103 protein-coding genes and 2 riboswitches (2 of these 105 cut by a window edge) are annotated in these 115,343 nt (G+C 39.4%); of the genes, 62 read left to right on the plus strand and 41 right to left on the minus strand.

Going from position 1 to position 115,343, the window contains the following annotated elements:
* From OQX62_RS22915 to OQX62_RS22935, 5 genes are all read right to left on the minus strand, one after another.
* Window positions 1-297, minus strand: partial view of an SPOR domain-containing protein gene (locus tag OQX62_RS22915; protein WP_265833997.1) — the start only. The gene continues 2,742 nt to the left of window position 1, outside the view; only the first 297 of its 3,039 coding nucleotides appear in the window; the start codon lies at window positions 295-297; its stop codon lies off the left edge, out of view.
* Between the two features lie 27 nt (window positions 298-324).
* A complete protein-coding gene (locus OQX62_RS22920) occupies window positions 325-846 on the minus strand; it encodes a DUF4402 domain-containing protein (protein ID WP_265833998.1) in 522 nt (173 codons plus the stop codon).
* Entirely contained in the window at window positions 839-10,351 is a 9,513-nt protein-coding gene (locus OQX62_RS22925; RefSeq protein WP_265833999.1) for a fibronectin type III domain-containing protein, read from the minus strand. Before OQX62_RS22925 ends, OQX62_RS22920 begins: the two co-directional genes overlap by 8 nt.
* A 52-nt stretch (window positions 10,352-10,403) precedes the next feature.
* A complete protein-coding gene (locus tag OQX62_RS22930; protein ID WP_265834000.1) occupies window positions 10,404-11,252 on the minus strand; it encodes a molecular chaperone in 849 nt (282 codons plus the stop codon).
* Window positions 11,253-11,329: 77 nt separating this feature from the next.
* On the minus strand, window positions 11,330-11,842 hold the full coding sequence (locus OQX62_RS22935) for a DUF4402 domain-containing protein (protein ID WP_265834001.1): 513 nt from the start codon (window positions 11,840-11,842) through the stop codon (window positions 11,330-11,332).
* Between the two features lie 516 nt (window positions 11,843-12,358).
* Between OQX62_RS22935 and OQX62_RS22940 the strand changes: the two genes are divergently transcribed.
* From OQX62_RS22940 to OQX62_RS22950, 3 genes are all read left to right on the plus strand, one after another.
* Window positions 12,359-14,044: a sodium/sugar symporter gene (locus tag OQX62_RS22940; RefSeq protein ID WP_265834002.1), complete on the plus strand. Its 1,686-nt coding sequence runs from the start codon at window positions 12,359-12,361 to the stop codon at window positions 14,042-14,044.
* Between the two features lie 169 nt (window positions 14,045-14,213).
* Window positions 14,214-15,101 (plus strand): DMT family transporter, encoded by an 888-nt coding sequence (locus tag OQX62_RS22945; protein WP_265834003.1) that lies wholly within the window; start codon window positions 14,214-14,216, stop codon window positions 15,099-15,101.
* A gap of 89 nt (window positions 15,102-15,190) precedes the next feature.
* Complete coding sequence (locus OQX62_RS22950) at window positions 15,191-15,517, plus strand: hypothetical protein (RefSeq protein WP_265834004.1); 327 nt, start codon at window positions 15,191-15,193, stop codon at window positions 15,515-15,517.
* A 26-nt stretch (window positions 15,518-15,543) separates the two neighbouring features.
* Here the strand turns inward: OQX62_RS22950 and OQX62_RS22955 are convergent, their stop codons facing one another.
* Entirely contained in the window at window positions 15,544-15,930 is a 387-nt protein-coding gene (locus OQX62_RS22955; protein WP_265834005.1) for a group III truncated hemoglobin, read from the minus strand.
* Window positions 15,931-16,138: 208 nt separating this feature from the next.
* Here OQX62_RS22955 and OQX62_RS22960 point away from each other — a divergent pair, with 208 nt between their 5' ends.
* Both OQX62_RS22960 and OQX62_RS22965 read left to right on the plus strand, forming a co-directional pair.
* On the plus strand, window positions 16,139-17,626 hold the full coding sequence (locus OQX62_RS22960; protein WP_265834006.1) for an IMP dehydrogenase: 1,488 nt from the start codon (window positions 16,139-16,141) through the stop codon (window positions 17,624-17,626).
* 152 nt (window positions 17,627-17,778) lie between these two features.
* Window positions 17,779-19,050 (plus strand): alpha-L-fucosidase, encoded by a 1,272-nt coding sequence (locus tag OQX62_RS22965; RefSeq protein ID WP_265834007.1) that lies wholly within the window; start codon window positions 17,779-17,781, stop codon window positions 19,048-19,050.
* Between the two features lie 328 nt (window positions 19,051-19,378).
* Here OQX62_RS22965 and cysC read toward each other — a convergent pair whose 3' ends face one another.
* From cysC to OQX62_RS22980, 3 genes are read right to left on the minus strand one after another with little or no spacing between them, the layout of a single operon-like run.
* Window positions 19,379-19,903 (minus strand): adenylyl-sulfate kinase, encoded by a 525-nt coding sequence (gene cysC / locus OQX62_RS22970; protein ID WP_265834008.1) that lies wholly within the window; start codon window positions 19,901-19,903, stop codon window positions 19,379-19,381.
* Window positions 19,904-19,905: 2 nt separating this feature from the next.
* Window positions 19,906-20,865 carry a hypothetical protein gene (locus OQX62_RS22975; protein ID WP_265834009.1) on the minus strand — a complete coding sequence of 320 codons (960 nt, stop codon included), beginning with the start codon at window positions 20,863-20,865 and terminating at the stop codon, window positions 19,906-19,908.
* A gap of 14 nt (window positions 20,866-20,879) precedes the next feature.
* On the minus strand, window positions 20,880-21,554 hold the full coding sequence (locus OQX62_RS22980; RefSeq protein WP_265834010.1) for an aspartyl/asparaginyl beta-hydroxylase domain-containing protein: 675 nt from the start codon (window positions 21,552-21,554) through the stop codon (window positions 20,880-20,882).
* 71 nt (window positions 21,555-21,625) lie between these two features.
* Here OQX62_RS22980 and OQX62_RS22985 point away from each other — a divergent pair, with 71 nt between their 5' ends.
* On the plus strand, window positions 21,626-22,777 hold the full coding sequence (locus OQX62_RS22985; RefSeq protein ID WP_265834011.1) for an AI-2E family transporter: 1,152 nt from the start codon (window positions 21,626-21,628) through the stop codon (window positions 22,775-22,777).
* 110 nt (window positions 22,778-22,887) lie between these two features.
* Window positions 22,888-25,986 (plus strand): response regulator, encoded by a 3,099-nt coding sequence (locus OQX62_RS22990; protein WP_265834012.1) that lies wholly within the window; start codon window positions 22,888-22,890, stop codon window positions 25,984-25,986.
* Here OQX62_RS22990 and OQX62_RS22995 read toward each other — a convergent pair.
* Window positions 25,978-26,931, minus strand: coding sequence for a bifunctional helix-turn-helix transcriptional regulator/GNAT family N-acetyltransferase (locus tag OQX62_RS22995; RefSeq protein WP_265834013.1), 954 nt, complete (start codon window positions 26,929-26,931; stop codon window positions 25,978-25,980). The two genes, OQX62_RS22990 and OQX62_RS22995, sit on opposite strands and share 9 nt — an antisense overlap.
* Before the next feature lie 202 nt (window positions 26,932-27,133).
* On the opposite strand from OQX62_RS22995, the gene OQX62_RS23000 reads away from it, so the two are divergent.
* Entirely contained in the window at window positions 27,134-27,475 is a 342-nt protein-coding gene (locus tag OQX62_RS23000) for a hypothetical protein (RefSeq protein ID WP_265834014.1), read from the plus strand.
* 223 nt (window positions 27,476-27,698) lie between these two features.
* Window positions 27,699-28,223: an STM3941 family protein gene (locus OQX62_RS23005; RefSeq protein ID WP_322973797.1), complete on the plus strand. Its 525-nt coding sequence runs from the start codon at window positions 27,699-27,701 to the stop codon at window positions 28,221-28,223.
* A gap of 10 nt (window positions 28,224-28,233) precedes the next feature.
* Here OQX62_RS23005 and OQX62_RS23010 read toward each other — a convergent pair whose 3' ends face one another.
* Together OQX62_RS23010 and OQX62_RS23015 are read right to left on the minus strand one after the other, a co-directional pair.
* Complete coding sequence (locus tag OQX62_RS23010; protein ID WP_265834016.1) at window positions 28,234-28,941, minus strand: DUF2490 domain-containing protein; 708 nt, start codon at window positions 28,939-28,941, stop codon at window positions 28,234-28,236.
* Between the two features lie 48 nt (window positions 28,942-28,989).
* Complete coding sequence (locus tag OQX62_RS23015; RefSeq protein ID WP_265834017.1) at window positions 28,990-29,910, minus strand: sugar phosphate isomerase/epimerase family protein; 921 nt, start codon at window positions 29,908-29,910, stop codon at window positions 28,990-28,992.
* Between the two features lie 294 nt (window positions 29,911-30,204).
* Between OQX62_RS23015 and OQX62_RS23020 the strand changes: the two genes are divergently transcribed.
* From OQX62_RS23020 to OQX62_RS23085, 14 genes are all read left to right on the plus strand, one after another.
* The gene (locus OQX62_RS23020) at window positions 30,205-30,825 is read left to right on the plus strand and encodes an RNA polymerase sigma factor (RefSeq protein ID WP_265834018.1); all 621 of its coding nucleotides are present in this window, start codon (window positions 30,205-30,207) and stop codon (window positions 30,823-30,825) included.
* 89 nt (window positions 30,826-30,914) lie between these two features.
* Window positions 30,915-31,946 (plus strand): FecR family protein, encoded by a 1,032-nt coding sequence (locus tag OQX62_RS23025; protein WP_265834019.1) that lies wholly within the window; start codon window positions 30,915-30,917, stop codon window positions 31,944-31,946.
* A gap of 39 nt (window positions 31,947-31,985) precedes the next feature.
* Window positions 31,986-35,423: a SusC/RagA family TonB-linked outer membrane protein gene (locus tag OQX62_RS23030; protein WP_265834020.1), complete on the plus strand. Its 3,438-nt coding sequence runs from the start codon at window positions 31,986-31,988 to the stop codon at window positions 35,421-35,423.
* Between the two features lie 17 nt (window positions 35,424-35,440).
* Complete coding sequence (locus OQX62_RS23035; protein WP_265834021.1) at window positions 35,441-36,973, plus strand: SusD/RagB family nutrient-binding outer membrane lipoprotein; 1,533 nt, start codon at window positions 35,441-35,443, stop codon at window positions 36,971-36,973.
* A 40-nt stretch (window positions 36,974-37,013) separates the two neighbouring features.
* Complete coding sequence (locus OQX62_RS23040) at window positions 37,014-38,651, plus strand: alpha-L-fucosidase (RefSeq protein ID WP_265834022.1); 1,638 nt, start codon at window positions 37,014-37,016, stop codon at window positions 38,649-38,651.
* A gap of 17 nt (window positions 38,652-38,668) precedes the next feature.
* The gene (locus OQX62_RS23045) at window positions 38,669-40,969 is read left to right on the plus strand and encodes a family 20 glycosylhydrolase (protein ID WP_265834023.1); all 2,301 of its coding nucleotides are present in this window, start codon (window positions 38,669-38,671) and stop codon (window positions 40,967-40,969) included.
* Between the two features lie 8 nt (window positions 40,970-40,977).
* Window positions 40,978-42,291 carry a gluconate:H+ symporter gene (locus tag OQX62_RS23050; protein ID WP_265834024.1) on the plus strand — a complete coding sequence of 438 codons (1,314 nt, stop codon included), beginning with the start codon at window positions 40,978-40,980 and terminating at the stop codon, window positions 42,289-42,291.
* 7 nt (window positions 42,292-42,298) lie between these two features.
* Complete coding sequence (locus tag OQX62_RS23055) at window positions 42,299-42,772, plus strand: RidA family protein (protein WP_265834025.1); 474 nt, start codon at window positions 42,299-42,301, stop codon at window positions 42,770-42,772.
* Window positions 42,765-43,901, plus strand: a complete 1,137-nt coding sequence (locus tag OQX62_RS23060) for a D-TA family PLP-dependent enzyme (protein WP_265834026.1) — start codon at window positions 42,765-42,767, stop codon at window positions 43,899-43,901. Before OQX62_RS23055 ends, OQX62_RS23060 begins: the two co-directional genes overlap by 8 nt.
* An 11-nt stretch (window positions 43,902-43,912) precedes the next feature.
* Window positions 43,913-44,983: a dipeptidase gene (locus OQX62_RS23065; protein ID WP_265834027.1), complete on the plus strand. Its 1,071-nt coding sequence runs from the start codon at window positions 43,913-43,915 to the stop codon at window positions 44,981-44,983.
* 72 nt (window positions 44,984-45,055) lie between these two features.
* Complete coding sequence (locus tag OQX62_RS23070) at window positions 45,056-45,286, plus strand: hypothetical protein (protein WP_265834028.1); 231 nt, start codon at window positions 45,056-45,058, stop codon at window positions 45,284-45,286.
* Window positions 45,287-45,322: 36 nt separating this feature from the next.
* Window positions 45,323-45,748: an EamA family transporter gene (locus OQX62_RS23075; protein WP_265834029.1), complete on the plus strand. Its 426-nt coding sequence runs from the start codon at window positions 45,323-45,325 to the stop codon at window positions 45,746-45,748.
* Window positions 45,749-45,851: 103 nt separating this feature from the next.
* Window positions 45,852-48,269: a TonB-dependent receptor gene (locus OQX62_RS23080; protein ID WP_265834030.1), complete on the plus strand. Its 2,418-nt coding sequence runs from the start codon at window positions 45,852-45,854 to the stop codon at window positions 48,267-48,269.
* Window positions 48,269-49,504: a PepSY-associated TM helix domain-containing protein gene (locus OQX62_RS23085; protein WP_265834031.1), complete on the plus strand. Its 1,236-nt coding sequence runs from the start codon at window positions 48,269-48,271 to the stop codon at window positions 49,502-49,504. The genes OQX62_RS23080 and OQX62_RS23085 overlap by 1 nt, the downstream gene beginning before the upstream one ends.
* Here the strand turns inward: OQX62_RS23085 and OQX62_RS23090 are convergent.
* From OQX62_RS23090 to OQX62_RS23100, 3 genes are read right to left on the minus strand one after another with little or no spacing between them, the layout of a single operon-like run.
* Window positions 49,501-50,289 (minus strand): formylglycine-generating enzyme family protein, encoded by a 789-nt coding sequence (locus OQX62_RS23090; RefSeq protein WP_265834032.1) that lies wholly within the window; start codon window positions 50,287-50,289, stop codon window positions 49,501-49,503. The genes OQX62_RS23085 and OQX62_RS23090 overlap by 4 nt on opposite strands.
* A gap of 40 nt (window positions 50,290-50,329) precedes the next feature.
* On the minus strand, window positions 50,330-51,082 hold the full coding sequence (locus OQX62_RS23095) for a hypothetical protein (protein ID WP_265834033.1): 753 nt from the start codon (window positions 51,080-51,082) through the stop codon (window positions 50,330-50,332).
* A 34-nt stretch (window positions 51,083-51,116) separates the two neighbouring features.
* On the minus strand, window positions 51,117-52,310 hold the full coding sequence (locus OQX62_RS23100; protein WP_265834034.1) for a hypothetical protein: 1,194 nt from the start codon (window positions 52,308-52,310) through the stop codon (window positions 51,117-51,119).
* A gap of 262 nt (window positions 52,311-52,572) precedes the next feature.
* Between OQX62_RS23100 and OQX62_RS23105 the strand changes: the two genes are divergently transcribed.
* From OQX62_RS23105 to OQX62_RS23140, 8 genes are all read left to right on the plus strand, one after another.
* The gene (locus OQX62_RS23105) at window positions 52,573-53,565 is read left to right on the plus strand and encodes a hypothetical protein (RefSeq protein WP_265834035.1); all 993 of its coding nucleotides are present in this window, start codon (window positions 52,573-52,575) and stop codon (window positions 53,563-53,565) included.
* Between the two features lie 567 nt (window positions 53,566-54,132).
* Window positions 54,133-55,962: a type VI secretion system Vgr family protein gene (locus OQX62_RS23110; RefSeq protein WP_265834036.1), complete on the plus strand. Its 1,830-nt coding sequence runs from the start codon at window positions 54,133-54,135 to the stop codon at window positions 55,960-55,962.
* A 3-nt stretch (window positions 55,963-55,965) separates the two neighbouring features.
* A complete protein-coding gene (locus OQX62_RS23115) occupies window positions 55,966-57,063 on the plus strand; it encodes a T6SS effector amidase Tae4 family protein (RefSeq protein WP_265834037.1) in 1,098 nt (365 codons plus the stop codon).
* A 39-nt stretch (window positions 57,064-57,102) separates the two neighbouring features.
* Complete coding sequence (locus OQX62_RS23120; RefSeq protein ID WP_265834038.1) at window positions 57,103-57,891, plus strand: hypothetical protein; 789 nt, start codon at window positions 57,103-57,105, stop codon at window positions 57,889-57,891.
* 23 nt (window positions 57,892-57,914) lie between these two features.
* Complete coding sequence (locus tag OQX62_RS23125) at window positions 57,915-58,400, plus strand: DUF4280 domain-containing protein (RefSeq protein ID WP_265834039.1); 486 nt, start codon at window positions 57,915-57,917, stop codon at window positions 58,398-58,400.
* A gap of 5 nt (window positions 58,401-58,405) precedes the next feature.
* On the plus strand, window positions 58,406-61,036 hold the full coding sequence (locus tag OQX62_RS23130) for an OmpA family protein (protein WP_265834040.1): 2,631 nt from the start codon (window positions 58,406-58,408) through the stop codon (window positions 61,034-61,036).
* A gap of 23 nt (window positions 61,037-61,059) precedes the next feature.
* Window positions 61,060-61,758, plus strand: a complete 699-nt coding sequence (locus OQX62_RS23135) for a hypothetical protein (RefSeq protein ID WP_265834041.1) — start codon at window positions 61,060-61,062, stop codon at window positions 61,756-61,758.
* Window positions 61,759-61,905: 147 nt separating this feature from the next.
* A complete protein-coding gene (locus OQX62_RS23140) occupies window positions 61,906-62,583 on the plus strand; it encodes a hypothetical protein (protein WP_265834042.1) in 678 nt (225 codons plus the stop codon).
* 27 nt (window positions 62,584-62,610) lie between these two features.
* On the opposite strand, the gene OQX62_RS23145 is transcribed toward OQX62_RS23140, so the two are convergent.
* On the minus strand, window positions 62,611-63,726 hold the full coding sequence (locus OQX62_RS23145; RefSeq protein ID WP_265834043.1) for a glycoside hydrolase family 130 protein: 1,116 nt from the start codon (window positions 63,724-63,726) through the stop codon (window positions 62,611-62,613).
* 62 nt (window positions 63,727-63,788) lie between these two features.
* On the minus strand, window positions 63,789-64,142 hold the full coding sequence (locus OQX62_RS23150; protein WP_265834044.1) for a hypothetical protein: 354 nt from the start codon (window positions 64,140-64,142) through the stop codon (window positions 63,789-63,791).
* A 155-nt stretch (window positions 64,143-64,297) separates the two neighbouring features.
* On the opposite strand from OQX62_RS23150, the gene OQX62_RS23155 reads away from it, so the two are divergent.
* From OQX62_RS23155 to OQX62_RS23175, 5 genes are all read left to right on the plus strand, one after another.
* Complete coding sequence (locus OQX62_RS23155; RefSeq protein ID WP_265834045.1) at window positions 64,298-64,603, plus strand: hypothetical protein; 306 nt, start codon at window positions 64,298-64,300, stop codon at window positions 64,601-64,603.
* 177 nt (window positions 64,604-64,780) lie between these two features.
* Window positions 64,781-64,939, plus strand: a complete 159-nt coding sequence (locus tag OQX62_RS23160; RefSeq protein ID WP_265834046.1) for a hypothetical protein — start codon at window positions 64,781-64,783, stop codon at window positions 64,937-64,939.
* 90 nt (window positions 64,940-65,029) lie between these two features.
* On the plus strand, window positions 65,030-67,087 hold the full coding sequence (locus OQX62_RS23165) for a prolyl oligopeptidase family serine peptidase (protein WP_265834047.1): 2,058 nt from the start codon (window positions 65,030-65,032) through the stop codon (window positions 67,085-67,087).
* A complete protein-coding gene (locus tag OQX62_RS23170; protein ID WP_322973800.1) occupies window positions 67,077-67,994 on the plus strand; it encodes a carbohydrate kinase in 918 nt (305 codons plus the stop codon). The genes OQX62_RS23165 and OQX62_RS23170 overlap by 11 nt, the downstream gene beginning before the upstream one ends.
* Before the next feature lie 51 nt (window positions 67,995-68,045).
* The gene (locus tag OQX62_RS23175) at window positions 68,046-68,927 is read left to right on the plus strand and encodes an AraC family transcriptional regulator (RefSeq protein ID WP_265834048.1); all 882 of its coding nucleotides are present in this window, start codon (window positions 68,046-68,048) and stop codon (window positions 68,925-68,927) included.
* 1 nt (window position 68,928) lies between these two features.
* Here the strand turns inward: OQX62_RS23175 and rocD are convergent, their stop codons facing one another.
* From rocD to OQX62_RS23190, 3 genes are all read right to left on the minus strand, one after another.
* A complete protein-coding gene (rocD, locus tag OQX62_RS23180) occupies window positions 68,929-70,167 on the minus strand; it encodes an ornithine--oxo-acid transaminase (RefSeq protein ID WP_265834049.1) in 1,239 nt (412 codons plus the stop codon).
* Between the two features lie 144 nt (window positions 70,168-70,311).
* Complete coding sequence (locus OQX62_RS23185) at window positions 70,312-70,542, minus strand: hypothetical protein (protein ID WP_265834050.1); 231 nt, start codon at window positions 70,540-70,542, stop codon at window positions 70,312-70,314.
* A gap of 258 nt (window positions 70,543-70,800) precedes the next feature.
* Entirely contained in the window at window positions 70,801-72,684 is a 1,884-nt protein-coding gene (locus OQX62_RS23190; protein ID WP_265834051.1) for a vWA domain-containing protein, read from the minus strand.
* A 79-nt stretch (window positions 72,685-72,763) separates the two neighbouring features.
* Between OQX62_RS23190 and OQX62_RS23195 the strand changes: the two genes are divergently transcribed.
* From OQX62_RS23195 to OQX62_RS23205, 3 genes are all read left to right on the plus strand, one after another.
* The gene (locus tag OQX62_RS23195; RefSeq protein WP_265834052.1) at window positions 72,764-73,339 is read left to right on the plus strand and encodes an RNA polymerase sigma factor; all 576 of its coding nucleotides are present in this window, start codon (window positions 72,764-72,766) and stop codon (window positions 73,337-73,339) included.
* Entirely contained in the window at window positions 73,329-74,360 is a 1,032-nt protein-coding gene (locus OQX62_RS23200; RefSeq protein ID WP_265834053.1) for an energy transducer TonB, read from the plus strand. The genes OQX62_RS23195 and OQX62_RS23200 overlap by 11 nt, the downstream gene beginning before the upstream one ends.
* A gap of 130 nt (window positions 74,361-74,490) precedes the next feature.
* On the plus strand, window positions 74,491-75,477 hold the full coding sequence (locus tag OQX62_RS23205; RefSeq protein WP_265834054.1) for a sulfite exporter TauE/SafE family protein: 987 nt from the start codon (window positions 74,491-74,493) through the stop codon (window positions 75,475-75,477).
* A gap of 43 nt (window positions 75,478-75,520) precedes the next feature.
* On the opposite strand, the gene OQX62_RS23210 is transcribed toward OQX62_RS23205, so the two are convergent.
* Both OQX62_RS23210 and OQX62_RS23215 read right to left on the minus strand, forming a co-directional pair.
* The gene (locus OQX62_RS23210) at window positions 75,521-76,033 is read right to left on the minus strand and encodes a PRC-barrel domain-containing protein (RefSeq protein ID WP_265834055.1); all 513 of its coding nucleotides are present in this window, start codon (window positions 76,031-76,033) and stop codon (window positions 75,521-75,523) included.
* A 42-nt stretch (window positions 76,034-76,075) separates the two neighbouring features.
* The gene (locus tag OQX62_RS23215; RefSeq protein WP_265834056.1) at window positions 76,076-76,687 is read right to left on the minus strand and encodes an OmpA family protein; all 612 of its coding nucleotides are present in this window, start codon (window positions 76,685-76,687) and stop codon (window positions 76,076-76,078) included.
* A gap of 159 nt (window positions 76,688-76,846) precedes the next feature.
* Between OQX62_RS23215 and OQX62_RS23220 the strand changes: the two genes are divergently transcribed.
* Window positions 76,847-77,404, plus strand: a complete 558-nt coding sequence (locus OQX62_RS23220) for an arylesterase (protein WP_265834057.1) — start codon at window positions 76,847-76,849, stop codon at window positions 77,402-77,404.
* Window positions 77,405-77,468: 64 nt separating this feature from the next.
* Here OQX62_RS23220 and OQX62_RS23225 read toward each other — a convergent pair whose 3' ends face one another.
* From OQX62_RS23225 to OQX62_RS23235, 3 genes are all read right to left on the minus strand, one after another.
* Window positions 77,469-77,657, minus strand: a complete 189-nt coding sequence (locus OQX62_RS23225; RefSeq protein WP_265834058.1) for a cold-shock protein — start codon at window positions 77,655-77,657, stop codon at window positions 77,469-77,471.
* Between the two features lie 30 nt (window positions 77,658-77,687).
* Window positions 77,688-78,146 carry a ferritin-like domain-containing protein gene (locus OQX62_RS23230; protein WP_265834059.1) on the minus strand — a complete coding sequence of 153 codons (459 nt, stop codon included), beginning with the start codon at window positions 78,144-78,146 and terminating at the stop codon, window positions 77,688-77,690.
* Window positions 78,147-78,240: 94 nt separating this feature from the next.
* Window positions 78,241-78,756, minus strand: a complete 516-nt coding sequence (locus OQX62_RS23235; protein ID WP_265834060.1) for a helix-turn-helix transcriptional regulator — start codon at window positions 78,754-78,756, stop codon at window positions 78,241-78,243.
* Between the two features lie 441 nt (window positions 78,757-79,197).
* On the opposite strand from OQX62_RS23235, the gene OQX62_RS23240 reads away from it, so the two are divergent.
* On the plus strand, window positions 79,198-80,247 hold the full coding sequence (locus OQX62_RS23240; protein ID WP_265834061.1) for a hypothetical protein: 1,050 nt from the start codon (window positions 79,198-79,200) through the stop codon (window positions 80,245-80,247).
* A gap of 34 nt (window positions 80,248-80,281) precedes the next feature.
* Here the strand turns inward: OQX62_RS23240 and OQX62_RS23245 are convergent, their stop codons facing one another.
* Complete coding sequence (locus tag OQX62_RS23245; RefSeq protein ID WP_265834062.1) at window positions 80,282-80,857, minus strand: Crp/Fnr family transcriptional regulator; 576 nt, start codon at window positions 80,855-80,857, stop codon at window positions 80,282-80,284.
* Window positions 80,858-81,316: 459 nt separating this feature from the next.
* Here OQX62_RS23245 and OQX62_RS23250 point away from each other — a divergent pair, with 459 nt between their 5' ends.
* Genes OQX62_RS23250 through OQX62_RS23260 form a run of 3 tightly spaced genes read left to right on the plus strand, consistent with a single transcriptional unit; the run spans window position 81,317 to window position 83,789 of the window.
* Window positions 81,317-81,853, plus strand: coding sequence for a DUF6266 family protein (locus OQX62_RS23250; protein WP_265834063.1), 537 nt, complete (start codon window positions 81,317-81,319; stop codon window positions 81,851-81,853).
* Between the two features lie 51 nt (window positions 81,854-81,904).
* A complete protein-coding gene (locus tag OQX62_RS23255) occupies window positions 81,905-82,762 on the plus strand; it encodes a helix-turn-helix transcriptional regulator (protein ID WP_265834064.1) in 858 nt (285 codons plus the stop codon).
* A gap of 58 nt (window positions 82,763-82,820) precedes the next feature.
* Window positions 82,821-83,789 (plus strand): multidrug resistance efflux transporter family protein, encoded by a 969-nt coding sequence (locus OQX62_RS23260; RefSeq protein ID WP_265834065.1) that lies wholly within the window; start codon window positions 82,821-82,823, stop codon window positions 83,787-83,789.
* A 52-nt stretch (window positions 83,790-83,841) separates the two neighbouring features.
* Here OQX62_RS23260 and OQX62_RS23265 read toward each other — a convergent pair whose 3' ends face one another.
* Window positions 83,842-84,066, minus strand: coding sequence for a hypothetical protein (locus tag OQX62_RS23265; protein WP_265834066.1), 225 nt, complete (start codon window positions 84,064-84,066; stop codon window positions 83,842-83,844).
* 307 nt (window positions 84,067-84,373) lie between these two features.
* On the opposite strand from OQX62_RS23265, the gene OQX62_RS25220 reads away from it, so the two are divergent.
* Entirely contained in the window at window positions 84,374-84,439 is a 66-nt protein-coding gene (locus tag OQX62_RS25220) for a hypothetical protein (protein ID WP_416276597.1), read from the plus strand.
* A 109-nt stretch (window positions 84,440-84,548) separates the two neighbouring features.
* Here the strand turns inward: OQX62_RS25220 and tenA are convergent, their stop codons facing one another.
* From tenA to thiM, 4 genes are read right to left on the minus strand one after another with little or no spacing between them, the layout of a single operon-like run.
* Window positions 84,549-85,196: a thiaminase II gene (tenA, locus tag OQX62_RS23270; RefSeq protein ID WP_265834067.1), complete on the minus strand. Its 648-nt coding sequence runs from the start codon at window positions 85,194-85,196 to the stop codon at window positions 84,549-84,551.
* The gene (gene thiD / locus OQX62_RS23275; protein WP_265834068.1) at window positions 85,183-86,016 is read right to left on the minus strand and encodes a bifunctional hydroxymethylpyrimidine kinase/phosphomethylpyrimidine kinase; all 834 of its coding nucleotides are present in this window, start codon (window positions 86,014-86,016) and stop codon (window positions 85,183-85,185) included. The genes tenA and thiD overlap by 14 nt, the downstream gene beginning before the upstream one ends.
* On the minus strand, window positions 86,013-86,654 hold the full coding sequence (thiE, locus tag OQX62_RS23280) for a thiamine phosphate synthase (protein WP_265834069.1): 642 nt from the start codon (window positions 86,652-86,654) through the stop codon (window positions 86,013-86,015). The genes thiD and thiE overlap by 4 nt, the downstream gene beginning before the upstream one ends.
* Window positions 86,651-87,454 carry a hydroxyethylthiazole kinase gene (gene thiM / locus OQX62_RS23285; protein ID WP_265834070.1) on the minus strand — a complete coding sequence of 268 codons (804 nt, stop codon included), beginning with the start codon at window positions 87,452-87,454 and terminating at the stop codon, window positions 86,651-86,653. The genes thiE and thiM overlap by 4 nt, the downstream gene beginning before the upstream one ends.
* A 58-nt stretch (window positions 87,455-87,512) precedes the next feature.
* Window positions 87,513-87,606, minus strand: a riboswitch (TPP riboswitch).
* A gap of 124 nt (window positions 87,607-87,730) precedes the next feature.
* Window positions 87,731-87,795, plus strand: a riboswitch (Fluoride riboswitch).
* A 129-nt stretch (window positions 87,796-87,924) separates the two neighbouring features.
* Between thiM and OQX62_RS23290 the strand changes: the two genes are divergently transcribed.
* From OQX62_RS23290 to OQX62_RS23315, 6 genes are all read left to right on the plus strand, one after another.
* The gene (locus tag OQX62_RS23290) at window positions 87,925-89,139 is read left to right on the plus strand and encodes a chloride channel protein (protein ID WP_265834071.1); all 1,215 of its coding nucleotides are present in this window, start codon (window positions 87,925-87,927) and stop codon (window positions 89,137-89,139) included.
* A 68-nt stretch (window positions 89,140-89,207) separates the two neighbouring features.
* Complete coding sequence (locus OQX62_RS23295; RefSeq protein ID WP_265834072.1) at window positions 89,208-90,341, plus strand: PepSY-associated TM helix domain-containing protein; 1,134 nt, start codon at window positions 89,208-89,210, stop codon at window positions 90,339-90,341.
* 81 nt (window positions 90,342-90,422) lie between these two features.
* Window positions 90,423-91,040 carry a TetR/AcrR family transcriptional regulator gene (locus tag OQX62_RS23300; RefSeq protein WP_265834073.1) on the plus strand — a complete coding sequence of 206 codons (618 nt, stop codon included), beginning with the start codon at window positions 90,423-90,425 and terminating at the stop codon, window positions 91,038-91,040.
* 116 nt (window positions 91,041-91,156) lie between these two features.
* Window positions 91,157-92,518: a TolC family protein gene (locus tag OQX62_RS23305; protein WP_265834074.1), complete on the plus strand. Its 1,362-nt coding sequence runs from the start codon at window positions 91,157-91,159 to the stop codon at window positions 92,516-92,518.
* A gap of 19 nt (window positions 92,519-92,537) precedes the next feature.
* Entirely contained in the window at window positions 92,538-93,569 is a 1,032-nt protein-coding gene (locus OQX62_RS23310) for an efflux RND transporter periplasmic adaptor subunit (RefSeq protein WP_265834075.1), read from the plus strand.
* Window positions 93,570-93,586: 17 nt separating this feature from the next.
* Window positions 93,587-96,640: an efflux RND transporter permease subunit gene (locus OQX62_RS23315; RefSeq protein WP_265834076.1), complete on the plus strand. Its 3,054-nt coding sequence runs from the start codon at window positions 93,587-93,589 to the stop codon at window positions 96,638-96,640.
* A gap of 233 nt (window positions 96,641-96,873) precedes the next feature.
* Here OQX62_RS23315 and OQX62_RS23320 read toward each other — a convergent pair whose 3' ends face one another.
* From OQX62_RS23320 to OQX62_RS23345, 6 genes are all read right to left on the minus strand, one after another.
* Window positions 96,874-97,248 (minus strand): hypothetical protein, encoded by a 375-nt coding sequence (locus OQX62_RS23320; protein ID WP_265834077.1) that lies wholly within the window; start codon window positions 97,246-97,248, stop codon window positions 96,874-96,876.
* 81 nt (window positions 97,249-97,329) lie between these two features.
* Window positions 97,330-97,755: a response regulator gene (locus tag OQX62_RS23325; protein WP_265834078.1), complete on the minus strand. Its 426-nt coding sequence runs from the start codon at window positions 97,753-97,755 to the stop codon at window positions 97,330-97,332.
* Window positions 97,745-98,824, minus strand: coding sequence for a hybrid sensor histidine kinase/response regulator (locus OQX62_RS23330; RefSeq protein ID WP_265834079.1), 1,080 nt, complete (start codon window positions 98,822-98,824; stop codon window positions 97,745-97,747). Before OQX62_RS23330 ends, OQX62_RS23325 begins: the two co-directional genes overlap by 11 nt.
* 1 nt (window position 98,825) lies before the next feature.
* Window positions 98,826-100,979 carry a 7TM diverse intracellular signaling domain-containing protein gene (locus tag OQX62_RS23335; protein WP_265834080.1) on the minus strand — a complete coding sequence of 718 codons (2,154 nt, stop codon included), beginning with the start codon at window positions 100,977-100,979 and terminating at the stop codon, window positions 98,826-98,828.
* A gap of 1 nt (window position 100,980) precedes the next feature.
* The gene (locus OQX62_RS23340) at window positions 100,981-101,676 is read right to left on the minus strand and encodes a hypothetical protein (protein WP_265834081.1); all 696 of its coding nucleotides are present in this window, start codon (window positions 101,674-101,676) and stop codon (window positions 100,981-100,983) included.
* A complete protein-coding gene (locus OQX62_RS23345) occupies window positions 101,663-102,829 on the minus strand; it encodes a ThiF family adenylyltransferase (protein ID WP_265834082.1) in 1,167 nt (388 codons plus the stop codon). Before OQX62_RS23345 ends, OQX62_RS23340 begins: the two co-directional genes overlap by 14 nt.
* Window positions 102,830-102,955: 126 nt before the next feature.
* Here OQX62_RS23345 and OQX62_RS23350 point away from each other — a divergent pair, with 126 nt between their 5' ends.
* Window positions 102,956-103,423, plus strand: coding sequence for a response regulator (locus tag OQX62_RS23350; RefSeq protein WP_265834083.1), 468 nt, complete (start codon window positions 102,956-102,958; stop codon window positions 103,421-103,423).
* Window positions 103,424-103,502: 79 nt separating this feature from the next.
* Here OQX62_RS23350 and rpoN read toward each other — a convergent pair whose 3' ends face one another.
* Window positions 103,503-104,975, minus strand: coding sequence for an RNA polymerase factor sigma-54 (gene rpoN / locus OQX62_RS23355; protein WP_265834084.1), 1,473 nt, complete (start codon window positions 104,973-104,975; stop codon window positions 103,503-103,505).
* Window positions 104,976-105,148: 173 nt separating this feature from the next.
* Between rpoN and mscL the strand changes: the two genes are divergently transcribed.
* Window positions 105,149-105,598 carry a large conductance mechanosensitive channel protein MscL gene (mscL, locus tag OQX62_RS23360; RefSeq protein WP_265834085.1) on the plus strand — a complete coding sequence of 150 codons (450 nt, stop codon included), beginning with the start codon at window positions 105,149-105,151 and terminating at the stop codon, window positions 105,596-105,598.
* Window positions 105,599-105,624: 26 nt separating this feature from the next.
* Here mscL and OQX62_RS23365 read toward each other — a convergent pair whose 3' ends face one another.
* Window positions 105,625-106,500, minus strand: coding sequence for a ChaN family lipoprotein (locus tag OQX62_RS23365; protein WP_265834086.1), 876 nt, complete (start codon window positions 106,498-106,500; stop codon window positions 105,625-105,627).
* 179 nt (window positions 106,501-106,679) lie between these two features.
* Between OQX62_RS23365 and OQX62_RS23370 the strand changes: the two genes are divergently transcribed.
* From OQX62_RS23370 to tsaB, 7 genes are all read left to right on the plus strand, one after another.
* Window positions 106,680-107,423, plus strand: coding sequence for a LiaF transmembrane domain-containing protein (locus OQX62_RS23370; protein WP_265834087.1), 744 nt, complete (start codon window positions 106,680-106,682; stop codon window positions 107,421-107,423).
* Between the two features lie 10 nt (window positions 107,424-107,433).
* Window positions 107,434-108,492 carry a sensor histidine kinase gene (locus OQX62_RS23375; RefSeq protein ID WP_265834088.1) on the plus strand — a complete coding sequence of 353 codons (1,059 nt, stop codon included), beginning with the start codon at window positions 107,434-107,436 and terminating at the stop codon, window positions 108,490-108,492.
* On the plus strand, window positions 108,470-109,204 hold the full coding sequence (locus OQX62_RS23380; protein WP_265834089.1) for a LytR/AlgR family response regulator transcription factor: 735 nt from the start codon (window positions 108,470-108,472) through the stop codon (window positions 109,202-109,204). Before OQX62_RS23375 ends, OQX62_RS23380 begins: the two co-directional genes overlap by 23 nt.
* 97 nt (window positions 109,205-109,301) lie before the next feature.
* Entirely contained in the window at window positions 109,302-109,460 is a 159-nt protein-coding gene (gene rpmH / locus OQX62_RS23385) for a 50S ribosomal protein L34 (protein WP_008241331.1), read from the plus strand.
* 59 nt (window positions 109,461-109,519) lie between these two features.
* Window positions 109,520-109,915 carry a ribonuclease P protein component gene (rnpA, locus tag OQX62_RS23390; RefSeq protein ID WP_265834090.1) on the plus strand — a complete coding sequence of 132 codons (396 nt, stop codon included), beginning with the start codon at window positions 109,520-109,522 and terminating at the stop codon, window positions 109,913-109,915.
* A complete protein-coding gene (gene yidD / locus OQX62_RS25130; RefSeq protein ID WP_265834091.1) occupies window positions 109,902-110,132 on the plus strand; it encodes a membrane protein insertion efficiency factor YidD in 231 nt (76 codons plus the stop codon). Before rnpA ends, yidD begins: the two co-directional genes overlap by 14 nt.
* A 26-nt stretch (window positions 110,133-110,158) precedes the next feature.
* A complete protein-coding gene (tsaB, locus tag OQX62_RS23400) occupies window positions 110,159-110,845 on the plus strand; it encodes a tRNA (adenosine(37)-N6)-threonylcarbamoyltransferase complex dimerization subunit type 1 TsaB (protein WP_265834092.1) in 687 nt (228 codons plus the stop codon).
* On the opposite strand, the gene OQX62_RS23405 is transcribed toward tsaB, so the two are convergent.
* Both OQX62_RS23405 and OQX62_RS23410 read right to left on the minus strand, forming a co-directional pair.
* Complete coding sequence (locus OQX62_RS23405; RefSeq protein WP_265834093.1) at window positions 110,846-112,249, minus strand: DUF5723 family protein; 1,404 nt, start codon at window positions 112,247-112,249, stop codon at window positions 110,846-110,848.
* Window positions 112,250-112,344: 95 nt separating this feature from the next.
* Entirely contained in the window at window positions 112,345-113,922 is a 1,578-nt protein-coding gene (locus OQX62_RS23410) for a hypothetical protein (protein WP_265834094.1), read from the minus strand.
* Between the two features lie 94 nt (window positions 113,923-114,016).
* On the opposite strand from OQX62_RS23410, the gene OQX62_RS23415 reads away from it, so the two are divergent.
* The gene (locus OQX62_RS23415) at window positions 114,017-114,403 is read left to right on the plus strand and encodes a DUF423 domain-containing protein (RefSeq protein ID WP_265834095.1); all 387 of its coding nucleotides are present in this window, start codon (window positions 114,017-114,019) and stop codon (window positions 114,401-114,403) included.
* Between the two features lies 1 nt (window position 114,404).
* Window positions 114,405-115,343: the start of a replication restart helicase PriA gene (gene priA, locus OQX62_RS23420; protein WP_265834096.1), read on the plus strand. Its footprint extends 1,542 nt past the window's final position; the window shows 939 of its 2,481 coding nt (coding positions 1-939); the start codon lies at window positions 114,405-114,407; the stop codon falls past the right edge of the window.

The raw sequence follows: 115,343 nt of genomic DNA on the forward strand, positions 1-115,343 counted from the left end.
TGCCGTCTGGCTGATAAAAAAGCCGCTGATAGAATCACGGTTGCCGGATGATTTATTGGCAATTTTCAGGTAATCGAAAATTTCGGCGACTGGCAGGTAAGCTGTGTCATTACGGATAAGTGAAGATATTTCGATATTTCCTATCCGCTGCATGTTAAAATAAACAGAGACTTCTTCATAATCAGCCGGATCCTGGGCCTGCGACAAAACAGGGAACAGCAAATAGAGCATCGTCATCGCAGACAGTTTTTTAAATACTGAAAAGAGGGTAGGCGGTCTGTATATGTTTTCTGTCATGTGCCTGATCTGAGAGCTGTCTTAATGCTATTGCTGTATGAAAGTCACCGAAAAAGTTCCGTTGTAATTTCCTGGCGGATTGGCTAATGAATTGCCTACGGTTAATGTTCCGCCTATTCTCAACTGTGTTCTTGCAGGTGATACTGCAGTGGCGATAAATGGCGAACCAAGGCTTGATTCGCCTATGTGCAGGATCATGGAGCCACCATTACTTCCATTTAGCGTTACATCGGGCCCGTTGCTGATCGTGACCAATACCCCGGGCTCTGCATCTACTTCAAAAATAGCCGGAGAAAATGAATACCCAAGATTTGCGGAAATTACACTTCCCGTAACCTGTCTCGAGCCATTGGCATATACGATTACAGATCCTCCCGAATTGCCATGTACAAATGCACCGAAGCTAAGCCCTTGCGCCGGATTGACGAAAATGCTGATAGGGCGTGGCGGATTTTCCTGAGCACATAAATTTACACTGCCACAAATCAGCAGTAAAAAGAGCCCTTTTACATACCATCCTATTTTTGTTGTTTCATTTTTTCTACTCATTGTGATGGAATACTTTTTTAGAACGTACCTTATTGGTGGTAATGAAACTGATCACATAAATGCCGGTAGGAGGGGTGGCGGGAATCTGGTAAATGCCGTTACCGTTGACTGCTTTGCGTGCCAGCGTTTGTCCCGCCATGTTGGTAAGCACGAGATCTCCTTTTTCGTCGTTTACCAGTTTTAGGTTAATATGGAAACTACCGCCACCACTGTAAACCACTAAATTGTCTTTATCTGCATCCGGATCATTGATTGTTCTGGTTGTGCTGAAGCGGATGCTGAACCTGTTTTCGTAATTTCCGGCATTTAAAGAAATGCTCAGTGGAGTGCCTTTTGCCAAAAGGTAATTTTTACCCGTTTTTGCGTCAAATAAGTAGGTATATAAATTGTCTGGCATATTTTCCAGGTCACGCAGCACAAAGTTGATGGTTCCGTTTTTATCCGCTTGCAATGTGAGGGGAATCACCGTTGTGGAGTCAATATCGGGCAAAGCATTGATGGCCAGTTTGGAGTTTCCTTCGCTAAGGCTGTAAAAATTAGGCACATGTTCATTCGTGTTCATGAGTTTTATCGCGTCCAGCTGATTATCAAATTTCGTTGTTGCATCGTCTGCCACATAAATCACGATAGGATCGGCAGCATGTGCTTCAGTGGCAAAACCAGCACTTAGTCTTAATAAAATTCTTGGTCTGGCGCGTTCCCGGAGGCTCATAGTGGCTTTATGAAATACGGGCGACAGGTCATTTACTCTCGCCGCATTGTTTAAGCCCAGTGTTCCAGTAACGGGATAGGCGCCATTGCTGACATGGACAAAAAAGCCTTGCATGGAGGCAATTACCGGACTTGCTATTCCATCACTGGATACGCCATTGATATAACTGCAATAGGTTCCTGTGTACTGACTCGTTGAGCCGGAATCAAAAAAGTAAATGGCATTATCAATATTTGTTTTTGTCCAGCCCGCTCCTAAATCCCAGTTTACAGGTGAGGGATAAGGATTGCCGACAAGGTTAAAGCCTAAAGTATAAGGTTGATTATGGTTTTGTAATGCAGCGGAAATGGCGCCATTACTTACTACACCGGTGATGCTGACCATTAGAGGCTGCGTGGTTGATCCAAAGTCTGCCGCATAACCTTGTAGCGGTATCAATGGTGCGCTTGTACTTGTATAAGCCGTCCAGCCGGAAATAGCTACATTTTCGATGTAGCGGTAAAAATTAGGGAAAGCCGCATTCAGGTCTACAAAACCCGAAAATGAGTTTACCGTTGCGGCCGTTACCGGTGAACTGAAGTATTTATAGCCGAAACCGGCAGCAAGATAACGTTGCATGGTTACATTACCGGTTACATTGCCCGTTCCGCTACCATCAATCAGTGCCGTCTGTGTAGCCGAAGAGACCAGCGTAAGGTTACCCGCAGAATTTAAATTACCTGTTGCAGCGATAAGTATCCCTTTAATATTCAATGCCCCACCTAAAGTTACTCCGGCGGAATTACTGATACGCAGATTGTTTACTGTATTTGTTGTAAAAGTAGCAACAGGAATTGTTTGTGCTGTGGTACCATTGAACTCCACAGTACCATTACTCGCGGTAATCGTACCGCTATTTGTTACTGTGCCCGCTAATTTAAGTGTCCCTGCATTTACAATTAATGTACCAGCAGTTAAGTTTAAGTTTCCCCCGATGCTGAGTGATTTTCCAGGATCAACTGTCAGCATCAGGCCTGCATTATTTATACTCATATTATTCGCAACGGCAACCACGTCTGCGTTAATGGTAAAGGCACCCGTAAGATTAATGTTGTCTGTGAGCACAGGAACTCCATCAGGCAGCCAGTTTACAGCATCACCCCAGCTAGAAGTCCCGGCACCACCATCCCATGTTTTAAAAGCAACAATCGTTACGGAAGTAGTTGTACTAAAAGCAGTGCAGCCACCCGCTGCGGCTACGGTATAAGTAACGGTATAAGTGCCCGGGCTACTTGAAATCAGCGTAATATCGCCCGTTGCCGCATTCAGCGTTAACCCGGCAGTAGAAGAGAAAACGCCACCTGTAGTTCCTGAAAAGTCGATGCTGGCTGTTCCTCCGCCCGTATAATAAGGGGAGCCGGAATAACTCATGGATGCTTCAGGAGCTTTGGTGACCGTGATGGTCGTAGAGGTAGAGTATATTACACAATTGCCTGCAGCAGCAACGGTATATACAACGTTATATGTTCCGGCAGCACTGTTTGCCAATGTAACCAGCCCTGTTGATGCGTCTATTGACAGCCCTGGAGTTGAAGTGAAAACACCGCCCGTGGTACCCGCCATGGTGACTGTTGCATTACCAGAATTTGTACAGTAAGGAGAACCCGCATAAGAGATGACAGTTCCTGCATTGCACACTTCCCCAATAGCCAGATCGCCTAATACAGTGATATTTGTTGCGGTAATATTTGTAGCGTTTTTAACGGTAACTGTTGGCAGGATCCATGATGAACCCGTATAGACACCTACTCCAAAAGCAGCAGTAGAGGCACCTGCATCAACGTCGCCCGCAACGAAGTTCAGTGTAGCCGAATACTTGTCGAATATGATTCCGCTGCTGGTCAGTTTCCAGTAACGATTTACACTCTTTGCCTGATTGATATTAGAGCTGGCCAGATTCGGGTGGTCTGCCGCGTTAGTGGTGATCAATAAGTCTCCTGCCGATGTTACGCTGTTAAAAGCAAGATTTAGCGGGGTATAATTATTCAGGTCACCTATCTCAAAAGCTTTTGTAGTGGCACCGGTTATAATATTTTTTTTAAGGTTACCATTTACCCAGCCAGTATTCTGAGCGGCACCAGTTACTGAAGCGGTAGCGGATAAGTTTAAGGAATTGGTGCCCGTAGTGATTTTTCCTGCAGTAAAAGTAAGCAGTCCGGCTATGGTACTATTAGTCAACAGCGTGGTTGTGCCACCAGTTTTGTTGATGGTCAGGTTGTTGAAAGCACCATTAGTGATGGTTTGATCTTTCGCCTGGTTGAGGATAAATGTTGAAGTTGCCGGCAGCATTGTGCCACTGTTCAATATATTTCCAGCAATAGTATTGGTAAAGGAGCCACCTTTGAATGTGGCGCCGGCGCCAACCGTGAAATTGTTTGATAGGATCCAGTTTGAAGATGGCGTAATGCCGGCAGCATTTGTGTTGGAAATATTGACATCTTTAAGCGCAGCAGGAGTGCCGGAAAGGGTAGCAGCACCTGTACCACCAAAAGCCACAGTTCCGGTGCTCGAAAAGGCTGTACCCATATTGAGTGATACAGCAGCGGTTGGTGTAAAATTAAACACACCACTGCTTGTAATTGTTCCGTTATTGGTCAGTGACCCGATCAGCGTATGTGAAGAAGTTCCCAGACCGAAAGAGGCACCGCTGGCCACACTTAAATCATTATTGATCGTCCAGCCCACGCTTGGATTTACTCCACCAGTATTATTGATATTCAGGAAGCCGAACTGCGGGGCAGACGTGGAGTTGAGCACAGGAGAAACTGTTCCGTTGAAATTTACTGTCAGCGCGAAAGTAATTGCGTTGATAAGGCTCAGCGTTTGCAACTGTGTTCCGGAAAATATGGTAGTGCCGCTCGTATTGAGGGTTCCCCTGTTCGTAAAATCACCATTTACAATAGTGGTGATGCCAGTCGCTCCGGCAATTATACCAGTGCTGGTGATATTGAGCAGGTCATTGTAGGTTACTTGCGTACCTGTTTGCGTATATGATCCTGATATAGTGACCTTATTAAAAGTAGTGATTCCGGCAATATTTTTAGTGGTTCCTGTTAACTGTACTGTACTGGTGCCGGGAGTATAGGTGCCGTTATTTGTCCAGTTGCCCGCCAGATTGATGGTCTGTGTTCCGCCAGCGAAGGTAGAACCATTTTCAATAGTCAGGTCTCCGGCCACCGTTACTGGTGTTGTCAGTGTTTTAACACCTGCATTTCTGAAGATCACATTGCCAAGGGTCACTCCGCTTTCGGCGATGGTCTGTGCAGCGGTGCCATTGAAGATTACCGTGCTGGCAGGAGTGAAGGTGAACCAGGAGAAATTGGTAGGCATATTATTGGCGCCAATGATCAGTGTACCCGCATTTGCTACACTGGCCATACCTCCGTTCACTGATCTGTTCGAATTGAATGCACCTGCATCATAGGTACCCGAGGTGACAGTAAGATTTCCCTGAAGGCTTACATTTCCTGTTAGGTTCGCGGCGGAAGCCACAGGTTTATTGATAGTGAGGTTATTAAACGTAGTGGCCGAAATAGTCTGTGTGCCCGCTCCTTCGAAAGATACTGTGCCGCCAGCATCTGTGTAAGTACCGTTATTGAGCCAGTTTCCTCCAACACGTAAGGTATTCGAGTTTTTAAATGTGCTGGCCGCATTTGTTGTCACGTTTCCGGCTATGGTTAGCGCAGCACTATTGTCAAGCGTTCCTGCTGTAACCAATAGATTTCCGCCGATAGTTAGTGCGTTGGTATTTGTTGCTATACTGGATGATCCCTTGTTAATGGTCAGGTTGTTATAGGCGACGTTCCCTACAGTTTGATTGGCTGCCCCATTGTAGGTTACCGTTCCTGTACCGGGAGTAAAAATGCCATTGGTATAATTGAAGTTATCCCGGATATTGAGGTTTCCTGCACCGCTGAAGATTGTACTGGCGTTACCTGACTGGTTAAAAGATCCTGCAACAGCGAGTGTACCTGAACCGACATTAACGTTGATTGCACGCCCCGTGGTGCCGTCACTCAAACTCAGGTCGCCGTTAATGGTAACATTCTGGTTGTTGACGTTAAAGGTATGCGTTGCGTTGGCCGACCAGGTTCCGCGGATATCACCTGAAGTGAGTGAGCCACCTGCCATAGTGAGTGTAACAGGTTGTACACTTCCAAAATTGATATTTCTAACGGATACTACACTGTTGATGGTTGGCTGATTAGTAAAAGCGATCGTCCCCAGGTTAACAATATCCGTCGCAGTTGGTGGTCTGGATGCAGAACCTTGTGCAACAGTCCAGTTCCCCGCTGTATTCCAGTCATTACTCACACTTCCATTCCAGTTAACTACATTGGAATTATCAGAGATGGTCCAGCGACCGGTTAAATTGGATCCTAAAGTACTTTGTTGAACATAATTAATAGTAGCATCCCGTGTTGTAGTTAGTATGCTCCCCGTTGTAGACCATCCTGAACCTGTATTCCCCCATAAGTTTAAATTAGCACCTTCCGTATTTCCATTTAACTCAGCATTTTCATAATGAAGCCTTAAAATTGCTGTAAGGTATCCTCCATTTGCAGTAATGGTATATAATCTGCTGATCGACCCTCCAAAGGGGAAATCGCTTACCGGCCCCTGGACGACTTTTACAGTAACCAGGTTCACATTAACGGGTAAGGCAAAGTTGATGGTATTATTTGGTCCTTCGAAAGCATAATCAACCGCATTATCGAATGTGTGACTACGGGTAATTGTTCCTAATATGATTCCATTTCCCGTGCGTGTAGTAGTTATCGTTACTGTATTAACGCCCGTTAACATTGTACCCTGTGTCATATTCAGTGTAGCGACAGTGATGTTACTTTGTAAAAGAACTGCTGTGGAAGCCGTGGAAGTATTTACAGTAATACTATTGAAGGTAGTTGCCCCGGTAATATTTAGTGTTTTGGTACCTGTAAAAGTAATGGTGCTGGTACCTGCGGTAAATGTTCCGTTATTAACCCAGTCGCCGTTTAATGTATGTGTCAGATTAGTTCCTGGTAAGAAGGTAGTTCCGGTACCAATGGTAAAGTTACCATTCGTAGTAAAACCCGCCGCTGCCGTTTTACTGTTTCCGTTAGAAAGCATCAGGTTATGGTATGTAATACCATTAATATTTTGTGCTCCGGTTCCATTAAAGTTAACTGTATTGGGTGCTGAACTGCTTACATTTAATGTACCGGCTGTCAGTGTAAGTACATTGGCTACTCCAAGTACTGCGTTCGCTGTCAGCTGTAAGGATGTACCATTTACAGTAACATTGTACAGATTGGCTGTTCCATTTAGTGAGGATGTTCCTGTAAAGGTTGCCGTACCGGCAGTTGCGGTAATACTGCCGGCCACATTCAGGCCGGAGGCGATAGAAAAGTTGGCTGTAGTTGTCGTGACTCCCGCAGCCGCCAGGATGTAAAGTGATAGGGTGCCGGCTCCGGAGATGGTTTTGGTTGTACCATTCATGGTCAGCGTACCTGCGCTCGCTGTAAAGCTGCCGCTTACTGCCAGGTTTCCGGTTAATGTAAAGGAAACGGCAGTTGTAACTGTTCCGCTGATCGTCAGGTTGTCTAATGAAATTCCGGTACCGGTGATGGTTTTAGCCGTGCCGCTCATCGTAAGTGTTCCACCGGATGATTGGCTGAAGGCGCCGGATCCGGTAGTCGCCAGATGACCAGTCAGCGTAAGCGCGTTGTTCGCAAAGGTCACAGGTGAGGCTGCTACTGTCAGGTTATTAAAATTCTGCGTTCCTGTTCCGGCAACTGTAGTGCCCGCACCATTAAAAATAACGGTACTGGTATTTCCAGTGAAAGTGCCATTATTGGTCCAGTTGCCGCTGATGGTATGTGTGAAACTGCCTCCGTTTAAAGTGGTGGATGTGCCTATAGTTACATTTCCATTTACTGTAATTGCTGCACCTGCAGTAGCCGTAACGGAGGTTCCCGAACCTACAGCCAAATTGAAATTCCCTAAAACATTGAGCGTTGTAGCCGGCAGGGTTTTTACACTTGCACCAGTTCCACTACTCAAACTTAGATTGCCATAGTTTTGGACCGCTACAGTTTGTGTAGTCCCTGAGTATTCAACCGTGCTGGATAATACTAATGTATTGGTTGTATAATTGACCGGATAGGTATTGGTTCCCCCGATTTTAAGCGTGGTATTGTTTAATAACATCAGGTTTCCGCCTGAAGTGAGCCTGTTGGCCGTAAAAGCGCCCAGGTCGAATGTTCCTGAGCTTACCGAAAGATCGCCCGCAACATTAATAGTGGCAAGCAGGGAAACTGTACTGGCCGTTCCGCTTATGGCGAGGTTATTAAAAGTGGTTGAAAATGTACCTCCGATAGATTGGGCTGTGGTGCCGTTAAAGGTTACTGTTGTTGTACCGGCCGTGAGTGCCGTTGCCGAAGAGTTATTGATCCAGTTTCCTTTTACATTGATATTGAAATTGTTTAGATTAAGTATGCCCGCAGCAATAGTAAGATTATTATTTACCGTAACCAGGCCCGGCAATAATAGTCCGTTGGCGTTAGCAATAGTCAGATTATAAAATTGACTAACACCGGTAAAGGTCTGCTGTACACCAGTACCATTAAAATTAGTTGTGCCCAGACTGTTGAAAGTGCCATTTCCTGTTAAAGTTCCGCCGATATTCAGTGTGCCCGTTGCGGTGGTGGTGAGTGTGGCACCCGCATCAATAGTTAAATTATTACAGGTAACCGAAGTTGATATTTCCGGCATCCGCGTTGCTCCGGCAGGGATGACTACATTTGTTGCTGCGGAGGGTATAGCACCCGAACACCAGTTTGCCGCATTTGACCAGTCGCTGCTTATATTCCCGGTCCATTGCCCGCTATTGGTACTTGAAACGACCCTAACATAAGCTACGCCGGGTGTACTACAACCCGCAACGGTGACCTGCACTGTATATATTCCTTCATTTGCAGCGGTATAACTAATGGTTGGATTTTGTAATGATGAGGTGAAACTACCCGGACCTGTCCATGCATAAGTTGCCCCCGAAATGGTGGTCGCGCTCAAATTCAGGTTGCTTCCCGCGCAAACCGGCATATTACTTCCTGCACCATCAGGCGAATTGTACAGGAGTACAACTTCTGCGGCGCTGAGTTCTTTATGGTAAATGATTGCATCATCCAGCGTGCCGTCAAAATAATAACTTGCCGGTTCATTCGGCCAGCCAGCTAAGTCCGAATATCCGATCCGCCAGTATCCGGTTGTGGTTTCAGCAGCGGTTACTGTAGCATCTGTTGCGATCAATACACCGTCAACATATAATTTCAAACCGCCGGCACCAACCGTACTGGTAGCCATATGCCAGTTCCCATCATTGTAGGCAGCGGAGGAATTAACTGTTTTTTTTACGGAGGAGGGTGATACGGCAGCATATAGGTTCCCCGTTGCAGTCATATACAAAAATCGGTCGCGACTGCCCCCTGCACCATTTTGCAGGCTGGAGAAACCCATCAGTGTACCTCCGACAGTGGTAGTCGTTTTAAACCAGACAGAGGTGCTGGCTGGTGAGGGATTAACATAAGAATTTATGGTAGCAATATACTGGTTTGTTCCATTAAAAGTATAGGCTCTGCCAGCAATATTAAACCGATCGGCTACCGAAGCAGGGCTTCCCTGCAACATGCCGTTGTTATTGCCGCTTGCATCACTGGCATTCCCTTCAAATTTATAATAACCGATCAGATTTGCCAATGGCAGCTGTGAGATGATGGGACCTGCACAAACAGATATTCTTGATCCGCTCAATGGTGTACTCAGTCCTCCCTCTGTAACTGCGTAAACCCGCCAGAAATAGGTTGTATTCGCTGTAAGTCCGGTCTGGACGGAAGAGGTTGCATTTGCTGATGTTTGATTTACAAAAGTGTAATTTGTTCCATCTGTCGATCTGTAAATGACGTATCCGGTTTCATTAGTAGCATTATCAATCCAGTTCAAAGTCATGGATGTTCCACTCACATTGGTGAAGGTGAGTGCTGTGGGCGCCACTGGTACCGGAGGAGTAAACCTGTAAGCCGCGCCAGTTACACGTTTTGTAGTAATGGTAGCCTCAGCGGTGGAGCTCACTGTAGTACCTGCATTCGCTACTGAGAGGTAATTGCCGGTACCTTTTGCCGTAGCGGTTATTCCAATGGAAGCTGTGGGCAGTATAGCGATGCCTGCATCCGAGCGATAAATATATTCTACCCTTCCCGTCCCTTCATATAAGTTTACCTGAAAAGAAGCAACGGCGGAAAGAGCCTGGTAGTTCCATTTTACATTCAGGTACTGGATGGTGAAAATGCGTGCGCCGGCGGTACCAGCTGTTTTGTAAGAGATATTTGATGCCGCAACAACATTAAGGTCGTCCCAGAGTGGTGCGAGTACCGGCCGGATTCCACTATTTGCCAGACTGTTTACATAATCGTCTGTCAGTGTTGAACCAAAAGCCAGCCATCCGTTTGTTGACGCAGATATGGTCGTATATCTTGCCCCCATGTACCAGAAGTCGAAGCCTACAGGAATATTTTCTATTTTTCCATCATCCGTATTACCGGCAGTGAGGGCTGAGGTTGTGGCACCGGTTAAAGGTGCGAAAGTGCCTGAAGCGGTGTTCGTAAAACCGTAGTTCGTAATCGTTTGTGCATATCCCTGTTTACCGCAAATCAACAGCAGCACCAAAACTAATACACTTTTAAAGAAAGAAGGGGGTAGCAGACTCTTCTTCATGGTTTCAGGCTTGTCTATATAATATGTTCAGGCAGAAAACTATTGTTTTCTATTAACGGAGAACGAGCTCCGTTTCTGCAAATACCAGTGGTTTAGCATCGGCTTGTGCCATATAGACTACCTGCAGTTTACCCTTATGGTAATCTATATCCGCTGTATTGTTCAGTATGATCTGAAAATGACGGACAGGATTTGGCGTGTATACTGATAATCCATTTACCAGTCCAACTTGTGTAGATGTACCCTTTGCGGAAATATAGTTCACTTTTAAGTCGCCATAAACCGATATATTACCCATCCGGTGAATCTGCATTTTCAGGACCCTGTTATTATCTGCCGTTTGCAAAGACAAATCAGATATACTGGCCGCCACTTTTGTTTCCCCATTTCTGATGATTACCGGGATAGCCAGACCAAAAACGGCAACCAATTTTACAGAGATGGAGCTTGTTCCTGTAACTGTATCTTTTTCGCCGAGTGGTTTAAACTTGGGAACAGATCTGAAGTATAAGTGTGACCTGTATTCTCCGGGTTTTAAATTGCTCGTATTCGTGAGCTGCAGTTTCACTACCTGTGCTTCATTTGGCGCCAGAACAACAGATCTGGGGAAAAATCTGAAATATTTGGTAGCAAAGTTCTGGCTGGTGTCAGTTTCTGCAAGAGGTTCAAAGTTGCCGTCTTCCTTCATCCTGTACTGGATTACAGAAATCTCATACCGTGCCGTGTCTTTACCTGTGTTGGCGAGATTCAACTCTTGTGTCCGTTTGGCATTTTCAAAAACCACTCTTCGTGGCATAATCAACAGATTGCCCTGAGCAAGAGAGGGCAGTGTAGAAAAAAGGCTGCAAATGGCAAACACATAAAAAAAGAAATGGGAATACGGAGAGCATACCTTCTTCATAGCGGATGGTTTTATAATAAACACCTGAACCTTTCAGTCCAGGTGTTTACAAATTTAAAGATGGTATCTATTGTTGTTTAGTTATAGTTCACGGTTACATCAAATGGAGTAGCTGACACATAAGTTCCTGCAGCCTGGCTGGCACTAACGTTTAAAGTTGCACCTACACGAAGTGTTTGTGTACCTGCTGTTAAAGTACCTGTAGCGGATGGCGTACTTGTAAATGCATTTACAATCATTGTATTGGATCCGCTGGTAATGGTCAGGTCTGCCGATGGCAATGTGATGGCATAAGTATATGCACCCTCACCAGTTACAGTAAATGTTGCGGCAGTAACCGTACCCGTTACTGCTGGTAGTGTTACTCCGCCAGTTACTGATCTTACTCCGGCAGGAGTTAAAACTACTGTTCCGGCTGTTGTAGTCACGGCTACATTTCCAAAATCCATATCCACTGTTTTTGTGATACTGATTGGTGTGACTATTGTTGCAGATGCTGTAGCTGATGCAGTTGCCTGTGCGGAAACAGATGCTGCTGTACAAACGATTAAGGCCACTAAAATGCTTGCTGTAGTAAATAATTTTTTCATAGGATTAGAGTTAATGTGAGTGTTTGAGATTTTCCTTATTCAAATCTCAGAATTTATTATTGCCTTAAAGAACATCCACTTACAATGAACGAAATGAACAGGCTGAATGAATTAAGGGATTCGGCTGAGGTGCGTCATCTGTTTGATTCCTGGCATATTTATCTTCAGGTCATAGGTTGGTTTTGGGGTTAAAAGCTCACAGGGCGGGTATTGGAATTTAGGAATACGGAGATGAATATATCATCTTGTTTTCTTTATAATAAATGGTAAAACAAGTCAATAAGCGTATTTAAGACGTTTATTGATACGCTTATACTTTTAAGTTAATCCCGATTTTCTTGTTTTTTAACCTTCTTTAAAGTTATATTTGGTCGTATTTTTTTCAGAAATAGATTATCTCTGGAAATGTATTTTGCTTTGATGCAGATTGATACGATTTATCAAAATTATGAGATGATTTGATCATGTGATCCGCGCCTAATGATATAAATTACTAATTCTAACCATTTAATAAACATGACCAGATTACACCAGTACGATTATATCGTATTCTTCGTTTACTTCATTATTGTCTCTTCCTACGGATTTTGGGTTTATTACAGTAAAAAATCAGCTTCCAGCGGCTCACAGGATTATTTCCTTGCAGAAGGATCGCTCACCTGGTGGGCAATCGGCGCTTCATTAATTGCTTCCAACATATCTGCTGAGCAGATGATTGGTATGAGTGGATCAGGCTTTAAACTTGGTCTGGCTATTTCTGCATATGAATGGATGGCCTCTGCTACATTGATTGTGGTGGCGATATTTTTTATGCCGGTTTATCTCAGGAATAAGATATCCACGATGCCACAGTTTCTAAGTCAGCGTTACAATGAAAGGGTGGCAATGATCATGGCGGTGTTCTGGTTAATGTTATATATCATTGTTAACCTGATGTCTATCTTATATTTAGGTGCATTGGCCATTAGCGGTATTTCGGGATTAAATCTTGGTTTCTGTATCCTTGCTTTAGCGGTATTTGCTATTTTCATTACGCTTGGTGGTATGAAAGTCATTGGCTACACCGACGTAATCCAGGTGTTTTTTCTGATTCTCGGAGGGGTTGTTGCCACTTATATTGCCCTCAACCTGATTTCTGGCGGTGCCGGAATCGTTAAAGGATTTGCATTGTTGAAAGATGGTGCTTCAGAGCATTTCCATCTGATTTTCAAGAAAGACAATCCAAATTATATGGATTTACCTGGATTAAGTGTGCTGATAGGTGGGATGTGGATTGCCAACCTGAGCTATTGGGGATGTAATCAGTATATCACGCAGAGAGCACTTGGCGCCAGTTTACCTGTGGCGCGTGCCGGTTTATTGTTTGCTGCATTTTTAAAAATGCTGATGCCAGTTATTGTTGTGATTCCGGGTATCGCGGTTTACTATATTGTTAAAGAAGATCTTGGAGGGATTAATGGTGCCAGTCTGCTTACTTCGTCGGGCGTTCAGGATCCCAATAAAGCTTATCCTGCATTATTGGGACTTTTACCGATCGGTTTAAAGGGACTTTCTTTCGCAGCGCTGACGGCGGCAATTGTTGCCTCTCTTGCAGGTAAAGCCAACAGTATCGCTACGATCTTTACACTGGATATTTATAAAAAAGCATTTAATACCGAAGCAAGCGAAAAAAGACTCGTTAACGTAGGTAAATTAACTGTAGTTGCAGCAATGATTCTTGCGGTTATCCTTTCTATGATTATTGGAGACAGCCTGATGGGAGAAGGTAAACAGGGATTCCAGTATATACAGGAATACACCGGTTTTGTATCTCCCGGGATTTTCGCCATGTTTATCCTTGGTTTCTTCTGGAAAAAGGCAACATCCAATGCCGCATTATTTGCCACCATTGGTGGTTTCATCTTTTCAGTGATCTTGAAGTTCCTGCCGGGCTGGGTAGATCTTTCTCCTTTAAATGCTTACGGATGGGCTGTAGCCAACGGGAATGGAGTTTTTGAGATTCCTTTTATGGACCGGATGCTGATTGTATTTGCGCTATGTGTTTCCGGAATGTATCTGATCAGTACGATTGAATACAAAAATGGAGTAGTGGCCAATGGATTGGAAATTGATTCAAAAATGTTTAGAGTGAGTAATTCATTTGCAATTGGTGCGTTGATTATTGTTTGTCTTATCGTAGCGCTGTATACTGCGTTCTGGTAGGAGCTAAGGATTAATTTTTCAATTACCAGTACCAAATCCCCTGTTTATAAGGGGATTTGGTACTGGTATGCTATATATCGGAAATGCACTTTGTATCAACTATCCGCAAAAACCTGTATATTGCTTTACGCTATCATCAAGATTTCCGCTCCTAAATACGCTCCCTGAAATGAAAAGAGCATTTACTTTTTTACATATTTCTATACTTCTTGCGGGATTTACCGGAGTTTTTGGCAGATTGATTACAATGAATGCTGGTTTAATCAGCTGGTACCGCTTATTGTTTTCGGGGCTTTTTTTACTGGTGTTTTTGAGGTTCAGCGGAAAGCTTAAAAGGTATGATGTATCTGCAGTATTAAAGATTTCTTTGGTGGGATTTATACTGGCAGTTAACTGGGTGTTTTTTTATGAAAGCATCAAATATTCAAATATCTCTATTGGGGTGGTCTGCTATTCGCTGACAGGTTTTTTTACGGCTATAATTGCACCGCTGATCAACAGAAAAAAGATTCAGTTTGCTGAAATACTACTCAGTAGCCTTACCCTTTGTGGAATTGCCCTCATCTTTGGTTTGGATGCCACTTATCGTACAGGTATTATATTCGGTATCATATCCTCCGTAATTGGCACCTTTTATACGATTTATAATGAGCGGCTGACTAAAACCTTTAATTCAGAGACCATCACACTTTACACGATGCTGGGCGGATGTGCTGGTCTGACCCTGATCATGCCTGCTTATCTTTTTCTTTCTCCTGCTGAAACCCTGCTGCCTTCTCGCGAAGCTCTGGTTTACCTGCTGCTGTTGTCTTTGTTTTGTACGGTATTGATGTACCTGTTGCTGACTAAAGCATTGCATAAAATATCGGCTTTTACAGTAAACCTGAGCTTTAACCTGGAACCCTTATACAGTATTTTACTGGCTATAGTAATTTATAAAGAAAATAAAGAATTGTCCGCTCCCTTTTATTGCGGACTGGTACTGATCATGCTTTCTGTAGTTCTGCAGATGTGGAGGGTTGCCCGTTATGACCATTCAGCGCATGTAAAAGAATAATCATCAAAAACCAGAAAGTACGAATCATCGTATCTCAAACAATAATGTTTAACTGATGTATTTTTTGCGAAACCCAATAGCTGATTACGATGACTTTTGTTAAAGAGAAAACGAAACTGGAAAAACTGAAGGTGCCGGTTCTGGCAATTGAAAAATATAGCGATACTAATTTTGACCTCCTCAATGAATCTTACCGGACCTATGCTGAGATTATAAGGTTTTTGTATTTAAAGCAGCCAAATGTGTTTGGAAATCTGTGTAAATATGAGCTCAGAGAGATTAAGGAAAGGAAGAAAAATACTAAAGAAAGTCCTAACGGACCAGCTATGGAGCAAAGTTTATTGGCCTATAAAAATGCCGTAGTCCACGCAATTGAACGAACACTGGATTATATAGCGGACTATATTGAATCCTGAAATACCCTCATTTTTATTACAATTGATCAAAGAATTTTGTATCCCGGATTTGCCCTCATGTGGTCTAGTTTACTTACAAACATAACAGACATAATCTCTGCTCTCGTTTTGACATCAATAGCCCTTTCTCCTTCAAAACCGGCGTCTATCGTTTCTCTGAAAAGAATCAGCCAGCGATCGAAATGTTCCTGTGAAATAGGTAAGGGGGCATGCCTGGCAAATGGGTTACCTTTAAATCCCTGTACACCAAATAATACGGCGTTCCAAAACTGATATATCTTTTCAAGATGTGGTCCCCAATCTTTAATTACGGCGCCAAATATGGGGCCTAAAAGATCGTCTTGCTGTATCTTTCCATAGAACTGATCTACAAAAAGCTTAATGTCTGTTGAATCCTTAATGTCTGCTTTCATATGAATAGAGTTATGGCGGATGATAGGTCTTTGTGGTGCTGACCGATGGAAGCTAACGCCTGGTAAATTATGAATATTGTAATCATTCACCAGAGCTGATCGCATTTACAAAGAGATCTGAGTAAATATATGTTATCTTTGGGATAATAATTCCCTGCGGGAAATATTATAAGATACCAACCTCTTTTTTAAAGCATATATTTTTAAAATGGCTCAATATTTAAACGAAACCTCAAGAACTTTTAGCGAATTTCTCTTGATTCCCGGACTCACATCTATAGATTGTATACCTGATAATGTATCACTGAAAACCTCACTGGTTAAATATAAAAAAGGTGAGAAATCGGCTGTTGAATTGAACATACCATTTGTTTCTGCGATTATGCAATCTGTGTCTGATGACCAGATGGCCATTGCACTTGCAAAAAATGGCGGTTTGTCTTTTGTATTCGGATCCCAGTCTATACAGAAACAGGTAGAAATGATAGAAAAGGTTAAGCAGCATAAATCTGGCTTTGTAGTGAGTACAGCCAACCTGATTGAAGAAAATACATTGAAAGATGTGATTGCTTTAAAATCCAGGACTGGTCACTCTACTATCGCCATAACGGATGATGGAACTGCCGGCGGTCGGCTTGTCGGCATCGTTACTGGTAGAGATTACAGAGCCGGAACGGATGCGATGGACAAAAAGGTGAAAGAATTTATGACACCTTTTTCGAAACTGATCACTGCAAAAATCGGAATTACCTTAAGTGAGGCCAATAATATTATCTGGGAACATAAGCTGAACAGTCTGCCTGTAATTGATGAACATAATAACTTTAAGTTTTTTGTTTTTAGAAAGGATTATGACAGTCATAAAGATAATCCATTGGAATTATCTGATTCGGAGAAAAAACTAATTGTTGGTGCCGGAATAAACACCAGAGATTATAAAGAAAGAGTACCCGCATTGGTTAATGCCGGTGTTGATGTATTGTGTATTGACTCTTCTGATGGATTTTCGGAGTGGCAAAAAGAGACACTGAAATATATCAAAGAACAATATGGCGATACGGTAAAGGTTGGTGCCGGCAACGTGGTTGATAAAGACGGATTTTTATATCTTGTAGCAGCAGGTGCTGATTTCGTGAAAGTTGGCGTTGGAGGTGGTTCCATCTGCATTACAAGAGAAACGAAGGGTATAGGCAGGGGGCAGGCGACTGCGCTGATAGAGATATCACAAGCGAGAGACGAGTATTTCGAAGAAACAGGGATTTACATCCCTATCTGTTCTGATGGCGGCATAGCACAGGATTATCACATGGCTCTTGCCCTTGCAATGGGTGCTGATTTCATGATGATGGGCAGGTATTTCGCAAGATTTGATGAGAGCCCGACACAGAAATTATTGGTTGGCGGAAATTACATGAAAGAGTACTGGGGAGAGGGATCTAACCGCGCCCGTAACTGGGAACGCTATGACATGGGCGGAAGCAACGGACTGAAATTTGAAGAAGGAGTGGATAGTTATGTCCCTTATGCGGGTAGTTTGAAAGACAATCTTGAAATTACGGTGGGTAAAATTAAGTCAACGATGTGCAGTTGCGGTTTTACAACCATCAGCGAATTCAAAGATAAAGCCAAGTTAACACTGGTTTCCTCTGTGAGTATTGTTGAAGGTGGAGCACATGATGTAGTGGTCAAAGAATAAAAGAACAATAGTATTAAAAAATATATTTTGCCAGCCTTATCTCACATAAGGCTGGTTTTTTTATATATTTATGTTAACCAGATATATAATATTAAAAATCAATGGGTAAAGCTATTTTTATAAGATTGATTGCGCTGTTAGTCCTAATATTGGTGATTTCCTCAACTGTTTCCGCACAAACGGACGTTGCTGATCAGCCTTCTGCTGTTCAGCTCAATGCCCGGCAGCACTTTATGGATATGAAGTTCGGATTGTTTATCCATTGGGGAGTTTACAGTATTTTGGGCGATGGCGAATGGGTAATGCACTCGCGCAAAATTCCTTATACCAATTATAAACGGCTTGCCGATTTTTTCAATCCTCAGGAGTTCAATGCAAAAGAATGGGTCGCCCTGGCCAAAAATACTGGGATGAAGTATATCACGATCACTTCAAGGCATCATGATGGCTTTAGTATGTATAAATCAAAAGCATCGACCTACAATATTGTTGATGGTACACCTTATAAAAAAGACCCATTGATGGAACTGGCCAAAGAATGCGAGAAGGAAGGAATTGAGCTACGGTTTTATTACTCTTTGCTGGACTGGGGCCGGGAAGATTATGCGTTCGGCAGTGAAATCAAGGATGGTAAACCCGTTAAGGGCGACTGGGAAGGCTATATCAGGTTTATGAAAACTCAGCTGACAGAGCTGATTACGAATTATCCATCTGTAAAAGGAATCTGGTTTGATGGGGAGTGGGATAGAAAGACGGCTGACTGGCATCTGGGCGAAATTTATGCATTAATACACCGGTTAAATCCGGCAATAATGATAGGAAATAACCATCATCTTTCACCAAAGCCAGGAGAAGATTTCCAGTTGTTTGAAAAAGATTTGCCTGGAAATAATTCTGCAGGTTTTAGTGCTGAGGCTAAGATTGGCAAAATACCGCTCGAAACTTGCGAAACCATGAACGGCAGCTGGGGTTTTAATATCAATGACAGGAAATATAAATCTGTAAAAGAGCTGGTCCATTACCTGGTTAATGCGGCCGGCAAAGACGCTAATTTCCTGCTGAATATAGGGCCTATGCCTAATGGAAAGATTCAGCCCGAATTTACAGACACACTGGCTAAGATAGGTGACTGGATGAAAGTAAATGGCGAAAGTATTTACGGAACGCGCGGTAACGTTATTGCGCCACAGCCCTGGGGTGTGGTCACAGCAAAGGGCAATGTATGGTATACACATGTGATGAAAATGCCTGCTGATCGCAAAGTGACTATTCCGGTCGGGAATAAAAAGCTAAAGCATGCTGAGCTGCTTGACGGAAATGTTAAAGTCAGTTTTAAGCAGCACAAAGGTACGGTCATCTTATTTCTTGAAAAGGCAGTCCCTGACAGCTTAGATAATGTTGTAAAATTGAAATTTAGCTTGTAGGTATCACACCGGAGAATGATAAAATCAGATTGTATCTGTAGTCTCGATTACGCAAGAAAAACACTCAAAACTTATTTGAACGTGGTTTGAGAGGAAGATGGAAACTATAGAAACAGGTAGTAACTGATATTCAAACTATATCAAAACGATTATTGCTAAGCGTTTAGTAAATGTTCTCTAAGGGTTTGGTAAGGGTTTGGTAAGCCTAAAAGGCTTACCAAACCCTTACCAAACCCTTATCACATATAGGTTCTAGCTAGTTTCAATATCAATTCAAGTACTTTTCTAGTGCTTGCTTCCCATACCAAGGTGATGATCCACCCAGGCTCTAAACGCCAGATTTGATGAAAGTGGCCAATAAATGAAGACTTTCCTGCTCGTTTAACTGATCTGTATGTAAGAGGAGGGCAGGATGAGATGGCTCTTCAAAGGTGTCATTTATCCCGGTAAGATTTATAATTTTATCAGGATGATAATCAGGAAGTAATGCCTTTTTGTATAAGCCCTTGGTGTCCCTTTCTATCAATATTCCTAATTCGCATTTCAGCCATATTACAGGGGCGTTAAATTGTTCACTCAATTTTCTTCTTCCTTCTTCGAAAGGATTAATAGCCGCAATAAGAATGAAATCATATTTATTGGAAACCTGATCAGCAATATTACCCAGTCGGGCAATATTTTCAAGGCGGTCTGCTTTACTGAAGCCAAGATCTTTACAATGGCTTTGCCGGTATACATCACCATCAATAATCATGACTTTAAATCCCTCTTCCTCCAAATGTCTTTGTACTGCATTAGCAAGTGTAGTTTTGCCAGCGCCTGATAGGCCACATAGCTGAAATATCTGTCCCATTGCTATTTGGAGTTGTTTAATAATTGAAGATAGGCCGTCATACAATTCTGATAAAAGAATTTTCCTTCGGCAGGAGCCGGGTCACCTTTAAAGACCTGTCCGGCATATTTGCTGTGGTAATTTAAGCGACGTAAAAGCTGTTCAGGATTATGGAGTTCAATAGCGGTATGTAAAGAAAATTCCAATACCATTTTCTCTACACCATTTGCATAATCAAAGAAATAATTTTTTGGATCATGCAATTTGGATACCCGGCTATATTCACGATATAATTGCTGTAAAACATCAGCGGTATAAGCATTAAAATCGCCTCCGTAATCTATTGTAGGATCAATTTTCAGTAAGCTTTTACTAATCAGTCCCGGAACGGCATGCATACCTCTTCTTTTGTCATGTGAAGCGAGTACTTCGTCTGGTCTTCTTGATAAAAAGAAAAAAGGGATATCCGGAAACCAGTTGCGCAATTGATCATAAAAATGAATATGCCAGCAATCCAGCTTGATGATAAAAGTAGATTCTGTAAAATTTCGTTGCTGCCCCATCAGATTTAAAGCTGCTTTAAACCATTTTTCGGCTTGATCATATCCAACTGCAGGATCTTTTTCTGCAGCTCTCAGAATTTCATCAAGTATTGGTGCTTCGGAGATGACTATATTTTCTTCTTGTGTAGTGCATGCTTGTGTTAATAAGGTAGAACCACAGCGTGACACATGAAAAATAAAAGCGGTAGGAGCAAGAGACGGAATCGTTTCTGCTGCTTGCATTAAAAAATCCATATCACTCCAACTTTTTAAGGCAGATCTCTCACACTGTCTCGCTCTGGCAATCGAAATGGTTTCTTCAAAAAAAGGCTCAGCGAATGCTTTGTCGCGAAAATCTAACCAACAGCTTCTCCATCCATCAGTCGGGTGAAAAGTCAGATTAATGGGAATCCAGTTTTGAAGAAGGTGTGGAGAGGTCATTCGGAAGAGTATTTTTATTTAAGATTTGCTATAATTGCTCTGGCGACGTCTGTATCCATCCGCTCTAGTTCAGCAATCATCCCGGCTTTTGTATTGTCATCATATTGCCGGTCGTTTATACGATAACCATGTTGTTCAAACAACTCATCTGTCCAGCTATTTCTGATGCCATCAATAATCAGATGGACACGGTCTGACCTTCCTTCGTTCATAACGCTATGGGTGGCGCTGAAATCCATATACCAGCATTCTCCTTCCTGAAGTTGCAGCCGTTCATCACCAATCGTAAAATAGACCCCTTCATTGGTCAGTAATGGAACATGAATACGAAAGAAGCCACTTTTATACGCGCAACCATAATCCTTATGTGGTTTAATCCTACTTCCAGGTGCAAGAGAAAGTAAGCGAACTGCTTCTTTATCGCATTTCCAGGAATCAATAATGCTTTTGATATAGGGTGTTTTTGCCAATAATGGAGTATCCTGATATCCATTGATTTCGGGATGCGCCAGTATGTCGTTCATAGCCCCGCTAGCAGAACGCAGAGCAATACTTTTCCAGCTACCTTCGAAATCACTTGTCTTGAAATGCAGTGGCCACTCATGTTTTAAGCAGGAATTTAGCTCTTCCTGCATCCTCAGTGCATCGTAGTTATGGCTAAATTTAATGTGGAGCGGTTGTTTATTCATAAATAAAACCTAATTTAACAACAATTTATCAAACACAGTGTTTATTACTCAATAATTTAATACGGAGAATAATGAAGGGCCGGATCTTTAAGGTAAGAACAAATACAGCAGGTGAAATACCGGAAGATCAAAGTATTGCCATAAAACAATCCTTCCCATTTTACATCAAGGCTCCAATGGTGGTTATTGGGATATACTTATTCTTTTATATCCTATTTTTGCTGCAGGACATCATTGTTCCTTTTGCATTTGCCGGTCTGATATCGATCTTATTAAATCCTGTTTATAACAGATTTCAACGATGGAAACTAAATAAGATAGTAGCCATTACGTTTACTATTCTCCTGGCTGTACTGCTATTGGCCGGTATATTGTTTTTCCTTTCCTCTCAGATTGCGCAGTTCGGGGAGATGATCCCACAATTAAAGGCAAAATCATTAACTATGTTTCATGATTTGCAAGCCTGGCTTTCTTCGCAATTTGGTATTACTATCGAAAAGCAGATGAGTATGATCAGTGAAGGAATGAACAATAGCAAAGCATATCTGGGAAAGACACTTGATACTGTATTCGGTATGTTAAGTTTTCTGGTACTAATACCATTGTACGTTTTTCTTCTTCTTTTCTATAAACCTTTGATTCTCAATTTTATTTTTGAGGTATTTGATGAAGATAATTCTGATCAGGTAGCGGATATTTTACATGAGACCAAATCAGCGGTGCAAAGTTATATTGTGGGCCTGATGATTGAAACCACAATGATTGCAGTGCTGAATTCTGCTGCATTACTGCTGCTTGGCGTGCCTTATGCTATCCTGATTGGTGTGATCGGGGCGATTTTAAATTTGATTCCTTATTTAGGTGGTGTAGTTGCCATCGCGCTGCCGGTATTAATGGCTATTGTGACTAAAGAGGGGTTCACTACGCCATTATTGATCATTGCTGCCTACTCCTTTATCCAGTTTATAGATAATAATATCCTGGTACCAAAAGTGGTTTCTTCAAAAGTATCCGTAAATGCACTGATATCAATTATTGTAGTGCTGCTGGGCGGGATGTTGTGGGGGGTTAGCGGAATGTTCCTGTCTATTCCGTTTATCGCCGTATTTAAAATAATATTTGATCGTATTGAAGAACTGAAACCATGGGGCAAACTTCTTGGTGATCAAATGCCGGATGACGTGCCGGTGAAAGTGGTGAACAAAGAGGAAACAGACGATTAAATTGTTTTGATTGCGGACTATCCTGTTTTGATAGATTACTGTATTTCCTTTGATCTTTACTATTGTATTAAGCGTATATTAAATGATAAGGATGTCGAGTATAAATAAGTATGAGCAACCAGTCAAATACATCATGTCACGCTGCTGAAACGAATTACGACAGCCTCACTGAACTGGCTGCAATGGTATGTGCAGTGCAAATTGCATTTATATACGTTAAAGAAGGAGAAAGGCTATATCTTAAATCGATGTTTGACTCCCGGCAAAACGAAAGTTATCATCAGGAATTTGCGCTGGCGCTCCCGGCTGTTCCTTTTTCTGCTACCTTTCCTATTGCGGATGAAGAAGGAAATGTTTTGGGGACGCTTAATGTGATGGACAGGGTGCCACGAACATTGTCTTTGTCACAGAAACGTGGGTTGGAATTGATATGCAGGCAGGCCCTTGAACTGATTGTAGAAAAGAAGAAAGAGGAAGAACTGAGAAATTTTGAAAAGATTTTTAATCTTTCTAACGACCTGATTTGCATAGTTACGCTGGAGGGCGACTTTAAAAAAGTGAATCCTTCATTTACAAAAATATTGGGTTGGGAGCAGGATTTCTTTTTAAAAACACCAATTACGGATCTTTTTCATCCAGAAGACACAGCAGCTAATTTATTGGAGCTGAAACGGCTAAGCGAGGGATACCCCTCAGTAAACTTTACTTCCCGCATTAGAACCGCAGATGGGAGTTACAGCACTATCGAATGGGTTTCTACACCAGAATTACTTACAGGAACCCTATTCTGTATTGGCCGTGATCTTTCTGAGTATAAAATTAAAGATGAAAAAAGACTGTTACTGGAGCAGGATTTGCGGCGGACTACGGAAATGCTGGAGCAAACCAATCAGGTAGCTAAAGTTGGAGGATGGGAGTTTGATCTCATCGGAGAGCAGGTATACTGGACTTCCGAAACCAAAAGAATACATGAGGTTGAACAGTCTTATGAGCCTAGCCTGAAAGATGGACTTTCTTTTTATAAAGAAGGTGAGGACCGTGATAAGATTATAGAAGCGATTGCCGATAGTAAGCTCAGCGGGAGGTCCTGGGAACTGGAATTACAGATCAGCACCAGAACCGGGAAAGATAAATGGGTAAAAACTATCGGACATGCATTTTGCGAGAACGGTATATGTACACGATTGTATGGGTCTTTTCAGGACATAGATAAAATAAAGAAAGCTGAAATTGAATCTTTAAGAGATAAAGCAATTTTGTCGTCATTTGTGGAAAATGTGCCTGCTGCTGTTGCCATGCTGGACAATGATATGAATTACGTGGCTGTGAGTGACCGTTGGATAGAAGAATATAACCTGTTAGGTAAAGCCGTTCCGGGTAGTTCTTATTATGATTGGTTTCTGATTGTGGATGATGCGCGGAGGGCCAGACACCAAAGGATTCTGGCTGGCGCAACTGAACGGATGGAGGAAGAGATACATCTCACTGACAGGCCCGGTGTTGTTCAGCATATTTCATGGGAGATGCGGCCCTGGTACGAATCGGATGGAAAAATAGGCGGATTAATGATCTTTACTTTGAATATTACTGAAAATGTTAGGCAAAAAAATGAGCTTAAGGAGGCAAAAAGATTAGCTGAAGAAGCCAGTATAGCGAAATCTGATTTTCTTGCGAACATGAGTCATGAGATTAGGACACCACTAAACGGAATCATTGGTTTTACAGATCTGGTCTTAAAAACGAAATTATCAGAAACACAGGACCAGTATTTATCAATTGTGAATGAATCAGCTAACTCATTACTCGACATTATCAATGATATCCTTGATTTTTCTAAAATTGAGGCGGGAAAACTGGAACTCGATATTGAGGAAACTGATTTGTATAAACTTAGTAATCAGGCAACTGATATTATTACTTATCAGGTGCAGAAAAAAGGACTGGAACTATTGTTAAACCTGCAACCTGATCTGCCCGGATTAATATGGGTAGATGCAGTAAGGTTAAAACAGATTCTGATTAATTTACTGGGGAATGCCGTAAAATTTACTGCATCAGGGGAGATAGAGCTAAAAATTGAGGTTTTGAATGGCCACGGAGAAAATACCAGAATGCGTTTTAGTGTGAGAGACACCGGTATTGGTATTCGTGCAGAGAATCAGGAAAAGATTTTTAATGCTTTTGCACAGGAAGATGGATCAACCACGAAAAAATACGGGGGTACGGGGCTTGGCCTTTCAATCAATAATAAACTCCTCAGTTTAATGGGCAGCCGGCTCCAGCTCTATAGTACGCCAGGTGAGGGCAGTGTTTTCTTTTTCGATATCGATGTTAAAACGTCTTATCTCAACTCCAGACAGAGGAAAAGGATAAAGCTGATCAAAAAGGTATTGGTTGTGGATGATAATAGCAATAACAGATTGATCCTTGATCAGATGTTGCTGATTAAAAATATAAAGACAACTTCAGTGGAGAGTGGGGAAGAAGCACTGAAATTACTCAATTCGGGAGAAAAATTTGATGCTATATTAATGGATTACCATATGCCGGATATGGATGGTCTGGAGACCATCAGGAAAATCAGAGAGAATTCCCGGTATATACAGGAACCGCAACCCACAATCCTGATGTGCAGTTCGTCCGACAGTGAAAGAATGATAAAGGAAGCAGAAGAATTGCAGGTGAGGCAAAGGTTAGTGAAGCCCGTGAAAATGGCTGAGCTTTATGAATTGTTAGCACATATACATGAACATGAGATAAAGGAAGAAGCTGCTGATAGTGTAAATGAAATTGAGGAACCTTCAAAAGCAGGAATAACGATTTTAGTAGCGGATGATAATCTGATCAACCTGATCCTGGCAAGAACAATTATCAGACGGACATTTGAAAATGCACGGGTCATAGAGGTGAATAACGGACTGGAAGCATTACGGTATTGTGAAAAAAACAGACCTGATTTGATTTTAATGGATATACAGATGCCGGTTTTAAATGGCTACGAGGCCACGCAACAGATCAGGTACCTGAATGGCGAACAGCATATACCAATCATTGCACTCACAGCTGGCAATGTTAAAGATGAATTGGAGAGATGTATCGCTGCCGGCATGGATGATTTGATTACCAAGCCATTTGTGGAAGAAACAATAGCCGTTGTTTTGCAAAAGTGGCTATTGTATACACATACAGCTGTAAAAGATTTAGGATAACAGGAGTTCCATCTGAATATTGGCACGCTCATAGGGAGTAGCCCTGCCTGCTACTTTATTAAAGCCCAATTTATGATATAAATTGATAGCGGGCTTTAATGAGGTATTACTCTCCAGGTATAGTTTTGCTGCACCTATGGCTCTCGCTTTATCGATCACTGCCTGTGCTAATAAAAGGCCCACACTTTTTCCTTGTGCAATTGGTGACACAGCCATTTTAGCCAGTTCATATTCATATTCCGGATCATCTCTCCTGATCAGGGCACATACGCCAATTGGCTGCTTATTATAAAGCGCCACGTAAATATAACCTCCGTTATTCAGTATGTATTCCTCAGGATTATCCAGTGCTTTATAGTCTGCCTCCTCCATTTTAAAATACTTTGAAATCCATTCTTCATTAAGTGCTTTATAGGCGGCGCTATATTGCGGCTGATAATCTACGATCTGAACTTTTTTACTTTCGCGAATCTTCAGTTGATCTTTTACACGGTTCAACAGCGATTGCTGTTCAAGTATGAATTCCCATTCTTCTATCGCTTTCCATAGATCATGCGTTGCCTGTTTGGTAATTCCCCCTATTGCACTTTCTATGTCGGTATACTGATCTTTGATCCTGACAGTAATTTCTTTCCCTTTTTTAGAAAGGCTGATCATATTTCGCCTGCCATCTGCTTTGTCTTTTTTTTCTGTAACAAGACCTTTGGCAACCATTTCACTGATAATCTTGCTCACCGAAGGATGGGAGTGACCAATTTCCTTTGCAATCTCAGTAACAGTTTTTTCTTCTCCCTGGGAAATCACATAGAAAACAGGGAACCATTTAGGCTGCATGTCGATATTATACAGTTCATAAATGTGGGAGGCATCTTCAGTTATTTTTTCCGTTAACATGCGAAGTCTGCTTCCAATGGCTACTGTACCTACTTTATCAAAAAAATTCATATAGTGTAATATTATTATATTGTAATTGATTATGTAACTGGTTACGCAATATAATAAATATATTTTGATATACAAAATAATAGTATCTTTACGCACAAGTCGTGCCAAAGCTTGAATATTTTATTTTAAAACGTATAGGACTTTTTAAATAATTTATTGTCATAAGGCAAGAAATGCCCTCAAATGGGGCAAAAGCAATTTTATGGAACCAATTGAAATTGAAGTGATGAGTTTGCATTATACAGGTACTTTATCTGTAGTGCCTGTAAAAGAAGACAACTCTGTTTTTGCAGTATATATAAATGGCGAACCTCTGGGTACGGCTCATCCTGTAAAGGTGAGAGCTGAGGTGCGCTGGTATTCTCATCAGATCAAGGACAAGGAATTGCTGAACCAGATAGGTGAGTGGATCGAATTCCACTTTCCGCTGACTGACGACAGTTTCAAAAATGTTTATACATTTAATATTCCTTTCTGGATGAAAATACAGTTCTGGAGGGCGAAGCCGAAAAATTTTAGTTTTGTTCTTGATACAAACTCTTAGCAATTGATTTCTAAGGGTGTTCTGTAAAGAGTACACAAATCCTTTTATCTGTTAAATTCATTAGCGCAGAAAATTCTGTTGTGCGGTAATAATTTTATTGCAATTTAAAGTCCAGTAGATGAAGGGGCTATAGATATGCCGTTTAATTCTGGATCAGGCGGCTTAGTTTTTGATAAAATGAATAAAAACATTATTTATTCACAATTTATCTAAAATATTAAGCTTGGAATTTTACAGAAACAAGAAAAAATCAGGAACTATAATATTGGCATGTGTCGGTATACTCATTTTAATGGTACTTATTCTTTTATACAGTTCGGGAGTATTCTCTGATGTATATGCACCTAAGGGAATCGCACTTTCTGCTATCTTTATTGTGGTATTGGGAATAGTGATCACAAGATCCTTACTGTCCATTAATGATAAAACCCCACTCATTTCTCTCCAGCCTGAGGGAATTATTGCCAGAGTTACGCCAATGAGTAAAGCTGCCGGTTTGATTCGCTGGGAGGATATTGTAGATTATGAGCTGATCAAACAAGGATGGGATACGCTGATTACACTGCATATCAGCAATTCGGAAAGCTATCGTACCCTGATCACTAAAAAATTATCAGCAATGGTAATGGAAGGTACAACTGACGAGCATGGAAATCTGATGATCTATCTGACCGCTTCAGAAACTGATTGTGATGCCGATGTTTTGCTTGAAAAGATTCTTGCTTATAAGAATGCATTGAAGGTCTAACATTTATTTCTTAAAACTTCGTATAAACCGCCAGCTGTATAATATTGTTGGCGGTATTATAATTGATTCCTTTTGAGGACTGATTCATGTAACCCGCTTCTATATCTAATTTTTTACTGAACCGGTAACCTGCTGCGGCATAAGCCCGGTTCTGATCGAACAGATATCCATTGAGCTGGTCTTTATGTTGAATATTTAAGAATATTTCATTCTGGATAGCCAGGAACAGCCCTTTTTCAAAGTTGATCACATCCTTCTTCAGGGGAAGAATAAATCTGAAGAAATACCTGAAACGTTGTGCGAAGAGGTCATCCGCATTATTCCTTTCTATGAAGCGTTGTTCCAACCGGAACCGGTGACTCGCACTGATTGTGTTTATTTTATGTTTAAATACATATTGCTCCCATATCCTGTGTTCGTTAAGAGAGTAATCTGACGCTTCTGGCAGGCGGATAAAAGTTTTATTCAGCAGGTAACCTAAGGTAATTTCATGTTGATCACTGGCATAGTAAGTAATGCCCGGCCTGAACAACAGGTTTCTGACATGATCGTACTTATCCGCTGACCTTACCTGTATATCCATGTAAGCACCCCATTTCTTACTTATTTTCGTGTTATTCAACAGGAATAACCATCCGCTGGTCTGCTGATCGGTTTGGGCACTGACATTGCTACATAAAACAGAAAGGAATGCCAGAAGGAAGAAATAAAGACGCATGCTTGGATTTATATTGGTTCTGCCGGCAAGATAATAATAATGGAACGGCTATCTAAATTTCTGAAGTATTCTACCCAGTAATATTTTTGTTTTCCTGATTCCTTCTTCTTCCGATAAAGTGGATCCCTCGTATTCTATTCCAACAATACCCGACCATTTTGCATCTTTGATAATCTTAAACATGCGGTCGTAATCAATTGTACTTTCATTTCCTTGTTCATCAAATGCGAAAGTTTTAGCACTGATACCTTTTGCAAAAGGCACGAGGTCTGTTATACCCTGATATTTATCATATTCACGATCTGCATTTATTTTAAAATTCCCAAAGTCGGGCAAAGTTCCACAGAACGGGCTGTTTACCTGTTCCATGATATCAGCTAACCATTTTCCATCTGAAGAATAACCGCCATGGTTTTCTACAATAATATTGATCTGGCGTTCCCTGCCATATGCTGATAATTTACCCAATCCATCTATGGCTGCGCTTTTTACCTCTTCAGCTGTTCCTATTCCTGCAGCGTTTACGCGGATCGTTTTACAGCCTAAAAACTTTGCCGCATCTACCCATTTATAATGGTTTTCTATTGCTTTTAGTCTGGCTTTTTCATCCGTATCACCTAGCTGACCTTCACCATCTACCATAATCAGGTGATTCTGTATACCTTCATTTAAGGTCAGCGTTTTTAGTTCTTTGAGATAAGCCATGTCTGTCTCCTTCTTGTTAAAAAAGGGACTCACATATTCTACAATATCAATTCCGAACTCTTTTTTGGACCTGGTTGGAAACTCCAGATTTGTCATCTTCCCAGCAAACAGCGCCTTATGAAATGACCATTCTGCTAATGAGATAGTGAAAAATTCTTTTTTGGCAAAGGCCAGGGTATCAAATGGAACCAAAGTGGAGAGTCCTGCCGCAGCAGAAAGTATACTTAAATCTTTAATGAAACTTCTGCGATCTTTTGTATTCATAATATTTGGTTGGGACATTTAAGGACTATGTAAACATTTAATTACCTTAAATATAAGAATTATATAACTATCATGTGGCAGCTTTAAATTTGTTAGGCTGAAAGCTATTTTAACGATTATTTAAAGGGGATAAAATGGTAATGACGGTTTACATTTCTTCGATTATTTGTTGGATTCACATAATATTTAATTAATATTAGGAACCTAAATTCCTGAATTTTGGCGTGTTTATGTGTAAGTAATTGTAATTAACTAATAACAAAACCATAGCTACGATATTTTAATTTCCGCTATATGGCCGATAACCTGAGTAAGTATGTAACAATTGAGGATACTGAACTATGGGCTTCTTTTAAGGAGGGGGATTGGCATGCCTATACTGAAATTTATAACCGGCATTTTAAATTGTTGAATAACTATGGTTATAAGTTTACAAAAGATCTGGAACTGATTGAAGATGCTGTGCATGATCTGTTTGTGAAACTGTGGACCAATAAATCAAATCTTTCTGTACCAGTTTCAGTAAAAAATTATTTATACAAGTCGCTGCGGGGCGACATTTTAAGAAAGCTGGCCGCACACGTCAGGTTTGTAAACATAGATGAGGATCATCACCATAATTTCATGTTTGAATTATCTTTTGATCATCAGCTCGTGGCCAATGAAGAAGAGCTGGCCTTACAGAAAAACGTTAAGCAGGTTATACAAACCCTGCCTGCCCGGCAGCAGGAAATTATATACCTGCGCTTTTATGAGGGACTGAGTTATGAAGAAATCTCTGAAATTATGGGTATTACTGTCAGTTCTACTTACAAATTACTCTATAAAGGAATCGGAAATATGCAGGATGTACTGGATATTTCGAAATTATCTATTATCTGGCTGCTATCTATGATGATTAAAGGTGCTTTTTGAATTTATTTACAAATAATTTTTAAATGAAGGGATAAATCCAGGTGTTTGAACGTATTAGTATTATACAACAATAATATTATATACGATAAATGGATTTTTCTACATATATAACCTTTACTTATGATGATTTTTTAAATGATGACTTCTTTGTCGCTCATATTGTAAATCCTTCCGCAGATAAAACTAAATTCTGGGAGTTATACCTGCAACATTATCCAGAGAAAAAAACAGCAATAGCTGCAGCCCGTCAGTTTATAATTGCTTATCGCAAACAAGATGTTCACACCAATGATGTCCATATGGATCGTGTATGGGAAAAAATTAACCACACGATTCAAATGGAAGAACAACCTGCAAAAAAGAATTTTAAACTGTATTCATTTTTGCGAATCGCAGCGGTATTGTTTATTGCGGCGAGTCTGGGGCTGGGGTATTGGTTGACCCAAAAAGATATAAAGATTAATACTGCTTTTGGCGAGATCAGGACTGTTGTCCTTCCTGATCATTCCACATTGATCCTGAACGGTAACTCTTCAGTAAGTTATGCCAGAAACTGGGACGGTAGAAAAAGAGAAGTTTGGCTTAAAGGGGAAGGGTTTTTCAAGGTAGAACACCTCAACAGAGATACCCTTCATGTTTCGCAAAATGAAAAGTTTGTTGTGCATACCGATGAACTGGATATCGAGGTCCTGGGAACTTCCTTCAATGTAAGGAACAGGCATCACCAGAGCAAAGTCGGCCTCCTCACTGGTAAAATCAAAATCAGTTATGCCGGTGATGTTAAAAAACAGCGTCCGTCATTGATTATGGCTCCGGGTGATTATGCTGTTCAGCATTCCGATCAGCAGGTGAAAGTACATAAGCTGGTCAACCCCGAGCTGCTGATTACCTGGACTAAACATCAGTTGGTTTTTAAAGACGCTACACTGGAAGAAATTGCGCAGACCCTGCAGGATGACTTTGGCTATAAGGTAGAATTTGACCAAAACATAAGTGCCAGGCTCAAAATCGAGGGCGAAATCAATGTAACTACCATTGATGAACTGCTGGGTATAATTTCCAGCACACTCCATATAGACATCACAAAAAATGATAAAACTATAAAGATAACACCCCAATAGAACCAACAACCACCAACCGACAACCTTAAACTAACCATTATGAAGAAATTTTACGCTGAAAAGGCGATTAAATGTTGCTGTCTTATGTTGCTGTTTGGCAGCAGCATATTTCCTGGCTATGCGCAGGTGATAGCCAGCAATACTGTTCACCTGAAAAAATCAAACAGAATTCAGTTGCCCTCCGAAAACAGGACAGGGTTAAAAATGGCTGTGGAGGCAATAAAGAAACAATTCAAGATCAGTATTGCTTATAAAGAGGGGATTTTAGAGAATAAATCTATTCCTGCGGCTCAGGTGGAAAACCTGGTATTTACAGATCCTTATGAGGCATTAAAACAAACGCTGAATGGTACAGCACTGGATTTTAGTAAAATCAGTGAATCGCAGTATATCATTACAGAAATCACCCCTGGTAACCTGTTTGCGGATGTGATCAAAGGTAAAATTACTTCAGGTACAGATAATCTGCCATTAATAGGTGCAACGGTATATATTAAAGGAACTAAGATAGGAAGTTCAACAGATGCAAACGGAATGTTTGCGCTTACCGTGCCTGAAAATATGAAGGGCAAGCCTTTAACGCTGACGATCGCGTCTGTAGGTTTTACTGCCCAGGAAAGAGTGGTTACCGATTTCTCCGCACCATTAAACATAAAACTGGAAGAAAGCAGTAATAAACTGAGTGAGGTTGTGGTAACCGCACTCGGGATTAAACGCGACACTAAATCGCTGGGTTATGCGCTTACAGAAGTTAAAGGTTCAGAATTTACACAAGCAAGAGAAAATAATCTTGCCAATGCGCTGACTGGTAAAGTAGCAGGTGTAAATGCATCAGGACTTTCTACAGGGCCTGGTGGTTCAAGTCGCGTTATCATTCGTGGTAATGGTTCATTTAACGGAAATAACCAGCCTTTATACGTAGTAAACGGGATGCCTATTGATAATTCTGTTCCGGGCGGATCTGCTACAACAAATGGTTTAGGTAATAATGTGGACAGGGGAGATGGAATCAGTAGTATCAATCCAGACGATATTGAATCAATCACGGTTTTAAAAGGTGGTACAGCTGCGGCATTGTATGGCTCTAGGGCCAGTAACGGGGTAATTTTGATCACTACGAAAAAAGGTAAGATGCAAAAAGGAGTGGGAATAGAATACAATACCACTTTTACACTGGAAAAAGCAATTAATGATAATGATTACCAGTACGAATATGGTCAGGGTCTAAATGGCGTGAAACCAATGACCCAGGCAGATGCAATTGCTACAGGCCGACTGTCCTTTGGAGCTAAAATTGATGGCTCTGATTATGTAGCAGCTGATGGTTTAACGCATTCCTATTCTGCTCAGAAAGATAATATCAAAAACTTCTATTCTACCGGAACTAACTTTACAAATACAATTGCTTTTACCGGTGGAAATGAAGGAACAACTTATCGCCTCTCCATTTCCGACCTGGATAGTAAAGGTATTATTGAAACTACAAAATTTAAACGTCAGACGGCTAACTTAAACATTAATGCTAAAATAAGTGATAAGCTAAGAGTTGAAGGTTTGGCACAGTACAATCTGGAAAGAGGTTTTAACAGAACCCTGGCAGGTGATGCATTAGGCAATCCCAACTGGACGCCTTATGAGGTGGCTAATACAGTAGATGTAAGATGGTTAGCCCCTGGCTTTGATGCCAATGGTAATCAGACGGCCTGGAATGATGCACCTATTGCAACTAATGGTTATTTTGTGAAGAATAAATATCAGGAAAACGATACAAAAAACCGCTTTATAGGACAGGGATCGATTACCTATGATGTAGTAAAGAATTTCAGCCTGAAAGGGGTAATCAGCAGAGATTTTTATAATTACAATTATACTTTTGTGCTGCCAACGGGAGATTTATATATCCCTAACGGGCAGTATTCCGGAATTAAATCAGATGTATCAGAAACAAATGGATTGCTGACCGCAAACTATAAAACGAGAATAAAAGATAAGTTTGGTATCTCTGTTCTGGGTGGAGTGAATAGTCGCCGTTTCGAGAACAAGCAGCTCAACATGGATGGATTAAGCTTTACTATCCCATACTTTTATAGTTACAGCAATCTGGCTACCTCAGCCACTACTCCCAGAACTGAGCGGATCCGCACAAATTCCATTTTTGGTTCAGCAGATTTTGATTTTAATAATTTGTTATTCTTAACCTATACTGCAAGGAATGACTGGTTCTCGACTTTGAGTCCGGAAGACAACAGTATTTTATACCAGAGTGTTGGTGGTAGTTTTGTTCTTTCAGATGCAGTAAAACTACCTTCTTCTATCGACATGTTAAGATTAAGAGGCTCATGGGCACAAGTTGGCGGTGGTGCAGCAGATCCGTACAAAATCAATCTGACTTACAGTAATGTTCCCAGCTCTGGTCAGCCTTTGCAGAATGTAACCCTAAACCCGGCTACTCTAACGAATGATATTACGAACAGGTTACTGAAACCTTATACTTCTACGACTTACGAAGGTGGTATGGAACTGAAAATGTTCCAAGGTCGTTTAGGATTAGACCTGACTTACTATAACCGTAAAACCACAAATGATATCCTGAATGCGGCGATTTCTCCTACATCAGGTTATAACAATGTCATCCTGAATGTTGGCGAACTTAGTAATAAAGGTGTGGAAGCTTTATTCACCGGAACTCCGGTAAGTACCTCTGCCTTTAGCTGGAATGTAAGCTATAATGTATCCTATAATAAAAGTGAAGTCATTAAACTGGTTGAGGGTACGAATACTTTCCAGGTGGCGAACAGTGTGGGTAACTGGGGTTATATTAACCAGACGGTGGGCAGCTCGTATGGCACTATTGTGGGTACAAGAATGCTGCGCAATGCGCAGGGACAGATCGTTTATGATGCGGCGACAAAGCGACCAGTTAAAACCGGACTGGAAGAGCTGGGTGACGGTGTGCCACCATTGACTATGGGATTGAGCAATGATTTCAGGTACAAAAACTTTAACCTGAACTTGTTAGTAGATGGTAAGTTTGGTAATAAAGTGTTTTCTGTGAAAGAAGTTTACGCTACCCGTCTTGGATTACTTAAAAGTACCTTGCCAGGCAGAGAAAGTGGATTAGCCTTATCAGGCGTTGACCAGGCAGGCAATGCATTTAATGCAACAATTCCTGTAAATGAACTACGTGCTTATTATAACGATATGAGAAATTATTCTGAGTTGTTTGTTCATGATGGGAGTTTTATCAAACTACGTCAGATTATTCTTTCTTATAATTTTCCTGTAAACGATATCAAGATGTTAAAGCTGCAGTCGGCCAGCATTTCATTTGTAGCCAGGAATCTTTTAACACTTTATAAGAAAACAGACAATTTCGATCCGGAGTCAAGCTTTACCAACGGTAATGCACAGGGATTTGAGTCGATTGGATTACCGCGGACCAGGACTTTTGGTCTTAATTTAATGGTTAAATTTTAATAGTATAAGCCTACAATATGAAAACTCATCAACAAAAATATATAGCCATCTTTTTTCTGATCCTTACTGTAATCGGAGCAGCATCATGTACTAAAGATTTTGATCAGATTAATACTAATCCTGAAGCTTCGGCTCAGATACAGCCATCATTCGTTTTCACGAAGGCGCAATACGATGGTGCTAAAAATAACCTTAACCTGTTATTAGGCACTATGCAGTATACCACCAGCTTTAACGATGTTGCCGGTTTTGGTTCCAAATATATCTCGAGCCAGAGTGAACAATCAAGTGCCGTTTTCAATGCAGGATATTATCAGGAAATAAATGAACTGGCCCTGGTAATTACTGCTGTTGCTCCGAATCCTGAGCAGGTCAACATGCTTGCAGCTGCCAGAATATGGAAAGCATATTGTTATAGCAGGATTACTGATCTTTATGGTGATATACCATATTTTCAGGCAGCAAAAGGGTATACCGATGCGAGTTACAAACCTGCTTATGATGCACAACAGGCCATTTATGCCGATTTGCTGAAGGAATTGGATGAAGCGGCACTGAGCTTTAATACAACGAAGCCAACATTTGCTGCAGCAGATCTGATCTATAGCGGGAATATTGTTCAATGGAAAAAGTTTGCCTACTCGCTGATGTTGCGTCTGGGGATGCGTATGACCAAAGTTGATGTCGGCCTGGCAGAAACATGGGTTAAAAAAGCAATCGCCGGTGGAGTAATTACCGCTGATGCTGATATTGCCAAAATCAATTACCTGAGTGCCGGACAGGATATCAACAAAAATCCGATTTCACTAAAGTTATATAACGATGATTATATCAAAGCTGATGGAACGAGCAATACTGAAGGTGGTAAGTATCAGGAATATTTTATTACGCAGTTAAAAACGAATAAAGATCCGAGACTGGGTATATTTTCGGTAGTGTATGTAAACAAAGTTCCGGATACGACTGCAGCACTTCAAAAAGGAATGCCTGCTACATTTGGCTCAAGGCCGTCCGACTTTGCCACTTATTCCGAGCCTAACCTTAAAACGGTAGTGGCATTAGGTGCTGCAAAAATCATCATCGGTGCTGCGGAAACTAATTTTCTACTTGCAGAAGCAGTATTAAGAGGCTGGTACAGTGGCGCTACGACCTCTGTTTTATATGAAAACGGACTTCGTTCTGCCTTCAAACAATGGGCTATTATCTCCCCGACAGATGGTATTATCTCAGATCTGCAGATTAATACCTACATCAAATATCATCCGCTGGTGATTACAGGGACTGTAGAAGATCAGAAAAAACAGATATTTACAGAGTTCTGGAAAGCTGTTTTCCCTGATGCGCAGGAAGCTTTTTCGAGTTACAGGAGAACTGGTTATCCTGCCTTAGTACCTAATAACTATGTGGGAAACGCAACAAACGGACAGATTTTTCGCAGAATGTTGTATCCGCTTTCTGAGCAGAATTTAAATAAAGAAGGTTTGGCGGCAGCAGTTGCAAGACAGGGGCCTGATACATTTTTAACCAGAATCTGGTGGGATAAATTATAATTCTGATCGCTTCAAAACCTTTAATAAAAAGAATATTACGATGAAAAAGATATATATAGGTGTATTGTTATGTTTGTTCAATCTGGCTGTGTCTGCACAGCATGATGTAGTGAATGATGATGAGCAAAGTAGCTTTAACTTAAATAAACCTGAGCGCGAAGAGTGGTTAAGGAATACAGGAGCAGGGTTATTTATTCATTTTAATATAGATGCACAGTTAGGAGTAGTCATCAGCCATTCTTTGGTTGGTGCCTCCTCCGACTATGTAGATCGTTATTTCAAGGAGCTTCCGAAGACCTTTGACCCTTCGAAATTCAATCCTAAAGAGATTGCTGTACTGGCAAAAATGGCAGGAATGAAATATATCTGTTTCACCACAAAACACCATTCCGGCTTTTGTATGTGGGACACCAAAACAACAGGTTTTAAGATCACAAAGACACCTTATAAAAAGGATTTGCTGAAGGAATTTGTCAATGCTACACGGGAGGCAGGTTTGGATGTCGGGTTTTATTTTTCACCAGAAGATTTCAGTTTTTTGCATGATCACGGGATTCAGATCAGCCGGACTGATGTGAAGATGGATGAAAAAACAAAAAAGGAGTACAGCGATTATAATAAAACGCAGTGCGAAGAACTGATGACTAATTATGGCAAAATCGATGTATTATTTATTGATGGGGAGCCGAAAGAAGTAGTGAAGGAAACTTGCTGGAGATTACAGCCCGACCTGCTGATTACACGCGGTGCGATTAAAACGCCGGAGCAGGCATTACCCGGTGGCAGAATTACACAGCCCTGGCTTTCACCAATCACTATGGGTACTGCATGGCAATATCAGCCGACCAACGAACGTTATAAATCCGGCAAACAACTGATTGAGCTTTTGATTGAAGCAAGGGCAAAAGGTGGTTCTTTATTGTTGAATGTAGGACCGAAATCGAACGGTGAACTGCCCATTGAGCAGGAAGAACGCATGCGTGAGTTAGCGCTATGGAATTTCATTAATCATGAAAGCCTGGACAGTGTACGCAGCTGGATTGTAAGCAAAGAAGGCAATGTATGGTTTACGAAAAAGGGGGAACATACCGTATATGCTTTTGTTACAGATGCAGCGGAGTGGAAAGAAGGAGTGCGGAGAAATTTTGTACTTCATTCTATAAAAAGTACAGCCGCTACCAAAATAAGTGTGCTTGGACAGAATAGTGAGATTATAGAGTATAAACCCGATCTGGATGTAAGTTGTACATACAAGCAAACTGCACCTGGTCTGGAAGTTTCTGTGGTAAAAGCACAACGCATTTATGACGATCACCGCTGGCCGAATCCGGTTGTAATTAAACTGGAAAATGTAGATCCTGTTTTTACTGAAGCGGTGATACCGCAGACAGGTACCTTTAGCCTGCTTTCAAATGGTGTGAAATTAACGGGAAAAGTATTAAATTACAAGTCGGGTGTAGTGAAACGGGCAAGGTTTGAATACAGGCCTTACGCCGGACAAGTGGAAACGCTGTATGCAGCACCATGGACGAAAACCGAATGGGTAAATATGAATGCTGACGGCTCTTTTTCTGTTTTGCAGAAAGGTTTGAAAAAGGGTGGGCGTTATGAATATAAGGCCGTTGTTGAACAACAACAGGTGGAAGTAGAAGCAGAAAATAAAGTACTGAGCCTGTGATAAAAAACAAATGTATATTGGCTGTTAGGTTATCGCTTTTGCTGGTGGTTTTAAACCAGTCAGCAAAAGCACAGGATAAGGTATTGCCTGTAATCCCTGCCCCGTCAGCCATGAAAATGCAAGAGGGTAAATTTGTGATTGATCCGACCATATTGGTTATTCGGGATAGCGCTATAAAAGCAGATAATCTTGTTTTTTTTAACCAATATCTAAAAGATCTTGCTGATATTGAACTGACAACTATTGTGACTAACGATGCTTCCGCTACCAGCAATACTCCGGTTAAGAATCATACGATCAGCTTAAAGTTAGATGCTGTAGCTATTCCTGAAAAAGAAGGGTATACCCTGAAAGTGAGTGCCGGACAAATACTACTTACCGGGCATGATGCTGCGGGTGCTTTCTATGGACTGCAAACATTGGTGCAGTTAATGCAAAAAACGAAAGACGGTAAAATAGAAATTCCTGCTTGCAGTATCAATGACTATCCGAGGTTTAGTTATCGCGGTATGCACCTCGACGTGAGTCGCCATGCCTTTCCGGTGGCTTTCCTGAAAAAATGGATCGATATGCTGGCCTTGTATAAAGTAAATACCTTTCACTGGCATCTAACCGATGATCAGGGCTGGCGAATTGAGATTAAACAATATCCTGCGCTTCAAACGATTTCAAGTTTACGTGCTGAAACCATTATTGGACATAAAAGATATGATCCGCATCGTTTTGATGGTAAAAGCTACGGCGGTTATTACAGTCAGCAGGAAGTGAAAGAAATTGTAAAATACGCTACAGAAAGGCATATTACTGTAATTCCCGAAATTGAAATGCCGGGGCATGCACAGGCAGCATTAGCTGCGTATCCAGCGCTTGGTTGTACTGACGGCCCATATCAAACCGCAACTTACTGGGGTGTGTTTGATGATGTATATTGTGCAGGGAAAGAGCAGACCTTTAGCTTTCTTGAACATGTGCTTGATGAAGTGTTGACGCTGTTTCCCTCGGCTTACATTCATATTGGTGGAGATGAATGTCCTAAAACGCAATGGAAAGTTTGTCCTGCCTGTCAGGAACGGATCCGTAAGGAACATTTAAAAGACGAGCATGAGCTGCAAAGTTATTTCATCCGAAGGATGGAAAAATACCTTGAAAGCAAGGGACGCAAAATTATAGGCTGGGATGAGATTCTGGAAGGCGGACTTGCACCTTCGGCGACAGTGATGAGCTGGAGAGGACTGGAAGGGGGAATTGCGGCAGCAAAGATGCATCATGATGTGATCATGACACCAGAGAAATATGTATATCTTGATTATTATCAGTCCTTATACGGTGGCGAGCAGCTGGCTGCCGGTGGGTACACACCCTTAAGCAAGGTATATGGTTACGAGCCAGTACCTGAAGAGTTGAATGCCGAAGAAGCAAAGTACATCAAAGGTGTGCAGGCCAATGCCTGGTCGGAATACCTTTCCAGTCCGGAGAAAGCTGAATATATGTTGTTTCCCCGGATGTTTGCATTGGCAGAAATTGCCTGGACGAGAAAAGATATTCGTAATTATCCGGATTTCCTGAAACGGTTGCGGCGTCAGGAAAACATGTTAGCTGTATTGAACATTAATCGCTTTCGTTACTACGACGAGATCACCAGTATGAAATCCTTAAAAAACGGGAAACCTGAGCTTACCTTACATACTGATATGCCCGGCGGTGTAATCAGGTATACGACAAATGGTAAAACACCAGAACCCACCAGTCCTATTTATACAACACCAATAATTATCAGTCAGACAGGTGAGATTAGAGCTGCCGTATTTGGTGAGGGAAGTGATCCTGCAAGAGTTTTTAAACAGCAGTTTGTCTATAGTAAGTCGACCGGCAAAAAAATAACCCTCTTCAAAAAAACTGCTGTGAATTTTACACCAGAAAATCCCCGGGCATTGCTGAACGGCATACAAGGCAGTCCATTTTATAACGATGGCGAATGGACAGGTTTCAGCGGTGATGACCTGGAGGTATTGATCGATTTGGAGCAGCAAACACAGATCTCTGCATTAGGGATAAATATTTTAAAATACCACTGGCAGAAAATGTGGGAGCCGGATGTGATAAGATTTGAAATATCTGATGATGGAAAGAAATATACAGAAGTATACAGGCAAAATACTTTTACAGCTGAGGGGGTAAATAAGGTAAGGGCAAATATTAGCCCTTTGAAAGCCAGGTATATTAGAGTGACGGCAGTAAATAAAGGAGTTATTCCTGAGGGGGAATATGGTGCCGGCGGCAAAGCGATGTTGCTGGCAGACGAAATTTTAGTGAACTAATTATCATCATGACTATACTCATTGTTTTACTCAGTATCCTGCTTCTGATCGTGATGGTATCTGCCTTGCGCATCAATGCTTTTATCTCTTTTTTGATTGTATCTATTCTTGCAGGTATATTACTTGGTATACCCGTCGATAAAGTAGCGTCATCTGTAGAAAAAGGAATAGGCGATGTACTGGGATCCCTTACTATTATCATTACAGTAGGGGCTATGTTAGGTAAGCTTGTAGCGGAAAGTGGTGCGGCGCAAAAAATCGCCACGGTGATGATGAAGGTCTGTGGTGAGAAATATATTCAGTGGGGGGTAGTTGCTACCGGATTTTTGATTGGAATACCGTTATTTTATGGGATAGGTTTTGTGCTGATGGTACCCCTGATCTTTTCAGTGGTTTATAAGTATAAACTGCCTGCAATTTATATCGGATTACCTATGCTTGCCGCTTTATCTGTTACTCATGGTTTTTTACCACCTCATCCGTCACCTTCCGCATTGGTTATCCAGTTTAAGGCAAATATGGGATTAACATTATTGTACGGTCTGCTGATTGCTATTCCTGCAATTATTATTGGGGGACCACTTTTTTCAAGAACGCTGAAAGGTATTCCATCCAGTCCTTTGGCATCTTTCATACCCTCAGAAATTCCTGAGGACGCACTACCCGGAACATTTAACAGTTTTTTTACGGCACTGTTACCGGTATTACTTTTATTGGGTGCTACTGTATTTACCTTAGGTGCACATGCTGATCCGGCAATGACCAGCTTTTTTGCGTTGGCAGGGAATCCTGCTATAGTCATGCTGATCGCTTTAATTGCTGCGACGCTGACTCTTGGCCTTTTTCAGGGAATGAAGATGTCGTATATCATGGAGATTTATGGGGATGCCATCAAAGATGTAGCGATGATTTTGCTAATTATTGGTGGCTCTGGTGCGCTGAAACAGGTATTGGTGGATAGTGGCGTCAGCGGACAGATTGCCGGTCTTTTAAAGGATCTGAATATGCAGCCGCTATTCCTGGGCTGGCTGATTACTGCTGTGATCCGGTTTTGTGTGGGGTCCGCGACTGTAGCGGGGTTGACTACAGCCGGCATTATTTTGCCATTGATGATCTCTACAAATACGGATCCGAATTTAATGGTTCTGGCCGTTGGCGCGGGGAGCCTGATGTTTTCTCATGTGAATGACGCAGGATTCTGGATGTTTAAAGAATACTTTAACCTCAGCATGAAGGATACATTTAAATCATGGGCCGCCATGGAATCTATTGTTGGTATTGTTGGCCTGGCTGGCGTACTTTTATTGAATCAAATTATATAATTAAGATATGGAAACTTTTAATGCAGATGAGCAATTCGGGAAATTAGGTTTAACATTACCACCAGCACCAACTCCGCTTGGTGTGTACAAACCTTATTTGATTGATGGAAAATACCTTTATTTATCAGGACATGGGCCAGTACAGGATGATAAAAGTCTGATTATTGGTCGGATAGGTGATAAATTTAACCAGGAAGAAGGTAAACTGGCAGCGAGACAAGTAGGGCTGACTATGCTGTCTACTATCAAAACTAATCTGGGCACGCTGAACCGTGTAAAGAGAGTAATTAAGGTTTTGGGCATGGTGAACTGTACACCTGATTTCGAGAAACATCCCTTTATCATTAATGGCTGCAGTGAACTTTTTGCGCAGGTGTGGGGAGAGGAAAACGGAATAGGTACACGGAGTGCGGTTGGATTTGGTTCACTGCCAGATAACATCCCTGTGGAGATAGAAGCATTATTTGAATTGCATGACTAATTCTGCATTCAAAACGGAAGATAAAAACTGGTTTAGCATTGACAATGTGGACCAGTTGGATTCTCCTGCACTGGTTTTTTATCCGGACAGGATTGCTGAAAATATTGCTATACTAAAAGGCAGCATCGACCATATTGACAGGTTAAGACCTCATGTTAAAACACATAAATCTGCAGCTGTAAGTTTATTGATGCTGGAAGCAGGGATTTCCAAATTTAAGTGCGCTACTATAGCAGAAGCAGAAATGCTCGGGAGCTGTCTGGCACCTGATGTATTACTAGCTTACCAGCCGGTAGGGCCTAAAGTTGAGCGTTTTATTGCTTTGATCAATAAATTTCCCGCAACACTGTTTTCGTGCCTGGTAGATAATCAAAGCTCTTTGCTGGAGTTATCCGTTGCCGCGAAAGAGGCTGGAATCAGGATACCAGTGTATCTCGATTTGAATGCAGGGATGAACCGTACAGGTATTAAACCAGGAGTAGAAGCCCTTGATCTGTATAAAAGACTTCTGCTGACAAGCGGACTGAAGCTAATGGGTATTCATGCTTACGACGGGCACATACATGATGCTGACATTGAACGAAGAAAGTTGCAGTGGCAGAGGGTATGGGATGATATTCTGGCCTTTCAAAAAAGTATAACGGACTTACAATTGCCTGAACCTGTAATTGTTGCTGGCGGAACCCCTACCTATCCTTTTTATGCCGCACAACAGCAAATAGAATGTAGTCCCGGTACTTTCATTCTATGGGATAAGGGCTATCAGGATGCTTTTACCGAACAAAATTACCTGACTTCGGCACTGGTGATCAGCAGAGTTATTTCTCTGACAGGAGCCAACAGGATCACTTTGGATCTTGGCCATAAGGCTGTAGCGGCCGAAAATGAGCTGGCTAAAAGGGTATTTTTCCTGAATGCGCCCGATGCCATTATGATTGGACAGAGCGAAGAACATTTAGTCATTGAGCTTAGTGGTGATCATGATTTTACTATTGGTGACGTTCTTTATGGATTGCCGATACATATATGTCCTACAGTTGCGCTCCATGCTTATGCCAGCACTGTTTACAGTCATCATTTTACAGACGAATGGAAGATCACTTCCAGAGATAGAAAAATTACCATTTAGAAAATAAGGATATGTTTGCTATAGATGCCCATTTAGATTTAAGCATGAATGCTTTGGAGTGGAACCGTGATTTACGTTTGCCTGTTGCCGCAATTAACCAGCGCGAAGAAGGGCTGGCAGATAAACCCGACAGGGCCAAAGCGGTAGTTTCTCTGCCGGAATTGCGTAAAGGAAACATTGGTTTAGTCGTTGCCACACAAATTGCCCGTTATGTAGCACCAGGAAACAATTTGCCCGGGTGGCATTCGCCGGAACAGGCATGGGCACAGACACAGGGACAGCTTGCATGGTATAAAACTATGGAGGAGGCAGGGGAGATGGTGCCGATTACGGATTTAGCCAGTCTTGAGCAACATATTTTGCTATGGGCAGATGAGTCAAATCTAACAGCAAAACCTGTAGGTTATATTCTGAGCCTTGAAGGTGCGGATTCTATCGTGACTATAGGTCATCTGGAAAAAGCTTATGCTAACGGGCTGCGAGCAGTTGGTCCGGCACATTATGGTCCCGGCCGTTATGCACAGGGAACAGATGCTACGGGATTGATGGGACCTAAAGGACATGAATTACTCAAAGAAATGGAACGGCTGAATATCATTTTAGACGCTACACATTTATGCGATGATAGTTTCTGGGAAGCACTAGATCATTTTAACGGTCATATCTGGGCTTCACATAATAACTGCCGGGCTCTGGTTAATCATAACCGTCAGTACAGCGATGCGCAGATCAAGGCATTAGTAGCAAGAGGCGCTGTAATAGGATTGGCTTTAGATGCCTGGATGATGGTGCCTGATTGGGTAAGAGGGCAGTCCACACCAAGAGGCATGCATTGTAATCTGGAAGTGATGATGGACCATTTAGACCATATTTGCCAGCTTGCAGGAAATACACTTCATGTAGGTATTGGATCTGATCTTGACGGGGCTTTCGGTAAAGAACAGTGTCCTTATGACATTGAAACGATTGCAGATTTGCAAAAGATCCCCTCACTGTTAGAGAAAAGAGGATATAAAAAACAAGATGTAGAAAACCTGATGCATGGTAACTGGCTTAGGTTTTTAAGAAAAGCCTGGAGTTAGCCTTTTTATTATATTTAATCTTTTTATAAAACTATACCCTTACCGGGGCTGTTTAATGAAAAAAGAAATCATATGGCAAATTCAAATCACCCGAATGAAGAAAACCTGCAGGACGAAACAGTAAATCCTGCGAAGAGCACGTCGCAGGAGAACTATACCGGATATAACTCTGCAGATGATACTGGTAATAACAATGAGGACCTCGATTTAAATCCCAATGATGATCCCGAAACTAACGTAGATGAAGCTGATCTGGAGGCTTTAAATGGAATGGACATAGACGATGAAGAGACCATCTCTTAATATCGGATTGTTATACAAATTTAACACAGGAGTCTGATGTGGGTTTTATGGGCGTTGCTTGCTGCCGTGTCGGCAGCATTAGTGGTTGTTTTGACTAAAGCGGGGCTGAAGAATGTTGATTCAAGTCTTGCCTTTGCGATACAAGCGGTGTTTATCTTCTGTATTACCTGGGGTGTAATATATTTTCAGGGTAATTTTGCAGAAATAAAAGAGATTGAAAATAAAGCCTGGGTATTACTGATTCTGGCCGGGATAGCGACTACACTTTCTACTTTATTCTCTTTCAAAGCCTTATCTACCGGGCCTGCATCTTACGTTGTTACCATAGAACGTATGTCGCTTGTATTTGCGATTGTGCTTTCTGTTATATTTTTGAAAGAAAAAGTCACCTGGCAGCTGGTATTAGGTGCTTGTGTGATGATTGGCGGAGCAGTACTCATCGTCATGTCTGGTGAAGAATAACTCGTGTATAATTAATTAAGATTGATTACAGATAGTTCTTGGATTACTAAGTGAATTTCATTTACTTTGCGGCCGAGTTATATTTAATCAATCTTAATAAGCAATGCGTAAACTTTTACTTCCATTTTTTTTAATATTATTTATTAGCACAAGTGTGCTTGCCCAGCAGACGGGGACTGTGAGAGGGAGGGTTACAACTTCCGACGGAACTATTGCCGAGGGGGTAACAGTAAAACTTAAAGGCACCGAGATGGGTGCTGTTACAAATGAAGATGGTGAATACCAGATTCGCAAAGTTCCTGCGGGTAACTATACGTTAGTGGTTTCTGCTGTGGGACTATACCCTAAAGAAAAACAGATTACTGTCACTAAAGGGAATGTGATCTCTGATTTCTCACTCAATGAGAATCAATCTCAGTTAAATGATGTTCAGATTTCTACCAATAAAAAGAAATTCAAAGCTGATAAGGTTTCGTCTTCTTTGCGTTTGCAGTCTCCACTAATTGAAGTTCCTCAGAATATCAGGATTGTTACCAGTCAGATTCTTGCTGATCAGATGGTTTTTGATGTAGTGGATGGATTGACAAGAAATGTGAGTGGAACTGTAAGAGGTGGCCACTGGGACAATCAGTATGCAAATATTTCTACACGTGGTACTACTATTCCGGCTTTTCGTAATGGTATGAACATGAAAATGCCCTGGGGACCACTTGCAGATGATGCCGCGACGATTGAACGTGTTGAATTCATTAAGGGGCCTTCAGGATTTATGATGGCTAATGGTGAGCCGGGAGGTATCTACAATGTGGTTACCAAAAAACCTACAGGTGAAAACCATAGTTCGGTTAATTTCAGTGCGGGTGGTTATAACCTTGGACGTGCAGCTATCGACTTAGATGGAAAGATAACTAAGGATGGTAAACTTTTATATCGCTTAAACGTTGCTGCTCAATCAAAAGGGAGTTTTGTTAAATACAATTACAATGATAAGTATGTGATTGCTCCTGTGATCAGTTATCAGATTGATAGTAATACCTTAATTACTGCTGAATATACTACACAACATGTAAAAGCGCTGAATTTGGGTAATTATACATTTTCACCAAATGGCTATGGGGAAATTGCTCCAGGCTTATTGATGGGCGACCCTTCATTAGAACCAAACAGACTAGCAGATCATAATTTTACTTTATATTTTACTCATAAATTGAATAAAGACTGGAAAATAAATGCTCAGGCGGCTTATGTAAAATCCGGCTTGGTAGGAACTTCTGTATGGGTTAACTCGATGACTGCAAGTGGTGACGTCATCAGATCATACAACATAAGTGAAGAACTGGCAATTAACAAAGCTGCACAATTTAGTATTCAGGGTGAAGTGAGAACAGGCGCTGTACTTCACAGAGTGATGGGTGGTTTAGATATGGGAAATCTTAAAACATGGGGTGACTTTAGTAGTAGTGGTACCGCACCATTAGCTTCTGCCAATGATGTTCCATTCAATGTTTACAACCCTGTTTACGGTATACCATTTAACAGGATACCGGTTTTCGACAGGTCAAGAAGTATTGAGCAGCGTTCTGGGAGTAACCAGTATGCTACTAATCTGACATATACAGGAGCTTATGTACAAGACGAATTAAGATTTTTAGAAGAAAAATTGCGTTTAACGCTAGCGGGTAGATTTACACACGCTGTGAGTGTTGGTAAGACTAACGCAGCTCAAATGTCAGATAATGTATTCAGCCCTCGTATAGGCTTAAGCTATTCTGTTACAAATAACACCTCTGTTTACACGCTATATGATCAAAGTTTCTTACCTCAGGCAGGTACAGACTATTATGGGAATGCGTTCAAGCCAGTAAGAGGTAACAACATTGAATTTGGTGTGAAGAAAGATTGGTTCGATGGTAAGTGGAATACAACAGCTGCCGTTTACCAGATCACTAAGAAAAATGCATTGACTGCCGATCTTGATAACGTTGATAAAGCTCCGTTTAACTGGCAGATCCAAACTGGTGAAGCTAAGTTCAAAGGTTTTGAATTAGATATTGTTGGTGAGATAACCGAAGGTCTTAATGTGAACCTTAACTACGCCTACACAGATGCCAAAATATCTAAAGATGCAAATCCGCTTCGTTTAGGTACTTATGTGCCAAATGCGGTTAAACACATTACTAACGGGTGGTTATCTTATCGTTATAAAAACCAAAATTCGGTTTTTAATGGTTTTGGAGTTTCAGGAGGTTATCAGTTTCAATTTGGTCGTGTAATAGGTTCTAATTCCAGAGAGTCAAATTTTGCTGACTTTATTCGCTATGATGCAGGAGTTAGTTATGAAAGAGGAAAAATGACGCTTTCAGTTTTAGTTAACAATATACTCGACCGTAGATTGCTTACTGCTGGGTCATACACAGCTGTTAACGCAGTACAGGCTGCAGCTGGTTATGTCGGTTATTATGCATATATATATGAGATGCCTAGGAATGCAAGAGTAACTTTAGCATACAAATTTAAATAATGAATTTTAAAAAGATTAACGCTTTTTTACACTTATGGCTCGGACTTGGTTCGGGCCTGATTGTGTTTATAGTCAGTTTGACTGGTTGTATTTATGTTTTTGAAAACGAGATCCGCGGCCTTTACGAGCCCTGGAAATTTGTAGAAAAGCAGGAACAACCTTTTTTATTGCCTACTCAATTAATACGAGGTGCCTCCGTAGTGTTAGGTAAACAGCAACCAAATTCTATACGTTACGGCGCTAAAGATGAGTCTGCTACAGTGAGCAACTTTGACAGAAAAGCTGGTACCAGTCTGATTGTGTATGTTAATCCTTATACAGCAAAAGTTATTCATTCAGAAAAAAAGAGCAGAAAAAGCAACTCAGACTTTTTTAGGTTTATTCTGAACGGACATCGCCAGTTATGGTTGCCACGCGAAATTGGTAAACAGGTTGTAGGAGTGGGCGTACTCACTTTTGTGATTCTTCTTATTTCAGGTATTGTTTTATGGTGGCCAAAAAAATGGATCAAATCTATCCGCGACAAGAGCTTTAAGATTAAATGGAATGCAAACTTTAAAAGAAAGAATTACGATTTGCATAATGTTCTGGGATTTTACGCGGTCGTATTTCTTTTGATTATCTCCTTAACCGGTTTAGTATACAGTTATAAATGGTACAGTAAATCAGTATACTGGCTAACATCTGGCGGGCAGCCTATGAAAGAATTTAGTCGTACTTTATCAGATAGCACCTCTACATTAACTTATCAGCAGGCAAATGTAGATCAGCTGTACAGCAAAATTATGGCGACCGACAAGGCAGAGGGCATGTTTATTTCTTTGCCGGCCAAAGCTGCAGATGCAATAGCCTTTACTGTTTATCTGAAAGCGGGGAAGCTGTATAATGCCAACAGCTATACCTTTGATCAATTTACCTTGAAGCCTATCAGTGATGGCTCACCATTTTCTGGTAAATACGAAGATGCAAGTGTGGCAGATAAACTGAGGAGAATGAATTATGACCTACATATAGGCGCCATCTTCGGTATTCCCAGTAAGATCGTCGCATTTTTAGTGAGTCTCATTTCTGCAACTCTTCCCATCACTGGTTTTATCATCTGGTTTGGCAAAAAGTTCAAAAAGAAGAAAAAGACAAAAAAAGTATATTATACAGGTGAAGGAAATCCAGCGAAACGTAAAACTCCCTGGAAAACAGCACCAGTTGAGAAAATTCAGGTAGAAGAACTCGTTTAGTTCATCTTTACCACTCTAAATCCCTGATTGCTGAATGAGGCGCGGGGATTTATTCTTCCTATATCTACCGAATTAAAAAAACTGCAGGCATTTTTACTGCACCACCAGGAACCGCCGCGGGCATGTGCTATTTTCCTGTTTTTAGGATCTGTCTTTAAAGTGCCTTCACAGAATTCAAACACGTTGCCGTAAATATCATAAATGCCATAAGCATTTGGTGCAAAGCTGGCAACAGGTGAGGTGTAAACAAAACCATCAGTCTCATCTGGATCAAGGTGATTCTGTCCCTGCCATATATTAGCATACTTTCCAATTTCTTCCCTGTCAGCCCCCCAGAAATAGGTCGTTTTAGCACCTGCTCTTGAGGCGATTTCCCATTCGTCCAGCGTTGGGAGCCTTACCTTTTTCCACTTACAGTAGGCAGTGATATCATTGTAACTGATACTGGTTACCGGATGATTCATTTTATTGGTGATATTACCTCTGGTAGTCCCATTTGGGTATCTCCAGTATGCAGTACTATCGTCCAGCCATTTAAATTCCTCCAGTCCCGGTTCAAAAACCATCGCATTTTTATGTCTTTCCGCATCTGTTCTGTAATTTGTAGCCTTCACGAATAATTCAAACTGTCTGTTTGTTACTTCAGTGGCGGCAATATAGTAGCTCTGCATTTTTACCTTTCTGAGTGGATTCAATTGGTGCACTGCACTACCCAGCAGATACTCGCCAGCAGGTACTTTTACAAATAGTGTATCAACCTGAGCGGTCACATTACCAGTGATCATACATAGAGTTATCAATAAGATTACACACTGAACTGCTTGTTTACATGATCCCATTGTAGTAAGATTTTGCTCTGCTAATGATGAGGTCTACATTATCTTTATTAAGGGTGATAAAGCTTTGATAGTTACTTTTAGCACCATATAATTTAATAAACGAAGCGGAATTCATGAATGGTTTGTATTTGTTTTTCTTTAATAAAAGCATCAGCACCGTAAGTATGTCATTATCCTTTTGATCAATCCTATAGAATTCGATCAGAAAAGGTATCATTTCACGGCCGTTTACCTCCACGATTGCCGTTTTATAATTCAGCCCCATTCTTTTGCTCCGGCTGACTGATTCCCTAATTAATGCCATTACTGAATCGCGGTTGCTAACCAGGAAATCCAGTTGTCTCTTACTCCAGTTTGACTCACTGAAAATATCTGGCAGACTACCCGATATCTTTTTCTCTTCACCGATAATAGGAGGGCTGACATCACAATTCTGGCTGTATGATTCGGGATATATCATATGATAAGTAAATTTCTCCCTTAATGAAAGACCAAGATATAATTTTTTGGCAAGCGGCTTATCATAGTCATCACTTTCATCATCAGTTCTGGTGGTTATTTTTTTGATCAGGGATTTGACTTTTGAAAGTCCGTACGGCGGGGTGGAACTTTTTAGACGATACGCATGATAGGTCTGGCTAATTGGACTTGCTTCCTGCCACTGTTCCTCTTTTTCCTGATCCTGTGCGAATAATGAAAGGGGAATAGCTAACGTCGCGATAATAAATAAGTATTTCATAAGAGCTTTTAATAAATTTTAGATATAGAATAGATTACAGGTTTTTTAAGATTTCAATGATTTGATCAGGTGTTTTGTTTCGGATCTTTAACCTGGTCTCTTCATTATTGTCTTCTCCGATGAAATCGGCATTATAAGTACCTTCAGTATCACCTTTGTGGTAGACTAATCCAGATGCCTTTCCCTCGTAAAAATCATGTCTGCCAAAAAAAGTCCCCATTCCCCAGTAATGATCATTTATTAAGCGCTCTAATATTATGGGATTGAGTTGAACAGGGCTAAAGAAATTGTTTCCCAAGTTCCTTATGAGGGAGCTCTCATTTTCTTTTTTGCTTCTTTCTTCTTCCACCAACAGCTGCTTTTCATCATTTATCTGTTCAATATAAATTTCCTTATTCTTGCAGATGTACACATAAAATCGTTTCTGATCTACTTTTGCTTCATCTAATAGTTTATAGTGCCTGTAATTTAACGTATTGACTATTTGTCCCTCTCTGTTAAACATTTCCACCTTCCGGCCTTCTGTTGTGAAGGTAATTTTCATTGCGTTATTCCATAAACTTTTAAAAAAAAGACCATCGTCAACACGGATGATTCTTACACACTCTCCAAAGTTTTCTGCATAAAGGGCAATCATAAAGGCCGTTGTTTTGGCATCTTTTACTACCGTAATAATTTCTCCTGCTCCATGTTTAATCTCGACAGGTTTAATCTTAATGCCAGACATTAGGATACCATCTTTAAACGTGTTGATAGCGTCTAATGTAGTATAAGCCAATTTAGTATCTTGTTCCTGCTGGATGGTATGAAATTTATCATTGTATAGCTGTTGAATAAGTTTTCCTTCCTGATAATAGTCGTAAATCAGCCAGTCATTTTCCATGGATTTGAAGAAGCCATTAAATGGTTTACCATCCAAGTAATCTCCTATAAGATAATCCCCATTTGCTATACTATCGTTTTTTATAAATATTGTGTTATCAGGAGTTTTCAGTTCAGACTTAAAAAACAGTTCCATATTTAGCTGTTTTCTGACTTTTTTTGCACCATCAATACAATTGTAACAAACCGTATAGCCAGATGACAATTCTTCGTTCCTGATGCATTTCAAATCAGTTTTTACAATTGTTATTTCATTTTTTTGGTTCAGGTAAATATCCTGCTTATCCCTTTCCTGTGCATTAGAGAATAATGGGAGTACCAAAAGAAAGGGTATGATCTTATACATGATATGGCATTTATAAATATAACAGTTTTATAGCTTTAATAGTTTAACCTATGGTAAATTGCTTTTTTGACCAGATTCGGTTATTTAGATTATACTGTCCCTTTTAACAAAATTTCTTCAGAAATAAATTTCACATAATGGCTTAATCATCTAAAGAAAGGTGTTTGTGCATCATGGCAAAGTTTTTGTTGAAACATCAGTTGTAATAATTTTTTATTTTGCCAAAATATATTATGACTTTCAATTATGTTCGATAGATGATATGGATAAATTATTGCTCTCAAATCACTTTAAGCTAAATCTGAAATTAGTTCCCCCATATTTTAGTCGTACCTACGGTGTGACTATAGATATTTCGATCGGCAATGAAATTACTGGTTTAAAATATGAGGTAAAAGTAACTTATATTAAAACTATCGCAGAAAATATTCGGTTATTCAGACTTGATAGGCTCACCCCTGTTTACATTAATGAAACCTTACCTGATACAACAGCAGACCAGTTGGCTGCAGCGGTTGGTGAAGTTTTTTACCCTTTGTTTATCGAGGTCAACTTTGAAGGTAAATACTTGGCAGTACACAACCAAAATGAGATTGCCGGACGCTGGCCTGCATTAAAAGAAAAAATTTCTGCTTATTTTACTGGTGAGGAGGCGACACAATATCTTAATTTAATGGTAGAAGTCCTTTATGATGAAAATTCATTAAATGAGGTGTTCAGGAAAGATCTGTTTATCACATCGTACTTCACCTCTCTCTATAAATCATATACCAGTAGTTTTGAGCTCAATGAAAACATGTATTTTCCTATTGTGACAAATACTGCTCCGGTAAGTTTTGGAACTAAACAATCGTTGGATGAGCAGTTTAATAGTTATGGAGCGATAGAGATCCACCATCAAGGCACAGTAAATGATGAAAGAACCGCTGAAGATTTAGAAAGTGGAGTAGAATTTCCTTTGAGCAGGTTCGAAAATCCAGATCTGTCAGGAGCAGAGGGAGTTTATAATGCTAAATATGTGCTGAACCCTAATACGAGATCTTTGGAGTTGCTGGTGGCAAGCTGGCATATGCCTGGAATGAGAATCCAATCGACTGAAATCAGGATGTTCAGAATTGACGAAGAGCATGAACATGAGAAAGAGACTCTACCATTACATTCAGGAAATAACCTTGTTTATATAGACGGGGGGCATTCGGGCAAAGGGGGTATTTCCGGTTTTCTGGAATCAATATTCGGAAAGAAGGGCAGATAATTAAACGGCCAGTTCTTTAGACAAAGTGAAGTCTTACTGTCTCCTCCAAATTTCAATAATTTTGTATTTTTTCTTTGAGTCGTTATAATGACTGTAACGAATTTATATAAAAATTAACGAAAACTGCTTTCATTGTGCATTCTTTGAAGGTGTAGTTATTCTAAAACAGAAGTGGCAAACTTTTTGCTATGATGTAAAGAAATTAATGATTTCTTTCATCCAAAAAATTAAAATTATGGCTTTCAAAGCAAGATTGGGATTTTCGGCTACTACAACACCTATTCCTGTTTGTACATTTTTCATTGTCAAAAACAATCTATCCTTCATGGATATCACTGTATAAGGCTGATCGAAAGGTTTTTTGATTCATAGTATAAATGTGATAGTTTTTGAATCAGTTCAGTAGATCTTGTATTCCCATCTTATCTTTTCATTCTCCTGGTGAAAGATGATCTACAATCTGAACAATATTAAATCTAACTACTAATGCCGATCCGTTGATCCTCTTAAAGGAACGGTTATTGAATTATAAATTAAACGCTACAAATAAAAATAACGTTCTCTAGCATGGAAAAGAAGATAAATCTGGAAATACATATTGCCGATACGGAAATAACTCATTTTAATTCCCTGAAGATTATCCAGTCATTCAACCGGCACCATGAATTTGAGTTGATCATCAATCAGGATGTGATTGAGCACGCTGGTTCAGTTAAAATTGACCAGTCAAAATCCTGGATAGGTAAAAGCTTTTTAATCAGCATAGACCATGGTAATATGAATTTTAAAGGGCTTGTCTGTGAGGTAAATCTCTCACAAAGTCATGGCCTGAGGGGTGATTTGATTATCAAAGGTTTTTCACCGACGATTCTTATGGAAACAGGGATACAACTGGTATCTCACGCTGATACAAATTTAAGTAGTATTGTTGAAAAAACAGCTAAAGGCTGGCCTTCTTCTGAAATGGAGATTGCTGTAAAACCTGTATATAAGGAAACACTTAAATATATTACTCAATACAAAGAAAGTAATTTTACTTTTCTGAACCGTTTGAGCAAAGAGTACGGCGAGTTTTTCTATTATGATGGAAAAACATTGATTTTTGGCAAACCAGCGGAGCAGAAGACGGTCAGTCTTGTACATGGACAAAACCTTAATTTCATGAATACGGCTGTCCGTATTTTACCGACAAATTTCGCGTATTATTCTTACCGCTCTGAAGATGATAACAAGCTTGATGCCCGCTCACCATCACAGCGTGACCGTTTAGATGATATTTCGCAATACGCCTATGAACAATCCTCTTCCGTATTTGATAGTAAAGCGAATGTTCCGATAAAACCAAGAGTCGACAAAGCTGGTCAGTTAGAACAACTCGCTCAAAAACATAGCGCCGCATTGGCTTCCGGACTCACTGATATCACTGGGGAGAGTACAAATACAGCACTAAATATTGGTTGTATTGCAGATATTAAAGTTTCTCATAAAATTGGCTCTGACTCTTTTGTTCAGGATTCTGCTGGCAAGTTTCTGGTAACCGAGATAACGCATTCTATAGATGGACTTAATCGTTATACTAACTCATTTAAAGGAGTAAATGCGAATACGGAAGTTTTGTCGGTTTCCAATGTACAGATGCCACAGGCAGAAGCACAGGTTGCCATCGTTAAAGAAAATAATGATCCGTCACAAACCGGACGTATTAAAGTTCAGATGTTATGGCAAAAAAATAGTGAGACTACTGACTGGATCAGGGTGCTTACTCCAGATGGAGGTTCAAGTGAACCCTTCTCCAAAAACAGAGGCTATGTTTTTATTCCTGAAGTTGGAGATCAGGTTGTGTTGGGATTTCGGTATAATGACCCTGACCGGCCTTTTGTAATGGGAAGTATATTTCATGGAAATTCAGGTGGCGGCGGGGCTGATGCTAATCATATGAAAAGCATTGCCACCAGGAGCGGGCACCTTATTGAATTTAATGATAGTTCCGCGAAACAGGGGATTACAATTACAGACATAAATAAAAACATTATCCATATAGATACTTCTGGTAATAATATCACGATTACAGCAAATGAAAATTTAACATTGAATGCAAAGAACTTACAAATCAATGTACAGGAAAATATGGACGTTCATGTTGGTAAAAACAAGAGCCTGCAGATTGGTGAAAATATGGCCACTCAGATTGGGCAGAACAGTCAGGTAAATATTAATGAGAATTACATGATGAACGCTGCAAATATAACAGAAGTTGCTAAAGGGAGCCGTAAATCTAAAGCGGCAAACATTACCGAAAACTCTAAATCACAGCAAATTATCGCAGAACAGAATGTAAACATCCATGCGAAAAGTACATTGAATAGTAACAGTGGCGAACGTTCTAATTTTCATTAGCAGATGGCATATATAGAAGGGTTGATCAATAGAATTACTTCAGGAGAGGTTTTTACGGAGGCGGAATCTTATACTGCCTATACAGGCGACTTCAATATGGATGCCGGTGGAGTAGGGAATCTCACTTCTGATAAGGAGGTAGTAATGAACAAGCCTGATGAGGCTGAGCAAGACGTTTCCAACGATTATATACCTGTTGTGGCTTTAGATAAAGGTAAGTCTCTTTTTGGTTGTGAGCTATTGAAACCAGATAAACCGAAAACTACCAAGCTTGCTGAATTTCTGGATGCTGACAAGAGAAATCAGGTGTTACAGGAGTTACTGATCACGGATTTAGCAGTTATAATCAATTGTAAGGTGAAGCAGGGTAATGTGAAAGCGGATGACAATGAGGGATATGTTACCGTAAAGTCGAGTAAATTGAAGTTTGTTGGAGCCGATAACAATCCGAAGGCAGCAAAATCTTCCATGCGTATGGAGCAGACATATGGATCGGAATTGGTATTAAAAATAACTATACCGGAAGGATTGCCGGATAAGAGCACGCATTACATCGATTTCTACGCGGATGATAACGATATGCTTTTTTTCTCTGTTTCTAATGTGTTTTGTGGTAGGATAGCACTGATTTACAAAGAACCATTGTTCAAGAAAATCTACGCGGCATATCCTAAGCCTTATAATAAAAAACCTTGTAACGAAGACCACTTTAACCAATGTGCGATCAGAATGAGTATGGCTTTGATTAACGCTGGTATTCCGATTGAAGGAGTTAAAAATTTAACTAATCCAGGCGGAAACACCTATTGTAAGCATAAACATGTTTTAGGCGCTTATAACCTGGGCATGCATATAGATAAAATGAGTTTCTGGGATAAACGGACTGTTTATGATGGTTCCAAAACTGACATTAGTGCGCTGGTAATTGGTAAAACGGGCATATTGTACTTTGAAAATTTTAAAGAGGAAAATGCCGCGGGGCAGATGACCAGAAGTTCACAATACCGCCATATTGAAGTTTGGAACGGATATGCTTTAGTAAGCGGCTTTGACAGACAGATGTTTGAAGCCACGGTAATTAAGTTTTGGGAAATTAAGTAATATAGAATGAGGTTAATACAATTATTTATATTTTATATAATGGCTACGGCCTTTTCATCCTGTGCGCAGAGTGGATCATCATCATCCAGTTCGTCTGATAGTGACAGTACATTACTAGTGCAAAAGCTACTAACCTATCAGACGAAAGCGGCTAAGTTGGGTACAACACATAAAAAACCAGTCAGGGAAAAGGGGATTCATGGCATATGGATCAATTTGAAACTCAAAAATTACCTGTTGAGAGACAGTGTATCTGTCGATGGTGAATCGTTGCTGCCATTAACATTAACTGTAGATCAAAAAGGTGCTTATTTTACTTTCAGGTATGAAGGACCTGTAAAATATAATAAGATTACTGCCAACGGAACAGGTAAGTTTTCAATAGGGAAATTCAGTGCGGTGCTTAAAAATGATTCAGTGGTCAGCGTAGCATTTGAACATAAAACTATTCTCTTTGAGCGAAGCACTGTTGACAAAAATAATATGGCGGACTTTACTGCATTATTAAATGATAAACTTTTCAGTTATGCAAAATTACGCCAGTTGGTAAATTTAAATGGCCCGCAAGCAGATACAATGAACATTCGCGCAGCAAAATCAAATTTAACGGATGAGGTATTGTGCAGTACGCTGAAAACTAATTTTAAGTACAGAATCACCTATGCATACCCCTTTATTTTCGATAAGTCATTCACTCCTGCGGTGTATTATTTGAACAGTACAGGTCTGGAAGACAAGCCTGTAACATATGAAATCAGCTTGGTGGAAAATGAAGTGCAACTCAGAGATCTAAACACAAGAGAGGTGAGATATAAGTTTTTATATTAATCAGATACTTAATAATAACCAGGATGGCAGAGAAACATTTGGTGGTACAGGGGGCAATATGCTTGTGCAATTTTGGCACTGCTCCGGATAAGTTGAAAGTATTATCGCATACTAAAGAATATGCTAATGATAAAGACAGCGCAAAGAAGCTTATTGGAAGTACAAAAGAAATTGGTTCAACGTTTGAAAAAAACACTTTTGGTTCCTGCTCTAAACAAAATAACAAACCCTGTACGGCGATCGTCACGGAATGGAAAGGTTTTTATGAAAATACGATCCTGACAAACGGTGGTAAGATCTTGCTGGAGGACAGTAAAGCAACCTGCCCGGTTGGGGGTGCTGACTGTATTAAAGTGGTTGACCATGGTCAGATAGCAGAAGTTAGTCAGCAAAATATGGAAAAAGCAAAACCGGAGGTGCAGCAAGTGCTGAATCCCGCTGTCGATACCAGGATGCTTGTTAAGCCAGCAATGATTGAAGATGATATTTCCGAGAGTGTAAGTAACTGACAGACATGATAAAGGGTGTAAAGAAAATTAAATTGGAATCTGGTCTTGTCTATTCAAATATGGGAAGTCCGGGCACACTGGTGGTGGTTAAGCCAGGTAAATTTGTTTGGTTTAATGTTTTAGAATGGCTTCCGGGTACAACCGCAGAGGATAAAAAGAAGAATATAATCTGGCTTAGGCAGACGAAAGACCGTAGAATAATTATCAGTCAGATGACTACGCCAGCTACTTATAAGTACGGCCTTAATATGGCAAGGAAACAATGTGGCAGGTTTACCTATTATCTGGAAGCAAGTCTGTCCGGTAAAAGAGATCCGTCCTTTACGGGCTTGTATGTGCGTGGTTTTTGTGAACCAAAGATCACCTCATCTAAATGGTCCACAAAACTTGGTGGCGCAGATATTTCGAATAAAAAAGATATTATCAAATATGGTCATGTAGTACACCTAAACTTATCTACTGAAGGTTTAAATGGGAATAGCATGATCATTGAGCTCTACAACCGTGTTTTAATGAGTTTCAATAACAAAATCTTAAAGGTTTATACGAATATAGAGTGTATTGCAGGTGAGGTAAATCTGGAATTCCAGGATTTATATTCATGGATGGTTAAGATTGATAATATCCAAACCCATGAGGAATTTTATGTAAAGGTAAAAGATAAAGAAACAGGGAAATATATTGCCGATGCTAAAGGCGGATTTGAGCATGCGCTATATCTTAACATTAAAAATGAGGTAGTAACCACAAATTCGAATAAACCAAAAAATAATAAGCCAGTTAAGGTTGGTGTGCCTGCTTTAAATGCCAATCGGTATGAGCCATGTAAGTTTACCAAAATAGAAGTTACAGAAGTAACTAAAGTGAAAGGTGTAGCAAAGCCTGAAACGGTGATTGTTTTTGAAGATGGAAAAACAAAACTGCTCAATCCCCATATCAGCAAGCAGCCTATTTCGAGATCGGTGTTTTTCAATTTTGATCAGTTTAATATACGTGCAGATGCAAATGGGGTACTAAGCAATATATTGCAATTTCTACTTGAACATCAGGGCTCGATTATCCATCTGGATGCACATGCTGATGATAGAGGAACAGATGACTATAATCAGGTACTATCACAGAAAAGGGCGGATATGATCAAGAAGTTCCTTGTTGATGGCGGATTAGATAGTGCAAGGATTATTCCCGTAGGCCACGGAGAGAGCCAGCTCAAAATAAAGGGCAATCAACTTACTGAGGCACAACATCAGCAAAACAGGCGCGCGGACATATCTTTTGATTTTAATGCACATGACAGTAACAGCATTGTATATGAAACAATAGGCCCATCGGTAAGCACAGGCAGGGATTTGATTATGGTGATCCATGGTTATGACACTAAAAAGTGTTTTACTAAAAAACACAGCGAGAAGAAGGTAATCTTAAAAAACATAGGTCAGGCGCTGGACAAAGGCGATAAAGAAGTCATTAAGGTAGTAGACGACTCAAATACTGTTGTACAAAAAATTTATTCTGACCTGTCCAGATATAATCCTGCACCCTTGCAGTATATCTGGCCCAGATCAACTACGCCAAATCATTTCTGGTATTATATCAATAGCTGCCGGTATTATACTAATCCCGTACGGCCAACGGTAACGGTTAAAGTTTTTCCGGATATTCAATGGACGCTGGAGTTCAAGTGGAATTTCACAGAAGCCTTTGCCTACAGTTACGGTAAGAATATGCATCCGTACGATATTGAAACGGGTAAGAAAAAGGTGATAGGTGCGGTATTGGATGCAGAATCCGTAAAGAAAGATGGTGAAATGTCTAAGTCTTTTACCCTCGGATTACAGGCGGAGTGGGATGAAAAATCCCAGAAGGCACAGTTGGAGGATAGCTTCGGCGAGCGGATAGCTAAAGCACTGGGCGTATTTAGAACCTTGAAAAAAGCGTCTGATAAAATTGTTAAGTCGCCAGTAAACGGTGGCAAGATCTCGTTTGAAATAAAAGCACCAGTTATCGCCCTTTCCGCACAATGGTCTCTTGAACGTCCATCTAATGATTCACGCGAAATTGGCACATTGATAGAAATAGGTCTTGAGTCAAAACCGCTGTTAGAAGCTCAGGGTAAAATAAACTTGTGGAAGATTTTCAGGAGATATGGACCAGATGCGATTTGTCCGGGAGCAGGTAAGGTTCTCGAATTTATTCTGAAGCACATGGAATCAAATCTCGAAATCAACTTCCTTGTTATTTTTACCGGAAGCATTAATTTAAAAGGCAGTGTAAAGGGAAATACCATTGCACCTAAAGACACCAGTGGCGAGATTAAGGTGGAGGGTAAAATTCAGATTACTCTCGAATTTAATGCAACCGCTAAAGGCGATATTGGTTATGCGGGATTTTCAGGTGTGATAAAAACCAATGTAGATACTTCCGTTACCGGCGGCTACAAGGCCGAGTTCGACAAAAAAGGAATAAGTGGCAAGCCTATATTGAGTTTCGATGGCGTTAAAGCTAAATATGTTGCTGTAGGTACGGTGAAATGGGGATGGTTTGAACGTACATTTACAAGTGAAGGTAACTATACTATTGTGGACCCCAGTGAAGGTAAATTCGAGAGAAGTTATATTTTAGGGCCTTTCAATTAGGAATAAATAACAAAAAAAAGAAGATGAAGAAGAATGTATTAGTTTTATTAGCAATATCTACACTAATGAGTTGCAGCGGACAGTCTCTGGACCTGTCTAAAATTGATTTTAGCAAACCCGCGGCTGATTATCTGGGTAAATTAGAATTGAGCGATGTTAAAACACAAAAGGGACATTGGGAACTAACAGGGACCGATGAAGATGATGAACCAGTTTTGAAAGATAATGGTGAGACCAGTAAGGTATATAGTTTCAATGATGCATCAGATATGGCTAAATTAAACTTTAGTGGGCATGCTTTTGACAATGCTGTTGGTGGTAGAATAGTTGAATATAAGGGAAAATTAGTATTCTATAGTTTTTATTTGGATAAACGGAAGACTTTTGATGTGCTGAACAACTTAAAAGAGCTATTGGGAAAGCCTTCTGGGTATGTGCAGGATACAATCTCTGTATCCAATACGGCAGTGTCATTGCTGAAAAAAGGATTGCCTGCTGCCGATGTAAAAGTGGTGAAGGATGAAATGGGTGAACAATTTGTTTATCCGGAACAATTTATCTGGAAAAAGGACAATGTGATTTATCAGTATACGTTGGTGGACGGTACTACGGTAATCGAAGGTAAAATTGTCGCAATTGAGGTCAATGCATTTAAAGACAGGATTATTTTTGGTTATCATCTGCCAGATGAAAATCCAGTGCTTTCACCCTATATTAAATAACGCTGATATTCAAAAATGATTTAAAAGTCAATTAATGTAATGATAAATAATTTCAAAGAACCTTATTATGTCGTGGACTTTAATGCATCTATATGCAATTTTGAAGTCCTGATAAATGATATGCCATCTTTTATAAATAACAAAGGGATGTCAATTTCATCTCATGTGCCTATAAATCATTTGATCTGCAGTAGTGGAAAACAAAGTATTCAAATCAGGGTATTGCCATTGGCTGGCGAAACTACTTTACGCAAAGATAGTTTTCTGAAAATTAAAGTGCAGTTCTTTGATGCCATAGGGAGTCCGGAAACAATGAGTCCGGTTCTTCGCTGGGAAACCCCGGATTTAACCGAAAAACTGCTTCCGACGGTAATACATCAGGAGGTTTTTACTGCTGAAGTTCCATATCGCCAAGTCGGCTGGCATCAGTCTGAAGCAATAGAGGACAATGAAATTCAGGTGAACGCGGCAGTTAATTTTTACAAAAAGATGTATACTCTAGTTCGTGATGGGAAAAATGATGAATTTCTCCAGTTGCTTTCTGTAAGGTTGCATGATATAGATGAGGCAACCTATATCAATGGTGCTGATAATGTGAAGGAATGGTATGAGCTGATCGGTAAATTAAAGGGAGATGGCTACATTTTATCAGATTTCCCCGAAGAGACGAGATCGGTTTTATATGGGAATAAAAAGGTATTGAATATTACAAGGATGAATGGTACGCCAATATTGAATTTCGTAAATAAAGAGAAAGATACTTTTAATTTTCCTTTTTTAATCCATAAGGTGTTAGGCCATAACAGTTACACGATCATTCGCTAGTATTTCATTACGAAAATAGGGTAGGTATTAGCGCTGCGGATCGAAGATAGCGACTGCCGTTCTGGAGTCTGCACACCCGTAATACATATACCATTTTCCTCTAAAATAAGTTAGTCCTTCCATGAAAACTGTCCCTGCTTTGTATTGTCCACTTTTTTCAAAGGGTTCTGTAGGATAAAAAAAAGGTTTATCCAGGCGCGTGATAAATTTCAGCGGATCTTTTGCATCAAAAAGCGCCTGACCACCGCAGTAAGCTCCGGATGGATATGCCATGTCTCCCATGGATCCTTCTTTGTTTTTTCCGTTATACAGCAATACTATTCCTTTATCGGTAAGCACAGCTGGTGGACCGCATTCAGTAAGTTCGCTGTCAAAATACCCTGCACGCGGGGCGAACAGGATTTTTAAATTTTGTTGTTCATCCTCTACAGGCGACCAGTTAATTAAGTCTTCAGATGTTGCTCCGCAAACGCCGGCTTCGCCCCAGTACATAAAGTATTTACCATTAATTTTGGTAATTACTTGTTTTCCGTCTTTCAAACTAGTTAAGATTGCAGCCGACTTAGACCATATATCTGCATATTTTCCATTATATGCCTTTTGAAAAATAGGACCGTGTTTTTTCCAGTTTATAAGATTTTTGGATGTTGCTACACCCAGTCTGGCATTTTTTCTATTCCATTGTGTGTAGAACATCACGTAAGTTCCATCTTCAGTAACCGCAATTCTTGGGTCTTCGCAGCCTCCAGGCCATTCCATTTTCTTCTGATTATCTTCTGCGGGATAGAATACAGGTCTTTTTTTTCTTTTGAAAATTAAGCCGTCAGTACTTTCCGCATAGCCGAGTCTCGATGTCCTGAAGCCGATGCCTACTCCGGATTTGTCTTCCGCGCGATATAAGACAACGATTTTCCCTTTATAAATGGTTGAGGCCGGGTTGAAGGTGTCATTCGATTCCCAGTAAACGTTTGTCTTTTTTAGTGGATCAAAAAAGAATGTTGTGCTATCCGGAGAGATGATTGGATTAACAGTTGCCGGACGTATGAAATTACCAAATGCCCATGATGGCAGTGCTGTCTTCTCTTGTGACTGTGTATGCTGCAGGAGAGTAAATAGCAGGAGCAGAGATATAATTCTTTTCATTATCAGGGAAATTATAAATGAATATACCTGATTTATTGATTATAACTAAAGAATCAGTGTAATTAATCGTGGTTATACACTGTCACAATACGCTGGAATATTTCACCCTCATGTCTGATCACAATAGTAAAATCGTAATGATCATATTTTACCTCTTTCAGGAAATCGATCAGCACGGGTTTTAAAAAGTCGATAAATTTTAAGCTGTATTCTTCAAAACTGCCATGTATAAACTTCATCCTGTAAGGTTCCTTAAATTCGTAGAAATTGAAGATGATCGCAGCGTCTGTATTGTCTACAAATTTGGTCTTACTCGGAATATTGAAGTTAAGATTTGGATTAAGCTTGATGTAAGTTACAATCTTATGCTGCAATAATTCGATTACATCACTGTAGTCTATTGTACGTGTAAGCATATAAAGGTTTTTAATAGAACAATTATACTAAAAAAATTAGTATACTAAGAACATTCCTGTTTTTTTTCTGCAATTGCTCCTAAAGATATAATGCTAGTTCTTTTATTTTATTGGTAAATTGTAGCACAAATCTGTTTCAATACGTTTAGCTATACATGAAGAAAATAATGTTCATGCTGATCTTAGCATCAGTAATTATCAGTTGTAAAACAGTAAAACCTGCTGCTGATAAAAATGCCGTTACTTTAGACGGCAAAATCGAAAAAATAGAGATGTCTACCTTCCAGTACGGTACACACCTTTTGAAAAAAGATGGCAAGTCTTATGCTTTGAGAACTTCAACTATAAAACTGGATAATTTCACCAACAAAGATGTTATTGTGAAAGGTGTTAAAGTTGAAGGTTATCCGCTTGAGAATGGTCCGGAATTGATTGATGTAAAAGGGATTACGGTGAAGTAGATGAGGGCGGTGGCATTAACACATTATTATCCTTCTGTTAAATGATTTCCTGTGATTACAGCTGGGAAAAGCTTTGCCTATATTTGTCTTGATTAAGAAGTTAATTAAAGTAGAACGCTGATCTGGCGGCACGCTGAAGGTTCGATTCCTTCCTCTACATCTAAAGCGCTAACAATTATGGAACTGAATTATTCAATCCTGGCGATTGTTCTGCTAGTTGTAATTATCCTTTTTATCTTATTTATCAGAAGGAACAGAAGAGATAAGAAGAATATGGAAAAGGATCTCAGCACAGGAGAAGTAAAACCTGAACAACACGATAGGGGCAGCATTTAGCTTTATTGATTCCTTAAATTGGTCTTTTTGACATGCCTGTTACTATTTCGATTTGAATTACCTATTATTCTTAATAGATTCAGATCGAATATGAAATACCCTGAAACTAAGCAGACAGATATAAAAGATAACTACTTTGGAACGATCATAAAGGATCCATACCGTTGGCTCGAAGACGATGAATCGTCTGAAACCGGAGCATGGGTTGATGCACAAAATAAGGTTACACAAGCTTATCTGGAACAGATTCCATTTCGCCAGCACATTAGAGACCGCATTACCACCCTGCTGAATTATGAGAAGTTTTCAGAACCATTTAAAGAAGGGAAATATACTTATTTCTACAAAAATACAGGACTTCAGAATCAAAGCGTGCTGTACCGTCAGCAACTAAACGAGGAACCTGAAATATTCCTCGATCCGAATACTTTTTCTAAAGATGCTACAACATCACTTGCGGGGATCAGGTTTTCAAAAGATGGAAGTCTGGTGGCCTATCAGACTTCTGCTGGTGGATCTGACTGGACCGATGTGGTGGTGATGGATGCCATTACGAAAGAGGTTATCGGTAGCCAGCTAAGTGATGTTAAATTTTCTGACCTTTCTTGGCGCGGGAATGATGGTTTTTATTATAGCACCTACGATAAACCCTTAGCAGGTAGTCAGTTATCTGGCAAAACAGAGCATCATAAATTATACTATCATCAACTTGGAACCCTGCAGACGGACGATCAGCTTGTTTTTGGTGGAGAACACAAGCCGAGAAGATATATTGGGGCCGATGTTACAGAAGATGAACGTTACCTTGTGATTACCGCTGCAAACTCAACTTCTGGTAATGAGTTATACCTGAAAGATCTTTCAATAGCAGATGCTCCGATCATTACTTTAGTTGATAATTTCGATCAGAACCATTCAGTAATCTACAATGTAGGAAGCAAGTTATATATTCATACAGATCTTAATGCACCCAATGGTTGTGTAGTAACTGCAAATGAGGAGGGGGCGACGCCTCAACACTGGCAGGTACTGATACCTGAAACAGTACATGTTTTAAGTTCTTCAACTGGCGGTGGAAAGCTATTTGCCAATTATATTAAAGATGCTGTTTCTGTGGTGGTACAGTACGATATGGATGGATTGAAAGAGTATGAAATCACATTGCCTGGCCTGGGTACGGCGAGAGGTTTCCACAGTAAAAGTTTTGAAAAGGAGCTTTTTTATACATTTACGTCTTACATTTATCCAGCTACAATTTTTAACTATTCTGTAGTTACGGGAAAGTCAGAAATGTACAGGAAATCGGGAGTAGATTTTGATTCCTCCGACTATGAATCAGAACGGATCTTTTTTACATCAAAAGATGGAACACAGGTTCCCATGATTATTACCTGCAAAAAGGGATTGAAAAAGGACGGCAATAATCCTGCGGTTATTTACGGTTATGGTGGATTTAATGTGAGTTTAACACCAGCATTCAGTACTTCTGTAGTTGCGCTTCTTGAGCAGGGAGGAATTTATGCAGTGCCTAATCTTAGAGGTGGTGGGGAATATGGAGAAAAATGGCATCATGCGGGTACGAAAATGCAGAAGCAGAACGTATTTGATGATTTTATCGCCGGTGCAGAATATTTAATTACAAATGGATATACATCCAGCAATTACCTTGCAGCTATGGGTGGATCAAATGGAGGCTTGCTGGTTGCTGCTACAATTGCACAGCGGCCTGATCTATTTAAGGTAGCTTTCCCTGCAGTAGGTGTTTTAGATATGTTGCGTTACCATCAGTTCACGGCAGGAGCAGGATGGAGCTTTGACTACGGCACAGCAGAAGATTCAAAAGAGATGTTTGAGTATTTACTTGCTTATTCACCATTACATGCATTGAAAGCTGGTGTTGCTTATCCAGCTACATTAATCACTACTGCTGATCACGATGACCGGGTTGTACCCGCACATTCGTTCAAATTCGCAGCACAGCTACAGCGGTTACATGGAGGAGTATCTCCTGTACTCATCAGGATTGAAAAAAATGCCGGTCATGGTGCCGGTAAACCGACAGATAAAGCAATTGAAGAAATCGCTGATAAGTGGGCATTTCTATTTTATAATATGGGACATAGTCTAAAAATGAAAAATGATGAATAGTAATCTTGATAATAAGGTGGTAGTGTGTTTTGGCGAAATACTTTGGGATGTACTTCCATCAGGAAAAACGGCGGGCGGTGCACCAATGAATGTAGCGTATCATCTACAGAAACTGGGAATAGCCAGTAAAATGGTGAGTAGAGTAGGAGATGATGTGCCGGGTAAAAATTTGCTGAAATTTTTAGAAGGAAACGATTTATCTACTCAATTCATTCAACTGGACAAAACGAAAGACACAAGCGAAGTACATGCGGTAATTGGAGAAAATGATGAAGTTGCATATGACATCATTTATCCTGTAGCCTGGGATTATATCCAATGGCTGCCTGAGCATGAAGACTTATTGAAAAATGCAGATGCATTTGTTTTTGGTAGTCTTGGTGTCAGAAATACTGTTTCTAAAGAAACATTACATAAGATGCTGGAGTATACTGACTACCGCGTTTTTGATATCAACCTGAGGGCACCTCATTTTTCGGCAGCATTGATTGCCGGGTTGCTTCCAAAGTCGCACCTGGTAAAACTGAATGCCAATGAACTAATGATGATGGCTGAATGGTTCGATCCATCGTGTACTACGGAGTCTGCTTGTGTAAAGATGATGTTTGAGCGTTTCAAGATTCAGGAATTATTAGTTACCAAGGGAAGTAAAGGAGCAAGTTATTACACTGCAGATAAACAGTATGATGCTGCCGCACATCCGGTTAAGGTCAAAGATACGATCGGAAGCGGTGATTCTTTTCTTGCTGCTTTTTTAGCTGTGAAACTTACAGGTGGTTCTGTGGAAGATGCGTTGAAATATGCTGTTGGTATGGGTGGTTTTATCACTTCAAAATCAGGTGCATGTCCTGCTTATGAAAAAGGTGATTTAGATCTCTTTATTGCATCTCAGGAAAGGGCTGGTTGATCATTTATTCCTATATTCATAGCATCTGTTTGTTGATTTAGAAAAGTTATAATGAATGTTGTCCAGTTTGCAGTACCCCTGTCTAAAGATTCTATAGTTATTGAAGAGGATGTTCTTCCTTACTTCTATAACTATTTTCACAGGCACGGAGAAATGCAGATCACATTGATAGTTAAGGGCGAGGGCAACCTGATCATTGACAATTATACCCAAAGGTTTTCTGCCGGCGAGGTTTATTTCATCGCAGCAAACCAGCCCCATATTTTTCAATCGGATCCTTCTTATTTTGAGGATACGATTAAAAATAAAGTGCATGCTATACATCTGTATTTTGATTCGGAAACGCTGTTGAGCAGTTTCGTAAGTTTACCAGAACTCGGACAGATCATGCATTTTATTGAGAATGTGAATTATGGTATCCAGATTCCTCAGGAAAACTCAGCAGAAGTGATTGCTGTGGTGCAAAAAATGGTTGCACTTTCTGGTGTTCCAAGATTGTTAAAATTCATTGAGTTACTTCATTATCTTTCCATTGATCTGAAGGAATTTAAATCTTTATCTTCAGGTAATTCGAGAAAGGTGATTGGTGGTAAAGAGAGTCTGAGGATGGACAAGATTTATAAATTTACGCTAAGTAATTATGCGAAAGATATTTCATTGGATATGGTAGCCGAAATTTGCCATATGACGCCTCAGGCTTTTTGTAAGTACTTTAAAAAGCATACGAGTAAAACATATATTACTTTTTTACATGAGATAAGAATCAACGCCGCTTGTGATAAAATAATAAAAGGCGAAATTGACGGAATATCCTCCGTCGCTTTCGCCACAGGTTTTAACAGTGCTATTAATTTTAATAAGGTATTTAAAAAGTTTACCGGCGTTGCCCCGAGAGACTATTTAAAAAAGTACAAGGTGCAGCAGCTGGCTTAGATTATTTAATAGACATAATTACATCCCCGATAATATCACAACAAATATGTATCTCTTCCTCAGTGATTACCAATGGCGGAGAAAAACGGATCGTATGCTGATGAGTAGGTTTAGAAAGTAGTCCCTTTTTCATTAGCGCGAGACAAACGTTGTAAGCTGTACCCGTTTTTTCACCCGGAATAATATCTATTGCATTTAGCAGACCTTTGCCCCGTACTGCGCTGATCAGGTCAGGTCTTTTTTCTTTTAAAGCCTGCATCCTTGCCCGGAAAATTTCGCCCATAGCAAATGAATTGTCAGTGAGTGCTTCTCTTTCCATAACCTCGAGACTTGCGATGGTAACTACTGCTGCAAGCGGATTGCCACCAAAAGTGGATCCATGTTCTCCAGGCTGGATGCAAAGCATAATGTCATCATCACATAATACCGCAGATACTGGCAATACACCACCGGATAATGCTTTTCCAAGGATAAGTATGTCTGCCTTTACGCCATCATAGTCACTCGCTAAGCGTTTTCCCGTTCTGCCGATTCCTGTTTGTATTTCGTCGATGATTAACTTAACATTGTATTTTTTACAAATATCGTGGGCGGCGGTAAGATAGCCGTCGTCAGGAATTAATACTCCGGCTTCACCCTGAATAGGTTCGAGGAGGAAAGCACATATTTCGGGACGTTGTGCCAGTGTGTTCTCCAGTGAAGCTAAATCATTGTAAGGAATAATATGGTAACCTGGCATCATGGGACCGAAGCCATCAGTACTCATGGGATCTGTAGAAAAAGAGATGAGGCCTGTGGTGCGACCATGAAAATTCCCATCTACTACAACTATTGCGGCAGAGCCAGGTGTTAAGCCTTTCTTTTTATAAGCCCATTTACGCGCCAGCTTAATCGCTGTTTCTACCGCTTCTGCTCCGGAATTCATGAATAACGATTTTTCATAACCGAAATACCGGCAGATATATTCTTCGGCAGGACCTAATTTATCATTGTAAAATGCTCTGGAAGTTAGTGTGAGTGTTTTTGCCTGGTTAATCATTGCTTCAATAATGGAAGGATGGCAATGCCCTTGATTAACGGCACTGTAGGCTGAGAGGAAATCATAATATTTATTTCCTTCTTCATCCCATACATTTACTCCTTTACCACTTGTTAATACTACCGGTAAAGGACTGTAATTATGTGCTCCGTATTTTTTTTCTTTTTCTATTGCGGCTTGTGTAGCAGAAATTATTTCCATCTATTCTATATTTATATTGATGTATTTATATCTCGATATACATACATCAATTATTTTTACATAGATATCAAAGAAAATCCTGAAAAAAAACAGATATTAATATTGGTTAAGTATCAGACAATATTGATTAATGCCGGTTCATTCTTATTTCCCAAAATCGGAAAAACAGTCGGCATATAACCGCTGAATATACTGAAGGATATCTTCTTCAATTTCGAGGTCATGCATCGGGAATTCAGGAATCTGATTATGTTGGATAATAGAAAAGTGTTTGATAAATTCTATCATATGAAATCTTTCCTGCAACCGCTTATTTTTCTGATAAAGCGAAAGCAGTCCAAGTTCGAATTTACTTTTTCTGGTTAGAATGTTCATGCGTTCAACGTTAAGAGACGTGTAAACGAAAATAGGTATATGATTGTTTAAAAATAAATCAAATGGCTGTTCAACTTGTTCAAATAGAGATTTGTGTTCGATAAAATTGTTTTAGTTCTAATGCAGCCTGCAACCTGTTTGATTTGATAACAATTGAGGTTGCAGGCTAGCTGGAATGAAATCGTGGAGATTGACTATAAACGTTTTTCTCTCCTGCAAATTTATTCAAGGTAAGGTTCTACATGGCATAACACCTTACTATTCATCCTTTGCAATGGTATTACTTTTTGAAAGCAGACGGGCATTTTCTGCCATACCGATAAATTCCGAACGGTATCTTTCCTTATCTTCACCTAAAGCTCCTTTAGCTCTTGCGATCAACCGGTTGAAATCAGATTGCTGCTTAAAATCAGATCCACGCAATAACATCCCTAATTCTGCTACGGCACTTGAAAATCTGAAATCGTTGCTGGTTAACCTGAAGGCCACAGGTGTATCATATACAACAACTGCCTTCATTTTACTTTTATCGGAGTCTGGATTTTTATACCTGAATTTAATCGTAACCATTTCAGAAGATCTGTTTAAGACTTGTGCTTTTGGAGTCTTCTGGTATTTTAGCGGATCTACTTCAGTTAAAAAGCTGTCTTTTATTCCTGCAGGGACAATTTCATATAAAGCAGTAACGGTGTGGCCAACCCCCATATCGCCACCTATTTTCTGGTCATTGTTGAAGTCCTCTTTTTCCATTAATCTGTTTTCATAACCGACCAAACGATAAGCCTGAACTAATGCCGGATTAAATTCTATTTGTAATTTTACATCCTTGGCTACAGTAAATAAGGTGCCACCAAATTCTGTAACCATTGCTTTTCGTGCTTCCGAGATATTGTCTACATACGCGTAGTTGCCATGACCTTTATCAGCTATAACCTCCATTTTGCTATCTTTAAGGTTGCCCATACCGAAACCAAACACAGATAAACTGATGCCACTTTGCTGTTCCCTAACAATCAATTGTTCCATGTCCTGATCACTGTAATCACCAACATTAAAGTCGCCGTCAGATGCCAGGACGATTCTGTTATTGCCACTTTTGATAAAGTTTTCTGTAGCTATGCTGTAAGCGAGTTTCAATCCTGCGCCCCCTGCGGTAGCGCCGCCAGCATCCAGCGTTTCAATAGCTTCTTTAATTTTAATCTTTTGATCACCCGGTGTGCTTGCCAACTTTAAACCGGCTGCACCGGCATAAGTTACAATAGCGACATGGTCAATATCTCTTAACTGATCTACCAGTAATTTTAATGAGGCCTTTACTAAAGGTAATCTGTTTGCGCCTGACATAGATCCTGATACATCAATGAGAAATACCAGATTAGATGGCGGGAGTTTAGCTGTTTCAATCATCTTTGCTTTAAGACCAATCCGTAATAACCGGTGCTGAGGATTCCATGGTGCTGAAGAAAGTTCTGTATGAATTGCAACAGGATCGCCATTAGTCGGTGACTGTAAATCATATTTAAAATAATTGATCATTTCTTCCACACGTACAGCGTCTTTTGGCGGTAGCTGGCCGCTGTTGATAAATCTACGTACATTACTATAAGATGCCGCATCGACGTCTACCGCAAATGTTGACAATGGTGCCTGTTTTGGGTTAGTAAAACGGTTTTCTTCTACCCCCTTATAAGATTCATTATCCTGATCATTATAAGAATTCTTACCGCGGATCATTATACCTGCAACTTTACCCTGGAGGCTCTGGATTGTTGTTACAGCTGAGGTAGTTATGCTTCTTTTTTGTTGTGCCTGATAACCAGTGATGATTATTTCATTCAGCGAAACATCATTAGTTTTAAGCCATACATCAACCTGATTTTTCTTGCCAATTTTAATCTTTTGTGTCAGATATCCTATCTGACTAAAGGTCAATTCTGTTTTACTTTCGGGTACATCAATTTTGTAATTACCATTTTCATCCGATTTGACGTATACATTAGTGCCAGTCACCTGTACGCTAACGCCTGCAATTGGTTTTTTGTCATCCAAATCATAAACTGTTCCGTTGATATTACGGTTACTGCCTGTTCTGAACCCAGCCAGACTAATGAGCAGCATCATTAAATAAATATTTCTTTTCATGTTGTTGAATTTTGCCGGGGGATGCATCATCATTAATATTTCCATAAACGAATAAAAAAAAAGTATTTTTACCCTATAGATGAATTGGTTCAGTAACGCTCAAAAATCAGATCCTGTAAATGATGAGTTGCTATTAAAGCAATTTATAGAAACAGAGGACCTTAAATTGCTCGGGAAATTATTTCAGGCCCATTCTACTATGGTTTATTATGTGTGTTACCGTTATCTTCAGGATACTGAGTTGAGCAAGGATGCTGTGATGCAGATATTTGAGGAGCTGATCACAAAAGTTAAGAAGCAGGAAATAAAGAATTTTGGCAATTGGCTTTACGTACTGAGCCGAAACTATTGTCTGATGCAGCTGCGGTCGGGCAAAAAAATGCAATACGTTCCTTTTGAAGAATTTGTGGAATTCTCAGGATTTGCGCATCAGGATGATCATGAAAATAAAGAGCGTAAGCTGACTACGCTGGAGTTATGTATAGAAAGGCTGCCAGGTCGCCAGAAACAAAGTATTGATCTTTTCTTTTTGAAAGAGCGCTGTTATAAGGAGATTGTGGAGACTACCGGTTTTAGTTTAAATGATGTGAAGAGCTATATTCAAAATGGCAAGAGAAATTTAAAAATTTGCATGGATAAAAATCGTGAAGAATAATAAATCAGACATATCATTAATCGCCAGTTACCTAAACGGGGAGCTTGATGACCGTGCTATGTATCAGCTTGAGAGACGAGCACAGGAAGATCCTGCTTTGATGGATATGCTGATTGGAATGGAAGCCAGTAAAGAGCATGATGATCAAATTGATTTTTCAACGATAGATCAGATGATCAGCAATCGTATTCAGGAAAATAAATCTGTTAAAATGCTATCATGGAAATCGTGGGTAGTGGCTGCCTCATTGTTATTGATCTCAGGTATTACGGGTTTTTTGCTATTGCGGAAGCCGCAGCAGATCAGGCATGATCATACATTAACAGCTATTCGAAAAAAACAAGCTGAATCGGTAATCCAAGGTACTATTGTTGAACCTAAAAGTCCTGTACATCAGGAAGACGTTGCAATACTGCGTAAGCATAGCCCATTGAGGTTGCCTGAAAAGCCTTTGCCTGTAGTGAGAGATTCAAACACTATAGCCGCGGTAAGTGTGGCACGTGACTCTGATATTTTTAGCGGGCAGGCTTTAAATGAGATAGTGGTAACCGGCTATGTGGCCAAAAGAAAAACTGACATAACCAGTTCATCAACAACAATGAGCAGACCTGCAGACAGGCAGGAAACATTGGCAGGAAGGGTTGCCGGTATAAGAATCCGGGGCACAAATTCTGGTGAAGAGGTAAATGATACTTTATTTGATACACAGCAGTCGCTGAACGAGGTTGTAGTGTTGTCAACTGGTAAAAAAGCAGCTTTACGGGCCTATCCTCTGATAGGATGGGAAGCTTATAAAAAATATCTCCAGCAGCAGGCTACGCTCAACGTGGGCACAACAGGGAAAGTAACCCTCGCATTTACGATCGACGCAGCGGGTAATCCTGTCAAAATAAGAATTGTGAAGGGGATTAATGATGCCCTCAATAACCGGGCGATTCATCTTGTGCTTAGTGGATCGAGGTGGAATAGGGGAGGCAAAGATGTGAACAAGGAGATCAGGCTAAAAATTAAGTTTCATTAGCGAGTAAATCACAATGGCTGGTATACTTGCTAACTGCTAATTCCTAATGGGATAATAAAGTCTATTGGAATACTAGATTATTTATATCTTTAAAAACTAATTATATAAATTATTTAGACCAGCCCAATTGATGGAAAATTATACAGGGAACGATGTAGAAAATAAAGAGGATCAGGATGCTAAAAAACTAAAAGATTTACCGCGTAAAAAGTCTAATCTTCGTGATGAAAGATATTGGAGAACTTTCGCCGGGCGCTGTTTATTCGCATTGGCTTTTATCATCATTGGTCATGCCATTGCGTCTTTTTATCCGATGACCAACTTGGTTACAGCTTTCAGAACCCTGGCAATAACCCTGGATCTTGATGCTGCTTTTGGTTGGATGGTACTTGCCGGATTTGTTGCGCAAATGGTAGATGGCGCGCTGGGGATGGGATATGGTGTAATATCAACCACAGTATTACTTTCAACCGGACTTAATCCGGCAGCAATCAGCGGAAGCATACATACTGCTGAGATGTTCTCCAGCGGAGCCTCCGGATTTAGTCATTACCGGTTTGGAAATATCAACAACAAGCTTTTTAAAACCTTGTTGTTTCCCGGGGTACTGGGAGCAGTCATAGGTGCTGTATTATTATCCTATCTTGGTGAATCTTATGGAAACTGGCTCCGCCCTTTACTGTCTGCCTATACATTGCTGCTTGGTGGGCGCATTTTATTTAATGCCTTTAAAAAGAAAAAAGAGTCAAGAAAAGTAAAACATGCAGGTTGGCTAGCTGGTGCCGGTGGTTTTTTAGATTCTTTTGGCGGCGGCGGCTGGGGTCCGTTAGTTACCAGTACCCTCATCGCAAAAGGAAAGACTCCAAGATATATTATTGGTACAGTGAGTCTGACCGAATTTTTTGTAACACTTGGCAGCGCGCTTACCTTTTTTATTATTTTGGGTACTAGCCATATACAAACAATAGCAGGGCTGATTATTGGCGGGGTGATTGCTGCACCAATTGCCGCAAAGCTGGCAGGTAAATTGAATACCAGGTCAATCCTGATTGCTGTGGGTGTACTGGTTATCCTATCAAGTGTGCGCACGCTATACAAAGCTGTAGGAGGCATTTAAATAGCTTAGCAGCCAGGTCTATCGGCTGGCTGCTAAGTTCATATTATATAATCTGCCCCGGTTCAAGGCCATCTTTGCCGGCAGGTTTTCTATTGTAACCCCTGTCACTGAAATGTTGATGATTATAGAAATCATCCTGATGCTGTATATAATTCATAGTGTCAACAACATGTTCAGCACTACCTGTCAATACATTTCTGATCTGCAGTTCTTCTGCCGGAGTAATTAATCCTTTTTTGTAGACAGGTAATAGAGGTAAGTTTGCTGAGATAGCTTCTGTTAATATCACCTCATCTTCCTCCTCCTTTAAGGATACAAGTCCGATAGGTATGAGTACCTGCTTATCTTCGTCGGAATCATATATATCCAGATCTGTGATAATGTATCTTACTTTACGGCTTTCCTTGTCAAAGATCAGGTCTTTCACGTCACCTATATAATCCCCGGCGGAGTCAAAAATTTCCCAGCTTTTAATATCAGGCTGATAATCTGCAATTTCAAAATCGCTACCGCTCAATTCCTGCAAACGGTCATATTTGTTTTCTTCTGATGCCATCTTTTTCAATTTTAAGATTCGGTAATTGGTTAATATATTGTATTACTTTTTGCTAGTTAAAGCGACAATTTCAACGCTTCTGTTTAGCTCTTTCCCCTTTTCAGTAGCATTTGTCGCCACAGGAGCAGTTTCTCCTTTAGAATGAATTGAAATCATGTTTTCAGAAAAACCATTTTTAATCAGCCACGTTTTCACTGCTTCGGCACGTTCTGATCCAAGTTTTTTATTGTGTGAAGCTGTTCCTGTTGAATCTGTATTCCCATAAATGCCCAAGGATGCTCCATCAAAACGTTTTTTTAGCGAAGCTGCGATTTGCTGTAATTGTGCATCGGCGGTACTCTGGATACTACTTTGATCTTTAGCGAAAAGAATATTTTCGCCTATTCCATAAATTGCATAACCATTAGCACTGCGGATAACAATTCCTTTGTCCGATACTTCATCATAGGATGTTCCGGGAGCGTTGAAATCTACCTGATCCCAATCTGCAACAGTTTTAGCTATCGTGTCCTGGACAGTGGTATCTGAGACTGGGGAGGTTTTTGTTTCGCTGTTTCTCCTCACCAGGAAAAAAAGGAGTGCAAGTGCTATTAAAGCCAATATGATCCATAGAATCGGACTTTTCTTTTTGGGTTGTACATTAAGTTCTGCCATCGTTGTAAGTTTTTGTTTAATTTATTTGATGAGAATAAAACCCTATTTTAGTATAATAGTTTCATAAATATGCAATGCCGTAAAATTTGCATCCTTTGTCACGCTTAGAACTGACAATTTGGAGATAAACATCTGGCTGCTGTTGTTGGTTATTCTGAAATGAAACACATTATTTTTTTTGGTGATAGTCTCACAGCGGGCTATGGTTTAAGCAACGCGGCGGTAGCATCTTTCCCGGCGATAATTCAACATAAAATTAAGCTTGCCGGATTAGATTACAAAGTCATAAATGCCGGTATTAGTGGAGATACTACCCAAGAGGGGCTTAACCGTTTGGATCGTTTAATAGTGGAGTCAATTGATATATTTGTACTTGCGCTGGGTGCTAATGATATGCTTACAGGAGTAGCACCGCAGTTGATGTTCACCAATCTTCAGCAGATTATCGACAAAATAAAAGATAAAAATCCTAAAGTTAGCTTATTACTCTTAGGCATGGAATTACCGGTATGGGTTCCCGGAGAAAGGGCTGCCGCCTACCGAAATGTTTTTCGCAGACTTGTTGCAAATTATGATATCGCATTCGTTCCATTTTTATTGGAAGGTGTAGCTGGGGTAAAACGCCTCAATATGGCTGATGGTGTACATCCTTTAGCTGAAGGATATCAGATCATTGCTGAAACAGTCTGGATGGAGCTTAAATTGCTGCTGAACTGAGTTCTGAAAAAATAAAAAAGGTATGTCCAATAACGAACATACCTTCGAATTCTTAAGGAAAATATTATACAAGTCTTACTTTTACTGCATTTAATCCTTTTTTTCCATCTTGTTCCTCGTATTCAACAAGGTCATTTTCGCGGATTTCGTCTATAAGACCGCTTACATGGACAAAGATCTCCTGACCATTGTCATCTTTAATAAATCCAAATCCTTTTTCTGCGTTGAAGAATTTTACTGTACCGTTTTTCATATTGTTTTTACTAATTAATTTTATTGGGTATTATGCTCTTTCGAGGCGCTGGTGGTAAGTTTCAATTTCCCTTAAGGCTTCCAGAATGCCTGTTCTTTGTTTTTGTAATAACTGGATATGATCTGCATGTGTAGCATAATCTTCCAGCGCTGCATCAAACTTTTCAATTGCTGCTTTTTCTCCTGTTTCTATTGCTCCAAGAATTGCAGCATCCTCTTTACTGCTTAATGCCTGTTTGATATCTATCCATGTACGGTGCAAAACACCGAGAACACCACCGTCTTCATTTTCAGACTTGCCCCCATGCTGTGCAATGTGAGCCTTTAGTTCCTGAGCATAAACAGCACGTTCCGTTGCATTTTTAAGAAAAACGCTTTTCAATTCTACACTTTCAGTGGTCTCCGCCGCTGACTCATAACCTTCTTTCCCGTCGTTCAGAATGTTTATTAATCCTTTTAAATCGCTGACAATATCTTTATTATTTTCCATAGGTACATATTTTTAGGTTTATTTACAACCTGTATCCGCAGAAATAGTTTTAAAATATTTGGCGATGACGAATAATCACCATTAAACATAGCGATTATTTGCTCTTTATTTTGCGATAAATATTATTTCTCCCCTTTTTTTCCACAATATATATAGTGCCATCTTCTACCCAATTTAATAAAATTCTTGAAACATCAGTACTTAATTTTTTAGATCTTTTAACTTCTTTCTTCTCTTCAAGTCTTGTTATGATATCATTAACACTGACATCGTTGCTGAAGAAATCCTCCTCATTAAATAGAATTTTGATTTTTCTGGACAGAAATATTCTATTCTTTTTGTTTTCAGGCAGTTCGAATCTGGGCTTATATTCAACCTCGATATCGAAAAGCTTATCAAGTTTAAAGTTAAGTGCTTGCGCATAGGCAATATAGTAGTCGAGATTAGTTGCTATGCCTTTTTCTATATTAATTATTGTCGATTTAGAAAAATCAGTCAGTTCAGCCGCATCAGCTATTGAATAACCCATACTAATTCTTTTTTCCTTTAATGAATTTCCAATCATCTCTTTAGCACCAATTACCTTATGTATCTTTGTTCTTTTTGCCATTTTCAAAAAGAATAAATAATGATATGCATTAAGGTTGTTTGTTAAGTACGATTTGCATATGTAATATATTGTCGTTATATTTGATTTATAGTAGCTAAATAATAATGTCCGGTTTTTAGTTTATTTAAAAAATTAATGCAAATAAAAGCCTGTTTCATTATAAAACCTTTTAGTTAGCTAGTAATAACCAATATATAACCGATTATGAAAAAAATAGACATTCATTTCTTAAATGCGATCAAAGTACCGCCAGATTGATTCTGATTGATAGCGGGCTGGGAATTTTGCGTGTATAATTAATCAACCATCCCGCTGTTTTTTTCAATGAGGATTACCCTCAAAATTACAAATAATGGAAAGTTAATGAGCTAATTTTTGCTCATAGGGGAATACTATGCACTGTAATTATTTGAAGTCTTTCCTTATATCATAAACTTAACAATGAGATTTATTTTTTTTATATCAATTATGATTGTCCTAAATACTATAGCAACTGGAAATAATAATGCTTTCTGCCAACCAAATAACAGCGTTTTTTTTGAAATACAAATAGACGAAAATATCAAAGAAGTCCCATACCTTATCATTGAAAATCACCTTATAGATGAGCCTGAGCTGAGACTTGAAAAAGATAGAATCATTCAGCCTTATAAATGTAAGGGCAATATTTATTTTTTCGATCTTCAGGATATTGATGAACCTTCCTATTTTTCAATGCTGGTCAATTCTAAAGAAAGCGGAAGTTATGTATTAAAAGATTATCACTACGAGCCTGGAGATAATGTAGAGATCAAAGTGACTGCAGATAGTAAAATGCAGGAATATGATATTGATTTTTCAGGCATTGGTTCCGGAAAATATCGTTGCGTCAGTGAATTGCAATATCGCCTGTCACATCTTAAAAGTCAGGGAATAGCTGTTTTTGCGCCCGATGGGGTTTATATTGGTAAAAATAGTTATAATCTCAATTTAGGGATGCTAAAAGATGCAGTAGAAAAATATCGTCCGGAAATCTCGGAATACTCTTATTCACTTTTAAGTGCAGATATAAAGGCTCAACAGGAAAAAATACTTGTCGCGGCTTTCCATCAGCAAATGTATAATACGCTGACAACTAATGACGAGACCTCCTACCTAAAAGCTGCTGCAGCCTATCGTTTACATTTTCGGTGTGGAATGGAAACAGAAATACCTGACAGTATTAAATATAAATCCAGGGAGTATGCTGGGTATATACTGGATAAGTTAGTAACAGATTATCTGGAAAAGTATACCAGGATTAACTTCATTAGTGTATATAATGCGATTAAAAAGATACATCCTGCTATTTTAAGTGATAAGGTGTTAGTACATCTTTTCCTGAAGCATAGTATGGACATGAAGGAAGATTACCGAATGTTAATGGACGTTGCACTTAAATCTGTAAAAAATCCAGCATGTAAACATGCTTTAGGACTATTATCAGATTATGGGCCTGCTAGCGTATTATAGGTGAACTGCCAGGAGAGAAATTCGAATTGTAATTTTATTTACATTGGTCATTATGCAGCTGATTGAGCATTTCTGTGGTAATTCCAATATAAGATGCAATCATGTGAAAAGGAATACGATCTATAAGCGCTGGATATTTTTGGTTAAAGTTGTCATATTTTTGTTGATTGCTTAAGATTACCGCCTCATGTATTTTTTTAAATGAAGAGACATAACTTCGATGAAAAAGGGTATCAATCATTACTGCTAATGCAGGTATTTGCTGACAAAGTTTATCAAAAGTATCTTTAGCAAACATAATTAATACACATTCTTCCAACGCATCTGTATAGGTAACGGAGGGTATGCCGCTAATTAAACTGTCCCGGTCACCGGCCCACCAGTTTTCCATAGCAAATTTCAAAACATGCTGATCTCCATTTTCATCGACAATATAATTTCTCAAACATCCTTTACATATAAAAGCATAAAATTTCATCTGCTCCCCTTCTTTTAAGAAATGTTCATTTTGATGTAGTGTCTTAGTAATTGCCAAAGAGCGGATTAATTCAATTTCATCTGCTGTGAAGTTCCCTTTGGTTTTTAGGTATGTTTCATAAATACTAAACATATATTCAATTTAGGTAGTACTATTTTATAACTGATAACTACGAGGAGATTTGCGCTTCGGATTTAAGTAAATTGTATTTAATATTGAATCTTAAGGAACATAATGAGGTATTCTGTCAATTCAGCCAAACTATCCTTCATAGTTATCGTTTCTTATGGAGAGGAGGAAGGCTTATTTAACGGAATTAATGTGAAAATAAAGTATTGATGCAATGTGTTTATTTTTAAATCACTATTTCGCCTCTACATTTGGTTATCAATTGAACTAACAGATGAATTAAAAATTAGTTTAGAAATTTCTTAATTTGACAATAAAGGCTTGATGGTATAAACGATTGTGTTTGTCGTTAATTATCAATCGTTTTATTAGATTAATACTCAAGTTTACTCCAAACCGTATAATTGAATAGATTGAATGCAATTAATTCAAATGTTTTGTTTTAACTTTAAAAATATAATTATGAAAAATTTAGAGAAAACAGCCCTGAGTAATCCGCAAACGAATGAAGCGGAAACGGTGAGAATAAATGATTTTTTTAATCAGATTCAAGATGCTATTTTGATAGGTTTTGGTGATCGGAATTTATCAGAAAATGAAGTAGTTCAGTCGGCAATTAATGCTAATGCTGATATTTTCGATGCCAGCAAAAATGACATTGATTATGCTAAGGTGAAGGTCAGTAAAGGTAACCTGCACATGGCTGCTAATGCGAGAATGAGGTATATCTCATTAGTGAGACTAACTATTAGCTGGAAAAATTCAATAGTTGGTAAAGCGAAAGATACTGATATAGCTCACCTGGTTTATTATAATGTTAGCAAAAATACAGTTACAGTTGAAAATACTGCGGCGCGTAGGATCAATGGAATTATTGATTTTAAGGTGGCTAAAGGCACGATGGGGGATGAGGTCCATTGCTGGTTATTTTTTGTTTCTGAAGATGGTAAACTCAGATCTGAAAGTAGTTATTTAATGTCCAGGAGATCTGTATATTAATATATTTTTTACCTGCTATAGTGTAGGCGGGTTATATTTTTCTTAAACCTAATGATAGATCAGCACGTTGCGTCGCTACCTTTCCAACCCATGTTGAACGAGGAACCTATACAGGTTGTACGCATGAATGGTTTCTACGAAGAATCTTCTCTTGCACCACATAGGCATGAATTCTATATGCTTTACTGGACGACTGATGGAAATGGTGAGCACAGGATCGATTTCAGAGATTACTGCATGCAGCCAGGCAGGGTTTTCTTTTTGCATAAAAATCAGGTACATCAGATGATTAACTATCCGGCAGATGGATGGATGATTCTTTTTAATGAGAAACTGTTTCATGATTTTCTAAGTCAACATCCTCAACTGGAACAAAATGGACTCTTTGACTATTTTAACAGGCTACCCCTGATTGATCTTAATGATACTATGGTCAGTACTTTTGCGGGTTTAGTACAATTATTACAGCGTGAGGTGACGAGAGATTCTTTATCTCCTGTCATCCGGCATTATCTCTCTGTGTTACTTTTATATGCAGCAGAGCAGTCTACCGGTCTCCATCCGGTTAAACGCATTTCCGGGGAGGAAGATCTAATGCGGAAACTCAAAATCATGATCGGTGAAAATTATAAAATGAAGAGAGACACGGCATTTTATAGTGAACGTTTAGGTGTCTCTTCCAGAAAGCTAAATGGTATTACTACCAATACGATGGGTAGATTGGTAACGGACTTAATTAATGACAGATTATTAAGTGAAAGTGAAGCCTTATTGGGGACTACTACTAAATCGATAAAGGAAATTAGTTATGATTTGGGATTTGCAGACCAGGCACATTTCGCATATTTCTTTAAAAAAGCCAATGGGGCAACTCCAAGTAATTTCCGGGAGCAATTTTTTCAATTTTAGCTAATAGCACAAACTCATTATGATATTTTGAGCATAACATAATGAGATTTGCAGGCATATGCCCAAAGTCAAAGTTATCAAAGCGATCGTACTCGGAGTTTTAAGCTCCATGTTTTTATCCTCAGGAATTATTGTTAATAGTTTAAATGCATTTCACGGGGGAAGCTGGGCCTGGACGGCTAGTCTCCGTTATTTATTATTATTGCCTGTACTGGTAGTACTGGTAATGGTAAGAGGTAAAATGGGAAAGCTGATCAATGCTTTCAAAGAGATACCACTTACCTTTCTGATTTGGGGTAACATTGGATTTGGTGGCTACTATGCACTACTTTCCTACGCAATCCGCATCGCACCGGGATGGCTGGTTACTGCCGGTTTTATGACCACAGTGCTGGCTGGTATTCTTATCGCTCCCTTTATATATGATGATCATCGTAAAGTGATTTCCAAAAAAGCCTTGTTATTATCCAGTTTTTTAGTTATTAGCTTGATTACGATGCAGTTTGACCACTTATCAAAACTACAGAACCTTTCTGAACTTGCACTAAGCATTGGCATGGCACTGATAGCTGCATTTTTATGGCCATTAGGCAACCGGAAATTAATGCTAAGACTGGAAAAAAAAGAATTGCAACTGGATCCTATGCAGAGGGTGCTGGGAATGACAATAGGCGGTTTACCTATATTGATTGGTTTGGCTGTCTATGGTTTCTATACTTCAGGTGCCCCTTCTCCCTTACAATTGCAATCTTCTTTTATTGCTGTTTTATTATCCGGGGTACTGGGAAGCACTTTATTTTTTAAAGCACTTCAAATGGTTAGTAAAAATCAATTCGCATTATTAACCGTAGAGGCTACGCAGGTTACCGGCGTGCTGTTTACATTATTTGGAGAGATGATATTTAAAGGAACGCCATGGCCAGGATTTTATGGTAACCTCGGTTTTGCAATCATGGCCTTATCTTTATGTTGTTATGCCTGGTTGTCGATAAGAAAAGTTAATTTGACTGTACTGGAACTTCCTTAATTAGTTAAGCGAGACAGTTTTTACCAGCTGACTGGTAAAAACTGCTAAAATTTCAATTCGTTCTCATTGTATCTCTTACTACTGAATCTCTGATAGAAGTATCAGTTTTGGAGGTTGATTTTTTGACTTTGCTCTTTTTGGCTGGATTCCTGGTCGTTTTTTTAGAAGTCGTTTTATGCGTTTTTTGTCTCCTGACCGTATCTTGTTTAACCGTATCCTGAGCGAAGGTTCCCACACTAAAGGCTGAAAGGATCAGCATGATAATTAATTTTTTCATAGCTTTAATTTTAAATAATACAATTGGTCTTTTATGCGAAACACTCAGACATTATTTGTGTTTTGCCAAATAACATGTACAATCATTCTTAAAAAAAAACATAGCATTTAATGTGTTGTAAAATAGTGGTTTATGTTTTATTTCCAATTGTTGAATACGTATTTACAACCTAAAAACACGTATTATACGTATGCAAAATTCCTGTTGAAGATAGTATTGCAGATGCCTTTCATAAAAAGGAACAAGTAAGCAGAACATTAAAATATGCGTATGATGATTATGCGCTGGCAATGTTGATGCCGGACAAATGTCTGTCTGGTATATGTTTGGTGCTATAGGATTCTACCCGCTAAATCCAGTCTGCACGCGATAAAAAATGGGGTGCAGCATCCAGTGCACAGCCTGTTGTCATGCTAAAATAAATTTTAATACGGCAGGTGGCATTTTTGAACTAATGCTACCTATCGTATTTAACGTGAATCTTACCACTTTTCCTTTTCCCATGCGCTGTTCCAAAACGCCCATTCTAGTCTACTTGCTGTAATAAAAGCTTCGGTCATCTTTTCCTGCTGCGCTAAAGTGCATTGTTCAGCTGCCTTGTCACATATATCAATTGCTTTTTGTACCAATAAGCCAAATTCATCTCCGGCATAAGTATTGATCCAATTTCGATATGGGTTGTGAATCGTACCCTGGCTTTCGAGAATGAAATCTCCTACCTTTTTATAGATCCAGAAACAAGGTAAAACGGCGGCCACCGCTGTCTCTACCTGTGCGAGCGCAGCAGTGCTTTGCATGAAATGTATATAGTGATGGCAGGTAGGGGAGAGTGCTGCTTTTTCTTCTATTCCGAATTCTTTAAAATAAGATTCATGTAATTCATTTTCAACCACTATTGCACCCTCGGCAAAACGGATAAAATGGAGAACGTCACCTATATCAGGGACTCTGGCAGCAATTAAAGATAATGTCCTGCCAAAATATTCGAGGTAATTAGCATCTTGTACCATATAGAACTTGAATTTTTCTATATCAAGTGTTCCGGCAGCAAGTTGTGTAATGAATGGCATATTCAAAATGCGATTATATATTTCGCTTGTCTTATTCCATGTGTGCTCAGACCATTTCATTTATTATGAGATTTATAGGTTTAAAAAAGTGATTTAATGGACCATTACCTTGTCCGGTTTGTACTGTCGCACCACTACTGATTGCTTCGTGGACATATATTTCTGCATTGCCTATCGCATCTTTAAGACACACTCCACGCGCAATAAATGATGCGATAGCAGAAGATAGTGTGCAGCCAGATCCATGGGTATTGTTCGTGTCTATTCGTTCAGAAATAAATTCTTCGACGGTTCCGTCTGCAGAAAAATAAAGTGATGTCAACTGATTCCCCTGTAAATGACCGCCTTTCAATAGCAAATTTTTACAGCCTGATTCCATGATCATATGTCCGGCTCGGTGCATTTCAACAACAGTATTGATTTTCATGCCAGCCAAAATTGATGCTTCATCAAGATTGGGGGTAATTAGCATGGCTAACGGAAAAAGTTTTTCTTTCATCGCCGTAAGGGTATGATCTTCTATCAGTTTATCTCCACTTGTAGCTACCATTACGGGATCAAGAATAATGGGTATTTGAGGATAGAGCTGGAGAACGGCTGCAATAGCATTTACCAGGGATACAGAATGTACCATGCCGATTTTAATCGCATCGGGCAGAATATCAGTCATGATCGAATCAATTTGCCCCTTAACAATTTCAGGAGGTATACTGTGGATTGCCGTTACTCCTCGGGTATTCTGAACCGTGATTGCGGTGATTGCAGTGGTAGCATAGCAGCCTAACGAAGAAATTGTCTTTAAATCTCCCTGAATACCTGCACCACCGCTACTATCTGAGCCTGCAATGGTTAAGACGGATGGATATCTGTGTGTTTTCATCTGCTGCTTTTTTCAATTTCATTTCTAATTCTTTCGGCTGCTGCCCCGGGGTTTGCTGCTGAACAAATAGCTGATACTACTGCAAGGCAATCAGCACCTGCGTCGATCACTTCTCGGGCATTGTTACTATTGATATTTCCTATGGCGACCAGAGGTTTGGAGGTCAATGTTCTAATACTTGTAATTCCTGATAGTCCCCATTCTGTTACGGTATCGATTTTTGTCAATGTGCTGAAAACCGGACTGATGCCCAAATAATCCGCCAGCTGTGCATCTGATTTTTCCAGCTGTTCGATATACTCGATAGAATATCCCAAAATAGGGCAAGCTGGCCATACAAATTTTATCCTGGAAGGCGGTATATCTGAATTGCCGACGTGGATGCCCGTAGCGGCACATTGCATTGCCACATTCAGATTATCGTTAATGATGAGCGGTACAGCGTACTTATCAAGCATTTCTTTGATTTGCAAGGCCTTCAGGAGAAATGTCTCATCGGTATTGTTTTTTTCTCTGAGTTGAACCAGGTCAACTCCACCCTTCACCGCTTGTTCGGCAATTTTAATCATATCCTTGCCTAAACATGCCTCTTCACTAATTACCAGATAAAGATGGTATGGAAAAGATGCGGTGCTCATGATTTTATTTCAAATTTTAAAAGGTTAAAAAACTCTTCTGCAGTAATATTATATAATTTATCCAGGATATTTATCTGCAGACTTCCAGGGCCTGCACTCTGCAGCGCTGCAATCTCACCTGCCACACTGAGCAATGCCATTGCCGCAATCGTGCCATCAAAATAATCCATATCTTCTATAGTTGTAAATGCACCAATAAGGGCAGATGCGGTACAGCCTAGTCCCGTTACCTTGCCCATCATAGAATTTCCATTATGCAGAAAAACTTTTCTTTGCTGGTCGATAATAATGTCCGTGGCGCCGGAAATACAAATTACACTTCCCAATTGCTGAGTCAGAATTTCAGCAGCTGCCAGCGCTTCTGTACTTTGGTGGATGCTATCTACTCCCTTGGTTTGTACTAAGCTGTGGTTAGCTAATGCCATAATCTCTGATGCATTTCCACGAATTACCGCTGGTTTTAAGTTGATGAGTTTAGCCAGCACCTCATTGCGGTAAGTCGTGGCTCCTGCACCTACAGGATCCAACACCCAGGGCCTACCCAGAGTTTTAGCTTCATCTACTGCACTAAGCATACTTTCCACCCAATATTCATCTAAAGTTCCTATGTTAACGACTAAAGCGCCTGCGATAGCAACCATATTTCTTACTTCCGAATGGGCATGCGCCATCACGGGTGATGCACCGACGGCCAGTAAAGCATTAGCTGTATTGTTCATCACCACATAATTGGTGATATTGTGTACTAAAGGGGAGTTGTGTCTTACGGACAGGATATATTCCCAAAGCTGCTCTTTCATATCAATATTTTGAAATTTAGGCGGCTATAGCGGCTCCGGATGCGGAGTAAATAATTACTATATTACTATTACTTTTCCCTTCGACGGTATGAGCCGCATCAGGTTCAAAGGGACTATCTCAATTCTTTTTCAGAATACCCCTAAAGCCAGTGTAAAAGTAGCGAAAATGTAGGCAAAGCAAGAAAGGATTGCGTATAAATTGGATATTGAACTTGATATTATTTCCAACGGCTAAAAAACAAGATCATTTGTATTTATAAAGAACATTTTTATATTTGCATACACGGAAATGGTGTCTTCCGACTTAACCGCCTTAAAAAGCTGATGGCGCCTGCAATATTAATCGATATGCAATACCGCATGCCGAGTTAAATTATTTGTAGGTGAAATTTTTAAAATCAGTATTTCAAAATAATTCTAATTTCAGTATTTTCAGGCATCTGATAAGATGGACTTTATTGATCAGCGCTATGGCGATTGTTACAGGTCTATTAGTCGCTCTGTTTTTATGGCTGCTCAATACAGTTATTCACCTGCGATTCCAACACAAAAGGTTACTTTTTTTACTTCCTGTTGCTGGTATAGTCATTCATTTTATCTATGCTGCTGTTGGCAAGTCGGCCGAGAAAGGCAATAACCTCATTATTGAGGAGATACATCAGCCGGGCGGCGGTGTGCCCTGGGAAATGAGTCCAATAATATTAATCACAACCCTTATCACCCATCTTTTTGGAGGTTCTGCAGGCAGAGAAGGCACGGCCGTACAAATAGGAGGAAGCACAGCGGCCTTAATTGGAAAGTGGCTCAAGCTAAATGAAGAGGATACTAAAATACTGCTCATAGCGGGAATTGCAGCTGGTTTTGGTGCCGTTTTTGGTACACCACTAACAGGTGCAGTTTTTGCGATCGAAGTACTTACTAAAGGCAAACTCAAGTATAATGTACTATTTCCAGCATTACTTGCCAGTTTGATTGGCGACCTTACTGTTTCCGCTCTTCATGTTCATCATACTGCTTATCATATTGATGAAATAGCAAAAACTTCCTATTTTCTTTCGGCATATTTGCCAGTAGACCTTTTGTTATTGAGTAAGATAGGTTTTGCATCTATCTTATTTGGAATGGCAAGCATGCTGTTCTCTATCCTGGTACATACCATCAAAACATTTTTTAATCGGCTATTTTCTATAAAGTGGCTTATTCCCGTTGTAGGTGGGTTGATCATTATCGTTTTAACACTGATCTTCAATAAATCGGATTACCTCAGTCTTGGTGTTGATGCAGAATATCCGGGGGCGGTAACTATCCCTTCATCATTTTTATCAGGAGGAGCCGATACATGGAGCTGGCTGTGGAAAATAATTTATACAACCATAACGCTGGGAACAGGATTTAAAGGAGGGGAAGTGACACCATTATTTTATATAGGATCAACATTGGGTAATACATTATCTGTTCTCCTGGATGCACCAACCAGTTTATTCGCTGCACTTGGCTTTATCGCGGTCTTTGCCGGTGCGACCAAAACGCCCCTAGCCTGCATTATTATGGGGATTGAGCTGTTTGGATTTCAGTATGTATTATTCTTTTTTATTGCTTGTTTTATATCAAACTTCGTTAGTGGAAATTATGGTATTTATAGTGCTCAAAGAGGTAAAATGCCTGTTTTCTTTAAATTCAGATAACGTGGAATTGTAATTCTTCTTTGATTTAATTTGTAATTAGTCTAATTTGCTGACTCAATTGACAAAAGATGAACAACAAAAAATTTAAGAAAATTATTGGGTGGCTGCATCTATGGTTAGGTATTCCCGCCGGATTGACTATTTTTATTGTTGCATTAACAGGAAGTCTCCTCACGTTTAGGGATGAACTGGAGCCTATTCTGTTTAAAGGTGATCATATAGTTGAGATTAGTTCAGAAAAGCGTTTGTCAGTAGACAGTTTGTTAAATAGCGCACAGGCCCTTTATCCGAAAGTGAAACCTGGCAGACTGGTTTTACCTGAAAAAGCTAACGAAAGTGTAGAAGTCAGGTTAGGAAAGAAGAAAAACCTGCAAGTTGTGTTTATCAATCCATATAATGGTAAGATACTTTACCATGGTAGCTATGGCGGAAGATTTTTCCCGACAGTTATCGCATTACACCGTGTACTTTTATTGGGAGAAGCGGGCAAAATTATTACGGGTATATCCTGTGCGATATGTTTATTCTTAGTGATCAGTGGAATAATTATCTGGTGGCCGGCAAATAAAAAAGCAATTAGTCAGCGGTTCAAAATTAAATGGAATGCTTCCGGAAAAAGACTCACCTGGGATCTACATGCCGTATCTGGCTTTTACCTTTCTTTTTTTTTACTTGTAGTTACACTTACAGGCCTGGTCTGGAGTTATGACTGGGTAGAAAACGCATTGTTTAAAATTGCTGATGGCAAAGCGAGGAAGGAAGTTGAGGTTGAAAATTTAAATAAGGGAGAAGGGATAAAACCTGGTATTTATCAGCGGATGGTCATGCAAATGAATACAGCATATGCAGGTTCCGGAACCGTTACCTTATATTTTCCGGCGAAAGAAGGACAGGCGGTGACTTTACAAAAGGAAAGAAGCGCCAATATGATGGTAGTTAGCGATGCCGCTTATTTTGATAGCAACTCTGGCATTTTATTAAAAAAAATACCATTTGAACAATTGAGTATTGGCAGTAAAATCAGAAAGTTGAATTTGCCAATCCATTCGGGAAGCATTTTGGGCTGGCCGACAAAATTGCTTGCCCTGATAGTAGCGCTCTTCACTGTCAGTTTACCCATAACAGGATTTTTAATCTGGTGGCGAACGGGAAAGAAGAAAAAGAAAGTAAAGCCTGAAAGTAAACTGGTAAAGGCAGCCTAGCCATAAATATGGCTAGGACAAACTAATTTTCATAGAAATAATTTGCATACTAAACACTGTTTAGTATATTTGCACTGTTATATGGCAATCAAAGACAGAAAAGAAAGAGATAAGCTGGACAGGCGAAAGTTGATTATAGAATCAGCTACCAGACTTTTTTTGGAGTTAGGCTATGAAAAAACTTCAATCAGAACTATTGCTGACGACATTGAATATAGCCCTGCAACCATATACTTATATTTCAAAGAAAAGGACGAGATTTTCTATATTATTCATGAACAGGGTTTCGTATTGTTAAACAATGAGTTCGCCAAGCATGTGCATATCGAGAATCCATTTGAAAGATTAACCGCTATAGGTCACTCGTACCTGAACTTTGCATTGGATAACCCAGACTATTATGACTTAATGTTTATCATGCGGGCGCCTTTACAAGAAATATCCTGTTTGGAGAAATGGGATGCAGGAGACAGTGCTTTTCAGGTATTGGTAGATACTGTTTCAGAAGGGATAGATCAGCGATTATTGAAGGAGGCAGATAAATTTATGGTAGCGCTTACCGTATGGTCTTACGCACATGGACTCGTTTCTCTTTATATCAGGGAAAGATTTCAATCCATGAAAAAAGTCGACGATCAGGTCTTGAAGAATATGCTTGGGCAATCAATGGATTTTTTCTTAAAGTCAATTCAACATTAAAAAAATTGGCCATTTATGAACGGTGTTCATTAAATAATCAATGTGAATTTATATTTCAGATAGTGTAACAAATAAAAAGTATTCTCCTCAAATAAACAGTGTTTATTATATAAACGATGAAAAATATGATTCTTAAATTTACCCGACTTAACATTATCCTTGTCCTGCTATTGATGCATGGAATTTCATATCCTGTTGCTGCACAGGATATGCTTCAGCAATATGTAAGTGAAGCATTAAAAAATAATCTGGGCATACAAAACCAGAACTTTGCTTTTCAAAAGAGCATTTATGCATTAAAGGAGGCCAAAGGCCTTTTTCTTCCTGACGTGAATTTCAATACGCAATATCTGGCGTCAGGCGGGGGTAGAAAGATTGAAATACCTGTAGGCGACTTACTCAATCCTGTATATAGTTCCTTGAATAACTTAACCGGTACCGGTAACTTTCCGCAGATCGAAAATGTGAGCCAGACATTTAACCCGAATAATTATTATGATGCGAAAGTTCACACTTCTATGCCCTTATATAATGCAGAAATTATCTATAACAGTCGTATCAAGAAGGAACAGATTTCCTTACAGCAGGCGCAGATGATCGTTTACAAACGTGAACTGATCAAAAATGTAAAGGTGGCTTATTATGGTTATCAACAATCATTGAAGGCAGTAAAGGTACTCGAAAGTGGAGTTGTACTTGCACAGGAGAACTTAAAAATCAACCAGTCTATGGTAAAAAATGGGAAGGCAATAAGAACAGTTGTGAGTCGTGCACAAAATGAGCTTACAGGCTTGGTATCGCAACTGGAAGATGCCAGGCTACAATCAACCAATGCTGCAGCATACTTTAATTTTTTGTTGAACAAGCCATTAAATTCTTTGGTAGAGGTAAGCTTATCGCCTGTATCCTTTTACAAAACGGACAGCGTTAAATCTGCCAAAAGAGAAGAGCTTATAGCACTGGAAGCAGCGGAACGTGTGAATGCTTTAGCTGTACGCTTAAATAAGACAAGTGCCTTGCCGAAATTGTCCACTTTCCTTGATCTGGGAGCACAGGGTGATTTTATTAAGGTGAATAATCAATCTCCCTACTATCTTTTTGGAATAACACTTTCCTGGCAGATTTTTACCGGCAACAGGTATAAAAATAAAGTTCAGCAGGCATCCCTTGATCTGAAAGTTGCTCAGACGCAAACCAGTATGGCCGAGCAGCAATTACAATTAGAGGCACAAACTGCTCAGAACAAACTTACAGCAGCAATTCAATCCTACAAAGCTGCGATGAGTCAGACAGCTTTATCAGCGCAGTATTTTAGAGACGAACAGCGTCTGTATAAAGAAGGAGAAGCACTTTACATTGAACTGCTTGATGCCCAAACCCAGCTGATAAATGATCAGCTAAAAGAAAGTATTTCTTATCTAAATGTGCAAACCCGTGAAACTGAATTGGAACGGGCAGCAGCTAGTTATATATTTTAATCCTATAAAATCTTAACATATGAAACTGATAAACTATTGGACTGTACTTTTCGCCGGTATAATAATAACGGGCTGCCATCAAACGAAGCCGGTAGAAAAGATGGATATTGCTATCCCCGTTAAAGTTATTTCTGCAGAAGGACTGCAGGAAACAGAACCCCTGGAAACTTCCGGCTTATTATCTTCAGAGCAGCAAAGTAATCTCTCATTCAAAACCAGCGGGATTATTAACCGTATCCTGGTAAAAGAAGGTGATCAGGTTCGTGCTGGTCAGTTATTGGCTGTATTAAATATGACTGAAGTAAACGCGCAGCGGAGTCAGGCTGAAGAAAACTTCGCGAAAGCGCAGCGGGATGCCAGAAGAACCGCAAACCTTTATAAGGATAGCGTGACTACAAAAGAACAATTGGAAAACGCAGCGACTGCATTAACGATAGCCAAAAAACAGTTGGATATTGCCAGATTTAATGCTGCACAGTCCAGCATTACTGCTAACACGAATGGCGTTGTACTTAAAAAAGCGGCAAATGAAGGTGAGCAGGTTTCCGGAGGTGTGGTTATACTGACAGTCAGTAGTACAGCCAATAAAGACTGGGTAATTAAATGTGGTGTTACGGATAAGGATAGAGCAAGAATTAACGGCGGTGAAAGGGCTGAAATAACTTTTGATGCCATTCATCAGACAATTTCAGGTAAAGTGAGATCTATGGCACAGGGAAGTGATAGTGGGTCAGGATTATTTCAGCTGGAAATTGCAATCAGTCCGTCCGAAGCTAAATTGATATCGGGTCTTTTTGCAAAAGTAAAAATCTATCCTTCAGTAAAAGCGAGTCTATTGTCTGTACCCTTAGATGCATTGGTTGAAGGGAAAAATGACAGTGCTTTTATTTTTGTGGCGCTGGGACAAAAGGCTTTGAAGAAATCAGTCAGGGTAGCTTACCTGAAAGGGGACAAGGCATATATTTCTACAGGTATGACCACAGCAGATCGTGTCATCAGGGAAGGGTCTGCCTATCTTACAGATGGATCAGTAATTAAAATCATTAATTAACGGCTAAAATTTACAAGATGAAATTACCAGAATTTGCTGTAAAGAACTACCAGTTCACCCTAGTTGTTTTTATAGCAGTGCTTGCACTCGGAATCTATTCCTTATTTACAATGCCGAGAAGTGAAGATCCGGAGACACATCCTCCTCAGTTTACTGTAGTAGTTGTATATCCGGGTACGAATCCCAAGGATATGGAACAACTTGTAGTTGATCCTATAGAGAAAAAAATACATGAACTTGATGATATTAAGCACGTCACTACAGATATCAGTAACGGACTTGCAGTTATACAGGTAATTTATAAATACAGCTCTGATCCTGATGATAAATATCAGGAAGTAGTCAGAGAAATAAATAGTTTGAGATCCGAACTTCCCGCAGATATTGCGGATATCAGAATCAACAAACAGATACCTTCTGATGTGAGTATTTATCAATATGCGCTGATCAGCGAAAACGCGTCAAATGTTGCACTGAAAAAATATTCAAAACTGCTGAAGGAAAAACTAGAAAAGATACAAGCGCTTAAAAAGGTTGAGTATGCAGGGGTTCCTGAGCCTCAGGTAAATGTAAAACTCAATTTGCAAAAGATAGCACAGCAAAAACTGACACAAAATAATGTAATAGCAGCACTGCAGAGTGAAAATGTAAACATACCTGGCGGGAGTATCAGTATTGCAGACCGTAAACTGAATATTAAGACAAGCGGAAACTATAGTAGTCTGGATGAAGTAAAGAATACTGTTATCTATTCCGGGCAGGGGAAAATTCTGTATCTGAAAGATGTAGCCGATGTGGCTTTGGGCTATGAAGATGAAACACATATTGCCCGTTTTAATGGCTATCGAAGTAGTTTTGTGAATGCCAGTCTGAAGGATAAAGAGAATATTATTGATGTACAGGATAAGGTGGACCCGGTGATTGCCGCATTCAAAAAGGAACTTCCTGGAAATATTGAGCTGGTTAAGGTTTTTGATCAGGCCAAGAGTGTAGACATCCGTCTTTCACACTTTGCCAGAGATTTTGGGATCGCTATTTTACTCGTTCTCGTTACATTATTACCATTGGGTACGCGGGCCTCAGTTGTGGTAATGATATCCATTCCGCTCTCTCTGGCTATCGGACTCACGCTGATGAACATTTTAGGTTATAACATGAACCAGCTAAGTATCGTAGGTATGATCGTAGCACTGGGCATACTGGTAGATGATAGTATTGTTGTGGTAGAAAATATCGAAAGGTACCTGCGTATGGGATATGGGAAGGTGGAAGCATCAATCAAAGCGACATCACAAATTGGCATTGCCGTGATAGGTTGTACTGTCTTATTGATATTTGCATTTTTACCCATCGTATTTTTACCCGAAGGCGCTGGTGAATTTATCAGGAGTCTGCCGCTATCAGTGATCACGACCATTTTTGCATCCATGGTTGTATCATTAACAGTGGTGCCATTTTTGGCGAGCATCATTCTTAAACCACATCAAAGTGAGGAAGGTAATTTTCTGCTGAGAATGCTTAAAAAAGGAATTCACACTACTTATGGAAAATTGCTGAATAAAGCGTTGAATAGTCCCGTTATTACGCTTTTGATTATTGGTGGAATATTTATTGGCTCTTTGATGCTGGTACCTGTAATTGGCAGCAGTCTTTTCCCGAAATCTGAAAAGCCAATGTTTCTGGTTCAGATTGAAACACCGGAAGGCACGAATATGAATGCGACAGACAGAGTCACACGGTTTGTTGAATCAAAACTCAAATTAATTCCCGAGATAAGCTCATTTGCAAGTAATGTAGGGAAAGGAAATCCGCGCATCTACTATAATGTGATACCACATAATGAGAGTGAAAATTTTGCTGAAATCTTTGTCCAGGTAGAAGGCTTAGAGACCAGAGAGAAGGTCGCTGTTATCGAAAAGTTACGAAAACAGGTAGAAGGTTATCCGGGTGCGATAATTAAAGTGAAAGATTTTGAGCAGGGACCACCTGTTGAAGCACCGCTTGCCTACCGTATTTATGCTGATAATTTAGACGATTTACGGAAAACTGCTTTTGATGTAGCATCATTGATTGGTAAAGTCGATGGAACTATTTATGTAAATAATCCCTTATTGGTTAGACCAGTGGATCTAAAAGTTACTATAAATAAAGAAAAAGCGGGCTTGTTGATTGTTGCATCTGCAGATATAGATAAAACAGTTCGTATGGGGTCTGCGGGATTGAATGTAGCGACCTACAGAGCAGATGAAGGTAAAGCTGACAATTACAATGTGAATGTTTCCATTTCACGGAGTTCATCTATCCAGGATATAAGTATGTTTGACAGGCTGTATATACCCTCCGCGACAGGCGTAAATATTCCATTTAAAAGCGTTGCGACGGTTGGTTTTGAAAGTCTGCCCAACCAGATCAGGCATTATGACAAGGACAGGTATGTGACTATCTCAGCTTTTGTGAAGCCAGGTTATAACGTTCAGCAATTGGATGAACAGATTACTGAAAAGCTGAATAGCTTTAAATTTAAACCTGGATTTTCATTCAAGGTGGCCGGAGAGAAAGAAAGTAAAGAGGAGAGTTTTGGTAATCTGGGAATTATCCTGATCGTCACCGTATTCGGATTTCTGGGCGTGCTTATTTTGGAGTTTAAAACTTTTAAAAGTATCCTTATTGTCTTGTCTGTAATTCCCTTAGGCATTGTTGGAGGTTTGATCATGCTATTTCTGGCTGGAGAGACACTGTCATTTACAGCAACAATTGGATTTATAGCTTTGGTAGGGATTGAGGTTAAGAATTCCCTGCTGGTAGTTGATTTTACTAATCAGCTCAGGGCACAGGGCAGGAGTGTACATGAGGCAATTGTTGAAGCAGGAGAGATCAGGTTTGTGCCTATATTGCTCACATCACTGACAGCAATTGGCGGTTTGCTTCCCCTGGTTATTGAATATAGTGAGCTGTATTCACCACTGGCACTGGTACTCATAGGTGGACTTATTAGCTCTACCTTGTTATCACGCCTGGTTACCCCGGTAATGTACCAGTTATTACCCCCGGTAGTAGAAGTTATACCATAAGCAATCAAAAAAGGCCGGCAAATTTATTTATTTAGGTTTCCGGCTTCTTTTTAAAAAGAGAGGGGAATGGGATTTTCAATGGGAACTTTCTGCCCCATATCGTGTATAAATTGCAGACTAATCTCCTTCCAAATTGCTGTGAAACTGCGCACAGAAGCAGACTGTTACAAGGGGAAGATCACTAACGTGGAGGGAAAATAGACAGGAGAAAGGGAATCGAAATACTCGCCTGTTTAGTTAACTTTTATATTAAAGCTATCAATTTTCGAGACACCCTGCTCAATCGAGCTCAGTTCATTTGATACCATGCGACCGTATGAATCAAAGACTGCAAGTCTTATATTTTGTTTCTTTTTGGAATTAATGCTTGTTTTAAGCTCAAAATCAGACACATAAGAGAATTTGACATCTTCACTATTCTTTACATCAACTGCAAAATTATCTTTTAATATGGTGTAAGTTAATGCACAGTCAGCACATTCCACTCTGATCACACCATTTTTTGGGAATACAACATTAGACAAAGGATCAAGTCCCGAATCCTTTTTACAACTTGCGAAAAGTAATGCTATGCAGAATATTAAAAATGTAATTCTTCTTGTATTCATGTTGTTTTAATGCCTCTATGCATTTAAATAAAGGCATTAATAATGCCAGACGCTGTTAAACTGTTTTTGCAGCGGTGACCGTTATTCTTTTACGATGAAACAGGTGGTGAAAACAGCCTGAAGTTGTGCAGGGTATAGTGGTTTTTTCAGCAATTTGATCACATAAGGATTTGCTTCAGCCCGGCGGATATCGCCAAAGTCAAGCGTAGAAGAAAGCATGGCAATCCGGGTATTATCTTTTAATTCCTCTGGTAAAAGCTTATAGTTATCAAGAAATTCAAAGCCATCCATTTCTGGCATTTGAATGTCAAGCAGGATCAGATGTGGTAATTTTTCAGTGTCTTTTTCATTGGCAAGAAAATAAGCAATTGCTTCTTCTCCAGACTGGCATAAGATGATATCATCAAATAACTTCGTAATACCGATAATCTTAGAATTGATTTTAAGATCGATGGTATTATCATCAATGAGCATTACTCTAATTGGCCTTTTGAGTTTAAGTGGCATTTGGAATAGTAATTTTGAAAGTGGTACCATAGTCTAAATCGGAACTAACGGATATTTTTCCATTGATCTTATTTAGTGCTTCTTTAACAATAAATAGTCCCAGGCCACTGCCCTGGTTATTTTTACTTTTGAAAAACTGCGTGAAAATCTTTTCGAGGTGTTCGTTTAGAATGCCGAGTCCGTTATCTTTAATCAATATTTCAGCTGAAAATTTATTGACCTCAATGGAGATTTCTACAGTTTTCTCTTTATTACTTGTTTTTTGATATTTGATGGCATTTGAAATCAGATTACCTAATATCACTTCAATCCTAAAGGAATCTCCAATAAATTTTTGCGCCTGATTGATATTTATATTAAATGTCGTATCCTTATTACTATAGGCATATAACTCTATAATTTCATTTACCAAGTGCTTGAAATCAATCTCAGACTTATCGGTAACATTTTTATTGTTCTTATAATATTGCAGCGTTTTCTGTATGTAGTAATCCAGCTTACTGGAGCAGGATTCTATCAATTCCCAGTACTCGCCACTGGAATGATAAAGTCCTTCCATTTTTACCAGATTCACGATACCTATAACTGATACCAGAGGTGCACGGAGTTCATGGGAAATACTGTAAATGAACCTGTTTAGTTCGTCGTTCGTTTTTTCCAGCTCCTTGATTTTATTCCTCAGATCAATTTTTGATCTGTAAGCATCATGTGCATTTTTGATTGAATTGTGTAATTCAAGATCATTCCACGGTTTGGTAATATATCGGTAGATGTCTCCATGATTAATTGCATCGGCAAGGGCAGATATATCAGTATAACCTGTAAGGAGGATCCTGACAGGGTCAGGAAAAGTTGTTGTAATACTCTTGAAAAACTCTACGCCGGTAGTCTGCGGCATTTTCTGATCAGCAATTATCACCTCAATTGGTAAATTCTCAAGAACTTTCAATCCTTCTGCTGCAGAATTAGCCGTATATATTTCATATTGTCTTCTAAAACTTGCTTTAAATGCAATGAGATTATTCTCCTCATCGTCAATATATAAGACTTTAACAGGCGAGCGAGTCATATTATGGTATGTTTACAGGCAAGGTAATAATAAATTCTGTACCTAGATTCACTTTTGTAATAACATCAATGTGTCCTTTATGTTTTTCAATAATACTGAAAACGATAGATAGTCCCAAACCTGTGCCTTCACCTACCTGTTTTGTAGTGAAAAAGGGTTCGAATATTTTCTGTCTGATTTCTTCAGGCATGCCTGTGCCGCTATCTTTTATACTTATTTTTACATTGTCACCTTCATGCCAGGTGGAGATCATTAGTTGTTCCTCCTGACGATGCTCAGGTTTAGTTTTTATAGCATGAATCCCATTGGTAATGAGGTTCATGAATATCTGATTTATTTTTCCCGGCAGACATTCTACCAGGGGTATGGGCTTCAGATCCTTTACAACCGTGATATAGGCAGGAATATTACTTCTCAAAAGTACAAGTGTAGATTCCAGTCCTTCATTCAAGTTTACCGGTTTGGTGTCACTTTCATCAAGCCTGCTGAAGTTTTTTAAACTGCGTATGATTTCTGCGGTTCTTTTTGCACCTTCTCCAATTCCGGAAAGCAATGAATTAATTTCTGTTTTAATAAAATCAATGTCTATTTCCCGTTTGAACTTTTCAACGATAGCTACCTGTGCATGAATATCCTGATCAAGATCCATCTCTTCATATTTCTGAATTACATCATACAGATCATTGATATCCAGTTCGAGTGGTTTTATGTTTGATGTGACAAAATTTATAGGGTTATTAATTTCATGTGCTATCCCGGCAGTTAATTGTCCAAGGCCAGCCATTTTTTCTGCATCTACCAATTGTGATTGTGCTTCTTTTAGCTCTTTAAGCGTAAAATTCAACGTGGTATTTGAGTTTTGTAATTCTTCTGTTCTCTTACTTACTTCAATTTCCAACTGGATATTTTGCTCCCTGATCAATCTTTCGTTTTCTTTTGAAATTTCCAGTGCCTGTTTCTGTGCAATTTCATTTTCATTTCTGAAAAAGTTGATTTTATCAGCCAATGCAAATGAGAGCAAGGTAATTTGAATCACCGATCCGATTTCTAAGACGTAAGAGGTCATTCCATTATATGGAAGCACGTTAAAGTTCCTCAGTACAAAAATGACTACTGAAATAAGAAATATGGTATACCCTATAAGGAAAAACACTGCCGGGCGGTAACCTTGTCTGTTGACCTGAAATCCGAGGATCCAAAGAAATACAGCACCGGATAATGCAGAGATCTGTAGCAGAGTAATGGATATCGAATATTTTTCCAACATACCTATTAAACATGCAATGCAGTAAATAACAAGCATCGCATCTATACCCTTATCGAATTTAGGCGTATATTTTTTGGTCTGCAAAAACTTCTTTACAAAGATCAATGTTGATACACCAGAAAAGAATGGTACTAATATGGAACTGTAGTTGGCCATCCAAATACTATCCGGCCATAAAAACCGAAAGGCTAAACCCTGAAAAGTGAACTGCGTGAGACCTACGAAGAGGATATAAATGATATAATAAATATAACTGGAATCCCGGACGGTAAATGCGACGAACAGATTGTACAATATCATGATGAGAATGATACCTGCGTACATGCCGAAAAACAAATTCTGAATCAGGTTCTCATCTAAAATTGACTGTTCAGTACCCAATAATATCGGTAATTGAATCTGATCCTTTGAGCTTATACTTAAGTAAAGTATGGTAGATTGATTAACGGGAGCATCTACAGGAAAAACATAATTTGGATTATTGATGATCCGCTCGCTGTATTTTTTATATTCCCCAAGGCTAACCGTCTGCCAGTTCCCGCTAATATCCCTGCTATGTAATTCAACTCTGTCAATAGCTGGCTGTTCTACCATCAAAAACAATTTTTCTATACCTGAGCGATTGACAATATTGAGTTTCACCCAAATGGTCGATTCTGTGATGCCCAGATTAGGAACTTTGTCAGTGGAAAGCTCAAATTTCTGGTTAAGAATGTTATTAAATGATAGTTTCCCGGAATTATCTACAAAAATTGATATCCCATGATCAACCTGTAATAACTGATTAGGTTTACTATAAACAATTTCCCCACTGTCTTTCGCAGATAACTGGAGGGTAATGACCGCGATTAGAAGAAATAGTACAGATAATACTTTCTTAATATTCATTTTATAGATTTGGGATCTTTATATTGTATTCAACCGGATATGTTCCCTTTGGACCGATCTCTTCATTTGTCTGACTTGGATTTGCTCTTAAAGATAAGATTTTTGATCTTTCAGTTTCAGTTGCGGTGCTCAAATCATTTATATCTCCAAAACGCATGGCAGTAGCAACAAGATCCTCTTTGGGATAGTAGAAAAGGCCGTCATTACCCAGAGATTTCTCCAGAACGTAACCGATTCTTGTTGCCATCTTGACGGTACTTGGTGCAGCAAGTACATAAGAAGTGGCTACAGGAAGTTGAGAAGTAATGGTCACCCCAATCCTGGCCAAAATAAAGCTGCCTATCCCCATACCTGCTACCTCTCGTGAGTTCCATAGACCACACACTTCGCAGGTTCCGCCGGTATGCTGATCTGCTTTAACCATGTCATATATTTTTGGATCATATTTTCCAATAGCAATTTCTATAGGGAGTTCATACTGGCCGGTAACCACCTGCACTCTCGCACCTCCGTATACAACTTTAGTATCTTTATCCTCTACAAGAATAACAGTTGTATTATAGTCATTTACCCATTCCTGAGTATTTGATGTGATTTGAGTAATCCCATATATTTCAAGCAATCTTTTGTGCCCGGTTATAAATTTTGAACAGGCTTCCGGATCATCAGGAGCTCTGAATGTTCTAATGTGTAGCATTTTCTCCTTTTGAATTATTGATCGTGTTGAACTTATGTGTAAACAATTCATCAAAATCCACAAAATAACGTCCTGATTCAGTAAACTGATTTAGCAAAATCTTGCGACTTACATCTGTAACCATAGCACCTCCCAGCGTTACAGCCGAAGCCAACTGGGGCCAGCCAACAATTGATTTGTTCATTTCTGCAAATGACTTTTTCATTGTTTCCGTTAAGTTTTCAAATCCAACAATTTTATACAGGTATTCTACTTTTTCAGGTATAGTCAGGCTGTTTAGTTTACTCTTTAATTCAGTAGGACTTAGTTCTTCCAGTTCATTCACTGTGCCATGAAAAATATGTCTTTCTGGTTCAAGATCAAACCTTTCTACATCCAGCATTCCCTTGTCATTGGTATCCATTACCACAGGTATACCTAACTCTTTTGCTTTGATACGGCTTAAGACTTTAATATCTATACCATCACATTCTTCAACAAGAACGTCCAGTTTCCCACCGAGTGTAAAGAAATCATCAATGTTTTCGTTAGTTATTCCATCCGGATAACATACTACATTAATAAAGGGATCAAGCTCTGCAATTTGCCTTGCCGCAGTAATGGACTTATTTAGGCCCAGGTCTTGTATATTGACCCTGATCCGGTTCATGTTACTTAGCTCTATTTCGTCGAAATCCGCAAGCCTTAATTCTCCGCATGTACGCTCCATCGCCAGTGTCAGTGCGATACTCTGACCAACAGAAAGTCCGATAATTCCAATTTTTTTGGTCTTTAGCGTTTCAATATCCTCCGGAGATACCTTGTAAATATTCCGGTTTGTCCTTACTTTGATAAATTCCTGCTCATCGAGTGTATGCACCAATTTTGCAGACCAGGGAAAGTATACCCAAACACCATATTTTTTTATATCCCCATTGATATGTGCAGTAACCAGCAAGGCAGATTCTTCTTTTGATAACCTTCTGGTCGGATTACTTAGTTTAATAAGCTCAGATAGCTGACCTGGAATGGTATCATAAACAACAATATCTGGATTATTATCTAGTAAATCGTTTAATGATCTCTCGTCACTCTTGTTGCTGAGCCTAAAGAATACTGGTCTGTAAATCATCGACTTATCTGGCGAGGTAGTGCTAGAATATATTTTATCCATATTTATTTCGTGCTGAGCTGTTATATAAATTGGTCAATGTATTATCTTGAAGTAATTTTTATCCGAAATTAGTTTTTTAGAATTTATAAAAGCAATATATTTAACAAAAAAATCCAATACTTACGAATGAATTCCGACACCTCAATCAATGTTCTTTATGTGGATGATGAAGTTCACAATCTAAATTCTTTTAAAGCTGGCTTTAGAAGGAAATTCAACATTTTTACAGCAGAATCTGCGGTGGAGGGAAGAAAGATATTAGAGAGTGAACTTATTCACGTGATCATTACCGATCAAAGGATGCCTGTAACTACCGGGATAGAATTTTTGGAGTCTATCATTCCCGATTTTCCTGATCCTATCCGGATACTTCTTACTGGCTATGCCGATATCAATGCTGTTATCGATGCGATCAATAAGGGCCAGGTTTATAAATATATTCAAAAACCGTGGATGGACGAAGACTTGAGGATTAATATCGAAAAAGCTTTTGAAATCTACTCTTTGAGAAAAGAAAATAAAGAACTGACAGAAGCGCTGATTATCGCAAATAAGCAGCTGGAGTTTTTGCTGAGGCAAAACCTGCTCTCTTAAAAACGAAAAATGCAAATGTTCCTTAAAAGGCCATTTGCATTCTATCTATGCTCAGCTATTGTTAAATCTACATTAAGCGCTACAATTCTTTACGTAACCTTGCCACAGGGATATTCATTTGCTCTCTGTATTTGGCTACAGTTCTGCGTGCTATGTTATAACCCTGCTCCTTTAAAATCTCAGTTAACTTCTCGTCTGCAAGCGGTTTGCGCTTATCTTCATTCCCAATACAGTCTTCAAGAATCTTTTTCACCTCTTTGTTGGAAACCTCTTCACCACTCTCAGTTTGAATAGCTTCAGAGAAAAAAGATTTAAGCAGGAAAGTACCAAATTCAGTTTGTACATATTTTGAATTAGCTACCCTGGATACTGTCGAAATATCCATATCTATTTTATCAGCAATATCTTTCAGGATCATCGGACGCATTTTTCTTTCATCACCTGTAAGCAAATACTCATACTGATACTGCATAATAGCATTCATTGTTTTGAGTAATGTTTGCTGTCTCTGTTTAATTGCATCTATAAACCATTTGGCTGAGTCAAGTTTCTGTTTAACAAACTGAACAGCTTCTTTTAATTTTTTGTCCTTTTGCGCCGCTTTATCATAATGTTCAAACATGTCGATATAAGAACGGCTTACTCTTAATTCAGGTGCATTTTTTGAATTCAGCGTCAGTATTAATACTGAGTCATTATTGCTGACATGAAAATCAGGGATAACTTGTAGCTGTTTGGTAGTTACCTGGTTAGAGTCACCTGGTTTAGGATTAAGACGTAGAATCTCTGCAATAATTTCTTTAAGATCCTCACTGTTTAATCCTAGTGATTTTTCCAGTTTGTCATAATGTTTCCTTGTAAACTCATCCAGATAGTTTTCAACTATTGTGATCGCTTTCTGTATGATAAGGTTGTTGGGATCTTTTCTTCTTAATTGCAAGGTCAGGCATTCCTGTAAATCGCGGGCTGCAATGCCCGGAGGGTCGAAACTTTGAATCACTTTCAGCATCTCCAGTACATCCTCTTCTTCCACCATTATATTTTGTGAAAAAGCAAGGTCGTCTATCATTGAAGTGATAGGCCTTCTTAAATATCCGTCATCATCAAGACTTCCGATGATTTGTTTTCCAATAATAAAGTCCTGATCAGACAGCGGCACAAGGTCAAGTTGCTCCTGTAAGCTTTCGAAAAAGGTACTTTCGATAGCAATGGGAGTTTCTTTTTTCTCCTCATCGTCGTCATTATTGTTGTATGAAGTGCTGTAGTCGTTTGTATTGTCGTCCTGTAAATAGTCGTCAACATTAAATTCATCTGTGCTTTCTTCTTTCGATCCGGCATCAAAGTCTTCTGGCGTTTCATTCAAATCGTCGTATTCACTCTTAGGTTCCTCAGCGATCATTAGACTTGGATCTTCAAGAGCTGGGTTTTCTTCTAATTCTTCTTTTATGCGTGTATCTAAGGAAACGGTAGGGACTTGCAGCAATTTAATAAATTGAATTTGCTGCGGTGATAATTTTTGAAGTAACTTTTGTTGTAAATGTTGTTTAAGCATGTTCTGTAGAAAAGGTATTTAGACCCGTTTCAAAAATAAGCATTTGGTTTAGATATAAACTATAGACTTATGCTATTATTGCAATTGATAGGTTTTTTTACAACAAAAGGCCTCATTTCCCAATAAAGTTTATAATTTTAAACTCGTATTGAGCGATTATTAAAAAAACAGTTATGAGTTTTATTAAAGAATTTAAGGAATTTGCCATGAAAGGCAATGTCATCGACCTTGCTGTCGGTGTAATTATAGGAGGTGCATTTGGTAAGATTGTTACCTCCATGGTGAATGATTTGATTATGCCTCCAATTAGCTTATTGATTGGCGATAAGGGTTTTGCAAATTTTTACATTCCATTAAATTCAAAGGTTCAGGAATTTGTTGCAGCTAATCCCAATGCTTCTCTTGAAGATGCGAGAAAAGCCGGGCCGGTATTTGCCTGGGGGAATTTTGCAACTGAGGTTATCAATTTTATTATTCTTGCTTTTATTATTTTTCTAATGGTAAAAGCTATCAATTCTATAAAGCGTAAGCAGGAAGAAGCACCTAAAGCCGCACCGGCACCTACTAAAGAAGAAGTTTTATTAGGGGAGATCAGAGATTTGCTAAAAGCAAGAAGTTTATAAACATATTTTTAAGGGGATATGTATTTTCATGTCCCCTGTTTTTTAATTTCGGGACTGATGATAATATAATCAGCTAACCCGGAATATTTCTTCCAGTCAGGATGAATAAAATCTGCCGATGGAAAGCAGGATATATTGGTGGCCCTGATGCCTGGTGCATATTTTTTTAACTGCATCATGATCCCTAGCTTTTCATCACTATGAAATCTTCCATTGACCTGAAAGATCTTTTTTCTGGGATTCTTTTTGAGATGGGCGGCAATTGACCATGCCATTGTTGCATCCCAAAAGTTTTGCGTCTGATAAATCTTCATATTGCCCATATCATGCCCTCCCAAAGTCTGTACAAATTTTTCATGATATCTTCCGGTAGCTGTATCTACAGGCAATGGTGGAAAGAATACTTTTGACATCGCAGGAAACTTTGTCAAGACTTCCAGACCTCCGTAGGTTACCGCATTGCTATACCTTACTGCTGCATTCGCAGCAATTACATTTAATTGGTTCTCTTTTGCAAAAGCTATTAAGGGTTTGTAGTCGTTATAATTATTCCATGCCCTGCTTTCCTTAATGAAGTTTTTTTCTGAAATAAGATGAAGTAAATATTCGTTGATTACGGGCTGCACATCTGTAGTAAACATTTCCATAGACAAAGCTGTACCAGGATATACCTGGGCTGCTCTTTTAAGAATTTCCAATTCTAATACGTGTCCTGCAGAATCATTGTGTTCCTCTCCGAAGATTAACACATCGGTAGTTTTTATATCCTTAATCAGCGCATCCAGCTGAATTGTTTTTTGATTTTTAACATCATAAATTTTGTACGCCTGCTCACTGCTATCCTGTGCAAATGAGCATAATGATATGGCATTTATGGTTAAGAGTAGGATAATGTATTTCATAGCTCAAATTAACGGATAATATATGATTAAGCTAAATCGCTTATCCGGATTTATTTACCGGTTAAAAAAGTCAATTCACCGATGTTTTACCACTGTGCGGATATGCACTCTGGATTCATCTTAATCTGCGCACTACATTTGATTAGAAAATAATACGTAAAAACATAATACAATTTCAAATGAAAACTTATAAAAACTCAGAAAACCACTCTAGCAGAATGTTGGGTGGTATCATTGTTCTGGTAATTGGTGTAGTATTTCTTTTAAGCAATTTTGGAATTAAAATGCCTCATTGGTTATTTAGCTGGCATACACTACTGATCGTTATCGGTCTCATCATTGGTGCAAAAAGAAATTTTACAGGTAAAGCATGGTTAATCATGGTACTGATCGGTGGTTATTTTACTTTACAGGATATCACGGATTTCAATTTGGCCAGATTTTATTTTCCAATAGCATTTATTGCGTTGGGCCTGTTTCTCATCCTTAAACCTAAAAGAATAGCTGGCGATCAATGGAAAAAAAAAACTGCAGCTTTCAATATAACTGATGAAAATCCGGTAGAAGAGGAGGATATATCTGGCGTCGACTATGTAGAGACCGTTGATATTTTTGGTGGGAGTAAACATAACGTATTTTCTAAGAACTTTAAGGGTGCAGATATGGTGGCCGTTTTTGGAGGATGTGAATTAGACCTGACAAATGCAGACTTTAGGGACACCGTGATTCTGGATGTAGTGGCTATTTTTGGCGGTGCAAAAATAATCGTTCCACCCAGCTGGGAAGTTAAGTCTGAAGTTACCTCTATCTTTGGTGGTGTAGACGATAAACGAAAAATTCTTCCCCTTGCTGGCCAGGAGCGTAAAATTATTAAGATAAAAGGATTAGCTTTATTTGGCGGATTGAATATAACAAACTATTAATCTAATTATCGTGACTAGTAATCCTCTCCTCAGCAGAAAAATACAGAAAGCAGCAGCAATGCTGTTTTTGTCGTGGGTAGCAGCGTTTATTTTGCTCTTCCATTATACATTGAATTTTAATTGGATCATCTCTACAGGAGATAGTTTAATCACTAATGCCTTACTTGCCCTCAGCTGTCTTGTGATCAGTATGGTGCTGAAGTTTTATAAGCCCAAAAATGATATTGTTCTCTTTGTAATTATCCTTGCCATTACCCTCGCTGTATCGGTCTCACTGATCAGCAATTTTTTTTTAAGCAGTATCATATTTAATCAGACATACCTCAGCTTTCTGAGTTTTTCCCTTCCATTCAGATTTATAGTTTTATTTGTTTTTTTAGCATGGTGCGGTCTCGCAAACGTATTGTGGTATAGACTTGAAGAACAATCTGAAACCCAGGAACGTTTGTTCACTGCCCAGAACCTGGCTAAGGAAGCAGAGCTGAATAAATTGAGGCATCAGTTGCAACCCCATTTTTTATTTAACAGCCTTAATTCTGTTTATGCATTAACTATTGTAAACCCAAAAGAAGCGGGGATTATGATTACCAAACTGGCCTCATTTCTACGTGGTACTTTAAAACGAGATGATGAAGTTTGGGTCAGTGTTGCTGAAGAGATGGAGTATATCCAGCTATACCTGGATATTGAAAAAGTAAGATTCAGCCACCGCCTTAATATTGCGGTCGAAATAGCAGATGAGGCGCTGGATTTATGCCTCCCTGGAACGTTACTTCAGCCAATTGTAGAAAATGCAATAAAATTCGGTCTGTATAATACCTCAGGTACAATCCTGATTTCGGTAGCCGTAAGGGTAGAGCAGGGGGTATTGGTTTTAGCAGTGAGTAATCCTTACGATCCTGAAATGAAAAGTGCAGAAGGAACCGGATTCGGTTTGACGGCAATAAGAAGAAGGTTATATTTGCTTTTTGCGGACAGTAATTTACTGCAAACCTCTTCATCGGAAACTAATATTTATTCAACGACGCTTAAAATTCCACAAATATATGATAAGAACCATACTCATTGATGATGAGCCTTTAGCAAGGGATATTGTAAAACATTATCTTAATAAATATCCTGATATTGAAGTAGTAGCAGAATGTAGTGATGGTTTTGAAGGCTTGAAGGCAATTACGCAGTTTCGGCCTGACTTCATATTCTTAGATATACAGATGCCAAAAATTAATGGTTTTGAGATGCTGGAACTGGTAGATGAAGCTCCGGTTGTAATATTTACAACCGCTTTTGATGAATACGCAATCAAGGCTTTTGAAGTCAATGCGGTCGATTATCTGCTCAAACCAATAGAAGAAGACCGATTTGACCAGGCTATAAAAAAACTGCCTGCTAAATTAAAACAGAATGAGATTACAGCCGATTTGCTGGAATCTGTAGCAGTGAACCCGGCACAACAGAACAGGGTAGTGGTTAAGACCAATGGCGTGATTAAGATTATCCCGGTGGCTGATATACATTACCTGGAAGCAGACGATGACCACGTTAAATTAAGTAGTACCGAAGGTGTTTTCTTCAAGAATAAAACCATGGGTTTTTTTGAACGGACACTGGATAGCTCACAGTTTATAAGAATTCACCGTTCTTATATCATTAATTTGGGGCAGGTGTCAAAAATAGAATTGAAAGAAAAAGATAGTTATGTTGTTTTATTAAAGTCAAATATCTGGCTTCCAGTTAGTAAAAGTGGATATGCACGACTAAAAACAGCTTTAGGTATATAAAATATAAAACTGATGCTGAATGTATTTGCATTTAATAAAAAATGGGACTATATTTGCACCTCTGATTTTAAAAAAATAGTTAAGATATAATACAGTTATGAAAAGAACATTCCAACCTTCGCAAAGAAAGAGAAGAAACAAACACGGCTTCCGCGAAAGAATGGCTACAGCAAACGGTAGAAGAGTATTAGCTTCTCGTCGTGCAAAAGGAAGAAAGAAATTATCAGTTTCTGACGAACGTCGTCACAAAGCATAATTTTGATTGCAGCACGTTAAGTGTTAGCAGATCTTGTCTGCAATATTGCAATCAGAAACATGAAAAAATTTACTAAAGAAGAACGGTTATGTAGCAGAAAGTCATTAGACCTGCTGTTTAAGAACGGTTCTTCTTTTTTATTGTATCCTTTTCGGTTATCTTACTTATTTGTATCAGGTAAACATACTTTTCCTGCACAGGTGGTAATTAACGTCTCAAAGAAGAGGTTTAGACGTGCGCATGATAGAAATCTCATCAAGCGCAGAATTCGCGAAGCTTATCGTCTGCATAAATCATCTGGTTTATATCCTGCACTGAGCGATCCCAATCAATTACTATTACTTTCTATCCAGTTTGTTGGCAAAGAACATCATGATTACCTGTTTTTTGATAAGAAGCTTGCTGCTGCTTTTAAAAAGCTAATTTTAAGTTTTTCTACTGATGAAAGTAATTAAAGAGGTTATAGCATGGCTTTTTTTAGCTATAATTAGGCTATATCAATGGTTATTATCACCATTACTGGGTGCTAGTTGTCGTTTTACACCAACCTGTTCGCAGTACGGAATTGAAGCTATCAAAAAGCATGGGCCTTTCAAAGGGGGCTGGCTTACGTTAAAAAGGATAGGTCGCTGTCATCCCTGGGGGAAACATGGGCACGATCCTGTGCCATAATAATTAAATGAACTATATTTGCGCAAATGGTCAAAATACTTCAAATTGAAACTGCTACCCAGTCATGTTCTGCTGCTGTAGCGGTGAACGGGAAAACAGTTGCACTAAAAGAACTTGTTGCTCAGAACATTCACGCAGGCAGTCTTACTTTATTTATTGATGAAGTGATGACGATGGCTGGCATAAGTTATCAGGAACTCGATGCTATTGCTGTAAGTAAAGGACCTGGATCTTATACCGGCTTAAGGATTGGAGTTTCTACGGCGAAGGGATTATGTTTTGCACTTGATAAACCTCTGATCGGCATTGATACGCTAAAAATGATGGCTACTGGCTTTATCAGTACTGCTGAAAATTACCAGGGACTGGTTTGTCCGATGATCGATGCCAGAAGAATGGAGGTTTTTACTGCCTTATATCAATCTGATCTTTCAGTTGTATTACCAGTTAGTGCAGAGATTATCAATGAAGAATCATATAAAGAACTGTTAGCTCTTCATCATATTACGTTTATAGGTGACGGGGCATCCAAATGCAGTCAGATTATCTCGTCTTCTACTGCAGTGTTTTCTGAGCTGAACTATAATTCCTCAGCAAATATGAGTTTGCTTGCATTCAATGCTTTTCTGCATAAAGAATTTGAAGATCTTGCTTATTTTGAACCTTATTATCTCAAGGACTTTGTAATTACAGCACCAAAAAAGAAAGTTTAATTATTTTTTCTTTTTAAACACGCCAAATATCTTACTGAAAAAGCCTTTTTTATCGGCATCATCTCCAACTCCCGGCATGTAGCTGCTGTTTTGAGGGTGTTCTACAATGTAACCAAATTTAATTCCCAGACCCATATAAAACGAGGCTCCCGTGTATCCTAAATTTGTAGCCGCTGTTTTTTTAGCTATGGACGCCGATTTTAATAGGTTGTCTGTTCCTAAAAAGAACTCGAAGTTTGGCGTCTGGTACATTCCCTGGGTTCCCAGCTGCATAAAGCCGAGCATATTATAGGCTGGAGACAGGGATAAAGAGAGATCATTATATTTAAAATTGTTCACCAGTACCACGTCTCCGCCTTGATAAAAAAGATTCTTTGAAATGATAAAACTGGGCGTATAAAAATCGTATTTCTTCGAAATAAGAAAATCTGCTTTGGCATTTGTTGCCGTATAAAAGCTGTTTTTCCGATCTGCTACCTCAAATATATCAAGAATACGTTCCTGAAGATCGGGCTCAGGTTCCAAAGGATCTCTGTTAATAGTCGCTACATCACTTACAAAAAATGAATGTGAATCTTTATTCCATTTGATAAAACCTAAATCCTTGATACTGCTCATAATGAACACACCTGATTTGGCAGTATAAGTAGTTCCCATCCCTATTGATAAACCAGGGTTCTTGAAATTGGGAAAAAATGTTTTCGATGAGATCTCATCCCCACGCAGGAAACTTGCTTTATAGGTACCAGTAAGGCCAACTGAAAGTTGATTAGCTATAGGATCGATAGTCAGATTGGAATTGGTAATTTCTGCCTTATTGTAAGTAATCCCACTCAATAAACTCACTTTTACACCAAAAGCCAATCTTTTATTGTAATTCTCCCGGAAATTTAAACTGAACTGATGATAGGACTGGCCATATCCATTACCATTAAAAAGGCCCGTTTGTGACGAGGAAAACCGATTATAATCATTGAAAATTACCAGCGTTTCGTTTGTATAGTCTGCAAATGCGTCTGACCGCACCTGCCATGAAAAGCCAATTTCCTGATGAAATTTATAGGATTGAAACATCCTGAATGTTAGCAGATAGATATTAGAGTTATGTATCAGTTTATTTCTATCATTATTTCCGATAGGAACTCCCGTGGCATCATAAACACCATCGGAGATCAATTTTCTCCCTGTAAAACTGCCATCACCTCTATTTGCTGCATTAAGACCAAAATATGGGAGCAGAAAATTAGAAGCGTATTGCCTCGAGGAGTCTAAAAGAAATGCTTTTTGAGCAGGGTTCTCAAAAGCATCAAATAATGTTTTTGTATTGAAAAGACCATATTGCTGTGCCTGAAGCTGGCTGAATGTAATTGAAAAAAAACAGATTAACAGGTATCTTTTTGCCATATGCAGGAAACGTTTCTAAATATGCTAAATTAAAAAGGTAAATTGATTATTTAAATGTTAAATCTTATTCAATTCATTCTTTTTGGAATAGGAAACTACCTTATTACCATTGTACTGTCGGTTTTCGAAGCAGATTTTGCATCAATTACTAAAGTAGTCTGGAAGTTATCACCATCACCGCTTAACTGATAAATCAATGAGCTGAATGGAGCTAAACCATCTTCAGCACTAAGGTACCTGTAGTCGGCATTGTACATCATATTCCTCGCCAGATCCATAACGTTTTTCCTGTTACCATAAAACATCACACTTGCATCTTTTGAAATATGGTTATACAGATTAGTGTAATCCGAAGTATTGATTAGCAGTTCATTTTTGCGGTAGCTGTTTAAAAAAGATTGTATGGTTCCGGCGGAATTCGCAATTACCATATAATTATCAATTATCGTATAATATGGTTTATTGAATTTGCTGACAGGTTCTCCAAAGTAGGCATACAGTAAATCCGGTTCTTTCAATAATTTGATGTCCTCATTATAGTTTTCACTGATATCCAGTAGGAGCTGATCTAATTTATCTCCGTTAGACAGTTGGATAGCACCTAATTTTTCTCCTGATTTTAGCTGAAAAGTAATGAGCTGACTTTTAAAATATTTAGGGATGATTTCATCGATATCCAGGTGATATTTCTGATTAGTACTATTTATAATTCTTTTTACCTTATTATCCTGTTTTGTTGAGCTAAACCATGTTGCCAGATTTTTACGCCATGCATTATAATCTGAGATTATAAAAACAGTAAAATTAGCTGTATTTGCAGGCAGGATATTGTCTATAATTATCTTCTGGGGTTTTAGTGAGATAAACAAACTGAGGTAATTCGTGTGATCATTTATTCTGGAGTTGCCGTTAAAGAATAGTCTCTCTTTACTAAAATTATAGTTGAGTGCTGCGAATGAATTGTTCTTCTTTAATATTTCTATATGACCAGGAAGCTTATCGGGAGAAAATGCTTTAAGCAAATCCGGGAGAATACGGAAGTTGATATAAAGATTTGCCAGACTGTTTTTGCTGTACTTGTCGCCCGACTTCATATAGGCTGCAAATTCTTGCGTATTTTTGTCCAGATGGGCATTTAGTGCTTGAACAGCATGCTGTTTATTATTTGATATCACGACTAGGTCGTTTTTTATTCCTCCGTAGTAGATGGTGCTGTCCTGTAATGTTAATTTGAATTCCGTGGCTGTGCCTTCAGTTTGAATCTTATTGGCTTTCAGCGTATTCAGCAGGTTTACCTTTCCTTCTGCGGTGTTTAGCTGAGTGCTGATCAGGTAATTATTAGATTGATTTGATCCCGCTGAAAAGCTGATATATATGGCATTCCCCACAATAAGCCGGTTGATAGCAGGATTGGCTATAATTTCACTTTTTAGCAAGGCAAGTTGTCTTGCATTTTCTGTCCCGATTACGCGTTGAAAGTAATTCTGCCCTTTTAATAATTCCAATACGTTCTTGTCATCCTGCATGCAAAAAACGAGTCCGGAATTGAAAACCGCGGCATTAAGACTACCATTATCTGTCATATTCTGCGCAGTTAATCTGGAGAAATATAGATAAGCCATAGCCATCATCGCTATAATCAGTACTAACAGAGTGAGATAGATTTTTTTCATGGGAGATTCAAGCAAATTTAATTTTAATTTTTGATTACTAAGAAAATGCAACCATTTTCTTAATTTTGACTGGCTGGAAAAAAGCTGATTTTAAATGAATAGACGAATAATTTTAACTGCTTCTTTGTTTGGTTGTATAGCTGTGATATTTGGAGCATTTGGCGCGCATAGTTTAAAGAATGTTCTCAGTGCTGATGCTATGGCTATCTGGACAAAAGGTATTGAATATCAGTTTTATCACACTTTTGCTTTATTATTCTTATCAACTTTTGCCAGATTCAGGACTAAACTGGTAGACTTTTCATTTTACTGTTTTTCTATCGGTACTTTATTATTTTCCGGGTCGTTATATTTACTGGCAACGAGGGACATTCTTCATCTTTCTTTTGTGAATATCATCGGTCCGGTTACGCCTTTGGGTGGATTATTATTGGTAGGCGGATGGATTCTTTTATTCCTTGCTGCTTTAAAAAACCGATAATATGTCAGACGCTAATGATATAGATTTTGTAGAAAGGGATACCTTATTTGTTGAAGTCATTTTACCCTTATCACTTTCAAAAAATTATATCTATCGTATACCTTTTCACTTAAATGAACTGATTGCGGTGGGGAAAAGGGTAATTGTACAGTTTGGTAAAAACAAAATCTATACGGCATTAGTTAAAAGTTTAAGTAATACACCTCCAGAGGTTTATCAGGCAAAATACATTATCGATGTAATAGATGAATATCCCGTCGTAACTGATATGCAATTCAGGTTCTGGGATTGGATGACTTCCTATTATTTATGTAATGAAGGAGATGTGATGTCGGCCGCCCTTCCTGCAGGACTTAAACTGGCCAGTGAGACAATTATCGTACTGCGTGAAGATGCTGATCTGGGTTCAATAGATATTACCGATAAGGAAGCCATACTTGTTACCACCCTGGATAAGCAAAAGAAACTGACGATCGATCAGATATCTAAATTATTAGGACAGAAGACAGTCTTTCCTATCATCAGATCCTTAATCGGTAAGGACGTGGTCTATATAGCAGAAGAAGTAGTAGAGAAATACAAACCGCTTTTAAAGTCTTTTATTACACTAAACCCTTTTTATAAAGAAGAGGGCAATTTCAGACAGCTTTTTGAAGTGCTGGAGCGTGCGCCAAAACAATTGGATGCACTGCTGATGTACATTAAGCTTTCTAAAGCAGGAGAAGAAGTTTCAAAGGCACAATTGCTGGAAGAAAGTAATTGCGGCCAGGCTGCGTTAAAATCTTTAGTGGATAAGGACATTTTTGCATTGCGTAAAAAAGCAGTGAGCCGGCTGAATGATGAGGTGGATGACCTCATCTTAAATTTTAAATTGAGTACAGCCCAGCAAATAGCATTATCAGCAATTCAAACCTCATTTCAGACCAAAGATGTGGTTTTA

It is taken from the genome of Pedobacter sp. MR2016-24 (assembly GCF_026239655.1).
GTDB lineage: Bacteria > Bacteroidota > Bacteroidia > Sphingobacteriales > Sphingobacteriaceae > Pedobacter.

Excerpts from the sequence above, each read along its gene's own strand:
- OQX62_RS22920 (WP_265833998.1), bottom strand. The coding sequence starts at position 846 with ATGAGTAGAAAAAATGAAACAACAAAAATAGGATGGTATGTAAAAGGG.
- OQX62_RS22925 (WP_265833999.1), bottom strand. The coding sequence starts at position 10,351 with ATGAAGAAGAGTCTGCTACCCCCTTCTTTCTTTAAAAGTGTATTAGTT.
- OQX62_RS22930 (WP_265834000.1), bottom strand. The coding sequence starts at position 11,252 with ATGAAGAAGGTATGCTCTCCGTATTCCCATTTCTTTTTTTATGTGTTT.
- OQX62_RS22935 (WP_265834001.1), bottom strand. The coding sequence starts at position 11,842 with ATGAAAAAATTATTTACTACAGCAAGCATTTTAGTGGCCTTAATCGTT.
- OQX62_RS22940 (WP_265834002.1), top strand. The coding sequence starts at position 12,359 with ATGACCAGATTACACCAGTACGATTATATCGTATTCTTCGTTTACTTC.
- OQX62_RS22945 (WP_265834003.1), top strand. The coding sequence starts at position 14,214 with ATGAAAAGAGCATTTACTTTTTTACATATTTCTATACTTCTTGCGGGA.
- OQX62_RS22950 (WP_265834004.1), top strand. The coding sequence starts at position 15,191 with ATGACTTTTGTTAAAGAGAAAACGAAACTGGAAAAACTGAAGGTGCCG.
- OQX62_RS22955 (WP_265834005.1), bottom strand. The coding sequence starts at position 15,930 with ATGAAAGCAGACATTAAGGATTCAACAGACATTAAGCTTTTTGTAGAT.
- OQX62_RS22960 (WP_265834006.1), top strand. The coding sequence starts at position 16,139 with ATGGCTCAATATTTAAACGAAACCTCAAGAACTTTTAGCGAATTTCTC.
- cysC (WP_265834008.1), bottom strand. The coding sequence starts at position 19,903 with ATGGGACAGATATTTCAGCTATGTGGCCTATCAGGCGCTGGCAAAACT.
- OQX62_RS22975 (WP_265834009.1), bottom strand. The coding sequence starts at position 20,865 with ATGACCTCTCCACACCTTCTTCAAAACTGGATTCCCATTAATCTGACT.
- OQX62_RS22980 (WP_265834010.1), bottom strand. The coding sequence starts at position 21,554 with ATGAATAAACAACCGCTCCACATTAAATTTAGCCATAACTACGATGCA.
- OQX62_RS22985 (WP_265834011.1), top strand. The coding sequence starts at position 21,626 with ATGAAGGGCCGGATCTTTAAGGTAAGAACAAATACAGCAGGTGAAATA.
- OQX62_RS22990 (WP_265834012.1), top strand. The coding sequence starts at position 22,888 with ATGAGCAACCAGTCAAATACATCATGTCACGCTGCTGAAACGAATTAC.
- OQX62_RS22995 (WP_265834013.1), bottom strand. The coding sequence starts at position 26,931 with ATGAATTTTTTTGATAAAGTAGGTACAGTAGCCATTGGAAGCAGACTT.
- OQX62_RS23000 (WP_265834014.1), top strand. The coding sequence starts at position 27,134 with ATGGAACCAATTGAAATTGAAGTGATGAGTTTGCATTATACAGGTACT.
- OQX62_RS23010 (WP_265834016.1), bottom strand. The coding sequence starts at position 28,941 with ATGCGTCTTTATTTCTTCCTTCTGGCATTCCTTTCTGTTTTATGTAGC.
- OQX62_RS23015 (WP_265834017.1), bottom strand. The coding sequence starts at position 29,910 with ATGAATACAAAAGATCGCAGAAGTTTCATTAAAGATTTAAGTATACTT.
- OQX62_RS23020 (WP_265834018.1), top strand. The coding sequence starts at position 30,205 with ATGGCCGATAACCTGAGTAAGTATGTAACAATTGAGGATACTGAACTA.
- OQX62_RS23025 (WP_265834019.1), top strand. The coding sequence starts at position 30,915 with ATGGATTTTTCTACATATATAACCTTTACTTATGATGATTTTTTAAAT.
- OQX62_RS23030 (WP_265834020.1), top strand. The coding sequence starts at position 31,986 with ATGAAGAAATTTTACGCTGAAAAGGCGATTAAATGTTGCTGTCTTATG.
- OQX62_RS23035 (WP_265834021.1), top strand. The coding sequence starts at position 35,441 with ATGAAAACTCATCAACAAAAATATATAGCCATCTTTTTTCTGATCCTT.
- OQX62_RS23040 (WP_265834022.1), top strand. The coding sequence starts at position 37,014 with ATGAAAAAGATATATATAGGTGTATTGTTATGTTTGTTCAATCTGGCT.
- OQX62_RS23050 (WP_265834024.1), top strand. The coding sequence starts at position 40,978 with ATGACTATACTCATTGTTTTACTCAGTATCCTGCTTCTGATCGTGATG.
- OQX62_RS23055 (WP_265834025.1), top strand. The coding sequence starts at position 42,299 with ATGGAAACTTTTAATGCAGATGAGCAATTCGGGAAATTAGGTTTAACA.
- OQX62_RS23060 (WP_265834026.1), top strand. The coding sequence starts at position 42,765 with ATGACTAATTCTGCATTCAAAACGGAAGATAAAAACTGGTTTAGCATT.
- OQX62_RS23065 (WP_265834027.1), top strand. The coding sequence starts at position 43,913 with ATGTTTGCTATAGATGCCCATTTAGATTTAAGCATGAATGCTTTGGAG.
- OQX62_RS23070 (WP_265834028.1), top strand. The coding sequence starts at position 45,056 with ATGGCAAATTCAAATCACCCGAATGAAGAAAACCTGCAGGACGAAACA.
- OQX62_RS23075 (WP_265834029.1), top strand. The coding sequence starts at position 45,323 with ATGTGGGTTTTATGGGCGTTGCTTGCTGCCGTGTCGGCAGCATTAGTG.
- OQX62_RS23080 (WP_265834030.1), top strand. The coding sequence starts at position 45,852 with ATGCGTAAACTTTTACTTCCATTTTTTTTAATATTATTTATTAGCACA.
- OQX62_RS23085 (WP_265834031.1), top strand. The coding sequence starts at position 48,269 with ATGAATTTTAAAAAGATTAACGCTTTTTTACACTTATGGCTCGGACTT.
- OQX62_RS23090 (WP_265834032.1), bottom strand. The coding sequence starts at position 50,289 with ATGATCACTGGTAATGTGACCGCTCAGGTTGATACACTATTTGTAAAA.
- OQX62_RS23095 (WP_265834033.1), bottom strand. The coding sequence starts at position 51,082 with ATGAAATACTTATTTATTATCGCGACGTTAGCTATTCCCCTTTCATTA.
- OQX62_RS23100 (WP_265834034.1), bottom strand. The coding sequence starts at position 52,310 with ATGTATAAGATCATACCCTTTCTTTTGGTACTCCCATTATTCTCTAAT.
- OQX62_RS23105 (WP_265834035.1), top strand. The coding sequence starts at position 52,573 with ATGGATAAATTATTGCTCTCAAATCACTTTAAGCTAAATCTGAAATTA.
- OQX62_RS23110 (WP_265834036.1), top strand. The coding sequence starts at position 54,133 with ATGGAAAAGAAGATAAATCTGGAAATACATATTGCCGATACGGAAATA.
- OQX62_RS23115 (WP_265834037.1), top strand. The coding sequence starts at position 55,966 with ATGGCATATATAGAAGGGTTGATCAATAGAATTACTTCAGGAGAGGTT.
- OQX62_RS23120 (WP_265834038.1), top strand. The coding sequence starts at position 57,103 with ATGGCTACGGCCTTTTCATCCTGTGCGCAGAGTGGATCATCATCATCC.
- OQX62_RS23125 (WP_265834039.1), top strand. The coding sequence starts at position 57,915 with ATGGCAGAGAAACATTTGGTGGTACAGGGGGCAATATGCTTGTGCAAT.
- OQX62_RS23130 (WP_265834040.1), top strand. The coding sequence starts at position 58,406 with ATGATAAAGGGTGTAAAGAAAATTAAATTGGAATCTGGTCTTGTCTAT.
- OQX62_RS23135 (WP_265834041.1), top strand. The coding sequence starts at position 61,060 with ATGAAGAAGAATGTATTAGTTTTATTAGCAATATCTACACTAATGAGT.
- OQX62_RS23140 (WP_265834042.1), top strand. The coding sequence starts at position 61,906 with ATGTCAATTTCATCTCATGTGCCTATAAATCATTTGATCTGCAGTAGT.
- OQX62_RS23145 (WP_265834043.1), bottom strand. The coding sequence starts at position 63,726 with ATGAAAAGAATTATATCTCTGCTCCTGCTATTTACTCTCCTGCAGCAT.
- OQX62_RS23150 (WP_265834044.1), bottom strand. The coding sequence starts at position 64,142 with ATGCTTACACGTACAATAGACTACAGTGATGTAATCGAATTATTGCAG.
- OQX62_RS23155 (WP_265834045.1), top strand. The coding sequence starts at position 64,298 with ATGAAGAAAATAATGTTCATGCTGATCTTAGCATCAGTAATTATCAGT.
- OQX62_RS23160 (WP_265834046.1), top strand. The coding sequence starts at position 64,781 with ATGGAACTGAATTATTCAATCCTGGCGATTGTTCTGCTAGTTGTAATT.
- OQX62_RS23165 (WP_265834047.1), top strand. The coding sequence starts at position 65,030 with ATGAAATACCCTGAAACTAAGCAGACAGATATAAAAGATAACTACTTT.
- OQX62_RS23170 (WP_322973800.1), top strand. The coding sequence starts at position 67,077 with ATGATGAATAGTAATCTTGATAATAAGGTGGTAGTGTGTTTTGGCGAA.
- OQX62_RS23175 (WP_265834048.1), top strand. The coding sequence starts at position 68,046 with ATGAATGTTGTCCAGTTTGCAGTACCCCTGTCTAAAGATTCTATAGTT.
- rocD (WP_265834049.1), bottom strand. The coding sequence starts at position 70,167 with ATGGAAATAATTTCTGCTACACAAGCCGCAATAGAAAAAGAAAAAAAA.
- OQX62_RS23185 (WP_265834050.1), bottom strand. The coding sequence starts at position 70,542 with ATGAACATTCTAACCAGAAAAAGTAAATTCGAACTTGGACTGCTTTCG.
- OQX62_RS23190 (WP_265834051.1), bottom strand. The coding sequence starts at position 72,684 with ATGAAAAGAAATATTTATTTAATGATGCTGCTCATTAGTCTGGCTGGG.
- OQX62_RS23195 (WP_265834052.1), top strand. The coding sequence starts at position 72,764 with ATGAATTGGTTCAGTAACGCTCAAAAATCAGATCCTGTAAATGATGAG.
- OQX62_RS23205 (WP_265834054.1), top strand. The coding sequence starts at position 74,491 with ATGGAAAATTATACAGGGAACGATGTAGAAAATAAAGAGGATCAGGAT.
- OQX62_RS23210 (WP_265834055.1), bottom strand. The coding sequence starts at position 76,033 with ATGGCATCAGAAGAAAACAAATATGACCGTTTGCAGGAATTGAGCGGT.
- OQX62_RS23215 (WP_265834056.1), bottom strand. The coding sequence starts at position 76,687 with ATGGCAGAACTTAATGTACAACCCAAAAAGAAAAGTCCGATTCTATGG.
- OQX62_RS23220 (WP_265834057.1), top strand. The coding sequence starts at position 76,847 with ATGAAACACATTATTTTTTTTGGTGATAGTCTCACAGCGGGCTATGGT.
- OQX62_RS23225 (WP_265834058.1), bottom strand. The coding sequence starts at position 77,657 with ATGAAAAACGGTACAGTAAAATTCTTCAACGCAGAAAAAGGATTTGGA.
- OQX62_RS23230 (WP_265834059.1), bottom strand. The coding sequence starts at position 78,146 with ATGGAAAATAATAAAGATATTGTCAGCGATTTAAAAGGATTAATAAAC.
- OQX62_RS23235 (WP_265834060.1), bottom strand. The coding sequence starts at position 78,756 with ATGGCAAAAAGAACAAAGATACATAAGGTAATTGGTGCTAAAGAGATG.
- OQX62_RS23240 (WP_265834061.1), top strand. The coding sequence starts at position 79,198 with ATGAGATTTATTTTTTTTATATCAATTATGATTGTCCTAAATACTATA.
- OQX62_RS23245 (WP_265834062.1), bottom strand. The coding sequence starts at position 80,857 with ATGTTTAGTATTTATGAAACATACCTAAAAACCAAAGGGAACTTCACA.
- OQX62_RS23250 (WP_265834063.1), top strand. The coding sequence starts at position 81,317 with ATGAAAAATTTAGAGAAAACAGCCCTGAGTAATCCGCAAACGAATGAA.
- OQX62_RS23255 (WP_265834064.1), top strand. The coding sequence starts at position 81,905 with ATGATAGATCAGCACGTTGCGTCGCTACCTTTCCAACCCATGTTGAAC.
- OQX62_RS23260 (WP_265834065.1), top strand. The coding sequence starts at position 82,821 with ATGCCCAAAGTCAAAGTTATCAAAGCGATCGTACTCGGAGTTTTAAGC.
- OQX62_RS23265 (WP_265834066.1), bottom strand. The coding sequence starts at position 84,066 with ATGAAAAAATTAATTATCATGCTGATCCTTTCAGCCTTTAGTGTGGGA.
- tenA (WP_265834067.1), bottom strand. The coding sequence starts at position 85,196 with ATGAAATGGTCTGAGCACACATGGAATAAGACAAGCGAAATATATAAT.
- thiD (WP_265834068.1), bottom strand. The coding sequence starts at position 86,016 with ATGAAAACACACAGATATCCATCCGTCTTAACCATTGCAGGCTCAGAT.
- thiE (WP_265834069.1), bottom strand. The coding sequence starts at position 86,654 with ATGAGCACCGCATCTTTTCCATACCATCTTTATCTGGTAATTAGTGAA.
- thiM (WP_265834070.1), bottom strand. The coding sequence starts at position 87,454 with ATGAAAGAGCAGCTTTGGGAATATATCCTGTCCGTAAGACACAACTCC.
- OQX62_RS23290 (WP_265834071.1), top strand. The coding sequence starts at position 87,925 with ATGGCGATTGTTACAGGTCTATTAGTCGCTCTGTTTTTATGGCTGCTC.
- OQX62_RS23295 (WP_265834072.1), top strand. The coding sequence starts at position 89,208 with ATGAACAACAAAAAATTTAAGAAAATTATTGGGTGGCTGCATCTATGG.
- OQX62_RS23300 (WP_265834073.1), top strand. The coding sequence starts at position 90,423 with ATGGCAATCAAAGACAGAAAAGAAAGAGATAAGCTGGACAGGCGAAAG.
- OQX62_RS23305 (WP_265834074.1), top strand. The coding sequence starts at position 91,157 with ATGAAAAATATGATTCTTAAATTTACCCGACTTAACATTATCCTTGTC.
- OQX62_RS23310 (WP_265834075.1), top strand. The coding sequence starts at position 92,538 with ATGAAACTGATAAACTATTGGACTGTACTTTTCGCCGGTATAATAATA.
- OQX62_RS23315 (WP_265834076.1), top strand. The coding sequence starts at position 93,587 with ATGAAATTACCAGAATTTGCTGTAAAGAACTACCAGTTCACCCTAGTT.
- OQX62_RS23320 (WP_265834077.1), bottom strand. The coding sequence starts at position 97,248 with ATGAATACAAGAAGAATTACATTTTTAATATTCTGCATAGCATTACTT.
- OQX62_RS23325 (WP_265834078.1), bottom strand. The coding sequence starts at position 97,755 with ATGCCACTTAAACTCAAAAGGCCAATTAGAGTAATGCTCATTGATGAT.
- OQX62_RS23330 (WP_265834079.1), bottom strand. The coding sequence starts at position 98,824 with ATGACTCGCTCGCCTGTTAAAGTCTTATATATTGACGATGAGGAGAAT.
- OQX62_RS23335 (WP_265834080.1), bottom strand. The coding sequence starts at position 100,979 with ATGAATATTAAGAAAGTATTATCTGTACTATTTCTTCTAATCGCGGTC.
- OQX62_RS23340 (WP_265834081.1), bottom strand. The coding sequence starts at position 101,676 with ATGCTACACATTAGAACATTCAGAGCTCCTGATGATCCGGAAGCCTGT.
- OQX62_RS23345 (WP_265834082.1), bottom strand. The coding sequence starts at position 102,829 with ATGGATAAAATATATTCTAGCACTACCTCGCCAGATAAGTCGATGATT.
- OQX62_RS23350 (WP_265834083.1), top strand. The coding sequence starts at position 102,956 with ATGAATTCCGACACCTCAATCAATGTTCTTTATGTGGATGATGAAGTT.
- rpoN (WP_265834084.1), bottom strand. The coding sequence starts at position 104,975 with ATGCTTAAACAACATTTACAACAAAAGTTACTTCAAAAATTATCACCG.
- mscL (WP_265834085.1), top strand. The coding sequence starts at position 105,149 with ATGAGTTTTATTAAAGAATTTAAGGAATTTGCCATGAAAGGCAATGTC.
- OQX62_RS23365 (WP_265834086.1), bottom strand. The coding sequence starts at position 106,500 with ATGAAATACATTATCCTACTCTTAACCATAAATGCCATATCATTATGC.
- OQX62_RS23370 (WP_265834087.1), top strand. The coding sequence starts at position 106,680 with ATGAAAACTTATAAAAACTCAGAAAACCACTCTAGCAGAATGTTGGGT.
- OQX62_RS23380 (WP_265834089.1), top strand. The coding sequence starts at position 108,470 with ATGATAAGAACCATACTCATTGATGATGAGCCTTTAGCAAGGGATATT.
- rpmH (WP_008241331.1), top strand. The coding sequence starts at position 109,302 with ATGAAAAGAACATTCCAACCTTCGCAAAGAAAGAGAAGAAACAAACAC.
- rnpA (WP_265834090.1), top strand. The coding sequence starts at position 109,520 with ATGAAAAAATTTACTAAAGAAGAACGGTTATGTAGCAGAAAGTCATTA.
- yidD (WP_265834091.1), top strand. The coding sequence starts at position 109,902 with ATGAAAGTAATTAAAGAGGTTATAGCATGGCTTTTTTTAGCTATAATT.
- tsaB (WP_265834092.1), top strand. The coding sequence starts at position 110,159 with ATGGTCAAAATACTTCAAATTGAAACTGCTACCCAGTCATGTTCTGCT.
- OQX62_RS23405 (WP_265834093.1), bottom strand. The coding sequence starts at position 112,249 with ATGGCAAAAAGATACCTGTTAATCTGTTTTTTTTCAATTACATTCAGC.
- OQX62_RS23410 (WP_265834094.1), bottom strand. The coding sequence starts at position 113,922 with ATGAAAAAAATCTATCTCACTCTGTTAGTACTGATTATAGCGATGATG.
- OQX62_RS23415 (WP_265834095.1), top strand. The coding sequence starts at position 114,017 with ATGAATAGACGAATAATTTTAACTGCTTCTTTGTTTGGTTGTATAGCT.